Below are 115,343 nucleotides of genomic sequence, written 5' to 3' on the forward strand. Positions count from 1 at the left end.
TGCGCGACGCCGGCGGCACGATGTAGGCGCGCTCGACGATGGTGGGCCTGCCCTTCTCGTCAAGAAAGGACACCAGCGCCTCGCCCACGCCCAGCTCCGTGATCACCTGCGCCGTGTCGAGCTTCGGATTAGGCCGGAAGGTCTCGGCCGCCGCCTGCACCGCTTTCTGGTCGCGCGGCGTATAGGCGCGCAGCGCATGCTGCACCCGGTTGCCCAACTGGCCCAGCACCGTGTCCGGAATGTCGAGCGGATTCTGGGTCACGAAATATACGCCCACGCCCTTGGAGCGGATCAGGCGCACCACCTGCTCGATCTTTTGCAGCAAGGTGCGCGGCGCTTCGGCAAACAGCAGGTGCGCCTCGTCGAAGAAAAACACCAGCTTGGGCTTGTCGAGGTCGCCTACCTCGGGCAGGCGCTCGTACAGCTCCGACAGCATCCACAGCAGGAAAGTCGAATACAGCCGCGGTGACTGCATCAGCTTGTCGGCGGCCAGGATGTTGACCAACCCGCGCCCCTGGGCGTCGGTTTGCAGCAGGTCGTCGATATTGAGCATCGGTTCGCCGAAGAACACGTCGCCGCCCTGCTCCTCCATGCCCAGCAAGCCGCGCTGTATGGCGCCGACGCTGGCGGCCGAGATGTTGCCGTATTCGGTCTGGAAGGTGGCCGCGTTCTCGCCGACGTGCTGCAGCATGGCCCGCAAATCCTTCAGGTCCAGCAACAGCAGGCCCTGGTCGTCGGCGATCTTGAATGCCAGCTGGAGCACGCCGCCCTGGGTCTCGTTCAGGTTCAGCATGCGCGACAGCAGCAGCGGACCGAGGTCGGAAATGGTGGCGCGCACAGGGTGGCCCTGTTCGCCGAACACGTCCCAGAAGGTCACCGGGGAGCCGGCCCACGCCGGCTCGGCCAGCCCCAGCGACTTGATCCGGGCGGACAGCTTGGGAGTGGCTGTTCCCGGCTTTGCGATGCCGGACAGATCGCCTTTGACATCGGCCATGAACACCGGCACGCCGATATCGGACAATGCCTGTGCCAGCACCTGCAGGGTGACAGTCTTGCCAGTGCCGGTGGCGCCGGTAATGCAGCCGTGGCGGTTGGCCAGTTGCGGCAGCAGGGCCAGGTCGTGTTCGGGGTTCTTCGCGATCAGCAGGGGTTGGGTCATGTTTTTCGGGCCTTGACGGAGTCGGTCCGGAGGGGGCGGTATGCTAGAATCGCCCTCCGAATTGCGGTGAAACTACAGGTTTTTTTCGATTCGGCGCACGGTTTTCGGCGTTCGTTCAATACGCCGTTTTGTATCACATGTTCGGGGAAATTCGTCATGGCTGGACACAGCAAATGGGCCAATATCAAGCATAAGAAGGCCGCCACCGATGCCAAGCGCGGCAAGGTCTGGACCCGCCTGATCAAGGAAATCACCGTTGCAGCCCGGATGGGCGGCGCCGACATCGGCGCCAATCCGCGTCTGCGGCTGGCGGTGGACAAGGCAGCCGACGCCAATATGCCCAAGGACAACGTGACTCGCGCGATCCAGCGCGGGACCGGCGGACTGGACGGCGCCAACTATGAAGAAATCCGCTACGAAGGCTACGGCATCAACGGTGCCGCCATCATCGTCGACTGCATGACCGACAACCGGGTGCGCACCGTGGCCGAAGTGCGGCACGCGTTCTCCAAGTTTGGCGGCAACATGGGCACCGAAGGTTCGGTGGCGTTCCTGTTCAAGCACTGCGGGCAGTTGTTCTATGCCCCCGGCACCGATGAAGACACGCTGATGGAAGCCGCGCTCGAAGCCGGCGCCGAAGACGTGATCACGGACGACGAAGGCGGGCTGGAAGTCATCTGCGGCCCGCACGACCTGACCGACATCCGTGAAAAGCTGGAAAAGGCCGGGTTCAAGCCGGAACTGGCCGAAGTCACGATGAAGCCGGCGACCGAAACCGTGTTTACCGGCGACGACGCCCTGAAGATGCAGAAGCTGCTCGACGCCCTGGAAAACCTGGACGACGTGCAAGAGGTCTACACCAACGCGGTCATCGAAGAAGAATAAGCCCCCGGGCCTGGTCCACAAGCACCATGTTCACCACAAATGCAACGATCCGAACTAACCAATAATCAGCACTCCATGAATATTCTTGTCGTAGGATCAGGTGGCCGTGAACATGCGCTGGCCTGGAAGCTGGCACAGTCCGAGCGCATCCAGATGGTCTATGTGGCGCCGGGCAACGGCGGCACCCAACTCGATTCGCGCCTGCGCAACGTACCCATCACCGATCCCAAGTTACTGGCGGAGTTTGCACGGAAAGAACATATCGGCCTGACCGTGGTCGGTCCGGAGGGGCCGCTGGCCGCCGGCATCGTCAACGTGTTCCGCGAGCAGGGCCTGAAGATCTTCGGGCCAACAAAGGAAGCTGCGCAACTGGAGAGCTCGAAGGATTTTGCCAAGGCCTTCATGCAGCGGCACAACATCCCGACCGCCCGCTACCAGACCTTCTCCGAGGTCGCGGCAGCCCACGACTACGTGCAGCAACAGGGCGCGCCGATCGTGATCAAGGCCGACGGCCTGGCTGCCGGCAAGGGCGTGGTCGTGGCCATGACGCTGGAAGAAGCGCATGCCGCAGTCGACATGATGCTGTCCGACAACCGCCTGGGCGACGCCGGCGCGCGCGTGGTGATCGAGGAATTCCTGGCCGGCGAGGAAGCCAGTTTCATCGTGATGGTGGATGGCAAGAACATCCTGCCGCTGGCCACCAGCCAGGACCACAAGCGACTGAAAGACCACGACGAAGGCCCGAATACGGGCGGCATGGGCGCCTATTCGCCAGCGCCGATCGTGACGCCGGCGATGCATGCGCGGGTGATGCGCGAAATCATCGTGCCAACGGTGCAGGGCATGGCCAAGGACGGCATCCCGTTCACCGGCTACCTGTACGCCGGCCTGATGATCGACAGCCAGGGCAATCCGCGCACGCTGGAATTCAACTGCCGCATGGGCGACCCGGAGACGCAGCCGATCATGGCGCGCCTGAAGACCGACCTGGTCGGCGTGATGGAGCATGCCGTCAACGGCACGCTGGATGCGGTTGAACTGGAATGGGACCGCCGCACCGCGCTGGGCGTGGTGATGGCAGCAGCCGGCTATCCGGATGCGCCGCGCAAGGATGACGTGATCACCGGCATTCCGGCCGAGACGGCGGACTGCGTGACCTTCCATGCCGGCACCACCATCAAGGACGGCGCACTGGTGACGTCGGGCGGACGCGTGCTGTGCGTGGTTGGCCTGGGCGACAGCGTGCGCATGGCGCAGAAAAGCGCGTACGAGGCGGTGGACAAGATCCATTTCGACGGAGCGCAGTTCCGCCGCGACATCGGCTGGCGCGCCCTGAAACGACTCTGAAAAGGCGGTACCCGGGGAAGTCCGGGGATCAAGTCCGGGGATCAATACAGCGTCCGCGCAGGCAGCTTGGATTACAGCTTGTGTTACAGCTTGGGTACAATCGCGGCAATCCCCCTGAATTCCTGGTCCCCTGATGCCATCATCGCCATTTCCACTCGCCGTAAAGAACTACCTGCTCGACTTGCAGACGCGTATCGTCGAAGGACTTGAAGCCGTCGATGGCGGGCAATTCGCAACCGATGCCTGGCAACGGCCTGAAGGGGGCGGCGGAATCAGCCGCGTGATCGAGGAAAGCGCGGTCTTCGAGCGCGGCGGCGTCAACTTCTCCCACGTCATGGGCAAGAGCCTGCCGCCTTCGGCCGCAGCCAACCGCCCGGAAATCGCCGGCCGCAACTGGGAAGCGATGGGCGTGTCGCTGGTGCTGCACCCGCGCAACCCCTATGTGCCGACGGTCCACATGAACGTTCGCTTTTTCGTCGCGAGCGCAGAAGGAAAGGAACCGGTCTGGTGGTTCGGCGGCGGGATGGACCTGACGCCCTATTATGGTTTTGAAGAAGACGCCCGCCATTTCCATCAAACCTGCCGCGATGCGCTGGCGCCCTTCGGGCCGGATCTGCATCCGCGTTTCAAGCAGTGGTGCGACGACTACTTCTACCTGAAGCACCGCCAGGAAGCGCGTGGCGTAGGCGGGATTTTCTTCGACGACTTCAACGCCCTTGGCTTCGAACAGAGCTTTGCGATGACGAAGAGCGTGGGGGATCACTTCCTGCCGGCCTACCGCCCGCTGCTGGAAAAACGCAAGGAAATGCCCTACGGCGAGCGCGAACGCGACTTCCAGGCCTACCGGCGCGGGCGCTACGTCGAATTCAATCTGGTGTTCGACCGTGGTACCCTGTTCGGCCTTCAGTCCGGCGGACGCACCGAATCCATACTGATGTCGCTCCCGCCTGTCGTCAAATGGCGCTATGACTGGCATCCGGAACCGGGCACGCCCGAGGCGCTCCTGTATACTGATTTCCTTCCGCACCGGGATTGGCTGGCGTGAACAAGCCGCCAGTCGTGCTGCTGATGGGAGGCAGCTTCGATCCGGTGCACAATGGACATGTTGCAGTAGCGGGCTATTTCATCAAGCTGCTGGCACCTGACGCATTGCGGCTGGTGCCAGCCGGCGATCCCTGGCAGAAGGGTGCGCTGGTGGCGCCCGCAGCCGATCGCGTGGCAATGCTGCGCCTGGCCTTCGAACGCCAGCCGGTGCCGGTAGTGATCGATGAGCAGGAAATACGCCGCAGCGATGGCAGCTATACGGTCAACACCCTGCGCTCGCTGCGTGCCGAACTGGGCCCGGATGCATCGCTGGCCTGGATCATGGGCGCCGACCAGCTGGAGAAATTCGATACCTGGCGCGAGTGGCGCTCGCTGTTCGACCTTGCGCATTTTTGCGTCGCATCCCGGCCCGGCTATTCGCTGGAACAGGCCCGGCTGCCGGCAGAAGTGGCAAAAGAGTTTTCGCGGCGGCTGGGGTCCGCCGCACAAATGCGTGACTGCGCGCATGGCCTGACCCTGTTTGCATCGAATCTTTCGTTTGACATGTCGTCTACCGGATTGCGGGCCGCGCTGGCGCGCGGCGAACGTCCGGCGCAGGCACTGCCCCCCACGGTGCTAGACTATATTCAACAACAACATCTATATCAAAGCTAATGGACATCAAAAAACTGCAAGCCCTCGTCATCGACGCCCTCGAAGATGTCAAGGCACAAGAAATCGCCGTGTTCGACACCTCCCACCTGACAGCATTGTTCGACCGGGTGGTGATCGCCTCCGGTACGTCCAACCGCCAGACCAAGGCATTGGCCGCGTCCGTACGCGACAAGGTAAAGGCGGCCGGCGGCACGGTGGTGAGCATGGAGGGCGAAGGGACTGGTGAATGGGTGCTGGTGGACTTGGGCGACATGATCGTCCACATCATGCAACCTGCCATTCGCGCCTATTACCGCCTGGAGGAAATCTGGGGCGACAAGCCGGTAAAGTTCGGCGCCGCCAAGCGCGCGAGCAAAGCCGTTACAGCTGAAGCAGAAGCCAAGCCACGCCGCCGCCACATCGTGGGTGCCGTTGGCGAGACCACTGAAGCCGCTGCACCAACGGCAGCACGCAAGACTGCGGCGCGCAAGACCCCCGCAACGGCCGAAGGCGGCGCTGCCAGGGCTGAAACCGCGACGGCGATCAAGACGGCCAGGAAGACGGCGCCAAAGACTGCTGTAAAGACGGCTGCAAAGACAGCTACGAAGACGGCCGCCAAGACTGCAGCCAAATCCAGCGCACCGCGCAAGACCGCTGCCAAGAAACCACCCGTCGGCAGGACCGTCAAAGTGTCGATCAGCAAGAGCGCCTCTGCCGGAAAAGCAGCGGCCAAGCGCGCAGCCGAGCGCTGATCTGCACACTACCCGCTCGCTGCCCTCATGCAACTGGTAATTGCCGCGGTCGGCCACAAGATGCCGGCCTGGATCGAAGCGGGCTTCCAGGAATACGCCAAGCGCATGCCGGCCGAGTGCCGGATCGTGTTACGCGAGGTCAAGCCGGTAGAGCGCTCGGGCAGCAGGACTGCCGAAACCGTAATGGCGCAGGAGCGCAGCCGCATAGAAGCCGTGGTGCCCAAAGGCTCGCGCGTGGTGGCGCTGGACGAGCACGGCCTTGACCTCACCACGCTGCAAATCGCCGACAAGCTCAAAATGTGGCAGCAGGAACGCGGCGATGTTACATTCGTCATCGGTGGCGCAGACGGACTGGATGCCGGATTCAAGAAGAGCGCGGACCTGCTGCTGCGCGTGTCGAGCCTGACCCTGCCGCATGGCATGGTGCGCGTGCTGCTCGCGGAACAGTTGTACCGTGCCTGGTCCATCACCCAAAACCATCCCTATCACCGCCCGACTCTCTGAAGCAATCACGGATGAAACCCGCCGACCAGAAAATTTACCTGGCATCTAAAAGCCCACGCCGGCGTGAACTGCTAAGACAGGTCGGCATTGAATTCGAATTGCTGATGCTGCGCGAAAGCGCAGGCCGCGGACCCGAGGTCAGCGAAGAAGTGATCGCTGGCGAAGCCGCGTTCGATTATGTTTCCCGGGTTACCCGCGAAAAAGCCGAGTTCGCCGAAAAGGCGATGTACTGGCGCCGCTTGCGGATGCGCCCGATCCTGACGGCCGACACCACGGTCACCATCGATGGCAATATCCTCGGCAAGCCGGCCGATACCGATGAAGCGATCGCCATGCTGAGCACGCTGTCGGGGCGCACCCATCAGGTGATGACCAGCGTGGCGATCAAGACGGCAGACGGATTCTGGCAGGCCACGCAAGTATCGAGCGTGAGCTTCGCCCGCCTGAGCGAGCAACAGATCCTTCACTACTGTTCGCTGCCCGAGCCTTACGACAAGGCCGGCGGCTACGGCATACAGGGATACGCCGCCGCATTCATTACGGAAATCCAGGGCAGCTACTCCGGCATCATGGGTTTGCCGCTGTACGAAACGACACAACTACTCCAACAGGCAGGCATCGGCAACCTATGACCGAAGATATCCTGATCAATGTCACACCGCAGGAAACCCGGGTCGCGCTGATATTGCAGGGCGCGGTACAGGAGCTGCATGTTGAGCGCACCAGTTCGCGTGGCCGCACCGGCAACGTGTATCTCGGACGCGTTGCGCGGGTGCTGCCGGGCATGCAATCCGCCTTCATCGACATTGGCCTGGAGCGCGCCGCCTTCCTGCACGTGGCCGACATCTGGGAAGCGCGCCCGCGCGACGGCTCCAACACCCCTGCCCAGCCGATCGAAAAGCTGCTGTTCGACGGCCAGAGCGTGATGGTGCAGGTGATCAAGGACCCGATCGGCACCAAGGGCGCGCGGCTGTCCACGCAGATTTCGATTGCCGGGCGCATGCTGGTCTATCTGCCCCAGGATCCGCACATCGGCATTTCGCAACGCATTGAAAAAGAAGCGGACCGCGATGCGCTGCGCGAACGCATGCAGCGCCTGCAGCCGCCCGACGAAAAAGGCGGCTATATCGTCCGCACGATGGCCGAGGATGCGCCCGAACTCGACCTCCAGATGGACATCGAATACCTGCGCAAGACCTGGGGCGCGATAACCCAGCAAGCCAGGAGCCGTCCCGCGCCGACACTGCTGTACCAGGACCTGAGCCTGGCGCAGCGGGTACTGCGCGACTTCGTGCATGACGAGACATCGAGCATCCAGGTCGACTCGCGCGAGAACTTCATCAAGCTGCACGAATTTGCAAGCACCTACACGCCGTCGGTATTGCCCAAGCTGACGCACTACACTGGCGAGCGGCCGCTGTTCGACCTGTACTCGGTGGAAGAAGAAATCGAACGCGCGCTGGGCCGGCGCGTCGACCTGAAATCGGGCGGTTACCTGATCATTGACCAGACCGAGGCGATGACGACCATCGACGTCAACACCGGCAGCTATGTCAGCGGCCGCAATTTCGATGACACGATATTCAAGACCAACCTGGAGGCGGCGCAAGCGATCGCGCGCCAGCTGCGGCTGCGCAACCTGGGCGGCATCATCATCCTCGACTTCATCGACATGGAAAATGCCGAGCACCGCACTGCAGTGCTGGCCGAGCTGAACAAGGCGCTTGCGCGCGACCGCACGCGGATGTCGGTGTCGGGTTTCTCTGCGCTGGGGCTGGTTGAAATGACCCGCAAGCGCACGAGGGAATCGCTGGCGCATATCCTGTGCGAGCCCTGCCCGGCCTGCGCCGGCAAGGGTCAGGTCAAGACAGCGCGTACCGTGTGCTATGAAATCCTGCGCGAACTGCTGCGCGAGGCGAAGCAGTTCAATCCGAAAGAGTTCCGCATCCTGGCGTCACAGTTGGTGATCGACCTGTTCCTGGAAGAAGAATCGCAGCACCTGGCCATGCTGGGCGACTTCGTCGGCAAGCCGATATCGCTGCAAGTCGAGGGACTGTTCCATCAGGAGCAGTACGACATCATCCTGATGTAGCCGGCGCCAGGCCCGCAGGCTCCAAGGACCACAGGCCTGAAAGGTCAAAGGATCAAGGGATCAAGGGATCAAGGGATCAAGGATCCCTCGCCCGCTGTCCCCCGCGTGCGCGGCCAGGGACGGCACAAGCCCGCTATCCGCCCCACCAGCCGCGCCAGGTATCTCGGCTGCGGCAGCAGCAGGCGCGGCAGCAAGGTCAGCAGCGCCAGCAACAATGTCTTCCACCGCAGCCGGCTGGCCTGCGCAATGCCAAAATGCTTGTGCTCGAAAACCAGCTTCGACTGCGCATGGTGATAGCCGCGAATGAATTCCGACTTCAGCGGTGCCGGGCCTTTTACCGATCCGCGCGACAAATGGGTGATCGTAACGCCCGGCACCAGCACGATCTGCCGGCCGGCGTCGAACACCCGCTGGCACAGGTCTTCATCTTCATAGTAGAGGAAGAAGGTCTCGTCGAAAAACCCGACCTCGCGCATCAAGTCCATGTTCAGCAGCATCGCTGCGCCACAGACAAAGCCGACACAGCAAGGGCCATCCGCCTGCGGTCCGCGCGAATCCCATCTGGTCGACGGCCACCGGTAGCTGACTTCCGGCAGGCCGTTGCGGCGTATCAGGTGCGGCGCGAGGATGGCGGCATCCGGGAACTGGTCGGAGGCCGGCAGCAAGGCGTCGAAGAACGCCGCCGTCGGCAGGCAGTCCGGATTCATCAGCAAGGCGTAGCGGGTCGAGACCATGGCGAGCGCCTTGTTGTTGGCCGCGCCGAAGCCGATATTGCGTCCGTTGGCGATCACCGTGACATCCGCCCGCGCCTGCCGGGCCGCACTGATCGTGTCGTCAACGCTGCCGTTGTCCACCAGGATCACGCTCGGCACGGTTCGCAGTCCCTCCATCAGCGCCGGCATGCAGTGTGCGCTGTTGTAGGTGACGATGACGACAGTCAGGTCGGCGATACGGGTCGGGATCATGAATGCGCGACGGCGGCGGCAGCGGCAGCTTGCCGCGGGGTGTCCTTCACTGCTTTCAGTTCCCAGATCAGGTGCGACTGTTCGCCGCTCAGGCGCTCGGTGAGGTTGCGCAGCCTGCGGCCGATACCGGGATTCATGGGTTCGTAAGCGTCGCGCGGATGCACCCACGCCTGCCGCACCAGCTGGAACTGGCCTTTGAAGCCGTACATCCGGCCCAGCACATCCGGCTGGGTGAAGTAGCGATGCGTCTTGCGTGTGATGATGTTGACGTGGGTCGGATCGCGCAATGCCTTTTCGGAGGGAAAAGCAGGGGTGATCGCATACAGCAGTCCGTCCGGCTTCAGCACCCGCCAGATCTCGCTCATCAGTTCCACGAAGGGAAAGCGCGAGGTGTTCGAGGCATAGTCGAGGGCGACGCGCGGAATGTGCTCGAAGAAATCATAGGCCGAGACCGAGTCGAAGCTGTCGTCCGCGAACGGAATCGGCTGGGTCGCCAGGTTGGCTCCGATCACGGTCGCGCCTGAAGGATCGGCTTCCCTGGCGCGGATGTCGATGCCAAACAAGGTTTCGTATCCGTAGGGATTCTTGGGTTTGAGGCCGCAGCCCAGGTCGAGATGTGTGCGCTGTTCAGGCATGGATGATTGTCGGTATCAGGGATGGCTGCTTCATTTGCGCGGAACTCGGCCCATCAGGAAAAACTCGTCGTTGGGCCGCATGGAGAATGCATTCGCGATCCGGTTCGACATGCCGAAGAAAGCGGTGATGGCCGCGATGTCCCAGATGTCCTCATCCCCGAAACCGTGCTGGCGCAGGGTGGCATGGTCCTGGTCGCTGATCGACTGCGAATCGAGGCAGACCTTGATCGCGTAGTCCAGCATCGCGTGCTGGCGCGGCGTGATGTCGGCCTTGTGGTGATTGACCGCAACCTGGTCCGCCAGCAACGGGTTCTTCGAGTAGATCCGCAGCAATGCGCCATGGGCAACGACGCAGTACAGGCATTGGTTGCGGGCGCTGGTCGCGGTGACGATCATCTCGCGGTCGGCCTTGGTCAGGGTGCAGGTTTCCTTCAGCATCAGCGCATCGTGATACGCGAAGAAGGCGCGAAACTCGGCCGGCCGGCGCGCCAGCGTGAGGAATACATTCGGCACGAATCCGGCCTTCTCCTGCACCGCCAGGATGATGCTGCGGATATCCTCGGGAAGATCGGCCAGTTCGGGCATGGGAAAACGCGAGATCGGGGCAATGGCGCTCATGACGAAAGCTCCTCGGTAAATTGAAGACGATAGAGACTGGCATACACGCCATTCTGCTCCAGCAGCCTGGCGTGCGATCCGGTTTCAACGATACGCCCTTCGACCAGCACCACAATGCGGTCGGCGCGCTCGATGGTGGAGAGCCGATGGGCAATGACCAGCGTGGTGCGTCCGCGCATCAGCGCTTCCAGCGCTGCCTGCACTGCCCGCTCGGATTCGGTGTCAAGCGCGGACGTCGCTTCGTCAAGGATCAGGATCGGCGCGTCCTTGTAGATGGCGCGGGCAATGGCGACGCGCTGGCGCTGCCCGCCGGACAGGCGGCTGCCGTTGTCGCCAATGCGCGTCTGCAAACCCTCCGGCAGGCCGGCGATCACATCCTGCAGGTATGCCGCCTGGGCTGCGGCCAGCACCCGCGCCGGATCCGGCGCCTCGTCGCCATAGGCGATATTGGACGCCAGCGTATCGTCGAACAGGACGACATTCTGGCTGACCATCGCGATCTGGCTGCGCAGGCTGGCCAGCGACAACGCGCCAATCGGCCGGCCGTCGAGCCGGATCTCGCCCTCGGTCACGGCAAGGAACTCGGGCACCAGTGCCACCAGCGTGGACTTGCCGCCGCCGGACATGCCGACGAAGGCGACCGTCTCGCCCGGCTGTATGTGCAAGTCGATGCCGGACAGCGCTGGCCGCGCCTGGCCCGGATAGGTGAAGCCGACGCCAGCGAACTCGATCTCGCCGCGCACGCGCGCCGGCAGCACCTGGCCGCCGGTGCGTTCGGCCGGGGCGTCGATCAGTGCATACACAGCTTCGGACGCGGCCAGGCCCCGCTGCAGCGGGCCGTTCACTTCGGCCAGGCGTTTGAGCGGCGTCAGCAGCATCAGCATGGCGGTGATGAAGGACACGAAGCCGCCGACCGTGGCCTCGCCGCTGGCCGACTGCATCAGCGCGATGACGATCACCAGCGCCACTGCGCAGGCCGCCATCAGCTGCGTGATCGGCACCGTCATGGCCTGGGCGCTGGCCATGCGCATGCTGTAGCGGATCAGTTCACCGGCGCGCTCGCTGAAGCGGCGCCGTTCATATTCCTGGCCGCCGAAAATCTTGATGACTTGTTGCGCGCGCGTGGTCTCTTCGATCACCTGGGTCAGCTCGGCATTTACCGTCAGCAGTCCCTTGGTCAGCCGGCGCACCCGCTTGCCGGTCAGGCGCACCACGATCGCCGTCAGCGGCAGCAGGATCAGCGCGATGAAAGTGAGCCACCAGTTCAGCCACAACAGGAAGCCGAGCAACACGATCACGGTCAGCAGGTCGCGTATCGCCGAGGTCAGTACATTGCGCACCATGTCCACGATCTGCTGGGTCTCGAACATGATCGAGTTGATCACGCCGCCAAAGGAATGATGGACATAAAAACCGGACGGCACGGCAAGCAGGCGCTGGAATATCTGCCCACGCAGCTCGTTCAGCAGCCGGCTGGAGACCCAGGTCATCATGTAGGCCGTGGTGAAGGTCGAGATGCCGCGCAGCACGAAGATGCCGATCACGGCTACCGGCACCATCCACAGCGCAATGGTGGGCTTGGCGACAAAGCCGCGGTCGAGGATCAGCCGCAGCACCGCCGGGAACATCGGCTCGGTCGCCGCGGTGACGATCATGCCGATGAAGGCCACGACCAGCCGCGCCTTGTACGGGGCCAGCATGCGCACTGCGCGCCGGAAGTTTTCAGGTAGTTTCATTCGGTCCTTGCCGGCGGCGCCGGGCTGCGGCTGCCCGCGCCGGCCAGCGGTATGGCCAGCAGGATCATGAACGCGAGCCCGAATACGGCGTCGCGCAGGATGGCATTGAACATGCCGCCGACCAGCAGGGCAATGCCGAGCATGGCCAGCTTCGCGCCCATTTCGCCCCCCAGCCGGGCCGCCACGACAAACTGTACGGCCCAGATCCAGAGCAATCCCGCCAGCCCGATCAGGCCGATCTCGGACAGGTAGAGCAGGTAATCATTGTGCGGGGTGCTGTGCATCGGCGCATTCGTTCCGGTTATCTTCGTCGGGTAATTGTGGATCCAGGTGCCGATCCCGTGTCCGGTCAGGGGCTTTTCCCTGATTACCTCGACCGTGGCGCGGAATATCTCAAGCCGCTCGCCATCGCCGCTGACCCGTTTTCCGGCAGTGAAATTGCGAACATCCTCAATGGTACCGGCAATGCGCTTGCTTACCGCAGGAACCGCTTGCAAAACCAGCAACGCCAGCACGGCTGCGCCGACCACGGCGGCGGCGCGCCGCCAGGAAAACCTGACGGTATTGAACAACACGTACAGGCAAAGCAGGAAAAAAATCAGCAGGCCGCTGCGGGTCCTGGCCAGCATCACTGCCGCCCCGGCGACATAAACGAACTGAACGTAGCCGAGCCAGTGGCGCCGCGGCTTCGACGCCAGGTCGTACAACATCCATCCGGCAGCGACAGCCAGCAATATGCCCAGCAGTATCGACTTGTTGCCGCTGTATTTCACATAACTGGCGAACAGCCAGGACTTGGGCAACAATCCGGCACTGTTGAGATAGAACAGCGTCGCCGCAATCGTGGCGCCGGCATGAAAGAACCGGATCGCGCGCTGTTGCCAGGCACCGGGACCGACGCTGATGAACATCAGCAGGAACAGGTAGTTCTGGTAATGCGCAAAGCCGGACCAGAAATCGCCGTCCGGACGGTCGAGCAACAGCCCGGCGCCGATGCAGATCGCGAGCAGTCCCATGACCGGAGCAAACATCGGGTGCTGGCGGATCGTCACCCACTTGCCGCGCAGGTCGCCGCTTGCCAGCAAGGCGGCGATGAACAGCAGGATGCCGGCGCTGGCGAACGGCTGCGGAAAGAACAGTGCCAGCGGCAAGACCGCAAGGACATGGCGGGCGACCGACGCCCTGAGGCTTTCCTCAGCGTGGTTCGTCATCACTAGTACTCGACCGCCGCATCCTTCGCGCCCAGCCGTTCCATCAAGGACTGCCGCAAGCCGTCCGACGGCGCGACCCGCCATTCATCCGGCCAGCGGATCTCGCAATCGATGCCGTGCTGCGTGTATTGCATCGACAAGGGCAGGCCGCTGTCCGAGCGAAACTGGGTCAGGATGCTCCTGATCTTCTCGAGGTCGGGACGCTCGCTGACCGCGAATGCAAATTTCTTACCGAATTGCGCGCGCGCTGCGGCAATGTCCATCACCTTCTCGGCGGTGATGCGCAGGCCGCCGGAGAAGCGGTCTTCGGATACCTTGCCCTGCACGCACAGGAATTCGTCCTCCTTGAACAGCGCGCGGTTGGCGTCGAGGACTTCGCTGTACACGGTGACTTCGACCACGGCGCTGGCGTCGTCCAGCGACACCACCAGCATGCGGCCGCGCTGGGTCATCTGCGTGCGCAGGCCGGAAATGATGCCGGCCATCATCCGCGGTTCGCGTGCTGGCTGCAGGTCGGCCAGCCGGGTGCGCACGAAGCGGCGGACTTCCTCGGTATAGGCGTTGAACAGATGGCCGGAGAGATAGAAACCGAGCGCGGTCTTTTCTTCGGTCAGGCGCTGCTTCTCGGACCACGGCGGCACCTTGACGTAATCGTGCTTGCCATCCAGTCCGCCATCGTCGCTGCCGAACAGGCTGACCTGGTTGGCTGCGGCTTCTGCCTGTTCCGCACATTCGACTGCGAAGCCGACCGAGGCCAGCAGGATGCCGCGGTCGACCTTGAAGCAGTCAAAAGCGCCGGCACGCACCAGCGCCTCGATCGAGCGCCGGTTGATCTGGCGCTTGTCGACGCGTCTGCAGAAATTGAACAGGTCGGTGAAAGGCCCATCGGCTTCGCGCGCGGCCACGATCGCCTCGATCGCATTCTGGCCGGTGCCCTTGACGGCGCCCAGCCCGTAGCGGATCAGGCGCGCCGGCTTGCCCGGCTTGCCCGGCTCGGCGGCCGGCGTGAAGCGGTAGCTCGACTGGTTGATATCCGGCGGCAGCAGCTTCAGGCCGCAGACGTCGATCGCATCTTCGACCAGGATCTTGATCTTGTCGGTGTCGTCCATCGCCAGCGACAAGTTGGCGGCCATGAACGCTGCCGGATGATGCGCCTTGAGCCAGGCGGTGTAATACGACAGCAGCGCGTAGGCGGCGGCGTGCGACTTGTTGAAGCCGTAGCCGGCGAACTTTTCCATCAGGTCGAAGATCTCGTCGGCCTTGTCTTCCGTCAGGCCGTTCTTCGCCGCGCCGGCGCGGAACAACTGGCGGTGCTCCGCCATCTCTTCCGCCTTTTTCTTGCCCATCGCGCGCCGCAGCAAATCGGCGCCGCCGAGCGAATAGCCGCCGATCACCTGCGCCATCTGCATCACCTGCTCCTGATAGACCATGATGCCGTAGGTCTCGGACAGGATGCCTTCGGTACGCGGATCCGGATACTCGAAGCGTTCGCCGTGCTTGCGGCGGCAGAAGTCGGGAATCAGGTCCATCGGACCCGGGCGGTACAGCGCCACCAGCGCGATGATGTCCTCGAAGCGATCGGGCCGGGCTTCCTTCAGCATGCCCTGCATGCCGCGGCTTTCAAGCTGGAACACGGCAACCGTCCTGGCCTTGGTCAGCAGCTCGTAGGAAGCGCGGTCATCGAGCGGCAGCTTGTCGAGGCTGAAGTCGGCCAGCGCCGGATCGAGCTCCTTGATGTAGCGCACCGCGCGGTCGAGGATGGTCAGCGTGGTCAGGCCCAGGAAATCGAACTTGACCAGGCCGACCGCTTCGACGTCGTCCTTGTCGTATTGCGACACCACGCCAGCGTCGCCGCCCTGCGTGTACAAGGGGCAGAAATCGGTCAGCTTGCCGGGTGCGATCAGCACGCCGCCGGCATGCATGCCGATGTTGCGGGCAATGCCTTCGACCTGCTGGGCGAGGTCCAGCAGCTGCCGCACCTCTTCTTCCTGCTGCTGGCGTTCGGCCAGCATCGGTTCTTCCAGGATGGCGTCGGCGATGGTGACCTGCTTGCCCGGCTTGAACGGAATCAGCTTGGAAATGCCGTCGCAGAAGCTGTAATTGAAATCGAGCACGCGGCCGACGTCGCGCACCGCGCCCTTGGCCGCCATGGTGCCGAAGGTGGCAATCTGCGACACCGCCTCCTTGCCGTAGCGATCCTTCACGTACTGGATGACGCGATCGCGGCCTTCCTGGCAAAAGTCGATGTCGAAGTCGGGCATCGAGACCCGTTCCGGATTGAGGAAGCGCTCGAACAGCAGGTTGTATTCGAGCGGGTCGAGATCGGTGATGCTCAGCGAGTACGCGACCAGCGAGCCGGCTCCCGATCCGCGGCCCGGCCCGACCGGCACGCCGTTGTTCTTGGCCCACTGGATGAAGTCCGCCACGATCAGGAAGTAGCCGGGAAAACCCATCTTGATGATGGTGTCGGTTTCGAATTTCAGCCGTTCTTCGTAGCGGGGCCGCTGGCGTTCGCGTTCGGCTTCGTCGCGGAACAGGTGCAGCAGGCGCGTCTCCAGCCCGCGCTTGGCCTCCAGCACCAGGTATTCGTCGAGCGAGATGCCGTCCGGCGTCGGGAACAGTGGCAGCCGCGGCCGGCCGAGTTCCAGCACCAGGTTGCAGCGGCGGGCGATTTCAACTGCGTTTTCCAGCGCCCCGGGCAGGTCGGCAAACAGCTCGGCCATCTCGTCCTGCGTCTTGAAGCACTGGTCTTCATTGAAGCGGCGCGCACGGCGCGGATTGGCGAGGATCTCGCCTTCGGCAATGCAGGTGCGCGCTTCGTGCGCGATGAATTCGTCGCGGGAGAGGAACTGCACCGGATGGGTGGCGACCACCGGCAGCCCCAGGCGTCCGGCCAGGGCCACCGCCTGGCGCAGGTGCTGTTCGCCGTTGGGCTGGCCGTAACGCTGCACCTCGATGTAGAAATTGCCCGGGAATACGCGCGCCCAGCGTTCGGCGCAGCGTTCGGCCAGCTCCGGATTGCCATTATCCAGCGCCACGCCGATGTCGCCGGCGTGCGCGCCCGACAACACGACCAGGCCGTCCTCGCCGCCGATTTCCTCCAGCCACTCGGGACGCACTTCGGCGCGGCCGCGGTGCACGTTGGTCAGCCAGGCCCGGCTCAGCAGGTCGCACAGGTACAGATAGCCCTGGCGGCTCTTGGCCAGCAGCAGCAGGCGCGATGGCTTGTCGCGGTCCTGGTCATTGGTGATCCACACATCGCAGCCAGCCACCGGCTTGACGCCGCGGCCACGGGCGGCCTTGTAGAACTTGACCATGCCGAACAGGTTGCCCAAGTCGGTGATGGCCAGCGCAGCCTGGTTGTCCTTTGCTGCCGCCTTGACAACATCGTCGATGCGCACCAGGCCATCGACGATCGAGTATTCGGTGTGCATGCGCAGATGCACAAAGCGGGGCGACTGGGGCGGCGGGGTCTGGACAGGTTCAGGTGCGTTCATGCCGTCATTTTACCCGCGCTGCCGGCCCCGCACCGTCGAAAAATGCGACTTGACAGTGCACGGCGCTTAGCTCCCTGACCAGTCCCGATCTGGCAGCCGCAGCGGATCCGGCGCTGCGGCTTGCCACTGGCATGTTTCTTGATAGTCATCACTTCACGAAGCTCACGGCGGAAAGAACCATGTCTGAATATTTCAATGAAATGCTGGCTGCGGACCAGAGCGCGCGCGCGCACTACGAGGTGTTCCACGAATGGCTGCATGCGCAGACCGCGCTGTCGCTGTCCCGCAAGCGCGCCGAGGCGGACCTGATATTCCGGCGCGTGGGCATTACCTTCGCGGTGTATGGCAGCGATGCGGCTACCGATGCGGGCACCGAACGGCTGATCCCCTTCGATATCATCCCCCGCATCATCCCCACTGCCGAATGGACCCGCCTGGAAGCCGGGCTCAAGCAGCGGGTTCGCGCGCTGAACATGTTCATCCATGACATTTACCATGACCAGAGCATCATCGAGGCCGGCATCGTTCCCGGCGAGCAGATCTTCCGCAATGCACAGTACCGGCCCGAAATGCAGGGTATACCGGTCGCGTCCAGCATCTACGCCCATATCGCCGGGGTAGACATCGTACGGGCCGGCGCCGGCGAGTTCTATGTATTGGAAGACAACCTGCGCGTACCCTCCGGCGTGTCGTACATGCTGGAAGACCGCAAGATGATGATGCGGCTGTTTCCCGAACTGTTCGAGCGTCACAAGGTAGCGCCGGTCGATCATTATCCCGACCTGCTGCTCGACAACCTGCGTTCGGTCGCACCGCAAGGCGTGGCTGATCCCGCGGTCGTCGTCATTACGCCCGGGATGCACAACTCCGCCTATTTCGAGCATGCCTTCCTGGCCCAGCAAATGGGCGTCGAACTGGTCGAAGGACAGGACCTGTTCGTCGATGACAACCACGTCTACATGCGCACCACCCGCGGGCCGCGGCGGGTTGACGTGATCTATCGTCGCATCGACGACGACTTCATCGATCCGCTGGCGTTCCGCCGCGATTCCTCGCTGGGCGTGCCGGGCCTGCTGTCGGTGTATCAATCGGGCCGGGTCACCCTTGCCAATGCAGTCGGCACCGGCGTCGCCGATGACAAGTCGATCTATCCCTACGTGCCGGAAATGATCCGCTTCTACCTTTCGGAAGAACCGATCCTGAACAACGTCCCGACCTTCCAGTGCCGGAAGAAAGACGACCTGGCCTATACGCTGGCGCATCTGCCCGAACTGGTGGTCAAGGAGGTGCATGGCGCTGGCGGCTACGGCATGCTGGTCGGTCCGGCGTCGACCAGGGCGCAGATCGAGTGCTTCCGTGAAAAGATCATCGCCAGGCCGGATGCCTACATCGCCCAGCCAACGCTGGCGCTGTCGGCCTGCCCGACTTTCGTCGAGTCGGGAATCGCCCCGCGCCATATCGACCTGCGTCCGTTCGTCCTGTCCGGGGAAACCACTTCCGTCGTACCCGGCGGACTGACCAGGGTCGCCCTGAGCGAGGGCTCGCTGGTCGTGAACTCGTCGCAGGGCGGCGGTACCAAGGACACCTGGATTCTGGAGCAATGACATGCTGAGCCGCACTGCCGATCACCTTTACTGGATGGCGCGTTACACGGAACGCGCCGAAAACACCGCCCGCATGCTGGACGTCAACCTGCAGACTTCGCTGCTGCCGCAATCCGCCCACGCCGCCGAGCAGGGCTGGCGCGCCATGCTCGGCATTTCCGAGTTGCAGGCGGCCTATGACGAGCGCTACGAGAAGCTGAACGCCCGGGACGTGTTGCACTTCATGGTGCAAGACCGCTCCAATATGTCCTCCATCGCGTCCTGTCTTGGTGCGGCGAGGGAAAATGCCCGGGCTGTACGCGGCGCGCTGACCACCGAGGTATGGGAAACCCTGAACACCACCTGGCTGGATATGTTGTCCCAGTTGCAGGACGGGCTGCCCGGCCGCGATCCCGGTCAATTCTTCGAATGGGTGAAACACCGCTCGCATCTGTCACGCGGCGTCACGATCGGCACCATGCTCAAGGACGAGGCATTCCATTTCATCCGCATGGGCACCCATCTGGAGCGCGCCGACAACACTGCCCGGATCCTGGACGTGAAATTCCTCGCGCACAACAGCGGTGCGGACGGCAACGGCCAGGACCAGCAATTCGATTTCTACTACTGGGCGGCGATATTGCGCTCGGTGTCCGCCTTCGAAATCTATCGGCGGGTTTACCGGGACGTGATCACGCCGGAACGGGTAGCCGAGCTGCTGATGCTGCGCGCGGACATGCCGCGCTCGCTGCTGGCCTGCATGGAGGAGGTGGTCGCCAACCTTGCGTCCGTACGGAACGACCTGTCCGCGGACACCGAGCGCTTTGCCGGGCGATTGCATGCCGAACTTTGCTTTTCCCGTATCGATGAGGTCCTGGACAGCGGGCTGCATGCCTTCCTGACCCGATTCCTCGAACAGATCTACGAGCTCGGCAACCGGATCAGCCGCGACTTCCTGCTGCCGCTGGCCGCCTGAGCAAAAAATGATACTGAACATACGGCACCAGACCGACTACCGCTATACGGCGGCAGTCGCCTACACGATCCAGCAACTGCGGCTGACGCCGCGGCGCGAACCGACCCAGCACACGCTGAACTGGAAAGTGAGCGCGCCCGGACGCTGCCATGTCTACACCGACGCATGGGGCAATGCCACGCATGTGCTGACCGTGACCGGCGACCACAAGGACTTGCGCGTGGTAGCCGAAGGCCGGGTGCAAACGATCGCGCCGGAGCGTGGCCGCATCGTGGCAAACAAGGAACTGCAACCGCTGGTCTTCACCGTGCCCACCGCGTTGACCGAGGCGACCGACACCGTGCTGTCGTTCGCATCTCGTCACCTGGAGGCCGGGGCGCGCAGCCACGAGCTCCTGGACCTGGCCACCGCCATCCAGGGCGGCGTTGCCTACCAGGCCGGCGCCACCGGCGTCTTCAGCACGGCCAGCGAAGCCCTGTTGCTCGGACAGGGCGTGTGCCAGGACCATGCGCACCTGTTCATCGCCTGCTGCCATACCCGCAACATCCCGGCGCGCTATGTTTCCGGCTATCTTGACGCCGGCGGCGCCGACCATGCCGCTACCCACGCCTGGGTCGATGTCTGGGTCGAGGAAGTCGATTATTCGGGCTGGGTCAGCATCGACGTGACCCATGCAATTTTCCAGGATGAGCGCTACTGCCGGATCGCGGTGGGACGTGACTATGAATCGGCGGCGCCGGTCAGGGGAGTACGGCGTGGTGGCGGAACCGAGGCGATGAGTGTGGATGTGACAGTCACCCCCGAGGGCATGCGCTAGAATCCCCCCTACTTCATATATTGCTGGACAAACATGACTTACTGCGTCGCGATGAGGGTCAATGCCGGACTGGTGTTCCTGTCCGACTCGCGCACCAATGCCGGTGTCGACCAGATTGGCACTTTCCGGAAGATGAATGTCTTCGAGAATGCGGGCGACCGCGTGCTGGTCCTGATGACATCGGGCAACCTGTCCATCACACAGGCCATCCGGCAAGCCATTGCCGAGGTCGTCACGCCGCAGGGCAAGAGCATCTGGGACGTGGAATCAATGTACGAGGCGGCCCAGGTCGTCGGCGAAGCGATCCGGCGCGTACACGTGCGGGATGCCGCCGCATTGCAGGACTTTGGCATCGACTTCAATGTCCGCATGATCTTCGGCGGGCAGATCAAGGGCGGTTGCCCGCGCCTGTTCCAGATCTACTCGGCCGGCAATTTCATCGAGGCGCATGACGAGAACACCTACTTCCAGATCGGCGAGGCGAAATATGGCAAACCGATCATCGACCGCGTGATCACCCCGGAAAGTACGCTCGACGAGGCGGCAAAATGCGCGCTGATATCGATGGATTCGACGCTGCGCTCCAATATCTCGGTCGGGCTGCCGCTGGACCTGCTGGTGTACAAGGCCGATTCATTCAGCGTGACCCGCTTCGTCACGATCGACGAGCGCAACCAGTACTTCCAGATGATACGCAACAGCTGGGGCAATCAGCTCAAGAGCGTGTTCGAGGGAATTTCCGATCCGGTATGGGATGCGCCGACCGAAGCGACCCTCAATGTGCTGTCGACCCGCCAAGTGCAGAACCAGCCGGTGCGGATGGCCCCGCCAGCGGATGTGAAAGCGCCGGCGAGCCCGCCGGCACAGGTGCAGACGCTGGCGCAACAGAACGATCCGTCGCGGCAGCATTGAGGGGCCGATCCGGACTTAACTGTAATTCGACACTTCGATCAGGTTCTGGTCCGGATCGCGAAAATACACCGACATGATAGGTCCGAGCGCGCCGGTCTTCTTCACCGGCCCTTCGATGATGCTCACGCCGCAGGATTCGATGTGAGCCTGTGCTTCGTCCAGCGGCATCGACGTGATGAAGCACACATCGGCCGACCCTGGAACCGGATGATCGGCCTTGGGCTCGAACTCGTGGCCGTGCAGGTGCAGGTTGATCTTCTGGGAGCCGAAAGCGAGCGCGCGCCGCCCGCCGCCGAAGGTAACCGGCTCCATGCCCAGCACCCTTTGGTAAAAATCGCAGGCGACGTCGATGTCCCTGACGGTCAGCACGAAGTGATCAAGCCGGTCGATATGCATTTTCTTCTCCTGCGCCCCGAAAAAACGGCCGGGTCCGTCGAACCCGGCACGCCACGCATCTCGTCAGACGACGATGGTCTGCGCTTCGCTGCCCTGGCGCTCGCGAATTTCTCCGATGCGCGACACGGTCTCGCCCTGCGCCGACAGGTGGGCAATCGCCGCATCCGCCAATTCCGGGGCAACGATGACCACCATGCCAATGCCGCAGTTGAAGACCCGGTGCATCTCGGCATCGGCGACACCGCCATGCTGTTGCAGCCAGTTGAACAGCGGCGGCATGGTCCAGCCGTCACGGTGCAGCACCGCGGTCAGGTTGGGCTGCAGCACGCGCGGCACGTTTTCCACCAGGCCACCGCCGGTAATGTGCGCCATGCCGCGAACCGGCATTGCCGCCATCAGCGACAGCAGCGGCTTGACGTAGATGCGGGTCGGCTGCATCAGCACGTCGGCCAGCGGGCGGCCGTGGAAATCGGCATCCAGGTCCGGCTGCGCCACGGAAATGATCTTGCGCACCAGCGAATAGCCGTTCGAGTGGCAGCCGGAGGAGGCCAGGCCGAGCACCACGTCGCCCGGCGCGATCTGGCGGCCGTCGATGATCTGCGACTTTTCGACAGCGCCGACGGCAAAGCCGGCCAGGTCGTATTCGCCGTCGGGGTACATGCCCGGCATTTCAGCGGTTTCGCCGCCAATCAGCGCACACCCGGACTGCTCGCAGCCGAAGGCAATCCCCTTGACCACGTCAGTAGCAGTGGCAACGTCGAGCTTGCCGCAAGCGAAATAGTCGAGGAAGAACAGCGGTTCGGCGCCCTGCACGAGAATGTCGTTGACGCTCATCGCCACCAGGTCGATGCCGACCGTGTCGTGCCGGTTCAGGTCGAACGCCAGCCTGAGCTTGGTGCCGACGCCGTCGGTACCGGAAACCAGTACCGGCTCGCGGAACTTCTTGCTGATTTCGAACAAGGCGCCGAAGCCGCCTATGCCGCCCAGCACTCCTTCCCGCATGGTGCGCTTGGCGAACGGCTTGATTGCTTCGACCAGCGCGTCGCCGGCATCGATATCGACGCCGGCATCTCGGTAAGACAGGGAAACCTTGGTAGGAGATGTCATGATTTGGTTGACAGAGACGGTAAAATAGGAGGCTTTCAGGAAGATCGCACGATTACAGGCGCAAGCCTATAATCCTGCATCCAGCCGCCGCAGCAAAGGCGCTATTTTATCAAACGTCCCATCAATCCCGACTCATGCCATTTCCATACACTTCCGAACAACGACAAACCCTGATGTGGGTCACGTTCGGATTGTTGCTGGTGGCATTGCTGGTCTTGCTCGGCCCGGTGCTGACGCCGTTCATCGCGGCGGGCATCCTGGCCTATGCGCTCAACCCCGGTGTCGACTGGCTGTCGTCCTGCCACATAGGCCGGCTGCGCATGCCGCGCATGGTCGCTGTGCTGGTCATGATGACCATACTGTGCGCCATCATCCTGGCCTTGATCCTGATCGTCATCCCGGTCCTGGAAAAGGAACTGCCGCTGATGCGGGAACAGATTCCGCGCCTGCTGTCCTCGCTCAACGCCATCGTCAGCCCCTGGCTGCGCGACCTGGGCGTGAAAGCCCAGTTCGACGTGGAAGGGATCAAGAGCCTGCTGACCAAGCAGATGAGCACCGCCGGCCAGGGAATCTGGTCCTCGCTGCTGTCCTCGGTGCGCATCGGCGGCATTGCCCTGCTTGGCTGGCTGGCTACCCTGCTGCTGGTTCCGGTCGTGCTGTTCTACCTGTTGCTGGACTGGCACCCGATGCTGGCCCGGCTGGTCAATGCGGTGCCGCGCCGCTGGTCCGCCAAGGTCCAGTCGCTCGGGCGCGAAGTCGATGACCTGCTGGCCCAGTACCTGCGCGGGCAGCTGCTGGTGATGCTGGTGCTTTCGGTCTACTACTCGGCAGGACTGGCGATCGCCGGCTTCGAAGTTGCGCTGCCGGTCGGCATCATCACCGGCTTGCTGGTGTTCATACCGTATATCGGATTCGGACTCGGACTGCTGCTGGCGCTGATCGCGGCCTTGCTGCAGTTCGACATGCTGCAGGGCCTGATTGCGGTCGCCGTGGTATATGGCCTGGGCCAGGTGCTGGAAAGCTTCATCCTGACACCGCGCCTGGTCGGCGAGCGTATCGGCCTGCATCCGCTGGTCGTGATATTTGCATTGCTGGCATTTGGGCAATTGTTCGGCTTTGTCGGCGTGCTGCTGGCCCTGCCTGCATCCGCGATATTGTCGGTCGCCGTGCGCCATATGCGCGACCATTACCTGAACAGCAGCTTCTACAGCCAGACCGAACCATGAGACAGCTGCCGCTCGACATTTCCGGCGACCAGCCGCAAACTTTTGCCACTTTCGTCACTGGCCAGAACGACGAACTGGTGTCGCTGCTGCGCGCGATCGCCGACCATACCGCCAGCGGACTCGACCAGCGCTTCGTCTACCTGTGGGGCGAGTCCAGTTGCGGCAAGACGCATTTGCTGAATGCCTTGCTGGCGCACGACGCCGGTGCCCGCCTGCTAGGCCCGGATTCGGACATCGAGGACTTCAGCTATTCCCCTGCTACCGGGCTGTTCCTGATCGACGATTGCGACCGGCTTTCCCAGGAGCAGCAGGTGGCCGCGTTTGCGCTGTTCAACCAGATCCGCGAACAGGGCGGCGTGCTGGTCACGGCTGGCGCCGCCGCTCCTGCGGCGCTGGCGCTGCGCGAAGACCTGCGCACGCGGCTGGGCTGGGGATTGATCTACCATGTGCACGTCCTGACCGACGACGAGAAGCTGTCCGCGCTGGAGCGGGCGGCACAGGCACGGGGCTTCGAGCCGTCCCCGGGCTTGCTGCCATGGCTGATCACGCACTACCGGCGCGACATGTCGTCATTGTCGGCGGTGCTGGATGCGCTCGACCGCTATTCACTCGAAACCAAACGCCCGGTAACCCTGCCGCTGCTCAAGCAGCTGCTGGAACGGGGCGAAATGCAGACCAATTGATGAAGCTAGCAATTTTCGATCTCGATTACACGCTGATACCGATCGATTCGGACTTCGAGTGGGGCCAGTTCCTGGTCCGCCTCGGCGTCGTCGATCCGGTCAGCTTTGCCGCCCGCAACCAGGAATTTTTCGAGCAGTATCTCGCCGGCACGCTCGATCCGGTCGCCTACCTCCACTTTGCCTTCGGCACGCTAGCCGCATTTCCGCGCGCCCAGCTCGATCAATGGCACCAGCAGTTCATGGCGGAGGTGATCACGCCGGCAATCCGGCCGGCTGCCATGGCGCTGGTCGAAAAGCACCAGGCCGAGGGCGACCTGACGGTGATCATCAGCGCCACCAACAGCTTCATCACCGGCCCGATCGCGCGCGAATTCAAGGTCGAGCACCTGATCGCCGCCGAGCCCGAGGTCGACAGCCGGGGAGAAATCACCGGCCAGATCCGCGGCACGCCGACCCACGGCCAGGGCAAGGTCTCGCACCTGCACGCCTGGCTCGCCAGCCGGGGAACCCGGCTGGATCAGTTCGAACGCAGCGCGTTCTACAGTGACTCGCACAACGACCTGCCGCTGCTCAGTGCAGTGACGGATCCCGTTGCCACCAACCCGAATGAAAAACTGAAAGCGCACGCTCTGGCTCATGGCTGGCCCGTACTGAACCTATTCAATGATTAAGAAGCTTATCCGACGCATACTGGGCAAAAAACAAAGCCCTGCCGACAACACCGTTCCCGTCGTGCTGGGACCGAAGGAACACGGCATCGACCCGCGGCTGGTCTCTTCCAATGCAATCCGGGTGACGCAGACCTTGCAGGAGGCGGGATTCAAGGCCTTCCTGGTCGGCGGCGCCGTGCGCGACCTGCTGCTGGGCGTCAAGCCCAAGGACTTCGATGTCGCAACCAATGCGACGCCCGAGCAGATCAAGCGGCTGTTCCGCCGCGCTTTCATCATCGGCCGCCGCTTCCAGATCGTGCACGTGATGTTCGGACAGGACCTGATCGAGGTCACGACCTTCCGCGGCACCACATCCGCGGATGCGCCCAAGGATGCGCACGGGCGGGTGCTGCGCGACAACACCTTCGGCAACCAGCATGAAGACGCGGTGCGCCGCGATTTCACGATCAATGCCATGTACTACGATCCGGCCGACCAGACGGTGCTGGACTACCACGGCGGCATTCCCGACATCCGCTCGCGCACGCTGCGCATCATCGGCGTGCCGGAAGCGCGCTTCCGCGAAGATCCGGTGCGGCTGCTGCGGGTGGTGCGCTTCGCGGCGAAGCTCGATTTCACCATCGATCCCGCCACCCGCGAACCGATCAAGATCATGGCGCCGCTGATCAACAATGTGCCCGCGGCGCGCGTGTTCGACGAGATGCTCAAGCTGCTGCTGAGCGGCCACGCGCTCGCTTGCCTGAAGCAGTTGCGCAAGGAAGGCCTGCACCATGGCCTGCTGCCGCTGCTGGACGTGGTGCTGGAACAGCCGCTGGGCGAGAAATTCGTCAGGCTCGCCCTCGCCAGCACCGATGAGCGGGTGCGCCAGGGCAAGCCGGTATCGCCTGGCTTCCTGTTCGCATCGCTGCTGTGGCATCAGGTGGTGGAGAAATGGAAGGCTTACGAAGCATCTGGCGAGCATTCGCTTCCTGCGCTGCACCTGGCTGCCGACGACGTGCTCGACGCGCAGACCGACAAGCTGGCGCTGCAGCGCAAGATCGCGGGGGACATGCGCGACATCTGGGCAATGCAGCCGCGTTTTGACCGGCGCGTCGGCAAATCGCCGTACAAGTTGCTGGAAAATCTTCGTTTTCGCGCCGGCTATGACTTCCTGATGCTGCGTTGCGCATCAGGCGAGATCGACCAGGAGATCGGCGATTGGTGGACTGCGTTCCAGGAGGCCGACGACACCGGACGCGAGGCGCTGCTGGCCAGGAAGACCCGGCCGACGGGCGAAGAAGCGCCGGCACGCAAGCGCCGCCGCAAGAGTCCGCGCAGCGGCGCGAAGGCCGCTGACCAGGCCGGCGCCGGCAGCAGCGGTGCCGAACGCACCGGCCCTGCCGACGAATGAAGGCAGCGGCGTCACCTGCATGGATAGGCATCGGCGCCAATCTCGGGAACGCGCGAGCCACAGTAGAGGCGGCGATTGCCGCGATTGCCAGCATGCCGGGCTGCGAACTGGTGCGACGCTCCTCGCTGTACCGGACCGCGCCGGTCGATGCCGGCGGTGACGATTATGTCAATGCAGTGGTCGAGGTATCCACCACGCTGGCGCCGGCACTGCTGCTACAGCAGCTGATGCAGATCGAAGCAGGATCCGGGCGCGAGCGCCCTTACCGGAACGCGCCACGCACGCTCGACCTTGACCTGCTGCTGTATGGCGACATCGAAATGCAAAGTGACCTGCTGACGCTGCCCCATCCGCGCATGCACCAGCGGGCATTCGTGCTGGTGCCCTTGCTGGAGATCGCGGCGGACGTGGTCATCCCCGGCAAAGGCAGGGCTGCGCTGCTGCTGCCTGGCACGGCCGGCCAGGCGATCGAAAAGCTCGACAGCCCCGCCAGTTAAAGAAAGCCACGGAGACGGCGGGTTGCGGGTTACAACCTGCGAACCACGCCCTGCCCCTGCCTGACTGAACATCAACCAAGCCATTCCCGCCATGCCCGCATCCACCCTGCTCCAGACAATCGGCCTGCTGTGCCTGTCCAACGTATTCATGACAATCGCGTGGTACGGGCACCTGAAGAACCTGGCTGACAGGCCGTGGTGGATCGCGGCGTTCATCAGCTGGGGAATTGCGCTGTTCGAATACATGCTCCAGGTGCCGGCAAACCGGATCGGCTACACCGTGATGAGCCTGGCGCAACTCAAGATACTGCAGGAAGCGATTACACTGTCGATCTTCATTCCCTTTGCCGTGATCTATATGCAGCAACCGCTGAAACTCGACTACCTCTGGGCCGCACTTTGCCTGGTCGGCGCCGTCTACTTCATTTTCAGAACATGAGCCTGGACCGATTCCGCTACATCGTCGTGGAAGGTCCGATCGGCGCGGGGAAAACAACCTTGACCCGCAAGATTGCTGAAGGATTGGGCGCACGGACCTTGCTGGAACTGCCGGAGGAGAACCCGTTCCTCGAAAAGTTCTATCGCGACTCGGCCCGCTATGCGCTGCCGACGCAATTGTTCTTCCTGTTCCAAAGGGTGAACCAGGTGCGCGACCTGATGCAGGACGACATGTTCAGCGCACCTGTCGTTTCCGACTTCCTGCTCGACAAGGACCCGATATTCGCCAGCCTGACGCTGGCGGATGACGAACTGCACCTGTATCGGCAGCTATATGATCAACTGCGTCCGCAGGCGCCGGTGCCCGACCTCGTGATCTACCTGCAGGCGCAGCCCGAAACGCTGGTGGAGCGTGTGCAAAAGCGCGGCATCCCGATGGAAGCCGGCATGTCGGAAGACTATCTGTTCCGGCTGTGCGAGAGTTACAGCCGCTTCTTTTATCATTACGACGCCGCACCGCTGCTGATCGTGAACACGGAACACCTGAATCCGATCGCACGGGACGAAGATTTCAACCTGCTGCTCAACCGCGTACGCAACATGCGCGGCAAGCGCGAATTTTTCAGCCGTGGAGAATAAAAAATGTCCGGATACCTGCAGGAACCAAGAAAAAAGTCCGTCACCATTCCAGCCTTGATGGCGTTGCGCGCAAAAAGCGAAAAGATTTCGATGCTGACCTGTTATGACGCCAGCTTTGCCGCACTGATGGACGGCTGCGGGGTCGAAATCCTGCTGGTCGGCGATTCGCTGGGCATGGTCTGCCAGGGCCAGCAGTCGACGCTGCCGGTGACGCTGGAGGAAGTGGCTTACCACACTGCCAGCGTCGCGCGCGGCAACAAGACCGCGATGCTGGTCGCAGACATGCCATTTGGCACCTATGCAACGCCGGAATCGGCCTTCGCCAATGCCGTGCGACTCATGCAGGCGGGTGCGCAGATGGTCAAGATCGAGGGCGGCGCATGGCTGGTCGACACGATCCGCTTCCTGACCGAACGCGCTGTGCCCGTGTGCGCACATCTGGGCCTGACGCCGCAGTCGGTGCATGCGCTGGGCGGATTCAAGGTGCAGGGCAAGACAGTAGAAGCGGCAGAACGCCTGAAGGCCGATGCGCTTGCCGTGCAGGCTGCCGGCGCGAGCTTGCTGGTACTGGAGGCAATCCCGGCACAATTGGCCAAGGAGACCACCGACAGCCTGGCGATACCCACGATCGGCATCGGCGCTGGCGTCGACTGCTCCGGCCAGGTACTTGTGATGCACGACATGCTGGGGGTATTTCCCGGCCACAAGGCAAAGTTCGTGCGCGACTTCATGCAAGGGCAGGCCAGCATTGCAGATGCGGTTGCAGCCTACGTCGCCGCCGTCAAGGACCAATCCTTTCCTGGTCCGGAACACAGCTTCTGACCCCCGCCCGGCCTTTGCACCCCGCTGCCTGAGCGGCGCGGGGTGCACGCGCTTCACGCCCCACGCTTTGCACACTGCTGCACCAGCCTGCCTCGCTTCGCCGCGCCAGAGCAAGCGTGGCGCCCCGCCCCGCCCCGCCCCGCCCCGCCCCGCCCCGCCCCGCCCCGCAGGAAATTTTCCTGGAAATCACTAGGAATACTCTGATTCGGAATGGATTCCGAACTGATTTCGGAACTTCCGACAAACCGATGATACTGGCGTTCACGGTGGCCGCAGTTCGGCCAGATTTTGACTAAAAAATCGCTGGTTGAAAATGTTAAATGTGTGACATTTTGCGCCAATTTCGCTTGGTTACAAACGGCTATTAAGCGGCTACCCGCCCCTGATTATATTTGTCACTTTTCCCTTCCGATCCTGTTTTACTTCAATCCATCCACCCCGGGCCAAGCGATACGACGCAAGGACCATCGAAGGAGCGGGTTGCCATAATTCACCAGTCAGGGGGAATAAATGAATGCAATGAGCGAAGTGAAATACTTGCACAGCCATGCCGCAATTACTGATGTATCGCAGCCGGCTTACCAGCAAATCGAAGTCGTGCACGATGCCGAGACCCGGTCAGCCTGGACCTACCTGAAGCCGCGGGGCCGCGCCTGTTTCACCCTTGGATTGCTTGGCGAGCTGCGCTTGCGCGACAAACATCTCGAAGCGAACCGGGGCCAGGCCTGGAGCGGCGGCGAAGTGTTCCCCATCGAGTACCAGATCGTCGCCTCGGCGAACCCGAAGGTATTCAGTTGGGGGGGGCGACCTGGCGCTGTTCGTCATGCTGATCAAGGCACGTGACCGGGAAGCCTTGATGCACTATGCGCGCGCCTGCGTGGAGCCGGCATGGCGCCGCCTCTGCCACTACGGCGGGCAGGCCACCACCATATCCCTGGTGCAAGGAGACGCGCTCGGGGGAGGTTTCGAATGCGCACTTACCAGCGACATCATCATCGCCGAAGAGTCGGTGCGCATGGGCTTTCCCGAAATCCTGTTCAACCTGTTTCCCGGCATGGGCGCATACAGCCTGCTTGCCAGGCGAATTGGCGCCGTGCAGGCGGAGCGGATGATACTTGGCGGCGAACTGCATGAAGTCGGCTACCTGAAAGAACTGGGGCTGGTCGATATCGTGGTACCCAAGGGCCAGGGAAAGGAGGCGACCGAGGATTTCATTCGCCGCCATCGGCGGCAGTCCAATGGAATGCGGGCAATGTATCGCTGCCGCGAATTTACCAACCCGGTGAGCCTGGAGGAATTGATCAGCATCTGCGAAGTCTGGACCGATGCGGCACTGCGCCTGGACGACCGTGACCTGCGAATGATGCAGCGACTGGTGAAGGCGCAGGTGCGGCAACGGGAGGAGCCGGACTGCGAAGAGAAAAATTTGTCGCTAGACGAGCTGACAGTACTGGCGTGAGCATCGAGACCGGCCCTGCCGGAAGGGCCTTTGCGCAACAGGCTTGGTCCGCGCACCCGGACCGCATAGTGCCGGTCAATACGATGCAGGTTGGCTTCAGGTCGGCTGCAGACCGGCTTCAGGTCGGCTGCAGACCGGCTTCATGTCGGCTACCGATCGTTTTCCAGCTGCCGGATCCATTCCTTGAACAGATAGAAATTCAGATTGGTCGCTTCCATCACCCTTTGCCGTGCGAGGGGTTGGCCGATCGTGTTCAACAGCTTGTGCAGCCGCTCCACATGCTGCTGGTCGAGGGTGGCGTGAGACTTCAAAAACCCGAAGCCACTCGTTGCCGGCATCCCGAATCCCGTCGCGATGCTGTCGGCAATCGATCCGGCATAAGCGGACGCGATGAACTCCAGCACATACAACATCCCGAGTACCGAGCAGGGATGCACACGATCCACGAGGTAGTAGTTTGATGCCACCAGCACCTGCATCGGGTCCGAGGGTGTGCGCCCGCATGTCCGGCCCGGCTCGACGCCGAAGACTTCCAGATCATCGAGCACCATTTGCTCATGTCCCTGCTCCTCTTCCATCGCCTGGTACAGGTGTGTGCGAACCTGGCGAAACTCATCCGGGCAGCGGCTCGCGGCAGCCGCCATGACAGGGCAGAAATGCCAGACCACGTGATACAGGTCGGAAAGGAAGCTTATGTAATGGCTGCGGCTGCTCCTGCCATCCATCATCCGCCGCAGCAAGGGCAGGCCCTCGAGTTCACCCCGATGCAGGTCGCTGGCTTCAAGTATGTTCAATACAAATGACATTTTCATTCCTTCGCATATGGCCTTAGTCGGGAATTGATTTCCGGCTCTGATTTTCGGTGGTTGCAATAGGCCTGCAACTGCGTCGACAGCGTGGAAAAAACCAGTCGACATTCGCGCATGACCTGCGCCCGGTCGCGAAACATGTTGGCAGGTGAAAGGTGTTCGGTACGTTCGCAGAATTCGCGCATCCGCAACGCCCCGACACTAACCGCCGATCCCTTCATCGCGTGCAGCAGCTGGCGGCATTCCTCCAGGCAGCGGGCCTCGAGCGCCGACTCAAGTTGCACCACCAATGCGCTGTTGTCCTTGATATACCCGGCCAGCAGCATGTCGACAAATCCCTTGTCACTGGCAAGCATTTCGAGGTCGGCAAGCACTTCCGGGTCGAGGTCTGCTCGGGCCGCAAAGGCCGGAAGATCCTGCGCAACGCCGTCCTTGGTATCCTTGCGCCGGCCGCGGCGCGGAAACTGCTGTGCGAGTGAATCGAGCATGGCCAGGAAAGGCCCCACCTGCACCGGCTTTGGCAGGTAGGCATCAATCCCGGCCAGCGCGCATTCCTCGCGGACATCTACGCAGGCATTGGCGGAAAACATGATGACGGCTGCCCGTTCGTCTTCAGGCGCCATGAAGCGATAGGTCTTCGCCACTTCAAGCCCGCTCATCACTGGCATGTTCATGTCCAGCAACACGATATCGAAGCGTTCCACGGCAAGGCAGTCCAGTGCTTTTTCGCCGTTGACCGCCAGCGTGTAGCGATGACCTGCACGCTGCAGGATCTGCTGGATGACCCTGCAATTGGTCGGGTTGTCCTCAGCCACCAGCACATGCAGCGGCCGCGCGGCAACCGGTATGGCATTCAAGGCGCCGCGCGCACGGGCAGTGCCGGGGGCAGGCGAACCTGACTGCGACGCCGCGGACGACAAGACAGGCGCGGGCCGATCCAGCAGCACCTCGAACCAGAACAGGCTGCCCTTGCCTGGAACGCTGCTGACGCCAATGCGGCCGCCCATCAGCTCCACCAGTTGCTTCGCAATCGTGGTACCCAGGCCAGTGCCACCGTAGCGCCGGGTCGTGGACTCATCTGCCTGGGTGAAGCTGTCGAAAATCCGGGTCTGGGTTTGCTCGGACATGCCTATGCCGGTGTCGGCGACTTCGAAGCGGATCAATGCAAGCCCGGGCTCGGTTTTCATGCAGTAGGCGCGGCAGATCACCTCCCCGCTCTCGGTGAACTTGATTGCATTCGACAGCAGGTTGACGAGTATCTGGCGCACGTGATGCTGGTCCCCGCACAAACGCGCAGGTATTCCCGACGCGATGCTGGATGTCAATGCGAGCCCTTTGACCAAAGCCTGGTAGCGAAACACGTCGATGGTCTCCTGCACCAGCTCCTTCAGATCGAATTCCACTTTCTCGAGGGTCAGTTTGCCGGCCTCTATCTTCGAGAAATCGAGCACGTCCTCTGTCAGCGCAAGCATCAGGCGCGACGCTTCGTGCAGCGTGTGCAGCATGTCCTGCTGGTCGCTGTCGAGACGGGTTGTGTAGAGCAGGTCGGCCATTCCGATAATGGCGTTCAGTGGCGTGCGCAGTTCATGCGATACCGACGATACGAAGCGGCGCTTCGCCATGTTTGCCGCTTCAGCGCTCTGCAACGCCGTCGTGAGCCGCTTCACCAGGTGGCCGACGTACAGGGATACCGCCAGCATGCCTCCCCATAGCCCCCACCCTAGCGGCTGGTTGTCGTCCCATTGGGGCACGGCCAGCACCACCGCGCCAAATCCGGCCAGAGACAGTGCGAGGGCGAAATACAGGTAGCGACGGCCGTAGCGAAACCCGTTGCCGAAAATTATCCACAGGTACAAGGCGTACATCGGAACAGCAGATGCATCGCTGGAGAAAAAGAAATAGGTAATGGCGGTGGCGTCGAGCACCGATCCTGCGAGCCTGCGCCATGGTGTGGACTCCGGCTTGACGAAGATGTGCGCCAGCAAGGCCACCGCCAGGAAAAGCAGCATACCGAGCACAGCGAAGTTGGGGGCGCGGAACAGGCTTCCGCCGTGCAGGGCAGTCAGCCAATAGTAAAGCAGCAGCAATACGCCTATCCCGACCCGGATCGCGGCCTGCTCATGTTCGCTGTCGGGTCGCTGCGACAGGCGCTCCGACAGCCGCTGCAGCATGCCCCGCGCTCCCGCCGGAGGTGACAGGGACTCACCCATGGCGGATCCCGGCAGCCATTTTCCCGCTGGCCAGGGCCGGACTGAGTGCGCAGACGTCCTCGATCGAGTTGACCAGCACCCCGATCGCATCGGCATCAAGCTTGTCTCTCATCTGCTCGCACATGCAGGCCAGTGCGCACTCCGGACTCATGGCATTGCGGTAAGGACGCACCGAGACCAGCGCGCTGAAGACATCGGCCACTGCGACGATCCGCGCCATGAACGGAATTTCCTTGCCCGGCAAGCCACGTGGATAGCCGCTGCCGTCCAGTCTTTCGTGATGGTTGAGCGCGATTTCGGCGGCCGTCTGCATCAGGCGGGACGAAACGCTCGCCAGCAAGTCATGGCCAACTATCGTGTGCCGCCGCAGGCATGCCAGTTGCTCGTGACTGAGCGAGCCGGGGTGGGTCCAGCAACCGGACGGCAGGGCAAGTTCGCCTATGTCGTGCACCGATGCGGCCACGCGCAGCAATTCGACCTCTTCTTCCGAGCAGCCCAGCGCGCTTGCAATGAAGCCGGCATACAGGGCGACATCGTGCTGGCATTTGGCGGACTGCTGGTCATGCAACTGGTTGAAGATGATCAGGCGCTCCAATGCGCTGTCCTCGGACAGGCGCAATTCATCCTTTACCTTGTCAAGCCGGCTGGCCAGCGACTCGATATGACGCTGCTGGATCTGGAAATGACTTCGCGCGCGCAGCAGGTTTTCGCAGCGCATCCGGCACTCGGCCGGATCGATCGGCCGCAACAGGTAGTCACTGACGCCGGCATCAAAGGCACGGTATAGCAATTCCCGGCTGTGGACGATCGTGGTCATCACGACCGGCAACTGCTCGACCGGATAGAGCTTGCGCAGCGCGCGCGTGGTTTCAATGCCGTCCAGGCGCGGCATCAGGTAATCGGTCAGCACTAGGTCCGCTGGCTGGCAGCGCACATATTCCAGTGCTTCGACCGGGTCCGCGAAGGACACGACATTGATGCGGCTATCGATGCCGCGCACAATCTCCGCAAGTACCAGGCGGCCGGTTCCCTGGTCGTCAACGATGACGACAGTCGGTGCCGGTACGCGGTAGCGCATCATTTCGTATACCGGGGCCAATTCGAACTCTGCGGACTCGTGGTGGAGCCCGCAGTATGCGTCAAGCGAAAGCGAAATGTAACGTCGAATTCACTAACAATTTAACGTTTTACACTAATTGTTTTTCTGTCCAGAAATGTCTGGCGCAAGGCCGAGGAAAAACAGCCGCAACAGATACACGACAGCCGGCAATCGGTCGCCGGGCACTGGCAGAGAACGAAAAAAAACCCTGCCCGACATGTCGGGCAGGGTTGGGCAGGCGCTTTACCGGTGGATGCCGGAAACACCCGGCGTCCTCACTCGAAAAACTCTTTTACCTTGTCTTTCCATGATTTGCTCTGCGGACTATGCCGGGCGCCGCCCTCGGTGGTCAGTTGCTCGAACTCGCGCAACAGATCTTTCTGCCGGTCGGTCAGCTTCACCGGCGTCTCGACCACCACGTGGCAGAACAGGTCGCCGGGATAGCCCGAGCGTACGCCCTTGATGCCCTTGCTGCGCAGGCGGAAAGTCTTTCCTGACTGCGTTCCCTCGGGAATCGTGAACGACACCTTTCCACCCAGGGTCGGCACTTCAATATCGCCGCCAAGCGCCGCTTTGGCATAGGAAATCGGCATCTCGCAATGGAGGTCGTCACCGTCGCGCTGGAATACCGAGTGCGCCTTGATGTGGATCTCGACGTAGAGATCGCCGGACGGGCCGCCGTTCATACCCGGCTCGCCGTTGCCGGAGGAGCGGATGCGCATGCCGTCGTCAATGCCCGCCGGGATTTTCACTTCCAGCGTCTTGTTACGCTTGATCCGGCCGGCGCCACTGCAGGTCGGGCATGGATCGGCAATCACCTTGCCGGTGCCATGGCACTTGGCGCAGGTCTGCTGGACGCTGAAGAAACCCTGTTGCATCCGCACCTGGCCGTGCCCGCCGCAAGTGGAACAGGTCGTGGGCGAGGTGCCGGGCTTGGCGCCCGTTCCGTGGCAGGGTTCGCAACTGTCCCATGTCGGCACCCGGATCGAGGTATCGAATCCGTTGGCCGCCTGCTCGAGGGTGATTTCGAGGTTGTAGCGCAGGTCGGCGCCGCGATAGACCTGCGGGCCGCCGCGGCCGCCGCCACGGGCGCTGGCGCCGAAAATGTCGCCGAAAATGTCGCCGAAAGCATCGGCGAAACCGCCACCGCCACCACCACCTCCAGCGTTCGGATCGACCCCTGCATGTCCGTAGCGGTCATAGGCTTCCCGCTTTTGGGGATCGGAAAGCATCTCGTATGCTTCCTTCGCTTCCTTGAACTTGTCTTCCGCGCTCTTGCTATCCGGATTGCGGTCCGGATGATGCTTCATCGCCAGCTTGCGATACGACTTCTTGATTTCTTCATCCGAGGCGTTCTTGGCAACACCCAGCACTTCGTAATAATCACGCTTCGCCATGTTTCACGACCTTGTTATGCAAACGAAAACGCCGGATCGAACATCGCGCTGCGATTTCCGATCCGGCGGAGGCACCCGGCTCGCGCCGATTACCCGAACTTATTTGTCTTTCACTTCCTTGAAGTCGGCATCGACCACATCGTCGTCCTTGGCCTTGGACTCCGCGCCGGCCTGCCCCGCACCGCCGGCCGCACCTGCTCCGGCTGCACCCGCCTGTTGACCTGCGTCAGCATACATCTTCTCGCCAAGCTTCTGCGCTGCCGTGGACAGGGCTGCGATCTTGGCATCGATCTCGGACTTTTCGTTGCCCTTGAGGGCAACTTCCAGCTCCTGGATCGCTGCTTCGATCTTTTCCTTGTCGCCGGCATCGAGCTTGTCACCATGCTCGGTCATGGCCTTGCGGGTCGAGTGCACCAGCGCATCGCCCTGGTTATGCGCCTCGGCCAGCTCTTTCAGCCGATGGTCTTCGGCCGCATTGGCCTCGGCATCGCGCACCATTTTCTGGATTTCTTCTTCCGTCAGGCCAGAATTGGCCTTGATGGTGATCTTGTTTTCCTTGCCGCTCGCCTTGTCTTTCGCGCTCACGTGCAAGATGCCATTGGCGTCGATGTCGAAGGTAACTTCGATCTGCGGCGTACCACGCGATGACGGCGGAATGCCTTCAAGGTTGAACTCGCCCAGCCCCTTGTTACCGGCAGCCATCTCGCGCTCGCCCTGGAACACCTTGATGGTCACCGCAGGCTGATTGTCTTCGGCAGTCGAAAACACCTGGCTGAACTTGGTCGGGATGGTCGTATTTTTCTGGATCATCTTGGTCATCACGCCGCCCAGGGTTTCGATACCCAGCGACAGCGGCGTCACGTCCAGCAACAGCAGATCCTTGCGCTCGCCCGACAGGACGGCGCCCTGGATCGCGGCACCGACGGCAACTGCCTCATCCGGGTTGACGTCCTTGCGCGGCTCCTTGCCGAAGAATTCGCGAACCTTTTCCTGCACCTTTGGCATGCGCGACATGCCGCCGACCAGGATGATGTCGTCGATATCCGAAACCTTGACGCCGGCATCCTTGATGGCGATGCGGCACGGCTCGATGGTCCGGTTGATCAGTTCCTCGACCAGCGATTCCAGCTTGGCGCGGGTCATTTTCATGGTCAGGTGGACCGGCGCGCCGTTCGCCATCGCGATGTAGGGCTCGTTGATCTCGGTTTGCTGGGACGACGACAATTCGATCTTGGCGCGCTCGGCCGAAGCCTTGATGCGCTGCAGTGCGATCGGATCCTTGCCCAGGTCCACACCACTGGTCTTGCGGAATTCGTCGATGATGTAGTCGATCATGCGCTGGTCGAAGTCTTCGCCGCCGAGGAAGGTGTCGCCATTGGTCGACAGCACTTCGAACTGCTTCTCGCCATCGACGTCGGCGATCTCGATGATCGACACGTCGAAAGTGCCGCCGCCAAGGTCATACACGGCGATCTTGCGGTCGCCCTTGCTGGTCTTGTCCAGGCCGAAAGCGAGCGCAGCAGCGGTCGGCTCGTTGATGATGCGCTTGACGTCCAGGCCGGCGATCCGGCCGGCGTCCTTGGTTGCCTGGCGCTGGGCATCGTTGAAGTAGGCCGGCACGGTGATCACGGCCTCGGTCACTTCCTCGCCCAGGTATTCCTCGGCGGTTTTCTTCATCTTGCGCAGCACTTCGGCAGAGATCTGCGGCGGCGCCAGCTTCTTGTCGCGCACCGCGACCCAGGCGTCGCCGTTATCGGCCTTGATGATCTGGTAGGGCATCAGGCTGATGTCCTTCTGCACTTCCTTCTCTTCGAACTTGCGCCCGATCAGCCGCTTGACGGCGTACAGCGTGTTCTTCGGATTGGTGACCGCCTGGCGCTTGGCCGGCGCGCCGACCAGGATCTCGCCATCTTCCTGGTAAGCGATGATGGAAGGAGTGGTACGCGCGCCCTCGGCGTTCTCGATCACCTTCGGCTGGCCACCTTCCATGATGGCGATGCACGAGTTGGTCGTTCCCAGGTCAATACCGATGATTTTGCCCATGATTTTTCCTCTTATAACTTGAATGACTGGATATGCTGAATATGCTGAATTGTCTTGATGCGCAATTCCGGATGGATCGAATATGTGGAGCAAGGCCGCGCTTTCAAGCGACCGGCCTGCCTCAGGATGTTTTTTCGCTGGAAACGATCACCAGGGCCGGGCGCAGCAGCCGGTCGGCGATCATGTAACCCTTTTGCAGGACCGTCACGATCGTGTTGACATCCTGCGCCGCCGGCACCATTGAAATGGCCTGGTGCTTCATCGGGTCCAGCTTCTCGCCAGCCTGCGGATTGACTTCGGCCAAGCGGTTTTTCTCGAATGCGGTGCTGAGCTGCCGCAAGGTCATTTCGACCCCCTCTTTCAGGGAATCGATCGACGGCGTTTCCACCTTCAGCGCCATTTCAAGGCTGTCCTTTACCGGAACCAGCGCCTCGGCAAAGCTTTCAATCGCAAATTTGTGGGCACGGGCAATGTCTTCCTGGGCGCGCCGCCGTACGTTCTCGGCTTCTGCCTTGGCCCGCAGGAAGGCTTCGTTCAGTTCCGCCACCTTGGCTTCGGCATCGGCCAGCTTCTGTTCGACGCCGGGATCGACGTAACCGGTTGCATCTGCAGACTCCCCGCCTGCCGCGTCCTGCTGGGCCTCGGGGGCGTTATTCTTTTCTTCGCCATGCATAGAAAAATCTCCGACAATCAATGACTTAAGTGATCCAACCTCGCCCAAGTGGGGCTATACCCCTGCATTTCAAGGGGGAATGTTGTCTGAAATGTTCCATATTGCCTGAATGAAACCCTGTTACAAACTTTACTGGTTCAGGGGCTTTCAATCGCGATATCGGGAACTAGGATGGAAATTGAGGGACAAGCGATTGCGCGCCCGCCCCGGATCCATCATGAAACTGCACCTTATTTCCGCCTCGATCATTCTCTACTCGCTGCTCGCCGTGGCATGGATAGCGATGTCCGGCGTATCCGTGCCATTCTGGCATTAAGCCAGCGGAGGATGGCTTATTGCGGGGCGCCCAATGCCAACGCCCGCTCACGCGACAGGGCGTTGTCGCGCTCGTTTTGTTCGCGCTCCAGGGGGCCGGACAGCGTGGGCCAGCCGAGCATGTGCTGCTCGCAGATGCCGGCCAGGCTTTCAATCCATTCCGGCGATTCGTTCAGGCAGGGAATGTAGTGAAACTCCGCTCCGCCGGCGGTCAGGAAGTCGGTGCGTACTTCCATGGCAATCTCTTCCAGGGTCTCCAGGCAGTCGGCGACAAAACCGGGGCAGATGACGTCGACCCGCTTGACGCCCTGGCGCGCCAGTTCCTGCAGCGTGGGCGCGGTGTAGGGCTGCAGCCACTCGGCCTTTCCGAAGCGGGACTGGAAGGTGACGAGGTACTGCTCGGGTGCCAGCCCCAGCCTCTGCGCCAGCAGGCGGGCGGTCTTGTAGCATTCACAGTGGTAGGGGTCGCCCAGCGTCAGCGTGCGCTTGGGCACGCCATGGAAGCTCATCACCAGCTTGTCTGACTGTCCATGGGCATCCCAATGACGGTTGACCGCGGCTTGCAGCGCTTCGATGTAGCCTTCCTGGTCGTGATAATTCCTGACCAGCCTCAGTTCCGGCACATTCCGCACACGCGCATAGTGTGAAAAAACTGCATCCCAGACCGATGCCGTGGTGGTGCCCGAATACTGCGGATAGGCCGGCACCACCAGGACGCGGTCGCAGCCGCGGCTCTTCATTTCGTCCAGCACCGACTCCACCGAAGGGCTGCCATAGCGCATCGCATAGGCGACCTCCACCTCGTGGCCGCGCTGCGCCAGCCGCTGTCCCAGCAGGCTTGCCTGCATCTGCGTATGGTGCTTCAGCGGCGAGCCCGTGGCGCTCCAGATCGATGCATATTTATGCGCTGATTTGCCGGAGCGCAGCGGCAGGATGAACAGGTTCAGGATGATCCACCAGACCAGGCGCGGGATCTCTACCACGCGGGGATCGGACAGGAATTGCTTCAGGTAGGGCCGCACCGCCTTCGCGGTCGGCGCATCGGGCGTGCCAAGGTTGACCAGGACGATCGCTGTGCGCGAGGGAGTGCCGTGCTCGTAGGGGGGTTCGGGTTTGAATCGCATGATGGGGGCAGATTATACGGGGGGATGCGCCTGCACCTCACAACGCCAGCAACTCCCTCGCATGCTTGCGCGTGGTCGCCGTGATTTCCACCCCGCCCAGCATCCGCGCCACTTCTTCCACCCGCCCCTTGCTGTCCAATGGCGTGATGCGCGAGACCGTCCGCTTGCCGTCGCCGGCGGCCTTGCTGACCTGAAAATGCTGGTTGGCCTGGCTGGCAACCTGCGGCAGGTGGGTGACGCACAATACCTGCCGGTCATGGCCGAGCCGCTTCAGCAGTCGCCCTACCACCTCGGCGACCGCGCCGCCTATGCCGCTGTCGACCTCGTCGAAAATCAGCGTCGGCGTGGCAGTGGCGTCGGAGGTGATGACCGAGATGGCCAGCGAAATACGCGCCAGCTCGCCGCCTGATGCGACCTTTTGCAGTGGCCGCGGCGTAGTGCCCGCATGCCCGGCCACCAGGAACTCGACCTGCTCCATGCCGTAGCTGGCAGGCTCGCACGAGCGCAAGACAATCTCCAGCCGTCCGCCGGCCATGCTCAGGTCCTGCATTGCTTCCGTCACCGCCTTGGAAAGGGCCAGCGCCGCCTTCGAACGCGCTTGCGACAGGCGCCCCGCCAGGCTGTGGTATTCATCCGCCAATTTCTGTTCCTGCGCGCGCAGGCTTTCCATGTCGCTGGCCTGCGCCAGCTGTTCCAGCTCGGCGCATAGGCGGTGGTATTCCTGGGGCAATTCGTCCGGCGCCATGCGGAACTTGCGGGCAGCACCATGGAGTACCTCGACCCGCGCCTCGACCTCGCGCAGCCGCTGCGGGTCCAGCTCCACGCGGTTCAGGTAGTCCTTGAGCGAATAGGCGGCTTCCTGCAGCTGGATACGCGCCGGCTCGAGCGCCTCCATCACCGGTTTCAGGCCACTGTCGATTTCGGCCAGCCGCGCCAGCTTGTGTTCGAGAGAGGAGAGACGCGAAAGCATGGCGCCGGTCTCGGATTCGGATATTTCATCCAGGGCTTCCTGTGAGCCTTCGATGAGGGCGGCCGCATTCGCCAGCCGGCTCTGCTCCAGCGTCACCTCGGCCCACTCGCCGGGCTTGAGCGCCAGCCTTTCCAGTTCACCGACCTGCCACTCCAGCCGCTCGCGCTCGAGCAACACGCCGCGGGCGTTCGATTCGAATTCCTCGCGCTGGCGCGCTACCGCGCGCCACGTCTTCCAGGCTGCGGCCACTGCCCGCACCTGCGACTCCAGGCCCGCCTGCTGGTCCAGCAGCACACGTTGGGCATCGGCGCGCAGCAGGGACTGATGCGCATGCTGGCCATGAATGTCGACCAGCATTTCGCCCAGTTCGCGCAACTGGGTTGCGGTGGCCGCCGTGCCATTGATGAATGCCTTCGAGCGCCCGGCGCCGTCGACCACCCGCCGCAGCAGGACCGCGTCGCCATCGCCTTCCATGGCCTGTTCCTGCAGCCACGGCACTGCCTGCGGCGGCAGGCTGAATTCGGCGCTGATGTCGGCGCGCGCGGCGCCTTCGCGAACCACGCTGGCATCGCCCCGGCCGCCGAGGGCGAGCGCAAGGGCGTCGATCAGGATCGATTTGCCGGCGCCGGTCTCGCCCGTGAATACGGTAAAGCCAGGCGCGAGTTCGATGTCGATGGCGTCAACGATGACAAAGTCGCGTATGGATAGTGAGCGCAGCATGGGCGTGGCGGAACTGGGTGGCGGGAACTGGGACTAGGGGAAGCGGAGGATTTCCGCGGATTATTTTAACTGCCCGTCGACCGACGGATATTCATTCCAGTGCAGCTTCTCACGCAGCGTGTGGTAATAGCTCCAGCCGTGCGGATGCAGGAAGGTAACGGTGTGCGCCGAACGGCGGATCACGACCTGGTCACGGTGCTCCAGGCGAGCCAGGGATTGCATGTCGAAATTTACACTGACGTTGCGTCCGGCCACCACTTCGATCACGATTTCGCTCTTGTCGGGAACGACGATCGGACGATTCGACAAGGCGTGCGGCGCAATCGGCACCAGCACGACTCCGCCCAGGCTGGGATGCAGCAGCGGCCCTCCGGCCGACAAGGAATAGGCGGTCGATCCGGTCGGCGTGGCGACGATCAAGCCGTCGGAACGCTGGTTGTACATGAAATGGCCGTCCACATCGACCCGGAGTTCAACCATGCCGGCGCCGGTTCCACGTGCGACCACGACGTCGTTGAATGCCAGCGCATCGAAGATGGATGCCCCGTTGCGCACGACTTTCCCGGCAAGCAGCGAGCGCTGCTCCGACTCGTAGTCGCCCTCGAGCATCGCAGTCAGCGCGGGCAGCATGCGTTCGCATGGAATGTCGGTCATGAACCCGAGCCGCCCCTGGTTGATCCCGATCAGCGGCACGTTGAAGGGCGCAAGCTGGCGGGCGATCCCCAGCATGGTGCCGTCGCCGCCAACCACGATCGCCGCATCTGCCTGCTGCCCGATTTCGGCCGGCGTCAATGCCGCATATCCGGCGGCTTTGATACTGCGCGCAGTGTCGGATTCGAACCACACGGTGCGCCCGGACGCGCGCAGGAATTCCGCCAGCTCGAAGAGCGTGCGGGAGATGCCGGCAGCAAGCGGCTTGCCGACAATCGCAATTGATTTGTACTGGATCGTGTCCGTGCGGGATTCTGGGAGCGGCATGCTGCAGATTAGACCATAATTATTCAACCCGATGTACGATGCGCACGCGCTGCCGGCCGCGCACAGCCCGAGCAGCACAGCGCGCGCAGCACAACCCGAAACAGATACCCGTCATGCCTTCCATAAAAGCCGTTCTGTTCGACCTCGACGACACCTTGTGGCCGATTGCGCCGGTTATCGCCCGCGCCGAGCAGGACATGTACGAATGGCTCCGGACCCATGCCCCTGCGGTGACCGAACGATTCACCATCGAGGCCCTGCGCGCGCGGCGGATGGAACTGCTGAGGTCGACCCCACATTTCCGCTTCGACATGATCGGTCTGCGCCATGCGGGACTGAGCGCAGCATTCAGTGAATGCAACGAGGACAGTTCCCGGGTCGGGAATGCGATGGATATCTTCAACCGGGCCCGCAACCGGGTCGATCTTTTCGAGGACGTGCAGCCGGTGCTGCCGCGGCTCTCGGAACATTGGCTGCTGGGCACTATTTCCAACGGACCGGCCGATCTCGGCGCAATCGGCCTGAGCCATCATTTCCGCTCCAGCATTGCGGCATATCGCTTCGGGACCGGGAAACCCGACCCGAAAATTTTCCTGGCCGCGTGCGAATTGCTGGGCGTCGCGCCGCAAGAAGCCGTGTATGTGGGCGATGACCCGCTGCTCGACGTCGAAGGAGCCCAACGGGCCGGGCTGAAAGGCGTCTGGATGGACCGCGAAGGTGAACGAGCGACCCGGGTGATGCCCGCACACGTCGCTCCCGATGCCATTTGTACAAACTTGTATGCCCTGGAACACTGGTTGCACACTACTTCTGGCACCGGTGGCCGCTGACCGCTAGAATAGCTCGCATGCAACTGGATAAACGCGCGCAGACTTTACTGAAGGCACTGGTCGAACGTTATATCGCGGACGGGCAGCCGGTCGGCTCGCGTTCGCTGTCCCGGATTTCCGGGCTGGAACTGTCACCGGCGACCATACGCAACATCATGGCCGACCTGGAGGAGATGGGATTCGTAGCCAGTCCGCATACCTCGGCCGGCCGCATACCGACGCCACGCGGCTATCGTTTTTTTGTCGATACGCTGCTGACGGTGCAGGCTGTGGACGATGGCGCGGTCGAATCCCGGATGCACCCGAAACTGGCGAACGGCACGCCGCAAAAGATCATCTCCAATGCCGCCCAGGTATTGTCGTCGCTGTCGCATTTCGCCGGCGTGGTGCTGACGCCAAAGCGCGATTCCGCCTTCAAGCAGCTCGATTTCATCCGTCTCTCGGAGCGGCGCATCCTGCTCGTCATTGTCAGTCCCAGCGGCGAAGTGCAGAACCGGCTGCTCCTGACCGATGTCGACTACACGCCCTCGCAACTGGTCGAGGCCGCGAACTTCCTGAACCAGCATTACAGCGGCCAGCGTTTCGAGGACATCCGCATGCGCCTGACTGCGGAATTGCGGCAATTGCGCGATGACATGACCCGGTTGCTGCACGCAGCAGTCGAGGCCGGCAACGACGCCATGGCGGAGGAAAGCGACGACGTCGTCATTTCGGGTGAGCGCAACCTGCTGTCGGTGGCAGACCTGTCTTCCAACATGGGTTCGCTGCGCAAGCTGTTCGATCTGTTCGACCAGAAAACCAGCCTGATGCAGTTGCTGGACGTGTCGAGCAAGGCGACCGGCGTGCAGATCTTCATCGGCGGCGAATCGAATCTGGTCCCGATGGAAGAAATGAGTGTCGTCACCGCGCCGTACGAAGTGGACGGCAGGGTGGTCGGCACGCTGGGCGTGGTCGGGCCGACAAGGATGGCCTATGAACGGGTAATACCGATTGTCGACATCACCGCAAAACTGCTCAGCAGCGCACTGAGCCATCCGCACTGAGCCATCCGCACTGAGCCATCCGCACTGAGCCAGCCCACCGGGCAAGCAATAAGGCGCTGGCAAGCCGCCAGGACGACCGCTTCTTGATTCCCGCATCCGGCTGCGGCTGCGCCCTGTCAGGTCATTACCCCTGGCGCGACCGGTAAGGGCAATTTGTCTTGGTGCAGTTGCCGTAGAGCGCAAGCGCGTGTTCGGCAATGCTGAAACCGCGTTCCGCCGCGACCTTCTGCTGCCGTTTTTCAATTTCCTCGTCGTAGAATTCCTCGACCCGTCCGCAGTCGAGGCAGACCAGGTGGTCATGATGCGATCCCTCGTTCAGTTCGAACACGGCCTTGCCGGTTTCGAAGTGATTGCGATGCAGCAAGCCTGCCTGTTCGAACTGGGTCAGCACACGGTATACGGTTGCAAGGCCGACATCGAGGTTCTCGCCGAGCAGTACTTTGTAGATATCCTCCGCGCTCAGGTGACGCACCGAGCTGTTCTGGAAAATTTCAAGGATCTTTACCCGCGGCAGGGTCGCTTTCAGGCCGCTGGCCTTGAGATCGGGGGCGGAGTTGGACATGGGGTAGTCTGTGGATTGCTTATCTGCTTTATCATATAGCGTTTGTTGACCCCTTGCTGAAATCAGAGAGACGACTCATGCGCATGCTGTTCCCCTCCCGTGCCGCTTGCATTGCAATTGCGCTCACGGGCGTCCTGCTTGGCGGCTGCGCCTACAAGAATCCGCTGATGGACGATGGCGCAGCCCGGGCTGCGCCATCCGTCGCGGCCGCTGCGCCTGCCTCCGCATCTGCCTCCGGCGTGCAAACATTGCAGGAAAAACGCCGCTTCGGTTTCCTGACGCCCTACCGCACTGACATCCAGCAAGGCAACTTCATCTCCGGCGAGATGGTTGCCCAGCTCAAGCCCGGCATGACGCCCGACCAGGTCCGCTTCGTACTGGGAACGCCGCTGCTGACCGACCTGTTTCATGGCAACCGCTGGGATTACATATTCGACATGAAACGCGGGAACGGCGAAACCACGCGCAGCAGGCTGACCCTGCATTTCCGCGACAGCCGGCTTGAAAGATGGGAAGGCGGCAACCTGCCAAGCGAAGAAGAATACCTCGCCCGCATTGCCGGCAAGGCGCCGCCGAAAAAACCCGCAGGCGACCTGAAACCGGCTGCCCCGCGCGCACCATCGACCGCCAACGAACCCAGGTAGTACCGCCATGACAAAAATGAAAATTGCCGTTGCCGGCGCATCCGGCCGGATGGGCCGCATGCTGATTGAAGCCATCGTCAACGCCGACGACGCCGAGCTCGCCGGCGCGCTGGACCTGCCCGGCACGCCGGGCATCGGCTCCGACGCTGCGTCCTTCCTCGGCAAGCCGGCCGGTGTCGCCATCGATTCCGACCTTTCTCGCGCCCTGGCGTCGTCGCAATTCCTGATCGACTTCACCCGTCCCGAAGGGACCCTGAAGCACCTGGCTTACTGTGCCGAAAACGGCATCAAGATGATCATCGGCACCACCGGCTTCGACGAGGCCGGCAAGGCCGCCATAGCCGAGGCGGCGCGCCGGACGGCGATCGTGTTCGCACCGAACATGAGCGTAGGCGTCAACGTCACGATGAAGCTGCTGGAAATGGCAGCAAAGAGCTTCTCGGAAGGCTACGATATCGAGATCATCGAAGCCCACCATCGCTACAAGGTCGATGCACCCTCCGGAACCGCGCTGAAGATGGGCGAAGTCATTGCCGGTGCGCTGGGCCGCAAGCTCGACGACGTGGCGGTTTATGCGCGCGAAGGCGTGACTGGCGAACGCGACCCCTCGTCGATCGGTTTTGCGACCATCCGTGGCGGCGACATCGTCGGCGACCATACCGTGCTGTTCGCCGGCATCGGCGAACGCGTGGAAATCACCCACAAGTCGTCCAGCCGCGTCACCTATGCCCACGGCAGCATGCGAGCCGCGCGCTTCCTGGCCGGGCGCGAAACCGGCCTGTACGACATGCAGGATGTGCTCGGCCTCCGCTGACACGGCCCGCCTGGAAGCGCAAACCAACCGGCATTTCCAGCGACGATGAGACTGTCACGGACATCGGCTGCCGTTGCGATCTCGCTGCTGCTGCATGCCGGCCTCCTCGGCCTGATCGCCCTGCAAGCGGGCAAGCACCCGCCAGCGCCACCGCCAGTCACGATGGTGCTGCTCAAGCCGGAGCCGAAGCCGGAGCCAAAACCGCAACCGCCCGCGCCCGCGGCTGTTCCTGCGCCGCCGGTAGCGCCGAAACCGCAACGCCAGAAGCCGCAGCAGCCGGAGGCTGCCGCCAGGCCGCCAACACCGGCGCGGCCCGCGCCGGCCGCACCGCCAGCCGTGCCGAGGCCGGAAGCCCCGACGGCTTCGACGGCGCCGATCACGCCAGCAGCGCCGGCTCCGGTCGCGCCAACAGCGCCGGCTGCACCAACAGCGCCGGCGGCAGCACCGACTCCCGCCCCGACCGGGGTCTCGATTCCCGCCGGCTACGCAGCCAACAATCGCAAGCCGGTGCAGCCTGCCCTGTCGCGCCGCTATGGCGAGCAGGGCACCGTGCTGCTGCGGGTGCAGGTCAAGGCCGACGGCAATGCCGGCGCCGTCGAGATCCGCACCTCGAGCGGTTTCCCGATGCTGGACGAGGCCGCCCGCGACGCAGTGAAGGAGTGGCGTTTCATCCCCGCCACCCGTGATGGAAAACCCGTGACGGAGTGGTATCTCGTTCCTGTAACATTCACCCTCAGGAATTGACCCGCCGACCCGGCGCAAGAAGACAACGGACAACCGACAACAATGAACCCCACTCTCGCCAATCCTGCCGCTGCCAGCCCTGGCCTGGCCCATTACTGGGCCCAGGGCGATGCGGTTTCCCATACGGTCGCCTACATCCTGCTGCTGATGTCGGTGATCAGCTGGTTCTACATCCTGTCCAAATCCTGGAGTTCGTGGCGGATCCGCCGCAGCGCTGCCGCCGTGGAAGCCTTCTGGAAAGCACCGTCGCTCGACGACGCCATCGCGCAGCTGCGCAGTGCCGACTCCGAGAACGTCTACACGCCGCTGGCGGCCCGGTCGGCGGAAGCGGCAAACGTCAGCGCCCAGGAAAAATCACTGAATGCCGCGGCCGATCCGGGCGAGCTGATTACCCGCACGCTGCGGCAGGAAATCAACCGGGTGTCGGCACGACTGGAAAGCGGACTGACCTTGCTGGCGTCAGTCGGCTCCACCGCCCCTTTCGTAGGATTGTTCGGCACGGTGTGGGGCATTTACCATGCCCTGCTGGCGGTTTCTGCCAGCGGAACCGTGCAGATCGACAAGGTTGCCGGCCCCGTCGGCGAAGCGCTGATCATGACCGCGCTGGGCCTGGTCGTGGCCATTCCCGCCGTGCTGGCCTATAACGCCTTCACGCGCGTCAACCGCATCACCCTTGCGGAACTGGACGGTTTCGCCCACGACCTGCACGCCTTCCTGACGACAGGCGCCCGCATCGGCAAACAGTAAGGACTGGCCATGGCATTCGGCGGATTCAACGACAACCAGCAACCGGCGCCCATGTCGGACATCAATGTCACCCCGATGGTGGACGTGATGCTGGTGCTGCTGGTGATCTTCATCATCACGGCGCCGCTGTTCACGCACGCAATCAAGCTCGACTTGCCGGCGGCGTCCGCTGCGGCGGCCCCGGAAAAGCCCGATACGGTCACGCTCTCGATCGACGCCAAGGGCGCAGTTTTCTGGGACAACGGCGCTGCCGCGATCGACATGCCTGAACTGAACAGCCGCCTGGCCGCTGCTGCGCAAAAAAAGCCGCAGCCGGAGATACAGCTGCGGGCCGACAAGTCGACGCGCTATGAAGTGATCGCACAAGTCATGGCTGCGGCGCAGGGCAGCGGCCTGTCCCGGCTCGGCTTCGTGACCGATCCCAAGGACACCGCAACGGGGAAACAGGATGGCAAGCGCTGATCTGGACGGCCGCAAGCTGGTGACCCGGGAAGGGTTTCACCGGACTTGCCGGGAGGCGTTCGGCTTCCCTGAATTTTATGGCAACAACCTGAGTGCCTGGATCGATTGCATGTCCGGGCTGCGCGACGATGACGGAATGTCACGCTTCGTGCTGGGCCCGGACGAGGTGCTGCATATTGTCGTCAGCCATGCCGGCGTCCTGAAGAAATCCGCCCCTGAGGTCCTGAAGTTGCTGGAACAGGGCGTGGAGGAAGTGAACCTGCGATGCGAGGAAGCGGGACAGTTGCCGATGCTGGCGCTCGATCTGCGCTGACTGCAGGCCCTCGTGGCCGCATGAACGATGCGCCAGCCAGCCCACGCAGCCGCATGAGCGGTGCGCCAGCCAGTATAATGGCCGGTTCCACCTCACCCCAAGCAGCACTCGTCATGCAAGAAAAATACAACCCGTCCGATGTCGAAAAATCGGCGCAACAGCACTGGGAACGCATCTCGGCCTACAAGGCCGTAGAGCATGCGGTCGACCGCAACGGCCGCGAGAAGAAGAAATTCTACGCCTGCTCGATGCTGCCCTACCCTTCCGGCAAGCTGCACATGGGCCATGTGCGCAACTACACGATCAACGACGTGATGTACCGCTACCTGCGCATGAGCGGCTACAACGTGCTGATGCCCATGGGCTGGGACGCGTTCGGCATGCCTGCGGAAAACGCGGCAATGGCGAACAAGGTGCCGCCGGCCCAGTGGACCTATTCCAACATCGAGCACATGAAGCAGCAGATGCGGGCGATGGGGCTGGCAATCGACTGGTCGCGCGAGATGACCGCCTGCAAGCCGGATTATTACAAGTGGAACCAGTGGATGTTCCTGAAGATGCTCGAGAAGGGCATCATCTACCGCAAGACCGGCACCGTTAACTGGGATCCGATCGACCAGACCGTGCTGGCCAACGAGCAGGTGATCGACGGCCGCGGCTGGCGTTCGGGCGCGCTGATCGAGAAGCGCGAGATACCGATGTACTACGCGCGCATCACCGACTATGCGGAAGAGTTGCTGGACTTCGTCGACAACAAGCTGCCCGGCTGGCCGGAGCGTGTGCGCATCATGCAGTCGAACTGGATCGGCAAGTCGGTGGGAGTACGCTTTGCGTTCCCGCACGACATCCGGGACAGCGCCGGCGCCGCAATCAATGACGGCAAGCTGTGGGTATTCACCACCCGCGCCGACACCATCATGGGCGTCACGTTCTGCGCAGTCGCGCCCGAGCATCCGCTGGCCACACATGCGGCCGCCGCCAATCCGGCGCTGGCCGAATTCATCGCCGAATGCAAGAAGGGCAGCGTGATCGAAGCCGACATGGCCACGATGGAAAAGAAGGGCATGCCGACCGGCCTGTCCGTCACCCATCCGCTGACTGGCGAGCAGGTTCCGGTCTGGGTCGGCAATTATGTGCTGATGACCTACGGCGACGGCGCCGTGATGGGCGTGCCGGCGCACGACGAGCGTGACTTCGCGTTCGCCGGCAAGTACGGCTTGCAGATCAAGCAAGTGGTTGCGGTCGAAGGCCGCGACTTCTCCACCGCCGAATGGCAGGAATGGTACGGCGACAAGGAAAATGGCCGCTGCATCGCCTCTGGCAAATACGACGGCCTGGCTTACCCGGACGCGATCGAGGCAGTGGCTGCGGACCTGGCGTCCCTGCAACTGGGTGAAAAGAAGATCACCTACCGCCTGCGCGACTGGGGCATTTCGCGCCAGCGCTACTGGGGCACGCCGATCCCGATGATCCACTGCCCGCAGTGCGGCGAAGTGCCGGTGCCTGAAAAGGACCTGCCGGTCGTGCTGCCAGAGGACTGCGTGCCTGACGGCAGCGGCAATCCGCTCAACAAGCACCAGGCTTTCCTGCACGTCGACTGCCCCCGGTGCGGCACCGCGGCCCGGCGCGAAACCGACACGATGGACACCTTTGTCGATTCGTCCTGGTATTACATGCGCTATTGCTCGCCCGGCAGCACCGATGCGATGGTCGATTCCCGCAACGACTACTGGATGCCGATGGACCAGTACATCGGCGGCATCGAGCACGCCGTGCTGCACCTGCTGTACGCCCGATTCTGGACCAAGGTGATGCGCGATTTCGGGCTGATCAAGTTCGACGAGCCGTTCACCAACCTGCTGACCCAGGGCATGGTGCTCAACGAGACCTATTTCCGCGAAGCCGCGGACGGCAAGTTCACCTGGTTCAACCCGGAAGACGTCGAATTGACGACCGACGAGCGCGGCCGGCCGGTCGCAGCCAAGTTGAAATCGGACGGCCAGCCGGTACAGATCGGCGGCACCGAAAAAATGTCGAAGTCCAAGAACAACGGCATCGACCCCCAGGCCCAGATCGACCAGTACGGCGCCGACACGGCCCGGCTGTTCACCATGTTCGCGTCGCCGCCGGAGCAGACGCTGGAATGGTCGGGCGCTGGCGTCGAAGGCGCGAACCGCTTCCTGCGCCGGGTCTGGAACTTCTCCGTCCACTTTGCGGCACGGGTCGTTCCGGATGCCACGATCAACCTGGCCGACCTGACCGAAAACCACAAGGCGCTGCGCCGCGAACTGCACAAGATCCTGCAGCAGGCGGACAACGACTACCGCCGCATCCAGTACAACACGGTGGTGTCGGCCTGCATGAAGATGCTCAATACGCTGGAAGGCGCAAAGCTGGACGACACGCCGGCCTCGCACGCAGTGTTGACCGAAGGCCTGAGCATTTTCCTGCGCATGCTGAACCCGGTGGCGCCGCACATCACCCACGCACTATGGGAAGAACTGGGCTATGCAAAGGTCCTGGGCGATCTGCTCGACGCACCATGGCCGCAGGTCGATACCGCTGCGCTGGAGCAGGCGGAAATCGAAATGATGGTGCAGGTCAACGGCAAGCTGCGCGGCAGCATCAAGGTTGCGAAAGACGCCGACCGTGCCAGCATCGAAGCGGCTGCGCTGGCCAGCGAAAGCGTGGCCAGATTCATCACCGGCACGCCAAAGAAAGTGATCGTGGTGCCGGGCAAGCTGGTCAACATCGTTGCCTGACAGAAAATCGGGAAGATCGGGAAGATCGGGACACTCGGAAAAATTGGCAATCTTGGGATTTTTGAAGATCAGGAGCAGTGGCATGCAGGCAAGGATGGCAGCAAGTGTTTTCGCAGTGGCGGCAGTGCTGCTGCTGTCCGCCTGCGGCTTCCAGCTGCGGGGCTCCGGCCAGTCGGCAGTGCTGCCGTTCAGCACGCTGTACATCTCCCCGACCGGTGTCGGCATCGACCTCAAGCGGCGGCTGGCGCGCAGCGGCTCCACCACGGTGGTGGAAGACAGCAAGGCGGCCGAGGGTGTAGTGGAACTGCTGGCCGAGACACGCGACCGCCAGATCCTTTCGCTCAACAGCCAGGGACGGGTGCGCGAATACACCCTGAACCTGCGTGTCAATTTCCGTATCAAGGACCAGGCCAACCGCGAGCTGCTTCCGACCACGCAGGTCGTGGTGCAACGCACGCTGAGCTTCGATGAATCGAAGGTGCTGGCCAAGGAAGGCGAGGAAGTGACGCTGTACCGCGACATGCAGTCCGACATGGTCGGCCAGTTGCTGCGCCGTATTGCCGCTACCCGGCCGCTGGCCCCGCCGCAGCCGGTGGTTCAGTAGGAGTCGGTCAATGCAGCTGCGCGCCGACGCCCTCGAAGGCCACCTCGCAAAAACCCTCGCTCCGCTCTATGTGATCACCAGCGACGAGCATCTGCTTGCGCTGGAGGCGGCGGACCGGATCCGGCGCGCCGCCCGCGCCGCCGGCCATACCGAACGCGACGTGCTGGCGGTCGACCGCAGCTTCAAATGGAATTCGCTGCTGGCGGCAAACCAGTCGCAATCCCTGTTCGGCGACAAGAAGCTGATCGAGCTGCGCATTCCCGGCGGCAAGCCGGGCAAGGATGGCGGCCAGGCGCTGCAGGACTATGTTTCCGACCTGTCCCCCGACAATGTGACGCTGATCTCCCTGCCAAAGCTGGATTGGGCGACGCAGAAGGCGGCGTGGGTGGCGGCGCTGCAGAAGGCCAGCGTGTACATCGACATTCCACTGGTGGAACGCAGCCAGTTGCCGGCATGGATAGGCGCCAGGCTGGCAGCGCAGGGACAGAGCGCGGACCGGCAAGGGCTGGTGTTCATTGCCGAGCGGGTCGAGGGCAACCTGCTTGCGGCGCACCAGGAGATCCAGAAACTGGGCCTGCTGCATGGCGCCGGACCGCTGTCCTTCGACCAGATCCACGATGCAGTGCTGAATGTCGCACGGTATGATGTGTTCAAGCTGAACGAAGCGATGCTGTCCGGCGACGCCGCACGGCTGGTGCGCATGCTCGAAGGCCTGAAGGGCGAAGGCGAAGCGCTGCCGTTGGTGCTATGGGCGGTCGCCGAAGAACTGCGCACGCTGGCCAAGCTGAAAAGCGGAATGGAGGCCGGAAAGCCGGTGTCAGCCTTGCTCAAGGAATACCGGATCTGGGGCCCGCGCGAGCGGCTGATGGAGCCTGCTCTGCAGCGATTGTCGCGTGCAAGCATCGAAGCAGCGCTGCACCAGGCGGCCCAGGTCGACAAGATGGTAAAGGGGCTGCGCGCGAAGGAATTCGCCGGCGATCCATGGGATGCGCTGCTGCAGTTGGGATTGAAAATAGCCCGCGGCTGAAGCTGCGCGCCACCAGCCGGCAAGCATCGCCGCCGGCACAAGGCTGATAGCATCCGGCAGTTGCTACACGACAGTAACTGCACGACCGTAACTACACGACCGTAACCACACGACCGCAACTACAGGCAGGACCGATGGACATCAACCAGTACATGAACGAACTCGGCCAGCGGGCCCGCGCCGCATCGCGGGCAATGGCGAAAGCCGACACCGCAGCCAGGAACAAGGCGCTGCTGCAGATCGCCGCGGCAATCCGCCGCGACGCTGCCGACCTGCGCGCGGCCAACGAGCAAGACTTGGCCCAGGCCCGCCAGAACGGCCTGGACGCAGCCATGCTCGACCGCCTGACCCTGTCGCAGAAAGCAATCGACACCATGGCCGAAGGCCTGGAACAGATTGCCGCCCTGGCCGACCCGATCGGCGAGATTTCCAACATGAAGTACCGCCCGAGCGGCATCCAGGTCGGCCAGATGCGGGTTCCGCTGGGCGTCATCGGCATCATCTACGAGGCCCGCCCCAACGTCACCGTGGATGCCGCAGGCCTGTGCATCAAGAGCGGCAACGCCACCATCCTGCGCGGCGGCTCGGAAGCGATCCACTGCAACCAGGCGCTGGCGAAGCTGGTGCAGGAAGGCCTGGCGGCAGCCGGCCTGCCGGCGGACGCAGTCCAGATCGTCGAAACCACCGACCGCGCTGCGGTGGGCGCGCTGATCACGATGCCCGAGTACGTGGACGTGATCGTGCCGCGCGGCGGCAAGAGCCTGATCGAGCGCCTGATGAAAGAATCACGGGTGCCGATGATCAAGCACCTGGACGGCATCTGCCATGTGTACATCGACGATTCGGCCGACTTGGCGAAAGCGGTGCCGATCGCGTTCAATGCCAAGTGCCATCGTTACGGCACCTGCAATACGATGGAAACCCTGCTGGTGTCGCGCGCGCTTGCAGCGAGCGTGCTGCCCAGGCTGGCGCCGCTGTACCAGGGCGAAAAGGTGGAACTGCGCGCCGATGAAGAAGCGCGTGCCATCCTTGCCGGCTACCCTTACCTGGCCGCAGCAAGCGAGGAGGACTGGCATACCGAATACCTGGCGCCCATCCTCGCCGTCAAGGTGGTGGAAGGGCTGGACGAAGCGATGGACCACATCAGCACCTATTCGTCGAAACATACCGACTCCATCGTCACCGAGGACTACTCCCGCGCCATGCGTTTCCTGCGCGAGGTGGATTCTGCGTCCGTCATGGTGAACGCCTCGACCCGCTTCGCCGACGGCTTCGAATACGGCCTTGGCGCCGAGATCGGCATTTCGAATGACAAGCTGCACGCGCGCGGACCGGTCGGGCTGGAAGGCCTGACCTCGGTGAAATACGTTGTGCTGGGGCACGGCGAAGTGCGGCGCTGAGCACTGCCGGACTGGCGGCATCCCTGCGGGCCGCCAGGCAACAACAATCAATGACATCTTTCGGAAGCCGACATGCTCTGGGTAAAGTCGCTGCACCTGCTGTTTCTTATTTCGTGGTTTGCAGGCCTGTTTTACCTGCCCAGGATTTTTGTCAATCTCGCCGACGAGACAACGCCGGCGGCGATCGAGAGATTGTTGCTGATGGCACGCAAGCTGTACCGCTTCATGACCCTGCTGGCGGTGCCGGCGGTGGTTTTCGGCCTGTGGTTGTGGCTGGGTTACGGGATCGGCAAGGGGCCGGGCAATGGCTGGATGCATGCCAAGCTGGCGCTGGTCATCCTGGTGATCGGCTATCACCATGCCTGCGGGTCGCTGCTGAAAAAGTTTGAAACAGCGCGCAATACCCGCAGTCACAAATGGTATCGCTGGTTCAATGAAGTGCCGGTCATACTTCTGCTGCTGATCATCCTGCTGGTCGTCATCAAACCTTTCTGAAACCAATCGGAGCTTCTGCCATGGCAAAGACTTGCGACTACTATTTCGCCCCGCCCTCCCCCTGGGCCTATCTCGGCCATGAGCGCTTTGTCGCCATGGCAAACAAGGCCGGCGTGGCGGTGAACCTGAAACCCTGCGACATCGGAAAGGTTTTCAGCGTCTCGGGCGGCCTGCCCCTGGCGAAGCGTCCGCCGCAACGGCAAGCTTACCGCTTGCTGGAGCTGAAACGCTGGAGCGAACACCTTGGCATCCCGCTCAACCTGCAGCCGAAATTTTTTCCCGTCGGCGGTGACCCGGCAGCAAAGCTGATCATTGCGACCCAGCTCGCACATGGAACCAGCGCCGCGCTGAAGCTGACCGGCGCGGTGATGCGTGCAGTATGGGCGGAAGAAAGGAATATCAGCGACGCCGATACCCTGGTGGCAATCGCCAATGAATGCGGCCATGACGGCAAGTCGCTGCTGAAGTCGTCCGAGACTGCCAGCGTGCAGGCCGAGTACGACCGCAATACCGAGGATGCGATGGCCGCCAATGTGTTTGGCGCGCCGTGGTACGTGGTCGATGGCGAGGGGTTCTGGGGACAGGACCGGCTGGAATTTGTCGAACGCGCACTCTATCGATGACGGCCGCTTGACAGCCCGCTTTCAGCCCGTTTTCGGCCACAATCAACATCTCAACATTACAAGTTGACGAAAGGCATCCGGCCTGTCGTCCCAAGGAAAAAAGGAACCCCTGATGGCACAACCCACACCCCGCTCATTTTTCTGCCCCTGCCCGCGCGGCCTGGAAGGCGCGCTGGCAGAAGAGCTGCAGGAAATCGCCCAGCAGACGCCGACGCTGAAGGTCCACAACCAGGTTCCGGGCGGCGTCCACTGCTCGGGCGTGCTGTCCGACGCTTACCGGATCAACCTGCATACGCGCATTGCCTCGCGCGTGCTGCTGCGCATGGCGCACGGCAGCTATGTCAACGAAAACGACATCTACGACCTGACGCTGGCGCAGGCCTGGGAAGACTGGTTCGATGTGAGCCGCACGATCCGGGTCGATGTCACCGCAATCAAGTCGCCGCTGAAAAGCCTGGAATTCACGACGCTCAAGATCAAGGATGCCATCGTCGACCGCTTTCGCGACTATTGCGGCGACCGGCCTTCGGTGGACACGCGTGCGCCGGACATGCGCATCGTCGGCTTTGTCGACCAGCGCAGCTTCACGCTCTACCTCGACACATCGGGGGAACCGCTGTTCAAGCGCGGCTGGCGCCAGGAGACCGGCGACGCGCCGCTGCGCGAAAACCTTGCCGCAGGCCTGCTGCGCGCAGCCGGGTGGAAGCCGGGCATGATCCTGCTCGACCCGATGTGCGGCTCTGGCACCATCATCGCCGAAGCCGCGCAGATGCTGGCCGGCATACCGGCCGGCGGCAAGCGCAGTTTCGCATTCGAGCGTTTCAAGGGATTCGTGAATGAAGAATGGCAGGCGATCCGCAACGAGGTGAAGCGACGCCCCTTGCCCACCACGCCGACCATTTTCGGCAGCGACATCTCGGGCGACATGATCGTCATGACCCGCAACAACCTGCTCAGCGCCGGCATCACTTTTGACGTGCCGCTCAAGCAGATCGAAGCGCAGGAAATCAAGCCGCCGAGCGGGCAACCCGGCATCATCCTGACCAATCCGCCGTATGGCGAGCGGATCGGAATGCGCGGCGACACGACCACGCCCGAAGATGAAATGGCGACCGCCTTTTTCAGCGCCTTCAGCACGACCCTGAAACAGCGCTTCGCCGGCTGGCAGGTGTTCCTGTTCACGGCCGACCTTGGCCTGCCGAAGATGCTGAGGTTGAAAGAATCACGCAAGACGCCGTTTTTCAACGGCGCGCTGGAATGCAGGTTGTTCAAATTCGAGATGGTGGCCGGGTTCAACCGGAGGGAGCAGGCCAAGCCCGACGCCCCCTGAGGGCGACGGGCTGGCTGGCGCCATCATCACGCTTCGTTCCGGGATGCGGCGGGCGACGGGCCCTTCCACTCCTTCAAGCTGCGCATTGCCCCTTCGAACCAGGAGCGGCATGAATGCCGCAAGACCGGATCCTGGATGCTTTCCAGGGCTGCTGACACGATGCTGGACGGGGAATGTGACCAGGTGGCCATCCGCGCATTCCTGGCGGCCCAGTTGGTCTTGTCCGTTGCGGTGGGCCGGCGGTCGTTGCTGAATTTTTCCAGTTGCTCGCTTATCAGGCTTTTCGTCGCGGCCGGCAGGTCGGGCATCGCGCGCACAAATCGGGAAACGAAGATGTCCTCGTCCGCAACCGATTCCGCCGCCTTTTCCAATTTTGACCGGGCCTGCAGCGCGCCAAGCAGGTACAAGCGGCCATCGTTCTCGCCGGCCAATGTCGAGGTTGCTTTTTTCCAGCCCTGCTTGCCCACGCCTTTGCCGAGAAGGACGAAATCCAGATACTGGGCGGCATCCTGTTCCTTGATCGACTCGCGCAGCGAGCCGGGCATGAGCTTGTGGAGGTCCTTGCTCTGCTGCCGATGCGCGGAATCCCCGGCGATGCGCGCGCGTTCCACCTTGTCCTTGAGCTTCTCCTTGGCCTGCCAGGCTTGGGCGCGCAGCTTTTCCAGGGCGGTCCCGGATTGCCGGCCGGCACTGGCGTCAGCGGCGGCCGTCGGGCCGGGGCCGCCCACTGAAGCCTCCTTCGCCGCGGTCTTCTTTGTTCGGGGCTGTGCAGTAGCATTTTGTTTGGGGGAGGGCGCCGTCCCCTTGACTGCGCTGTCCCGGTGTCCGGCCAAGCCAACTGGCGTGGCCGGGCTTGTCAGGCTCTGTATTTCTGCCTGCAATTTCGCTACTTTGCCGTCGAGCGCCTGAAATTTTTCGAGATCCTTTTCCAGCCCCTCAATGTCCAGCGCCGCGATGAGTTCATCCACAGAGCCGGTGGCTGGAGTGGTTGGACTTACCAAGCGCTGTACATCTTCCTGCAGCTTCCCAAGCTTGCCCTCGAGCGCCTGGAATTTTTCGTAATCCCTTTCCAGCCCATCGATGTCCAGCGCGGCGAGAAATTCATCCACGTCCGCCGTGGCTGAATCGAGCGTCGTCGTATTGGCATCTACTTCGGCTCGACGAGTTTGTTCATCCGACAAAGCCAGCGCCTCGCTTTCTGCCTCGATCCCCGGCGCGGTGCTTTTCGCGCCATCCTTGACCAGCCCGCCGCCCGGGTTCCAGTTTGCCGGAGCGCTGCCCAGTTCGGGCATTGGCATCAGGACTGCCCGCTGGGGCGCTTGCAGATCTTCAATCGCCGCCACCCGGACAGCCCGCTGGGGTACTTGCAAATCTTCGATCAGGGCATGCTGCTCGACCGCCACGATCGCAGGAAGAACGAAGGCTTGCCGTCGTCCCTGCTCCACCAGTGCGTCCAGGCGCTGCTGCCGAATGGCCTCGGCGGCAGGAGACACTGCCGGTCCCGGCTTGTATTGCGGCTCCTCATGCGCATCGCTGAACCGGACTTTTTGATCCGTCCGTAGTCCACCGATATCGCGCTTCCTGGCAACGAACTGGTCGGCGAGCTTGGTTGCTGCCGAACGGCGCCTTGCGTTGATAGCTGCGAGGCCACGGCTCAGTGACTTTTGCACGTTGCGTGCAGCCTTGGGGATTGCCTGGGCCAGCTTGCTGGCTGAAATTTTCGAACGTACGTTATTCATGATATTTCTCCAGCCGACGAAAAGGGAAAGTGATGGTGCCGGACGCGGGGTGAGTGAAGCTCCTGGCGGCTTTGTTCCATCTCCGCACAGAAATTCAAGAATGAATCCGCAGCAGGCGGATTCATTCTTGAAATCACAAGCTCAGTCTCAAGCCAGCAAGCCCTGCATCGCCGCTTGGCCGCTGTCGGCGCTGCCGGCGCTCTCCAGATTGTCCCCGGCGCGAAATTCCCGTGCGAACAATGCGTAATCCCGGAACAACCCGGCCATCTGTCCACCGTCGCATTGGTCCGGGTTCCGGATCTCCGAGCGCAGCACTGCACGCCCGCTATCCGCATCGAATCCCAAGGCCTCGCCATGCATGCGCCCCAATTCGAGGTTGAACTGCAGCAACTCTGCGAATATTTCCTGCCTGGAGGCGGCATCCACTTCGCCGAGATCGACATAGCAATGAATGGCGATATCGGTTTCTTCGTCGAAGTACGCTCCGATGCTGACGCCGTCGACCTCGATCTGGCCATGCTCGCCGAGTTGCTCCGTGTCGGGCAGATCCAGCGCCAGGCAAGTAGCACGGCACAGGTCGCGAAATTCGGAATGCGTCATCTTGAATGTCCTGAAGGCCAGAAATCGGGAATGCCGATGCTCGGCAGATGAAGCGCCTGCTCTGCCCCTGAGTGACAATTTCCGAACATTTGTTCCTTTGCCGAACAAATGTTGCAATCGTGATCTGTGGGTGTGATCTGTGGGTGTGATTCCAGCAGGCTACAGCCTCAGCAGCGCAGCGTTGCCGCCGGCAGCAGCAGTATTGATTGTGACCGTCTGCTCGGCACGCATCATCCACCGCGGCGGCAACACGCCTGCAATCACCGGAAATATCAGCGGCGGACCATCCTTGAATTCGTGACTGGCGAGACCGGGCAATGCCGGCTGGTCGGCAAGAATCATCGCCTCCGCGGGGGGGCCGCTTAGTTGCCCGACGGTTCCGGTGATTCCGACCTGCGCCCACACCGGCAAAAGCACACCCTGCGCCGCAGCGGCCTGCCACGCGAGCAGCAGCGGCTGGTTTCCGGTGTCGAGCACCAGCCGGATCATGCGCAACAGCAGCGCGCTGTCATCGCTGATACACAGCACCGGACCGCGCGGCCGCCAGCGAAGGCTGCTGGATTCGCCGGTCGGCCCGGGAAGCTGGATTTCCTGCGCCGGATCCTGGCCCGGGGAATCCCGGACCAGGCGTAACAGGTAGTGCGGTCCGCCAGCCTTCGGCCCTGTCCCCGACTTTCCCATCCCGCCGAAAGGCTGGACCCCGACCACCGCACCGATCATGTTCCGGTTGACATAGATATTGCCGACCTGCGCCGACCGGACCACTGTTTCGATGGTTTCATCGATGCGGGTATGAATGCCAAGGGTGAGGCCGTAACCGGTGGCCTTGACTGCCTGCAACAAGGTGGGCAGCTGCTCGCGGCGGTAGCGCAGGACATGCAGCACTGGTCCGAACACTTCCCGATCCAGTTGGTCCAGCGAGTCAATCCCGATCACGGTCGGCGGGAAGTATGACCCGGAAGGAAGTCCATCCGGCAACGCAAGTTCCCATACGGACAGGCCGCGGGCGCGCATCTTCTCCACGTGAGTCCGCAATTGTTCCTGCGCCGCACGGTCGATGACGGGGCCGACATCGACATCCAGCCGGTCCGGACGGCCAAGCCGCCATTCCTGAACGGCCCCTCGCAGCATGGTCAGCACCCGGTCGGCAATTTCTTCCTGCAGGCAAAGCACGCGCAGCGCGGAACAACGCTGGCCGCCACTGTCGAAGGCGGAGACCAGCGCGTCCTGCACGACCTGCTCCGGCAAGGCGCTGGAATCGACCAGCATCACGTTCTGGCCGCCAGTCTCGGCGACCAGCGGAATGACCCGGGTCTCTTCCGCCGCCCGCTGCAGCAGCCTTGCCTGAATGCGCGCAGCCACCTCGGTCGAGCCGGTAAACATCACGCCGTCGATCTGCCGGTTGGCCACCAGCGCAGCGCCGATGGCCTCCCCGGTTCCGGGCAACAGTTGCAGCACCGCCTGCGGCACGCCGGCCTGATGGAGCAGCCGCACTGCGAGCGCAGCGGTGGCGGGCGTCTGTTCAGCCGGCTTGGCCAGGACTGCGTTGCCTGCCGCCAGTGCAGCGCTGACCTGCCCGACGAAAATCGCGAGCGGAAAATTCCACGGCGAGATGCAGGCGACCACGCCCAGCGGCTGCCTGGCGCCGAGCCGGCGCGACTGCACGGCGTAGTAACGCAGGAAGTCGATCGCCTCGCGTACCTCGCCAACTGCGGCCGGCAAGGTCCGGCCCGCTTCACGAACGATCAGGGCCAGCAACTCCGGCATGTTTTCCTGCAGCAGATCGGCCGCGCCCGACAGGATCGCCGAACGCTCCCCGGCCGCACGTGCCACCCATCCCGCTGCCGCCTGCTGCGCGCTGGCCGCGGCGAGACCGACATCCAGGGCCTGCGCCTGAAGCACGTCGGCCACCCTATCTCCATGGTCGGCGGGATTGAGCACCGGCAGGAACGCGGATGGCGATGGTGATGACGATGTCGACGATGTCGATGGCGTGTGGACCACCAGCGGCTGCACTTGCCAGCGCACGGTGGACCAGGCTTGCAGCTTCACGGCGAGTTCGTCCAGCACCTGGTCGCTATTCAGGTCGATGCCAGCCGAATTGCGCCGCTCGTTGCCGAACAGGTGCTGCGGCAAGGGAATGGCCGGATGCGGCTCGCCCTCAAGCGCTCGTGCGGCGTCGAATGGGTCCGCGATCAATTCCTCGACCGCAATCGACTGATCCAGCAACCTGTTCACGAATGATGAGTTGGCGCCGTTTTCCAGCAACCTGCGCACCAGGTAGGCAAGCAGTGTCTGGTGCGAGCCGACCGGCGCATAAATGCGGCAGGCGCGGCCCAGCCCCTGCGCGCCGATGACCTGGTCATACAGGCTCTCGCCCATGCCATGCAGGCACTGGAATTCGAAATCGTCGACACCCGTCTCCTGCGCCCAGTGATGAATGGTAGCCAGCGTATGCGCGTTATGAGTGGCGAACTGCGGATAGAACAGATCGTGATGGGCCAGCAGCTTGCGCGCGCACACCAGGTAGCAGACATCGGTATATTCCTTGCGCGTAAAAACCGGGTAGCCCGGCATGCCGTCCACTTGCGCGCGCTTGATCTCGGCGTCCCAGTAAGCCCCCTTCACCAGCCGGACCATGAAGCGCTGGCCGCTGCGGCGGGCGAGATCGGCCAGCCAGGAGATCACGAACGGACAGCGCTTCTGGTAAGCCTGCACCACGAATCCGATGCCGTCGAAACCGCGCAGGCTGGCGTCGAACGCGAGCCGCTCCAGCAACGCCATCGACAGTTCAAGCCGGTCCGACTCTTCGGCGTCGATGTTGAGTCCGATGCCATAGCCGCGCGCCAGCACGGCAAGTTCACGCAGCCGCGGCAGCAGTTCGGACAGCACGCGCTCGCGCTGGGCACGGCAGTAGCGGGGATGCAGCGCGGAAAGCTTGACGGAGACGCCCGGGCCTGCCCTCACCCCGCGCCCTGCCGCCGCTGCGCCGATCGCATGGATCGCGTCCTGGTACGCCTGGTAACAGGCCTGCGCATCGTCCTCGGTCAGGGCTGCTTCGCCCAGCATGTCATAGGAATAGCGATAGCCGCGCTGCTGGTTCGGACGGCTGTTCTCCAGCGCCTGGTCGATGCTCTCGCCACAAACGAATTGTTTGCCCAGCAAGCGCATCGCAAGATCGACGCCGGCACGCACGACCGGCTCTCCGCCACGGGCCAGCAAGCGGTTCAAACGGCCGCCCAAGCCATGTTCGCTATGCGTTGCCACCAGCCTGCCGGTGATCAGCAGGCCCCATGCAGCAGCATTCACGAACAGCGAGGGCGATGCGCCCAGGTGATTCCTCCAGTTACCGCGACCGATCTTGTCTGCAATCAAGCGGTCGCGGGTCGGATTGTCCGGTATGCGCAGCAGTGCCTCGGCCAGGCACATCAGCGCCACGCCCTCGTCGGACGACAGCGAGAATTCATGCATCAACGCATCGATGCCGCTGGCCTGGCTGCGTTCGCCGCGCAGCCGTTCGACCAAGTGGCGTGCAAGCGCCTGCGCCGGCTGCCGCGTGCCATCTATCGCCGGCTGCTGTGCCAGTAGCGCGCGCACGGCCTCGCGCTCGTCAAGACGGCAGGCGTCCCTGACCTGCGCCAGTAGCAGGGACGGTGCAGCAAGCCCTCCAATTCGTGAAAACAGCGGTGGCGCCGAAGGGTGCGGAGCGATAGGTGGGCTGGACATGAATGCGCACACTGCAAAGGGTACGGAACGGACAGAACGGACAGAGGGGACGGAAAGTGGTGAGCAGTGGGCACCATGCTACGCAGGAATGCGCCGCATCAATCCCGGGTTTGCTCAATCTTTGGATGATTGGAACCCGCCGACCCGGACTCCGGGGCAAGGTCCGCCACGGATTGCAAAAATAATTGTTATGAACTATAACCATATCAATCAATGCCCCGGCCAGAGACAGGAAGAAGACCCATGAAGATAGCCATTGCGGGCGCCGGCATCGGCGGCCTTGCCCTTGCGCTGATGCTGCACAAGCGCGGAATTGAAGTCGAGATCTGGGAATCAGTGGAGCAGATCCGTGCGCTGGGGGTCGGCATCAACCTGCTGCCGCACGCGACGCGCGAAATTACCGAACTCGGCCTGCAGGACACGCTGGCTGAAATCGGCGTCCAGACTTCCACCCTCGCGTACTACAACAAATTCGGCCAGCAGATCTGGAGCGAGGCACGCGGCCTGGCGGCAGGCTATGAATGGCCGCAGTTCTCGATCCATCGCGGCGCGCTGCAGATGGCGCTGCTGCACGCCGCCGGCGAGCGCATTGGCCATGACCGCATCCACCTGGGTCATGCGATCGAATCCTTCGCGCAGGAGGCGAATGGCGTCACGCTCAAGCTGCGCCGGCGCAGCGATGAACAACTGGTGGAAAGCCGCGCCGATGTGCTGGTGGGCGCGGACGGCATTCATTCATGCGTTCGGCGCTGCCTGCACCCGGTGGGCGACGAGCCACGTTATTCCGGCCGCATGCTGTGGCGCGCCATCACCGAGGGCTCGCCCTTTGCCGATGGCAAGACCATGTTCATGGCCGGCCACCAGGACCAGAAATTTGTCTGCTATCCGATTTCCGAACCGCTGCGGCGGCAGGGCCGCTCGCTGCTGAACTGGATCGCCGAACTGCGCGTCGGCGACGGCGCGCTGCCCGCCACCGACTGGAACCGGAAAGTCGACAAGTCGGTATTCGCCGACCGCTTCGCCGACTGGAAATGGGACTGGATCGATATTCCCTCCGTGATCGACCGGGCTGAGGCGATTTACGAATTTCCGCTGGTCGACCGCGACCCGCTGCCGCGCTGGACCGTCGGCCGCGTCACGCTGCTGGGCGATGCCGCGCACCCGATGTATCCGATCGGCTCGAACGGCAGCGCCCAGGCCATACTCGACGCGCGCTACCTCGCCGACTGCCTGGAAGAAGCTGCGCTCCAGCGCAGCGACATCGGCTATGCACTGAAGGAATACGAGGCCGAGCGGCTGCCACGCACTGCCGCAATCGTATTGCGCAACCGGATGAACGGACCGGAACAGGTCATGCAAATGGCCGAGCAACGCGCGCCGAACGGCTTCACCAACATTGAACAAGTCATCCCGCTGGCCGAGCGCGAAGCGATTTCATTGCGCTACAAGCGGCTGGCCGGCTTCGACAAGCAGTCATTGCAGGGAACCAAGCCATGAGCACGGAGGCGATCTGGAAGACGCCGATGACGCTGGAGGCCCTGCGCGACATGCACCGTGACACCGCCGAGAGCCACCTCGGCATCGAGTTCACCGCGATCGGGCCGGACTGGCTGTCGGCGCGCATGCCGGTGGACCGCCGCACCATCCAGCCATTCCGCTTGCTGCACGGCGGCGCCTCGGTGCTGCTGGCCGAGGCGCTCGGCAGTTGCGCGGCCAACATGTGCGTCGACCAGCGCAGCGAATTCTGCGTCGGCCTGGATATCAACGCCAACCATGTGCGCGCCGTGCGCAGCGGCTGGGTCACCGGCACCGCACGGCCGCTGCACGTGGGCAAGAGCACCCAGGTGTGGGAGATCCGGATCGTCGACCAATCCGAGCGCCTTGTGTGCGCGTCGCGCCTGACCATCGCGGTACAACGCAAGCCGGGGATCAATGCGTAGCGATCGCACTGCCGGGCGCCGCGTCCGCGAGTCGCCTGAAGGCCTGCCCGGGACGCACGTAGCGGGAATTCGCTACGGCGTGCTCGACCAGCTGATCGGCTATCCGGTACGGCGCGCGCAGTTGCTGGTCTATGACGACTTCATCCGCTCGCTGGCGGAGTGGGGAATGACGCCATCGCGCTTCTCCGCGCTGGTGATCATCGCCAATAATCCCGGATTGAAGCTGACCGAGCTCGCCGCGATCCTGGCGATTGCGCGCTCGGGCTCGGTGCTGTTGATCAATACGCTGGAAGGCGCCAGCCTGGTAGAGCGTCGTGCGTCCCCTACCGACAAGCGAGCCTGGGGCCTGTACCTGACCGCCAACGGCAGCAAGATCCTGGACCAGGTCACTGCCGCCGTGGCGGAACACGACGCGCGCTTGTCCTCGGTGCTGTCGGCGCCGGAACGCGCCACGCTGATGACGCTGCTGCGCAAGCTGGCCCGCATCGACATCACCCCGCCCGCCGCCGGAAACCAGCAGGAATGACAGCAGAAAGCACAGCAAGACAGCAGCACCGCCGCAGCAAGCAAGGCCTGACAAGGAATCAGCACCAGAAAACTTGCCGTACCCCATCCACAAGAGGAGACAAAAAATGAACACCACCCGCAACAAGATTGCCGCTGCCCTGATTTGCCTTGGCGCCGGCGCCGCCCTGCCCGCCCTGGCTGACATCAATGTCGGCATAACGGTATCCGCCACCGGCCCGGCGGCTTCGCTTGGCATCCCTGAGCGCAATACGGTAGCGCTGCTGCCGACCACGATTGCCGGTGAAAAGATCAATTACATCGTGCTGGACGACGCCACCAATCCGACCGAAGCCAACAAGAACGCGCGCAAGTTTGCCACTGAAAACAAGGCAGACATTTTCTTCGGATCGTCCGCAGTACCAACTGCGCTGGCAGTCGCAGAAGTGGCGGCAGAAACGAAGACGGTGCAGATCGCGCTGGCCCCGGTGGAAATTACCGACGCCAAGAAAGCGTGGGTATTCAGCGCGCCGCAACACAATGCGCTGATGGCGCATGCGCTGGCAGAGCACATGAAGGCCAATGGCGTGAAATCGCTCGGCTTCATCGGCTATGCCGATGGTTACGGCGAAGGCTGGCTGCGCGAAATGACCAAGGCGGCTGAAGCTGCCGGCATCAGGATGAGCGGGGTCGAGCGCTACAACCGCACCGACACCAGCGTCACCGGCCAGGTAGTCAAGCTGGCGTCCGCCAATCCGGACGCGGTGCTGATCGCCGGATCCGGCACCCCTGCCGCCCTGCCGCAGACCGCGCTGGTCGACCGCGGCTACAAAGGCAAGCTCTATCAAACCCACGGTGCAGCCAACAAGGAATTCATCCGTGTCGGCGGCAAGGCCGTAGAGGGCGCGGTGCTGCCGGTCGGTCCGGTGGTCGTGGCCAGCCAGCTCCCGGACAGCCATCCTTCGAAAAAAATCGGCATCGAATATACGCGGATGTATGAAGAGAAGAATGGCGCCGGCAGCGTGTCCTCATTCGGCGCGCACATGATCGACGCTTACCGCATTTTTGCGGCGGCCGTTCCCGAAGCGCTGAAGAAAGGCAAGCCGGGCACACCCGAGTTCCGCCAGGCGCTGCGCGACGTGATCGAAACCCAGAAGGAAGTGGTGGGCGCGCATGGGGTGTTCAACATGACGCCCGCCAATCATTACGGACATGATGCCCGCGCGCGGGTGCTGGTGAAGATAGAGAACGGGAACTGGAAGTTGATCCGGTAACTTGTTGCTGTCGGTGGATCGCGCCTGGCTGCGAGCGGGGATGTGATCCACCGATCCCCATCCTGGATCAAGTAGCTCCCTGAGCGATGCCTCCAGGCTGCGGCGAGCTTGATCGATATGCGGAGCCCATGTCATGAACGCACCACTGCGCAACCCCACCCAACTGTTTGCCGCCCCCCTCGTCACGCTCGAAAAGCGCGACGACGGCACCATGCTGCTGCGCTCACCGGTCGAGCTGGGCCGCTACCGCCGCTGCCTCGGCGAGGACCTGGAGCACTGGGCGCGTGAAGCGCCGGACCGTCAATTCCTGCTGGAGCGCAATGCAAGCGGCGCATGGCATGGCGTGACCTGGTCACAGGCGCTGGACAAGGTCAGGCGCATTGCCGCCAGCCTGCTGGCGCTGCGGCTTCCAGCCGGCCAGCCGGTCGTGGTGCTGTCGGACAATAGCATCGAACACGCGTTGCTGATGCTGGCCTGCATGCATGTTGGCATTCCGTATGCCGCGATCTCACCCGCGTATTCGCTGATGTCGCAGGACCATGCGAAGCTCAAGAGCCTGATCCGCCGGCTGCAACCCGGCGTGATCTACACCGCGACCGCGCCACGCTTTGCGCCGGCGCTGGCCGCAATCGAAGGCATCCATCAGGCGCGACTGGTGGTGGCCGACGGCAGCGAGTTGCCGCCCGGTGCGCAGCCATTCTCGTCGCTGGTTCAAGCGCACAACCAGGCAGCGGTGGACGCCGCGTTCCATGCAGTCGGGCCTGACACTGTTGCCAAGATACTGTTCACATCAGGCTCGATCGCCGAACCCAAGGGCGTGATAAACACCCAGCGCATGCTGTGCTCGTCGCAGCAGGCCAGGCTGCAGGTGTGGCCCTTCCTGGCGCAGACGCCGCCGGTGATTGTCGACTGGCTGCCTTGGAACCACACCTTCGGCGCCAACCACAATTTCAACCTGGTGTTGCGGCATGGCGGCACGCTCTACATCGATTCCGGCAAGCCGATGCCGGGCCTGTTCGACGCCAGCATTGCCAACTTGCGCGAAATCGCGCCGACGATATATTTCAATGTCCCCCGCGGCTTCGACATGCTGGTCTCTGCGCTGCGCGCGGACCCTGCGCTGCGCCGCAATTTCTTTTCCCGGCTGCAGGTGATGTTCTATGCCGGATCGGCCTTGCCGCAGCATTTGTGGGAAGCCTTGATCGAGTTGTCGCAGCAGGAAACCGGACAGCCGATTGCGATGGTGACCGCCTGGGGCTCGACCGAGACCTCGCCGCTGGCGGCCGACTGTCACTTCCAGGCCACGCGCTCTGGCGTAATCGGCCTGCCAGTACCCGGCACCGATCTGAAACTGGTGCCGACCGCCGGCAAGCTGGAAATCCGCGTGCGCGGCCCGAACGTGATGCCGGGTTACCTGAACCAGCCCGAGCTGACAGCCAAGGCATTCGACGAGGAAGGTTTTTACCGCATTGGCGACGCGGTCCGCTTCGTCGACCCGGGACGGCCCGAAGCAGGCCTGGTGTTCGATGGCCGGGTTGCCGAAGACTTCAAGCTGTCGAGCGGCACCTGGGTCAATGTCGGCGCGGTGCGCATCAAGGGCGTCGAAATGCTGGCGCCGCTTGCGCAGGACATCGTGGTGACCGGGCATGACCGCGACAGCATCGGTTTCCTGCTGTTTCCGAACATGGTCCCGTGCCGGCAACTGGCAGGACTGGCGGCAGATGCGCCGGTCGCTGATGTGCTTGCGCATCCGGCGGTGCGCAGCCGCTTGAAACAGGGACTGCAGGCACTGAAGCAGGCGGGGGGCGGGAGTTCGACCTATGCGACGCGGGCGCTGCTGATGGCCGAGCCGCCAGCGGTGGATGCGGGCGAGATTACGGACAAGGGCTATATCAACCAGAGCGCGGTGCTGGCGCGGCGCGCCGGCCTGGTGGACTTATTGAACGCGGGTGGAGTGGATGTGATTGACTTGATGTGATGTGAGCTTGCGTTGACCCCATTCCCGCCCGCGCTCCCCTGGAAGCTGTGCATGACCCATAACCGTGGCTGAGCGGTTTTGTGGATTTGTGGTTTTGTGGTTTTGTGGTTTTGTGGCTCTCTGGCTTGCGGTTGGTGTGGCTGGGTTTGATGGTTGTCGTTGTGAAGCCGGGAGACACCCCGGCGGGTGTGTTCCTTTCTTTTTAAAAAGAAAGGAACCAAAGAAAACACCGTCAAAACCCACTTGGCCAACGGGGGGGCCGAACGCCAACCAGACGCGGATGTCTGGGCTAATCCAGTGCGACGTTCGCGAGAGATGATCCCTCGACTGTGTGCCGCTTACCTAATCAGCCAACCCCATGAAGTGTCTTATACCGATGCCCAGCGCACCGTTGACTCTTAAATTTTTTCGAAGCTACAAACCGGCGACGGAGGGGATCAGTTCAGGAACGGCAGAACGGCAGAAGATCCCCTGAGATCCCCTGAGATCCCCACTCCCGCTGACAATCGGACCTCCAGCGCCAATTAGCGGCTTCGAAAATAATTAGGAGTCAACGAGCGGTAGTGTGCGGTCGGCGGCATTGAAGCGGGTTGGCTGATCCCGGTCAGAGGCGAACGTGTGGCAGGACCTTCCTCGCGAACGGCGCACTGGTTCGGCCCAGGCGAACGAGTCTGGTTGGCTATCGAGGCGGGCGTTGGCCAAGTGGGTTTTGACGGTGTTTTCTTTGGTTCCTTTCTTTTTAAAAAGAAAGGAACACACCCGCCGGGGTGTCTCCCGGCTTAACAACGACAAACATCAAACCCAGCCATACGACCCGCAAGCCAAAGAGCCACAAAACCACAAAACCAAAATCAGAACCGCAACGGCTTCACCTTCCAGATATCGTGCGCATAATCCGCAATCGTCCGATCCGACGAAAACGGCCCCATCCCTGACACATTCAGCAGCGCCTTCTTGTTCCACATCAGCTGATTGCGGTACAACTCATCGGCCTGCTCCTGCGCCTTCACATAGCGCGCATAGTCCGCCAGCAACAGGTAATGATCGCCAAATTTCACCAGGGTATCGAAGATCGCCTGGAACCTTCCCCTGTCGTCCGGTGAGAAAAATCCGTCACGAATCTGGTCCAGTGCCCTTTTCAGTTCCGGATTGCTTTCATAGATCTGGCGCGGCTGGTAGCCGTGCGCGCGGATGTCCTGCACCTGTGGCGTGGTGTTGCCGAAGATGAAAATGTTATCCGCGCCGACCTGCTCCAGTATCTCGACATTGGCGCCGTCCAGCGTGCCCATCGTCAGCGCGCCGTTCAGCGAAAGTTTCATGTTGCCAGTGCCCGAAGCCTCGGTGCCGGCCAGTGAAATCTGCTCCGATAAATTTGCCGCCGGTATGATCAGTTCCGCCAGGCTGACGCTGTAGTTCGGCACGAACACCACCTTCAGGCGGCCCGCCACCAAGGGGTCATTGTTGACCCGGACGCCGACGTCGTTGATCAGCTTGATGATCAACTTGGCCATGTGGTAAGCCGACGCCGCCTTGCCGGCAAAGATCACCGTGCGCGGCACATGATCAGCGTCCGGATTGGCTACGATGCGGTTGTACAGCGTGATCACGTGCAGCGCGTTCAACAACTGCCGTTTGTATTCATGGATGCGCTTGACCTGCACGTCGAACATCGACAGCGGATCCAGTTCCAGGCCCATGTTGGCCTGCACCCAGTCGGCCAGCCGTTGCTTGTTCTGCTGCTTGGACTGCGCGAAGCGCTGCAGGAAGTCGTCATCCTCCACATAGGCCTTCAGCGCGCCCAGTTGATTCAGGTCGCGCCGCCAGTCCGGCCCGATGCGCTCGTCGATCAGTGCCGCCAGCGACGGATTGGCCTGCGCCAGCCAGCGGCGCGGCGTGATGCCGTTGGTCTTGTTGTTGAAGCGCTGCGGAAACACCCGCGCCAGGTCGGCAAAGATCGACTGCTTCATCAGGTCCGAATGGAGCCGGGAGACGCCGTTGATCTTGTGGCTGACCACCACCGCAAGGTAGGCCATGCGCACCCGGCGCTCGCCGCTCTCGTCGATCAGCGACAGCCGCCGCATCAGGTCGATGTCCGATCCGAAGGTTTCGGTGACACTGGCCAGGAAAGCGGCATTGATGTCGAAAATGATCTGCAGGTGGCGCGGCAGCACCCGTCCCAGCATGTCGACCGGCCAGGTTTCCAGCGCCTCGTGCATCAGGGTGTGGTTGGTGTATGAAAAAATCTGCTGCGCCATGCGCCAGGCCTGGTCCCACGGCAGCTCGTGCTCATCCATCAGCAGGCGCAGCATTTCCGGTACTGCCAGCACCGGATGGGTGTCGTTCAGGTGGATGGCGATGCAGTCGCCCAGCGTGGAAAGGTCGGCGTGCTTGTGCAGATGCCGGTGCAGCATGTCCTGCAGGCTGGCCGAGACGAAAAAATATTCCTGCCGCAGCCGCAACTCACGGCCCGACAAGGTCGAGTCGTCCGGATACAGGACCCGCGACACATTTTCGGAATGGTTCTTTTCCTCGACAGCGCCGAAATAATTGCCCTGGTTGAAGGCCGACAGGTTGATTTCGGTGGTGGCGCGGGCCGACCACAGGCGCAGCGTATTGGTGGCCTCGGTCGCATAGCCCGGAATGATGGTGTCGTAGGCCGTGGCCAGCACGTCCTGCGTGCCGACCCAGCGCACCTGCTCGCCGTCCATCTCGGTATGGCCACCGTAGCGCACGCGGTACTGCACTTCGGGCCGGTGGAATTCCCATGGATTGCCGTCCTTGAGCCAGTAATCCGGACTCTCGACCTGGCTGCCGTCGATGATCTGCTGGCGAAACATGCCATAGTCGTAGCGGATCCCGTAGCCCATGCCGGCGATGCCCAGGGTCGCCATCGAATCGAGGAAACAGGCGGCCAGCCGGCCAAGGCCGCCGTTGCCGAGCGCGGCATCCGGTTCCTTGGCGGCGATTTCCTCGATATCCACGCCCAGCGCGGCCAGCGCGTCCTTGACCTGCGGGTAGACGCCCAGCGCCAGCGCCGCATTGGTGAAGGTGCGGCCGATCAGGAATTCCATCGACAGGTAGTACACGCGCTTGGCGTCCTGCTCGTAGGCGGTGCGCGTGGTCTTCATCCAGCGTTCCACCAGCCGGTCGCGCACCGCCAGTTCGGTCGCCTGCAACCAGTCCTGCGCGCTGGCAACGTACGGGTCCTTGCCGATTGCATAGACCAGTTTGTCCGCGATCGATTTCTTCAGCGCCGCAGTGTCGTTGGCGTAATGCTCGAAGTTGAATTCAGTGGGTTTCATTGCCGGCTTTCTGTGCGTTCTTTTGTCGTTCATGGCTTCGCCACCTCCTGGTAGAGCGGCAGCATTCTTGCTGCCGCATCGTCCCAACTGAAACGCGCCCGCATCGCATTGCGCTGGGCCTGCTGCCATTGCAAAGGCGTGCGGAAAAGTTCGAATGCCCGCTCCACTGCACGGGCAAATGCCGGCTCGCTGAATTCGTCGAATACGAAGCCAGTGCCGCTGCGGTCGGCAACCGTCGCCGGCGTGCAGTCGATCACGGAATCCGCCAGTCCGCCAACCCGGCGCACCAGCGGCAGCGTGCCGTAGGCCAGCCCGTACAACTGGGTCAGCCCGCAGGGCTCGAACCGGGACGGCACGGTGATGATGTCCGCTCCGGCCACGATCTCGTGCGAGCGCGGCTCATGGTAACCAATTTCGACCGACACGGACTCCGGAAAGCGCTGGGCGGCCACCCGGAAAGCCTCTTCCAACCAGTGGTCGCCGGTGCCCAGCAATACCACCTGGCCACCGCGCGCGACGATATCCGGCAGCGCGCCCAGCAGCAGGTGCAGGCCTTTTTGCTCGGTCAGCCGGCTGACCACGCCGAAAATTGGCGCCTCGTCCTGCTCACGCAGTCCGGCCATGCGCTGCAGCGCGCGCCGGCATTCTTTCTTCCCGCGTAGCCTCCTGGCGTCGTAGCGCACCGGGATCAACGGGTCGAGCGCCGGATTCCAGACTTCGTAGTCGACGCCATTCAATATGCCCACCAGGTCGGCCGCACGGCTTTGCAGCAAGCCTTCCAGGCCACAACCCTGCTCCGGCGACTGGATTTCGCGCGCATAGGCGGGACTGACCGTGGTCAGCTTGTCGGCAAAGAACAAGCCGGCCTTCAGGAACGACACCCGGCCGTAATACTCCAGCCCGTGCATCTGGAAATAATCGCCGGGCAGCTCCAGTTCCGGCAACACATGCGCATCGAACAAGCCCTGGTAGGCAAGATTGTGCACCGTCAGCACGCTGCCCGCGGCGCGCCGTCCATTGGCGCGCTCCCATGCTTTCAGGTACGCAGGCGCCAGGCCTGCATGCCAATCATGGCCATGCACGACCTGTGCCTGCCAATCAGGATCGAGCCCGACCGCGAGATCGGCCGCGATCCACGCCAGCAAGCCGAAGCGCCGGTGGTTGTCGGCATAGGCATGGTTATCGGCGTCGTTATAGGGATTGCCCGCTCGCGCATACAGCTCCGGCGCATCGATCACATAGGCCGACACGCCGCTGGGCAACTGCCCCAGCAACAAGCGCACCCGCGCTGCACCGAAACGATGCGACAGCGTGGCTATTTCGCGGGTCGGTCCGATGCCGGCAAGCATGGCGGGAAAGCCGGGCAGCACCAGGCGCACGTCGCACCCGGCGCGCGCCAGGGCTGGCGGCAGTGCGCCAGTCACATCGGCCAGGCCGCCGGTCTTGAGCAGCGGAAAAACCTCGCTGCAGGCATGCAATACGCGCATCAAGCCCTCGCCAGCCTCTCCAGCATGTCAGCGGTAACCAGCACCACGCCGCTTTCGGTCCGGTAAAAGCGCGCGGCGTCCGCTTCGGCATCCTCGCCGATCACGGTGCCGTCCGGAATCGCGCAGCCGCGATCGACCACAACCCGTTGCAGCCGGCAGTTCTTGCCGATCACGGACTGCGGCAGGATCACCGTCTGCACGATCTTGCAGTAGGAATGAATGCGCACGTTCGAGAAAATGACAGCCTGCGTTATGTCGCAGCCGGCCACGATGCAGCCGCCGGAGATCAGCGTGTTGGCGAGCTTGCCGTGCATGCCGCTCTCGTCCGGCACGAACTTGGCCGGCGGCAGTTGTTCCTGGTAGGTCCAGATCGGCCAGTCGCGGTCGTACAGGTTCAGTTCCGGCATGTTGGACGCCAGGTCGAGGTTGGCTGCCCAGAACGCGTCCACCGTTCCGACATCGCGCCAGTAGGGTGCCACCCCCGGCTTGCGCGGCACCGCCGACATCGACAATGGATGGGCCAGCGCATTGCCTTCCCTGACCACGCGCGGAATCACGTCCTTGCCGAAGTCATGGCTGGAATGTTCGTCCGCCAGGTCCTCTTCCAGCAACTGGAACAGGTAGTTCGCATTGAACACGTAAATGCCCATGCTGCCCAGCGAGGTGTCGGGCTTGCCGGGCATGGCCGGCGGATCGGCCGGCTTTTCGAGGAAATCGACGATGCGGCGCTGCTCGTCGATCGCCATCACGCCGAGCGCGCTCGCTTCATGGCGCGGCACTTCGATGCAGCCCACGGTGCAGCCGCGGCCGTTCTCGACATGGTCGAGCAGCATCAGCGAATAGTCCATCTTGTAGATATGGTCGCCGGCCAGCACCAGGATGTATTCCGGGTTGTAGGATTTCAGGATATCGATGTTCTGGTACACCGCATCGGCGGTTCCGCGATACCAGTACGATTCGTTGACGCGTTGCTGTGCCGGCAGCAGGTCGATGAATTCGTTGGCTTCGCCGCGCAGGAAATTCCAGCCGCGCTGAAGATGGCGCAGCAGCGAATGCGACTTGTACTGGGTCGCCACGCCGATCCTGCGGATGCCGGAGTTGATGCAGTTGGACAGCACGAAATCGATGATGCGAAATTTTCCGCCGAAAAATACGCCCGGCTTGGCGCGTTTGTCGGTCAGGTCCATCAGCCGCGATCCGCGCCCGCCGGCCAGCACCAGCGCCACCGTTCGCTTGGGTAGCTGGCGCCCCAGTATCAGCCGGTCGGTGTCATCGATTTGGTGATCCATGCTTCTGGTCCTTTGCTTTTTCTGTTGTCTATTGTCGGGAGATCTACATGATGTCAGGCATTGTGCCGCTTGACATCAATATGCCTGAATTCGACATGCTTGAATTCGACATGCTTACCGCCAGCACCACCGCCCGCGCCGGAACGCTGGCCTCGCCGGCCAGCAGGCGGACCTGCGGCTCGCCGGCGTCGGCGCTGCTCAGCTGCCATTGCCACTCGCCGTCGGGCAGCAGGAACCGGCGCCCCGCGGAGGCCCGGTTCACCAGCAGCAGGCAGCTGCGGCCATGCTGTTCGTCGAGCCGGATTGCCATCGCCGTCTCACGCTCCCACTGTGCTGGCTGCAAGGGCTCGCCCTCGGTGGACAGCCAGGCGATATCGACCGCGCGCCCCGAATCTTCCTCGTGCCAGGCATCGTGCCGCAGGGCTGGCAGCGCAGCCCGCAAGCGGATCAGGCGCGCGACATAGTCGAGCAGGCCGGTGTCGGCGTGCTGCCAGTCGAGCCAGGTGGTGTCATTGTCCTGGCAATAGGCATTGTTGTTGCCGCGCTGGCTGTGCCCGATCTCATCGCCGGCCAGCAGCATCGGGGTTCCTTGCGAGAACAGCAGCGTGGCCAGCAGGGCGCGCTTGAGATCGCCACGCAGGCGCATGACTTCGGGGTCCGTACTCACGCCCTCGACGCCGCAGTTCCAGCTGAGGTTGTGGCCATGGCCGTCGCGGTTGCCCTCGCCGTTGGCCTGGTTGTGCTTGTAGTCGTGACTGACCAGGTCGTGCAGGGTAAAACCGTCGTGCGAGGTAATGTAATTGACCGAGGACAGCGGCGACCGGTGCTCATGCCGGAACAGGTCGCTGGAGGCAGCGAAGCGCCGTGCATAGTCGCCGGGCCTGCCCTCGCCGCGCACCCAGAAGCGCCGCATGTCGTCACGATAGCGGTCATTCCATTCCATCCAGCCGGGCGGAAACCGGCCAAGCTGGTAGCCGCCCGGCCCGATATCCCAAGGCTCTGCGATCAGCTTGACGCGCGACAGCACCGGGTCTTGCGCCACCGCGGCCAGGAAGGCGCTGTGCGGCTGGAATCCATGCGCATCGCGCGCCAGCACCGTCGCCAGGTCGAACCGGAAACCGTCCACATGCATCTGCTGCACCCAGTAGCGCAGCGAATCCATCACCAGTTGCAGCACGCGCGGCCGGGAAAGGTCCAGCATGTTGCCGCAACCGGTCCAGTTTTCGTAACGGGCCGGATTGTCGGGGTCGAGCCGGTAGTACAGCGCATTGTCGATGCCGCGCAGCGAGAGCGTCGGGCCCAGCTCGTCGGTCTCGGCGGTGTGGTTGTAGACCACGTCGAGAATGACTTCGATACCGCGCGCGTGCAGCGCGGCCACCATGCCGCGGAACTCGCTTGCGGGCGAACTTCCTGTGCGCCCGGACCAGTAACGCGGCTCCGCCGCGAAGAAACCGATGCTGTTGTAGCCCCAGTAATTGGACAGGCCCATCTTCTGCAGCCGTGCTTCGTCAGCGCGGGCATGCACCGGCAGCAGGTTCACCGCGGTCACCCCCAGCTTGCACAGATGGTCCAGCACCGCCGGGTGGGCAAATCCCGCATAGGTGCCGCGCAAGGCCTCGGGCACTGCCGGGTGCAGCCGGGTCATGCCCTTCACATGCGCTTCGTACAGCACGGTATTGGCGAGCGGCGTGCGCGGCGGGTGATGCTGGCGCTCGCCATTATCATCATCGACCACGCGTGCTTTCAGCGCGATCGGTCCGGTGTCGTCCGGACTGTCGCCGCCGAATTCATCCTGGCCCCGGTAAACGCCAAGGATTTCACGCGCATAGGGGTCGAGCAGCAGCTTGGCCGGATTGAAGCGATGGCCGCGCTCCGGCGCATGTTCACCATGAACACGATAGCCATAGATCGTCCCTGGCCCGGCTCCCGCCAGATAGCCGTGCCAGACGCCGTTTTCACAGCCTGCCATGCGATGACGGGCGGTCTCGTGGCCTGCCTCGTCGAACAGGCATAGCACGACGTCCTGCGCATGCGGCGCCACCAGCGCGAAGTTGGTGCCGAGACGATCCGCCACCGCCCCGAGGGCGCTGGTGGTGCCCGCGCTCAGCCGCTTGTTCATGCTGCCACTCATCCCTGGGCTTCCTCCCGCGCCAGCAGCAGGCATGCCAGCGGCGGCAGTGTCAGCGACAGCGCGTTGTGGCGTCCATGCACCTGCTGCTGGATCGTGTGCAGCATGCCATTGCCGAGGCCGCTGCCGCCATAGACGGTATTGTCGGTATTGATGAGCTCGCGGTAGGCGCCGGGCCGGGACACGCCGACCAGGTAGCCATGGCGCGGTACGGGGGTGAAATTGCAGGCCACGAGCACCTCGCCGCCCTCGCCGTCATGACGGGCAAAGGCCAGCACGGAATTCTCGCGATCATCGGCCACCAGCCATTCGAAACCGGTCGGATTGAAATCGATCCTGTGCAGCGGCGGAAAATCACGCAGCACCTGGTTCAGGTCGCGCACCAGCCGCTGCATGCCCTGGTGCAGGGGCGACTCGAGCAGATGCCAGTCAAGGCTGCGGTCCGCATTCCATTCGCCAACCTGGCCGAACTCGCCCCCCATGAACAGCAACTTCTTGCCGGGATGGCCCCACATGAATCCGAAATAGGCGCGCAGGTTGGCGAAGCGCTGCCACTCGTCGCCCGGCATGCGCGACAGCAGCGAACCCTTGCCATGCACCACTTCGTCATGCGACAGCGGCAGCACGAAGTTTTCGCTGAACGCGTACATCGAACCAAAGGTCATCTGGTCGTGATGGTGACGGCGGTGCACCGGGTCGGTCTGCATGTAACGCAGCGTGTCGTTCATCCAGCCCATGTTCCACTTGTAGGCGAAGCCCAGGCCGCCCTGCTCGACCGCATGCGACACGCCGGGGAAGCTGGTCGATTCTTCGGCCATGGTCACCGCCTCGCTGCGCTCGCGCGCGATGACCTGGTTGGCCTGGCGCAGGAAAGCAATCGCTTCCAGGTTCTCGCGCCCACCGTAACGGTTCGGCACCCATTCGCCATCGGCACGGCTGTAGTCGCGATAAAGCATGGACGCCACCGCATCCACCCGCAGGCCGTCGATGCCGAAACGCTCGATCCAGTAGAACGCATTGCCGACCAGGAAATTGCGCACCTCGTTGCGGCCGTAGTTATAGATCAGCGTGTTCCAGTCCTGGTGGAAGCCTTCGCGCGGATCGGCATGCTCGTACAAGTGAGTGCCATCGAAACGGGCCAGCCCGTGGGGATCGTCCGGAAAATGGCCCGGCACCCAGTCGATCAACACGCCTATGCCTTCCTCATGCGCATGGGCCACCAGTTCTGAAAACTCCTCCGGCGTGCCGAAGCGGGCGGTCGGCGCGTACAGCCCGGTCGGCTGGTAACCCCAGGAGCCATCGAACGGATGCTCATGCACCGGCATCAGTTCGATATGGGTGAAACCCATATCCCTGGCGTAGGCGACCAGCTGCTGCGCCATTTCATGGTAGCTGAGCCAGCCGTTCTCCGCATTGCGCCGCCATGAGCCGGGGTGCACCTCGTAGATGCTGATCGGCGCGGCATGGGCGTTGGCCCGCCGCCGCTGTTCGGTCGGCGCAACCCAGGCTGGCAGGCGCTGCACCACCGACGCCGTGCGCGGTCGCAACTCGGCCCGGAACGCGTACGGGTCCGCTTTCACCAGCAGGGCGCCATCCTGCGCCCGGATTTCGTATTTGTAGAGGTCGCCCGATGCTGCGTGCGGCACGAAGATTTCCCACACACCGCACTCGCGGCGCAGGCGCAGCATGTGCCTGCGACCATCCCAATTGTTGAAGCTGCCGATCACCGACACCTGTTTCGCGTTCGGTGCCCACACTGCAAAGCGCACGCCCCAGACCTCGTCAACCTGCACCGGATGCGCGCCCAGGAACTCGTAGGGACGCTGATGATTGCCCTCGGCGAACAACCACATGTCCATTTCGCGCAGCAGCGGCGGGAAGCGGTACGGATCGTCCAGCAGCTGACGGTGCGTGCCCCAGTCCACCTGCAGGCGGTAGGAAAAGCGCTCATGCCGATCCGGCACAAGGCCTTCGAACACGTCGCTGCCGTCGTGGCGCGACAGCGTCGCCAGGGAACACCCGCTGCCGGACTCGATCAATTCGACGCCGACGGCGCCGGGCAGCAGCACGCGCACCAGCACCTGGTGCTGCACCACGTGCATGCCGAGTACGGCCCATGGATCGGCATGACTACCGCCCATCAGGGCATCGATGGTTACGCGATCAAGCATGGTCATCCCTGTCGCAGTTTGCCGAAAAAGCCGTCGTAACGGCCCAGCAGGAGCTTGCCATCTCCCTGCAATTCACCAGCCAGGCCGTGGCCGGCAACGGCGCTGAATCCGGTGACGCCGGCCGGCACCCGGACCCTCACCGGCTTGGGTCCCAGATTGAACGCGGCCAGTATTTCCTCCCCGTCCAGCGTGCGCCGGAACATCAACACCGGTTCCGGCGCGTCCAGGAACTGGATGTCGCCGCTCACCAGCGGCGCCTGCGATCGGCGCCAGAGCGTGAAATTGCGGAAGAAGTTCAGCACCGACCCAGGGTCGGCCTGTTGCCCGGAAACCGATAGCGTCAAATGCTCGGCCGGCACCGGCAGCCACGGCTTCTCAGGCGAGAATCCGCCATGCTCGTCCTCCGCGCTCCAGGGCATCGGGGTGCGGCAGCCATCCCGGCCCTTGAACTCCGGCCAGAAATTGATGCCGTACGGGTCGCGCAGCGATTCGAACGGAATGTCGGCTTCGGTCAGGCCCAGCTCCTCGCCCTGGTAGATGCAGGCGCTGCCGCGCAGGCTGCACACCATGGCGAGCAGGGTCTTGGCCAGTTGCCGGTCGCCATGCTCCTTGCCCCACCGGCTCAGCACCCGGGCCACGTCATGGTTGGACAGCGACCAGCAGCCCCAGCCGCCGGTCTTCTTGATGCGCCACTCCAGTTCCTCGACCTCGGCGCGGATGTGGGCGGCAGAAAACTCCGGCGTCAGCAGGTTGAAGCTGTAGGCCATGTGCAGCTTGTCGCCGTCGCCGGTATAGGCGGCCATCAGCGTCAGCGCATCCTCGTCCCCGACCTCGCCCAGGCTGACTGCGCCGCATTCGTCCAGCACGCGACGCAAGTCGCGCAGGAAGCCAATGTTCTCGGGCTGGTTCTTGTCGTACACGTGGCGCTGCATGCTGTACGGGTTGTCGGCGCGCACGCTGGCCACGCGTGCCGCGGCGGCCGCCGGCGGATTGTCGCGCAACTGGCGGTCGTGGAAGTGGAAATTGGACGCATCGAAACGGAAACCGTCGACGCCGTGCCGGCACCAGAAACGAACATCGTCCAGCACCTGGCTGCGCACCGCCGGATGATGGAAGTTCAGGTCGGGCTGGGAGGACAGGAAATTGTGCAGGTAGTACTGTCGCCGGCGCGCGTCCCACTGCCACGCCGTGCCGCCGAACACGGATTGCCAGTTGTTTGGCGGTGTGCCGTCGGGCTTCGGATCGGCCCAGACGTACCAGTCGGCTTTCGGGTTGTCGTGGCTGCTGCGGCTCTCGACGAACCACGGATGCTGGTCGGACGTATGCGATATCACCTGGTCGATGATGATGCGCAAACCCAGCTCGTGCGCGCGCTCCAGCAGTCGCAGGAAGTCGTCGAGGGTACCGAACAGCGGGTCGACATCGCGATAGTCCTGGACGTCGTAGCCGTAGTCCTTCATCGGCGAGCGAAAGAACGGCGAAACCCAGATTGCATCCACGCCGAGACTGGCAATGTAGTCGAGACGGGCAACGAGCCCGGGCAGGTCACCGACGCCATCGCCGTCACTGTCCTGGAAGCTGCGCGGATAGACTTGATAAATAAGGGCACCGCGCCACCAGTCCTTGCGAGCCGGCGCGGAATCGGACCTGTTTTGCATATGAACCTTCAATCTGTGTAGGACGGCATCTTTACGATCCACGAACTGACCGGCCAGGTCGTCATGTTGACAGAAATCAACATGATCAAGACCTTTCCAGGTGGTTGCGCTATCGAACTGTCAAAAACGTGTAGCATTCCTTTGCATTGTTTTTCCAGTTGTCCATTATCAGGATCTCATAGCCTGCAGTGATCGACCACAAGCAAAGCAAGAATCGTAGCCAGCTCGTTCCCGGCGACCTGGCCGGGACGGAGTTGGCACTGGCACTCAGCATCGCCCGGTTTTCGGCGGCGATGGAGGCCACCGAGGGCGTGCTCTGGACCAACGACGCCGCCGGCCAGATGGTTGGCGAGCAACCGGGCTGGGCTGCGCTGACCGGCCAGAGTCCCGAGGAATATTGCGGTCACGGCTGGACCACCGCGATCCATCCCGACGACATCGGTCCAACGCTGAACGCGTGGGGCCGGGCGCTGCACGAGCGCACGCCGTTTTTTTGCGAGCACCGGGTGCGCCGCCGCGACGGGCAGTGGCGCACCTGCTCGGTGCGCGCCGTGCCGGCCTTCGACCCCGATGGACGCCTGCGCGAGTGGGTCGGAGTACATACTGACATCACGGACCTGCGGCAGACTGAAGAAGCCTTGCGTGCATCGAACCAGCGGCTCGAAATCGGTATCGAAGAGCGAACCCGCGAACGCGACCGGCTATGGCGCATGTCGCAAGACATCCTGGCCGTGGCGTCGGCGCGGGGATATCTGGTCAGCGTCAATCCGGCCTTCACCACCATATTGGGCTGGAGCGAGCAGGAAGCCTGTTCGATGCCGTTCTCCCGGTTTACCCATACCGAGCACCATGCCGACCTGCCGCAAAAGCTGGCGCTGCTGCACAGCGGCTTGCCACTGGTGCGCTACCGGGTGCGCTCGCGGCACAAGGATGGCGGCTTCCGCTGGATTTCCTGGACGATCGTGCCGGAAGGCGACTACCTGTATGGCGTGGGGCGCGACATCACTCCCGAAAAGGAACAGGCCGAGACCTTGCGGCAAACCCAGGCCGCGCTCCAGCAAGCACAGAAAATGGAGGCACTCGGGCAGCTCACCGGCGGACTCGCGCATGATTTCAACAACCTGCTCGCCAGCATGAGCGCCAATCTCGAGATACTGAAGCTCAAGACAGCGGCCAGCGGCAGCAGCGAACTCTTGCGCCACATTGACGATGCCTTGGTCATCTCGGAGCGCGCCGCTGCCCTGACCCACCGGCTGCTGGCCTTCGCGCGCCGGCAAACCCTGGCGCCCCAGGCAATCGACGTCAACGTGCTGGTCAATTCGCTGACCGACATGCTGCAGCGCACGCTCGGGCCTTCAATCCGGCTGTCGACCGAGCTCGACCCGGCCTCGTGGATCGTGCGCTGCGATCGCAACCAGCTGGAAAGCGCGCTGCTGAATCTGGTGATCAATGCGCGCGACGCCATGCCGGACGGAGGCGACCTGCGCATCGAGACCTTCAACATCGAGCTCGGGGCCGACCACGCCAGGACATTTCATGATGTCGCGCCGGGCGACTATGTCGTGATCAGCGTGTCCGACACTGGCTGTGGCATGACGCCGGATGTCGCAGCACGGGCAATCGACCCGTTCTTCACCACCAAGCCGCCGGGGCAGGGAACCGGGCTCGGGCTATCGATGATCTACGGTTTCATGAAGCAGTCCGCGGGCCACATCAGCATCCGTTCGGTTCCTGGGCGCGGCACCACGATCAGCCTGAAATTGCCGCGCTACCAGGGATCGGAGGAGGGAGCGCCGAAGCCGGTGAACGCAGCGGCGCCTGCCATCGCCTCGGAGCGGGCGACACTGCTGGTCGTCGACGACGAGGAGGGCCTGCGTTACCTGCTGGGGGAAATGCTGGAGCTGTTCGGCTATCGCTGCATTCTTGCAGCAGATGCCATGGAAGGACTGCGCGTGCTCAAATCCGGACAGCAGATCGACCTGCTGCTCACCGATGTCGGCCTGCCCGGCATGAACGGCAGGCTGTTCGCGGATGCGGCAAGAAACATGATGCCGGAACTGCCGGTGCTGTTCATTACCGGCTATGCGGAGGACGCGGCAATGCGCGACGGCGTGCTGCAACCCGGAATGCGGGTCATGACCAAGCCCTTCGTGATGGATATGCTGGCGCAAGCCGTGCGCAGCATGTTGCACGACAGGGCGTCGTCGCCGGCAAGCTGAGGCTTGCCGGGAAGGTAGATGCGGACCAGCCCTACGAGCGCGCCGATCCGGCTTGCAGCGCGAGCCGTCCGCGCCGCGAATACCAGAGCAGGGACATCGCAATCAAGCCCAGCGGGAACAAGGAACCCCAGTTCAGCAGTGTCCAGCCCTGCGTCGTCACCAGTGCACCGGACGAGAATGAAGACAGCGCCATCACGCCGAACACGCAGAAGTTGATCGCCGCCTGCGCCTTGTCTTTTTCTTCCGGACGATAGGACTGCAGCGCCAGCGTGGTGCCGCCGGTGAACAGGAAATTCCATCCCACCCCGAGCAGGAACAGCGCCAGCACGAAGCGCATGACTTCGACCCCGGACAGGGCCAGCGCAACGCAGGCCAGGTTGAGCACGACGCCCGTCCACAATATCGGCATCACACCGAAACGGCGGATCAGGTGCCCGGTGAAGAAGCCCGGCGCGAACATGCCGATCACATGCCACTGCAGCACCAGCGCGGCCGATTCGAACGGATGGCTGCACTGCTGCATGGCGATCGGGGTGGCCGACATCAGCAGGTTCATCACGCCATAGCCGAGCGCCGCAGCGGACGCGCTCACCAGGAACACCGGCTGGCGCATGATCTCGCGCAGCGGCCGGCCATCAGTGCCGGTTGATTTCACCGGCGCCGGCGGGAAGGTGATGAAGGAGAGCACCAGCATGGCCAGCAGCGCCACCGCGGCCAGCACCAGGTAGGCGCCGGCAAACGGCACCGACAGCAGGCTTCTCGAGTGGGTGGCAAGCGCGGGGCCGACGACCGCCCCCATCAATCCGCCGGCGAGCACCAGCGACACCGCCTTTTCGCGGTAGCTGGCGACAGCGAGTTCGGCCGCGGCAAAACGGTAGAGCTGGGCATTGGCGCTGTAATAGCCGGCAATCACGGTGCCGGCCATCAGCATCCAGAAATCCTTGTGCGATACCGCCCACGCGCACAGCAGGCAGGACAGGATCGCCACCGCCAGGCCGGTCTGGAACGAGGCCTTGCGTCCCAGCCGCGACTGGACCCGGGCCACCAGCCCGGTCGACAGCGCCCCGCCCACCACATATCCCATGACCGGAAGCGTCGCCATCCAGCCGACCGGCGCCAGCGCCAGGCCGACCAGGCCGTTGATTGCGATGAAGGTGACGTTATTGGTAAGGAAAAGACCTTGTGCGAGGGCGAGCAGCCAGAGATTGCGGTTCATCTTTTTTTTTGTAATATCGATATGAGGAAATAGCATAACAGCCTATGGTCTCACACCGGGCGCCTCCATCGCCATTCCCCGTCCCCGCTCGGCGAGGTACAACTCCAGCTCGACCAACTCCTGCGAGCCGGCAGGATAGAGTTGCGCCCTGACGCCGTTCATGCAATTCCTGAGCCGCCGCTGCAACGACCCCACGGCCTGCCATTCGAGCCGGTAGACCGGGTAGCCGGTCGGGTGCGCCTGCGGTATTACCGCGCTGCCCAGCCGCTTGCCGGCCTGATCGTCATGACACTGCGCGCATGAAAGATTGAGCTGCCCCATGCGCGCGAAATAGCGCTCGCGGCCGCGCTCGACGAAAGGCTTCAGCTCCTTGTCCGCGGGCGGCTGCATTGCCATGCCGCGCGAGTGCAAGGCAAGCCAGGCTTCCATCCCGAGCAGTTCCTCGCTTTCCAGCTTCCAGGGCGCTGCCTGCTGCTTGCCGGTCCGGCAGAGATTGATGCGCTGCGCCAGGTTGACCGGCAGCTTGCTGGCCGCATCGAAGGCCGGATAACGGGCGGCCACGCCGCGCATGCCGGTGCTGGCATCGCCGTGACAGGAAGCGCAGCTCTTCCCGGCGCTGCCGGCTGGCTGGCTCCACAGGGCTTCGCCGCCTTTCACCCACAGCATGCCCGGATTCTGGGTGTCGTCGCGCTGCATCGCCTGGGTCGCCGCTCCCATGAAGGCCGAGCCCGGCAAACGGCTGTCCTTGGCCTTGTCGTTATTCCTGGACTGCGCGCACGCACTGCCAACAACGAGCAGGAGCAACAGCAAGCAGGTGCGCACCGCCATCACCGCCCTATCCCGTCACCGTCAGCTCGACTTGTTCGCGATGGGAAAAGCCGTTGTCGCCCTCCCATGTGAACACCAGGCTGCCGCTTTCGGTGGCCAGGGTATGGAAGGCCAGGTAGGGATTGGCCGCCGTGGAAGGAAAGAACTCGGCAGTAAACACCGTCTCGCCGTTGTAGCGGCAACTGAAGCGATGGATGATGTCGCGCGGCACCATCCTGCCATCAGAGCCGGCCCGGAAGCCGGTCTCCATCACATGCGCAATCAGGGCGCGGATCTCGATCACTTCGCCGCGCCTGGCATTTTTCGGCAGGTTGATCAGGGTGCGTGCCATCAGCCATCCCCCTCGATGCACGCGGCCAGCGTCACCACCACGTCCACCGTGTGCGACCAATAGCTGCCGTCGGAGAGCCTGGCGACCGCCACCAGGTTCTGCGAAGTCGCGAGCCGGATCCGCGTCGCGACCGCCGCCCGTCCGGCGCGCGGCCCGAGCGTGAAACGCGCCACGTCGGGCAGCGGATTGCGTTCATTGAAAACCGCAATGGCGACCACATGATCGGCGGCGGTCATCGGGCTGTCGACGCTGACCGTGAGCGGCACCGTGTTGCCGTTATCGACCAGGCGCGCCACCTCCAGCCTGACCTTGCCGGGACGCACGACTGCGCCGCCGGTCCACTGCGCAAGCGCGGCTTTCATCGCATCCGGCGTGGCCGAAGCGGGCCGTACCATCACCAGCGCGCCGGCGCAGACGCCGGCGGCCAGCAGCTGGCGCCGCCTGGCATCGGGTGTTTCCGGACCATACGGTCCAGGTTGCAGTTTCAGTTGCCGCTCTGTCTGGTTCATGTCAATCGCGCAGGGTGCGCAGGAATGCAATCACGTCCTCGATCTGTTGCGCGCTCAGCACCGTCTTTCCCTGCCAGGCAGGGGCCACGCGCTGCAAGCCGTCGAGCCGATAGTAGGACGGCATGATGGTCGAAGGGTTCAGGCGGCTGGCATCGACGATGCGCAGCCGCAACTGGGCTTCGCTCGAGCGCAAGCCGGCGCCGGCCAGCGTAGGCGCAAGCTCGCCCTGGAAGCGTTCCTCGGGAAACGGTCCGCTGTGGCACAGCAGGCACAGGCCGAGCTGGCGATTGGTGACAATCGCCCTGCCCCGCGCCGGATCGCCGGGCGTGCCGGTGAGGGGACGCAGGATCGCGTCGCCAGTCACCTCGACCCGCGCCGGCGGCACCGCTTCCACCGCCAGCCGGGCCTGCGCAGCGACCGTCGCCGGCAGCACGCATGCCAGGCCCACCAGGATCGGCACCCGCGAAAGACATCGCCATGCTGCGCCGATCCCGTTTTCCGTCATGCCCACCGCCTCCGTCCTCAAGCCTGCTTCCAATCTGCTTCAAGCCTGATTCAAGCCTCCTTCAGGCCTTCTTCAGGCTGTGGTTCTTCAGCGGCAGGTCGCGGATGCGCTTGCCGGTGGCGGCGAAAATCGCATTCAGCACGGCCGGCGCAGCGACTGCGATGGTCGGCTCGCCGACACCGCCCCAGAAACCGCCGGATGGCAGCACCAGCGTTTCCACCGCCGGCATTTCATCCATGCGCAGCACGCGGTAGGTGTCGAAGTTCTCCTGCTCCATGCGGCCGCCCTTGAGCGTGCATTCGCCGTACAGCGCCGCCGACAGGCCATAGACGAAAGAGCCCTCGACCTGGGCCTCGATCTGCTGCGGATTGACGGCATGGCCAGGGTCGGTGGCGGCGACGATGCGATGGATCTTCAGCACGCCGTCGTCGCTGACCGAGATCTCGGCGCAGGCTGCAACATAGCTGCCGAAACCCATGGTCTGCGCCAGCCCGCGGTACACGCCGCGGGCGGCCGGCTTGTCCCAGCCAACGCGCGCGGCAACCGCGTTCAGCACCGCCAGGTGCTTGGGACTGCCGGCCATCAGCTTGCGCCGCAGCGCCAGCGGATCCTGCTTGGTCGCATGGGCGATCTCGTCGATGAAGCACTCGAGGTAGATCGCATTCTGGTTCAGGTTCACCCCGCGCCAGAACCCGGGCGGCACCGGCGGGTTGCGCATGGCATGGTCGATCAGCACGTTCGGGAAGGTGTAACCGATGGAGGCTTCCGGCCCTGGCGGGTTGAGGCCCTGGAACACCACCGGGTCCTTGCCATCCTTCATCAGCGACGGAATCACCGAAGCCACGATCGACTGGCCCGAGATGCGCATCGTCAGGCCGGTGATCTCGCCCTTGTCATCCAGGCCGGCCGTCAGCTTGCACTGCGTGACCGGGTGGAAGCGGCCATGCAGCATGTCCTCTTCGCGCGACCACAGCAGCTTGACCGGCGTGCCCGGCATTTCCTTCGCAATCGCGACCACCTGGCGTACCCAGTCGTGCACCGCGCCGCGGCGGCCGAATCCGCCACCGAGGTTGATCTTGTAGACCTCGCATTTCGACTGCGGCAGGCCGGCCGCTTCCGAGGTCGCCGCCAGCGCGGCCTCCCCGTTCTGCGTCGGCGTCCACAGTTCGCAGCGCTCCGGCGTCCACAACGCGGTCGCGTTCATCGGCTCCATCGTCGCGTGGTTCTGGTGCGGGTAGGAGTACACGGCTTCGATCTTGCGGGCAGCACCGGCAATCGCCTTCTTCGCATCACCAGCCTGGTTGCCGACCACAGCCTCGGGCGCGTCCAGTCCGGCCTTGAGCCATTCGGCGACGCTGGCCGAGCTGGCATTGGCGTTGGGACCGTTGTCCCATTCGATCGGCAGCGCATCGAGCGCAGTCTTGGCGTGCCACCAGGTGTCGGCCACCACTGCCACGGCGCTGTCGCCGACCTTGAGCACCTTCTTGACGCCGGGACGCTTCTCGATCGCTGCGGCATTGAAGCTCTTCACCTTGCCGCCGAACACCGGACAATCCTTGATCGCGGCGTTCAGCATCCCCGGCATCTTGAGGTCGGCGCCGTAGATCTGCGAGCCGTTGGTCTTGGCAACCGTGTCCAGCCGCGCCAGCCGCTTGCCGGCAATCTTCCAGTCTTTCGGATCTTTCAGCTTGATGTCGGTCGGCGGCGCCAGCTTCGACGCTGCCGCGGCGAGCTTGCCGTAGCTGAGCTTGCGCCCGCTGGGCGTGTGGGTGACGACGCTGCTGGCGGCCCGGCATTCGCTGACCGGCACCTTCCATTGATTGGCAGCGGCCTGCACCAGCATCATGCGCGCCGCAGCGCCGCCCTTGCGCACATAGTCGTGCGACTGGCGGATGCCGCGGCTGCCGCCAGTCGAGAAATCGCCCCAGACCCGGTTGCGGGCCAGGCTCTGGCCCGGCGTCGGGTATTCGGTAGTTACCTTGGCCCAGTTGGCATCCAGCTCTTCGGCCACCAGTTGCGCCAGGCCGGTCAGCGTGCCCTGTCCCATCTCGGAGCGGACCACCCGCACCACGATCGTATCGTCGGGCTTGACCACCACCCAGGCATTGATTTCGGGCGTGGCGGCGTTCTGTGCCATTGCACTGCCGGCAAAGGGAATATGGAAACCTACCACCAGCCCGCCAGCTGCGGCGGTCGACGCTTTCAGGAAGCGGCGCCGGCCGCTGCTTTCAGGCGTGGAGGAGGCAGTCGTCGCGTTCCGGATCGTGTCGAGGCTCGTGTCGTGGCTCATGTTGTGCTCCCGTCCTTGTGCTGGATTGCCAGACCTGCGCTCTTGACATTGCCGCCCTTGGCGACAGCCTTGATGGCCGCGCGTACCCGGTTGTAGGTGCCGCAACGGCAGATGTTGCTCATCGCGTCGTTGATGTCGGCATCGGTAGGGTTCGGCTTGGCCTTGAGCAGCGCCACGGCGGACATGATCATGCCGCTCTGGCAGTAGCCGCATTGCGGCACATCGAGCGCCGCCCATGCCTTCTGCACCGGATGGTCTCCTGTCGGCGACAAGCCCTCGATCGTGACGATCTTGTCAGTCGGCTTGACGCTGGACACCGGCACCACGCAACTGCGGGTCGGCTGGCCATTCAAGTGGACGGTGCAGGCGCCGCATTGGGCAATCCCGCATCCGTATTTGGTGCCGGTCAGTCCCAGCTGTTCGCGCAGCACCCACAGCAAAGGCGTGTCCGCCTCCACCTCGAAGTCGCGAGTCTTGCCATTGACGTTCAGTTTTGCCACTTGCCTCTCCTCCAGTGTTACATCCTCGTAGAGGCCGCGGCACTTGCGGCCGCCGGCCCCGCCTGTCCTACTGTCTTACTGTATTACTGTTTCACGGCATGCTACATCAAGGTATCAGCCCAGATGTTGCGGGCCCAGTTCATTGCGTGCTGCCCTTCCAGTTCGCTCGGCGCCGGCGACACGCCGCCTGCACCGGGCACGGCCAGGACGGTTTTTTTCGCGGCGTCCCAGCGGTGCACCGACGCCACATGGATCACATCCTTGTCGGACACGAAGCTGTAGCAGGTGTTGGTCAGCATCGGCACCGGGTTAGGAGCGACGCCCTTCAGGAGGTCGATCACGGCTGCCGCCGCCACTTTGCCGTGCTGGTTCGCCATATGGCCCGATTTCGGCATCGCCGGGGCGATCTGTATGGCATCGCCCAACACATGGATGCCGCGCGCCTGGGTCGATTCGAAAGTCAGGAAATCGACTTCGCACCAGCGCTTGTTCATGTTGGCCAGGCCCGAACGGGCGGCGATGGCGCCCGCGCGCTGCGGCGGAACCACGTTCAGAACATCGGCTTTCACACGATCCCCAAATTCGGAAATCGCGGCATTGGCGGCCGCATCGACATCGGTCGTGTTGAACTGCGGACGGTACTCCACCATGCCCTTGTAACGCTCGGCCCAGACCCGCTTGAACAGCGGGCCCTTGGACGTGACATCCGGGTTGGCGTCGAGGATCAGCACCTTGGAACGCGGCTTGTAGCGCGACAGGTAATGCGCCACCTGGCAGGCGCGCTCGTAAGGGCCGGGCGGGCAGCGATAGGGTGCCACCGGAATCGTGATCACATACACGCCGCCGTCGGGCATCGCCTCCAGCTGACGCCGCAGCGCCACCGTCTGCGCCCCGGCTTTCCAGGCGTGCAGCACCTTCTCCTGGGCGGCCGCGCTGGCCATGCCGGGCAGGCTGTCATAGACCATGTCAACGCCCGGCGACACGATCAGCCGGTCGTACGACAGCACCTGTCCGCCGGCCAGCTGCACCGTGCGCTTGTCGGCATCGATTCCCGTGGCAGTGTCGCGCACCACCCGCACCCCATGCCGCTTGGCCAGGCCATCGTAGGGAATGGTGATATCGGCCAGCTGCCGCGATCCGCCGAGCACCAGGTTCGACAAGGGGCAGGAAACGAAATTCGGGTTTGGCTCGACCAGCGTGACATTGATCGCGTCCTCGCCCCACATCCGCAGATACTTGGATGCCGTGGCGCCGCCATAGCCGCCGCCGACCACCACCACATTGCGCCGCGCGCCACTGCCGACAGTGGCGCACCCGGTAGCTGATGCCAGCAGGGTGGCTGCGCCGGCTGCCTGAATGAATTGACGTCTTTTCACGGCCGCTCCTTATTTCTTCTGGGCCGCGAAGAATGCGGCCAACAACTGGATTTGCTCGTCGGTATAGCCCTTCGAGATCTGGTGCATGATGGTGGCCGGCCGCGCGCCGCTGCGGAAAGCCTGCATGCTGGCGACCAGGGTGTCGCGGTTCATGCCGGCCAGCGGCGTCAGGCTGGCGCCGACCGTGGCGCCATTGGTGCCATGGCAAGCAGCGCAATTTGCCGCCAGGCGCTGGCCCGCAATGAGGGTATTGTCGGCGGCGGCGGCCGGCACAGCTGCCAGCGCCGCGAGTGCGGCAAATATCGATAATGAGGGGCGTCGCATTACTTCTCCTTGTCGTTCGGGAGTGGTGGGTCAGGGCTGGTTCAGGAAACCGATCAGGGTCGAGTTGAAGCGTTCAGGCGCTTCCATGTGCAACATGTGGCCATTCCCCTCGAAAACGTCGGCGCGGGCATTCGGCATCCTGGCCGCCACCTCGCGCGCCATTTTCGGGAAGTTGCCCATCTTCTCGCGCAGGTCCGGCGGCGCGAATGCGCGCCCGGTCGCAGTACGGTCACGGCTGCCGACCATGATCAGCGTTGGCTGCCGCACCAGCGGGAACTCATGCACCACCGGCTGGCCCCACATGGCGTAGAAGCTCGACACATAGCTGCGCACCCAGCGCGGATACTCGGCGGAATTCATCATCCGCGCCCGCACCTCGATGAACGGATAGAACTGCTCGCGGGTGAGCTGCGGATTGTAGATGCCCATCAGCTGCTTGAAATAGCCTTCGGCCGTGAGCGCCATTTCCTGGTCGATCAGCCGCTCGCGCGGTATCAGCGGCACGTACTGCCGATAGTCCTCCAGGCCCACCGGCGCGGAGAGCACCAGCTTGCGCACCTTGTCCGGATAGGTACGGGTAAAGCGCGTTCCGGCCATGCCACCCATCGAATGGGCGACGATGTCGACCTGGGCAATCTTCAGATGGTCCAGCAGGGCTGCGGTATGCGCTGCCATCACATCGAAATTGACCGGCAGTTCATCCGGCTTGGAGGATTTGCCGAAGTGGATCTGGTCCGGCACCACGACCCGGTATCCGGCCTTCGACAATGCGGCAATGGTTGGCGCCCAATAGCTGCCGGGGAAATTCCGGCCGTGCATCAGCAAGACGGTACGGCCGTTCGGGGTCGGGGATGCGACATCCATGTACGCCATCCGCAGCGATCGTCCTTCCCAGACTATGGGCAGCAAATGAACCGGATACGGATAGGAATAGCCTTCGAGCGCGATGCCATATGGCTCGGGCGGGGTAGCGGACTGCGCAAGCGCGGCGGTGGGCAATGCGAGAGCTGCGAGCAACGTGAATACGGCCGTCAACTTCATGTCAGGTGTCCTGTCTTGTTATATGTTTTTTGATCCGCCTTATGCACTTTTTTGCAGTGCGCCATGCGGAATTCGCTACGCCGAGTGGCGAATTTAACACAGCAAAAGAATTGATACAGGGCAATCATGAAAAGCGCCTAAAGATCAGACAATGCGCGCCGGGGAGCGTTTGTTCCGGCCCGAACCGTGCCACGAAAACAGTGGATCTTTTGCGCTGACGCAGTGCCATTGCGCTTTCTCAAGTGCCGGGGGTTTTCCGCAAGTAAAGTGAGTTCTCCAAAGCACCACCGGCACTGATACACGGATACGCGGAGACCCCATGATCAACTACATCGTTGTCGGACAAGATCGGCCGGTGACGCTCGCCGTACTGCAAGCAGTGCGCAGCTTTACCGACGCCGGCTGCATGGTGATCGGCACGCAGGGCAACCGCGGCCTGCGCTGGTCGTCGCTGTGCGAGCAGCAGGCCACCATCCGCTTCGATGGCGCCGACGATGAGGTTTTCGTCGACCTGGTCAACGACCTGACCCGCTTCACCCGCCATCTGGTGCTGATTCCCGCCGATTGCCATGCGATCCGCATGGTCAACCGTGTCGCCGGCCGGCTGTCGGTCGCCATTTCGCCGATACCCGACACGCCGACGATGACCATGCTGGACGACCGCTGGCGCTTCCAGCGTCTGTGCCGCCAGCATGGCCTGCCGGTGCCGGCCAGCCGCCTGATCGGCGGCGAATCCGAGCCCGACTTTCCGGCGCTGGCGTCCGAACTGGGCCTGCCGTTCATGGTCAAGCCCATCTCGCACGAGCCGCAACTGGAAAGCGTGATGATTTCCAGCCGGCGCGACCTGTGGCGCCTGCCGGCGCGCGGGCTGCTGGTGGCGCAAGCGATTACCCCCGGGGTGGACGCCAGCATCAGCCTGATTGCCGACCGCGGCCAGCTATGCGCATTCGTGATCGCCGGCCTGGACCAGGACAACGCAGGGCAATTCCATCCTGGACTGGAGCGGATCGCAGCGCGGCTTTGCGAGGTCAGCGCATTCAATGGTGCGATGCACCTGGGCGCCAGGATCGATACCGCGACCGGCAATCTCACCCTGATGGACTGCGTGCCGCATTTCTGGCCCGACCTGACGAGCACCATCCTGGCCGGGCTGAACCTGGTTGCGGAATGCGTGCACCCGTCGCCGCGTCATGCGCGGCTGCAGGTGGTGACACAAGTCGGTGCCGCGCTCGGCCATCCGCTGGCGCCGGCGCGCTGGCATCGTCTGCGCGCGCCGGATGAAGGCGGGCGTCTGTTGCGGGCGATGTCCTTCGACCTCTATTCCTTGTCGATGTCGACCGGCGGGGTGTTGCTGGACGCCTGGCGCAATATGACGCAGCGGCCGGTGGCAAGCCTGCCGCAGGTGGGGCCGAAGATCGGGCCGCGGCCAGGGCCGCAGATGGGTCCAGGATCGGGGCAGCGCCGGGATGCGGCGGCGCAATAGCGGCGCTCACCGGTTTTTACTACCTTTCAAGGCTTGAAAGGCAGGAGTAGAAAGGGCAGGGATCAAAAAGGCAGGGATCGTTCGGGGCGTGCGCAGGTCAGTGCCGCAGTGTCAGTTCCCTGCCGTGTCGTCCCGGACAGCAGGCAAGCCCCCGCTCTCATCCTTCAGCGCCACCCCGGTCAGCCCCAGCTTGCGGCCCTGCAACAGCAACCACGCAATCCGTCGCGCCGCTGCCTCGATGTTCAAGCCCTGCGGCCGTATGTTGGACACGCAGTTGCGCTCCGAATCCATGCGCCCGACCCGCGGCTCGCTGGTCAGGTAGGCCCCCAGGCTGTCGGGCGAACTGAGCCCCGGCCGCTCGCCTATCAGCATCACGACCATCTTCGCCCGCAGGCACTGCCCTATTTCGTCCCCCAATGCCACCCGCGCCTGTTGCGCAATCACGACCGGCGCAAGCGACCAATCGGGCGGCAACAATGGCCGCAATGCACGAAGCAAGGGCACAGCATGCTTTTGCACGGCAATTGCCGACAGACCGTCGGCCAGCACCAGCGCCAGGTCGCAGCCCGGTCCGTCAGCGGCAGTCAGCGCCGCCACGCCGCCAGCGCCAAGCCGGCGGCCCTGGTCTGGACGGAGAAGATAGGTGGTGCGGTCCTGCACAGCGCTGTGCACCAGCACGCTTTGAAAGCCGTCGTGCTGCAATTCCTCCTGAAGCTGATCGAGGTCGAGTTGCCAGTGGACCGCATCGCGTGCCAGCGCATGGGCCAGCGAAAAGCGCAGCACCTCGCGCGTCGGCAAGGCGTTGCCGGCCCGGCCCAAGGCTATGCGCGCGGGCGTGAAGCGCCGGATCGCCTGCCACGGATCGTGCGGCACCACGGCCAGGCTTGTATCGGGAACGTCGGCAGGCAAGGCAATCGAGTCTGTTTTATTCTGCTCGTTCATTTGATGGTGAGGAAGGCAAGGTCCGCTGCACAGGTTCAGAGCAAAGCAGCCGAATTCATGATCTGCCACAGGAAGGAGTCAGGCACGACGGCCGGCGCATCCCGCAACCCGCCATTCGCCCCCGTGATTTTCATTGCCTGCAGCCAGGCCTCGAATTCCGGCGCCCGCTTCAGGCCCAGCAAGCCGCGCAGGTAGAGCGCATCGTGGAAGGATGTGCTCTGGTAGTTGAGCATGATGTCATCCGCGCCCGGCACGCCCATGATGAAGGTCACGCCGGCATTGGCGAGCAGCGTCAGCAAGTTGTCCATGTCGTCCTGGTCGGCTTCGGCATGGTTGGTGTAGCAGACGTCGCAGCCAATCGGCAGTCCCATCAGCTTGCCACAGAAATGATCCTCCAGGCCGGCGCGGATGATCTGCTTGCCGTCGTACAGATATTCGGGGCCGATGAATCCGACTACCGTGTTGACCAGGAAGGGACGGAATTCCCTGGCCACTGCATACGCCCGCGCCTCGCAGGTCTGCTGGTCGACGCCGAAATTCGCACCGGCCGACAGCGCGCTGCCCTGCCCGGTCTCGAAATACATCACGTTGTCGCCGACCGTGCCGCGCCGCAGCGACAAGGCCGCATCGTATGCTTCGCGCAGGATCGAAAGACTGACGCCAAAACCCTGGTTGGCCTGCTCGGTACCGGCGATCGACTGGAACACCAGGTCCACCGGCGCCCCGTGTTCGATGGCCCGGATCTGGTTGGTGACGTGGGTCAGTACGCAGGACTGGGTCGGGATGTCGTAGCGCTGGCGCAAGTCATCCACCATTTCCCACAGCACGGTCAGCGCGGCAATATTGTCGCTGGCTGGGTTGATGCCGATCATCGCATCGCCACTGCCGTACATCAGCCCGTCGAGCAGCGAGGCGGCGATGCCCTTCGGGTCGTCGGTGGGGTGATTGGGCTGGAGCCGCACGCCCAGCGAGCCCGGCAATCCCATGGTGTTGCGAAAGCGGGTCACCACGCGGCATTTGCGCGCCACCGCAATCAGGTCCTGGTTGCGCATCAGCTTGCACACGGCCGCCGCCATTTCCGGCGTGACCCCTGGCGCAACACGCGCCAGCGCTGCTTCGCCGGTCGTTTCCAGCAGCAGCCAGTCGCGAAACCCGCCCACGGTGAGATGACTGATAGTCGCAAAGGCAGCGGTGTCGTGCGTATCGACGATCAGGCGCGTCACCTCGTCGGTCTCGTACGGAATGACGGCCTCCTGCAGGAAACGCGCCAGCGGCAAATCGGCCAGGCACATGCGGGCCGCCACCCTCTCGGTCGCGCTGGCTGCCGCCACGCCTGCCAGCTGGTCGCCCGAGCGCAGCGGCGACGCCTTGGCCAGCAATTCGCGCAGATCGGCGAACTGGTAGACCAGGTTTTCAACGGTAAATCGGTAAGCCATGCAGCCCTCCTGGTCGGCCCTGTCCTGAACTATACGTCAAGCTGCCAACAGCTCTTTCAACGCATGATTGATGAAACCGTCATCCTCCAGGTTGAAGGCCGGCATGCCGGCCCGATGCCCCCAGTCAGAGGTGATCGGCAGCAGCATCCCCGAACGCAGGCGGGCAACTTCGCGCCGGTTGTCTTCCACCTGGAAATACAGGTCCGTTGTCCCCGGCATGATCAGTGCGCGCGCAGTAATCGCCGCCAGCGCCGCATCAAAATCGCCCCGGTACAGTTCATTGGCGCTGATGTCCGCATGCTCCCAGGTCCAGAGATGGGCCAGCAGGTTGGCCGGGTCGCGGCGCAGGAAGTTGCCCTCCCAGTGCGTGATCACGTAATCCTCTGCCGACGAACAGCCGGCTGCGCGCCACAGTTGGTTGCGATAGAAAGTCTGCGACAAGGCCCAGCCGGCATAGACACGTCCCATTGCGCGCAAGCCGCGCTCCGGAAAGCCATGGAAGCGGCCATCCTGGTAGTGCGCATCGGCAGTCAGTGCAGCGCGCACTCCCTGGATGAATACCTTGTTGTGCGGCGAAGCACGGGCCGCGCCGCACAGGACGGCCAGCCGCTCGACACGGTCGGGAAACAGGGCTGCCCAGTGATAGGCCTGGATTCCGCCCATCGACCAGCCACAGGCCAATGCCAGGCGCTCTATTCCGAACACTTCCTGCAGCATGCGCTGCTGCACACGGACGTTATCGGTCATCGTGAAATTCGGCCAGCGGCTGCCATCGAAAGGCGGCACCGCATTGCTGGGCGACGACGACAGGCCGTTGCCGAACAGGTTCGGTACGATGATGAAATAGCGCGTCGGATCCAGCGCCCGCCCGGGACCGATCATCCATGCGATATCGGTGTGGTGGGCGCCGAAGGGCGTCATGAACAGGATGGCATTGCTGCGATCTTCGTTCAACTGTCCCCATGTCCGGTAGGCCAGCCGGGTCCCGCGCAAGGTCAGTCCCGACTGCAAAACCACATCGCCAGCGTCAAAAATATTGTAATCAGGCTGGCTCATTCTGCATTCCGCTTCATTGTTCCGCTTAATTGTTCCGTTTCATTGTTCCGTTTCAGCGCCAGCAGGTAGCTGGAGCAGTACTCGTTCCTCATCGTGCCACCGCGGCCGGCGCCATGGCGACCGGACTTCCCGTGGCCACATGCTGCGCCCCGCCCTCCTGCACTGTTGCGGAATAGGTCAAGGGAAACAGGCAAGCCACGCGGCGGGTCTGGCCGTCGCTGGTCAGCACCGGATCCAGCTCGCGGCACTCATCCCGGGCATCCTGGCAGCGCGACGCGAAGCGGCAGCCGCGCGGCAAGTCGATCGGACTTGGAATCTCGCCCTTCAGCGAAGCCGTCAGCGGACGGCCGAAACTCGGGAAGGCCCGCATCAGCCCGCGCGTGTAGGGATGGCGCGGCTGATGCAGGATGTCCTCGGTGCTGCCTTCTTCGACAATGCGGCCGAGGTACATGACTGCAACCCGCCGGCAGAGATAGCTGGCAACGCCCAGGTCGTGCGTGATGAAGACCAGGGTCAGCCCCATCTCGCGGCACAACTTGCGCAGCAGGTTCAGCAACTGCGCCTGCACCGACACGTCGAGGCCAGCCACCGACTCATCGGCAATGATGACTTTCGGCTCTGCCGCGAGCGCGCGCGCCACGGCTACCCGGCGCACCTGCCCGCCCGACAGCTCGGCCGGATAACGCCAGGCCATGTCGGCGGACAGGCCGACCTTGGCGAGCAGGTCCAGCACACGCTGGTCAGCCTCCGACTCGGTGCAAAGGCCGTGCAACAACAAGGGCTCGGCCAGCACGTCGCGTATCTTCATGCGCGGGTTCATGGAACCGCGCGCGTCCTGGTAGATAAAGGCCACATCGCGGCTGAATTGCCGCCGTGCCTGCTCGTCAAAACTGTTGATATCGGCGTTGCGATATAGCACGCGGCCATCGCTGGCAGCCTCCAGGCCCAGCATCAGCCGCACCAGCGTTGACTTGCCGGAACCGCTCTCGCCGACCAGCGCGATCGAATCACCTTCGGCGACTTCCAGCCGCACCCCGTTCAGCGCCTTGAGCAAGCGCGGCGCGCGCGGCTTGAACAGCCCGGCGCGCGGCCCCAGCCCGACCTGATAGGTCTTCTCCACATCGAGAACGGAAAATATGGTGGTCATGCTTGCTCCATCAATCTGTCAACCATCCAGCAGGCTACCTGCCGCCCATCCCACGTTTCGAGCGGCGGCCGCTCCTGGGCGCACAGGTCGATCGCATGGGGACAGCGGGTACAAAAGCGGCATCCATCCGGCATCTCGGACAGCGACGGAACATTGCCGGACAGCGGTTGCAACTCTTCCGAATCCAGTTCCACCACGCACGAGCGCAAACCCACCGTGTACGGATGGAGCGGCCGCCCCAGCACCACGCTGGCCGGCCCGGTCTCGACGATCTGGCCGGCATACAAGACCGCGATGTCGTCGCAAACTTGCGAGGCAAGCGCCAGGTCGTGCAGCACGAAGATCGCGCTCGATCCAAGTGCCCGCACCCGGTTCATGATCAATTCCATGATCTGGGCCTGTATCGTCACGTCGAGCGCGCTGGTCGGCTCGTCCGCGATCAACAGTTCGGGGTTGCAGGCGAGTGCGATCGAAATCATCACCCGCTGCTGCATGCCGCCAGACAACTGGTGCGGATAAGCCGCCAGGCGAGAACGGGCGTCGGGAATGCCGACACTGGTGAGCAAATCGACGGCCCGCTGCACCGCCTGCTCGTCGTCCAGCCCGAGATGGCGCTTGAGGGGTTCGCAGATCTGCTGGCCGATGGTGAAACAGGGATCGAGCGCTGCGCTTGCATCCTGGAATATCAAGCCGATGCGGCTGCCGCGCAACGCGCGGAATTTCGTCTCCGGCAGGTTGACCAGTTCCTCGCCATCGAAGCGCAGGCTGCCTTCCAGACCGACCTCGGGTGCCTGCAGCAGGCCGATGATGGCCATGGCCAGCGTCGACTTGCCAGCGCCGGATTCACCGAGCAGGCCCAGCGTGCGGCCCGCCGGCAGCGACAGCGTGACGCGGTCCAGCACAGCGTGACGCCCACGGCTGAGCGTGAAATTCTGGATGTCGAGACGGACCATGGTCGCGACAGGGGGTTCACTCATTTTCATTTCAATGTCCTTCGGAACGCGGATCGAAGGCGGCGCGCAAGCCGTCGCCAAGCAAAGTCAGGCCGATCAGCAGCATCGCCAGCGCAACGCCGGGAAAGCCGGAGATCCACGGCGCCATGGTGATGAAGCCGCGGCCCTCCGCGATCATCAGGCCCCAATCCGGCGTCGGCGGCACCACGCCAATGCCGAAGAACGACAGGCCCGATTCAAGCAGGATCGCGGTACTGATGCGGATGCCAGCCTGGACCATCAGCGAGGACATCACGTTCGGCACCAGGTGACGCATGATGATCACCGGCTGCGGCACGCCCATCAGGCGCGCGGCCTCGATGAAGGGCAGCGCCTTGACCTGGAGCACGTCGGAACGGACGATGCGGGCGAATGGTCCGATGAAAGAAATCCCGAGCGCATAGATCACCTTGTCGGTGCCCATGCCGAGCACCGCCACGAAGGTGATCGCGAGGATGATTTCAGGAAAGGCAAGCAGCGCATCCACCAGCCGCATCAGCGCCCATTCGATGCGTCCGCCGAGCAGGCCGGAGACCAGGCCGATTGCCAGGCCGACCGTCAGCCCCAGCGCAACCGAGGCAAAGCCGATCCACATCGCCAGCCGCGCGCCATACAGGATGCGCGAGTACACGTCCTGTCCGAACGAATCGGTTCCCAGCCAGTGTTCGGCGCTTGGCGCCTGCAGCGCCTGCTCCAGGTTTTGCACGACCGGGTCGTGAGTTGCCAGCAAGGGCGCGAACAGCGCCAGCAGCAGGAAGATGCCGACGATGACCAGACCGGCAATCGCCGACTTCTGGCGCGCGACCGGCTGCCAGGTGCGGCGCAGCCAGGCACTGAGACGCAGCAGCGGCGTCTGGTTGGGGAAAGTGGCAGTTTGACTCATGATATTTCCAGGTGTTGAAGCAGTGGTGCAATGACGCGGGCAACAGTTGTTCGTCGGCGCGGTCAGCGCCGCAGGCGCAGGCGCGGATCGAGGAATTCATAGGTCTGGTCGACCAGCAGGTTGACCAGCACGAAGAACAGTGCGGTCAGCATCACGCCGGCCTGCACCACACCGTATTCACGCGACAGCACGGCGGTGGTGATCATCATGCCCAGCCCGGGAATGGCGAACACCACTTCCGTCATCACCGCACCGCGCAGCAGGCCGCCCAGCTGCAGGCCGATCACGGTCACCAGCGGCATCATCACGTTGCGCATCGCATGGATGCAGATCACCCGCCACATCGGCTCGCCGCGGGCCCGGACCGCCTTGATGAAGGGCTGCTCGAGCACCTCGATCAGGCTGGAGCGGGTGGTGATCGCGATCAGGCCGGCGTAGTAGGAAGCCAGCGTGATCGCCGGCAGCGCCAGGTGATGCAGGCCCGACAGCAGGTCGTCCCAGGGACGCACGAAGCCCATGGTCGGAAACCAGCCCAGCGCGACGCCGAACACCCAGATCAGCAGGATGCCCAGATAGAAACTTGGAAATGCGGAGCCGATCACCGACAGCGATGACACGGCCATGTCCACGAATTTGCCGCGGTAGAGTGCCGCCAGCATGCCGGCAGGTATGCCGATCAGCAGCGCCAGCAGCAGCGACAGTGCCGTCAGCGACAGCGTCACCGGCAGCGCCTGCAACACGGCCTGCTTGAAGATATTGTCGCGGGTGACGTAGGAGATGCCCCAGTCGCCGCGCACGAAGCGCTCCAGCCATTGGATGTATTGCACATGAACCGGCTGGTCCAGCCCCAGTTCGTGCGTCAGCTTGGCGTAGGCCTGCGGAGAAAACTCGGAACCGAGCAGCATCGTGACCGGGTCGCCCGGTGCCATCTTGAGGAACCAGAAAGCGGCGATCGATACGATCAGCAGTACCAGCAGGGTCTGCAGGAACTTGGTGATGAAGCTGCGAAACATAAAACTTTCCTTCCTGTGAATTGGCGCCGGGGGGCCGGAACTTGTGCCGGAGTCTGCAAGCGCATTTGCGTGGCCTGCCGGGACGTCGTGAATCCAACGTCCCGGCAGCGTCAAACGAAGGAACTACGGAAGGCACTGCGCCCTCGACGACCGTGCTACTACGCCTTCAGACTGACCGTATGCATGTTCATCAGATCAACCGGAACATACTTGTAGCCCTCGACCCGCTTGTTGAAGATCTTGTAGACCTTGGTGTGGGCCAGCACTGCAATCGGCGCGTCCTTGGCCATCATGATGTCCTCGGCCGCGTAGTACAGCTTCTTGCGCTCGGCCAGGTTGACGACCTCGGAAGCCTTGACGATCAGCTTGTCGAAATCCGGGCTGTTGTAGCCGACGAAGTTCCACGGCATGCCGCTCAGGAATTCCGGGCGGATGGTCTCGTCCGGATCGAGGTCGGCCTGCCATGCTTCGTCGTACAGGTCGAAGTCGCCCGAGTTGCGGCGCTTGGTCAGCACGGCGCGGTCCATCAGCTCAAGCTTGACCTTGATGCCGATCTTGGCCAGCATCGGGATGATCAGCTGCGCATTGCGGCTGCCGCTGCCACCGTTGGCGGTGAAGGCTTCGGTCGCGATGTAGGTGACGGTGATCTCGCCCTTTTCCTTGGCCTTGGCGCGGAATGCCTTTGCCTTGTTCAGGTCGAAGAACTGGCCGCGGCCGCTCTTGGCGATGTTGGGGTCGTAGAAGCCGGTCATCGGCGGCGAGATCGGCGAATAGGCCGGAATCGCATCGCCGAAATAGCCCTGCTTGACCAGCACATTGCGGTCGATTGCGTAGGCCACGGCCAAGCGCAGGTTGACGTCCTCGAAAGGACCGCGCTTGTTGTTCATGCCGAGGAATGCGTAGTTGCCTTCCACTTCGCCATAGATGTTCAGGTTCTTGTTGCTGCGCAGCTGGTTCATGAACTGGAACGGGCAGGCATCCATGCCGTCGACCTGGCCGGACAGCACCGCCGCCACTGCTGCGGTCGGCTCCTTGATCAGGTTGATCTGGACCTTGTCGAGATACGGCAAGCCCTTCTCGAAGTAGTCCGGATTGCGCTCCAGTTCGATGATTTCATTCTCTTTCCACTGCACGAACTTGAAGGGACCCGTGCCGACCGGATTGCGGCCGAAGTCCTTGCCAAATTTCTCGACGGCGCTCTTGGAAACGATGGTGCCGGCGCGGCCGGTTGCGCCCGTCATCGCGACCGTGAAAAAGGCGAACGGCTTGGCGTAGCGAATGCGCACCGTGAGCGGATCGACGATGTCGATGCCGGCCAGGTCCTTCACCATCCAGGCATGCGGCGAAGCGGTCTTCGGATCCTTGACGCGCTCGATGCTCCACTTCACGGCTTCGGCATCGCAGACATCGCCATTGTGGAACTTGACGCCCGGACGCAGCTTGAAGATGTGGGTCTTGTCATCCACCATGGTCCACTTCTCGGCCAGGTCGGGAACGAAGGTAACTTTCTTGCCGTCGTACGCCACTTTCAACAGACCGTTGAAGATGTTGTTGTGGATCTTGATGGCGCCAAGCGACCCGGTGAAATGCGGATCGAGCGTGTCGGGGCCGACGATCTGCGCCCACTTCAGCGTGCCGCCGCGCTTGGGTTCAGCTGCAATCGCCTGGCTGATCAAGGAACCGCCGCCGAGCATCGCGGCGCCGCCTGCTGCCGCACCGGCAGTCATGGTTTTCAGAAAACGGCGGCGCGAAAATTCCTTGGCCAGCTTGTCTGCCAACGCGCTCTTCAAATCGTGATCGGACATCTGCACTCCTTGGGTAGTAAAGGTGAAATCAGGGTTGGGTGATATGTGTTATTCGAGTTATGGCGTTTCGAGCTCCTGCCTTGTTCATAGCAACCAACGTGCCACCGTTGCTGGCATCAAATTCCAAGCAATTGCAGGGGCATGCGACATCGCGGTGCAAGCTGCACGCGCACAGACGGTGCACAGACAGTGACCAACGAGCGCAAATGGGGCTGACGGTACTCATGGCTGGCGTGAGCCAGCCAGGCGGCGGGATGGCGCGATGACAGGGCGACAAGAATGGGAAATCAGCGGCGAACAAAGAAGAAAAGCGAAGAAAAGCGAAGGAAAGCAAAGGAAAGAAAAAGAGGGGGGAGTTACTGTGAAACCGGATGCAAGGCGCACCACTCTACGGCGCACACCCTGGTGCAGTCTCGCACCAGGGTGTGGCAACCATCATGAGATCGGCTCGCTGATCATTCAGACGCCGAGCGCCGCGCCGTCGCTGCGCGGATCGGAGGACGCGGTCATCACACCCTCATCGTCAATGTGGATCAGGCCCGCATGTCCCATGAAGTCGGAATACGGCTCGAACCATTCGACCTCATGTCCCATCTCGCGCAATTCGTCGAACACCTGCTGGCTGAAACGGCGCTCCAGCTTCAAGGTGGTGGGCGACTGATCGCCCCAGGCGCGTCCCATCACCCAACGCGGGGCGTCGAGCGCGACGTCGAGCGGCAATCCCAGGTCATGCATGCGCGTGAATGTCGCCGCGGTGATTTGCGGCTGCGCTTCGCCACCCATGGTGCCGTACACGACCCGCGTCTTGCCATTTTCCAGATAAAGCGGCGCATTCAGGGTATGGGACGGACGCTTGCCGGGCTTGAGCACGTTGGGATGCTTCTCGTCGAACGAAAATCCGTGACCGCGGTTGTGCCAGACGATGCCGGTATCGCCCGCCATCACCCCGCTGCCATATTCCCAGCACACGCTCTGGATCACTGAAACGCTGCGGCGTTGGGCATCCATCAAGCCGAACCATACGGTATCGCCGGGAGTCGGGCCGTCGGTCATCGGAGCTGCCCGCTGCGTGGTAATGCGGCTGGCAAGCTTGTCGATGAACTCCGCGGAGAGCAGGCGCTTCAGCGGAATGTCGACGAAGTCGGGGTCGCCCAGGTACTGGTCGCGCACCGCATGCGCCAGCTTGGCTGCTTCGGCATGCAAATGGATGAAAGCCGCCGACATGTGATCCATGCCGGTCAGGTCGAATCGGGCCAGTATGCCGAGGATGGTCAGCGCCGTCATGCCCACCGTCGGCGGCGGCATGTTGACCAGCTGGCCGCCGCGGTACGGCATGCTCAGCGGGGCAACCCGGCGGCAATGGAAGCGCGCCAGGTCATCGGCATTCAACAGGCTGCCTTCCCGCTGCAGGCCGTCGCCGATGCGTTTGCCCAGCGCGCCCCGGTAGAAGGAGTCGGCGCCGTCACGCGCAAGCTCGCTCATGGTCTGCGCCAGGGCGCTTTGCCGGAACAGGCTACCGGCGGCAAGCACGCCGCCATCCGGTGCGAAATTGGTCATGAAGGTTTGCGACTGGCTCAGCGCGTCGCGGTAGGCATCGATGGCCGCGCCCGGCCCTGCAGTCACCTCGAAGCCGTCCCGCGCCAGCACCAGCGCCGGCTCCAGCAGGGCTTCCCAGGAAAATTTGCCACCCCATTCCTCCCGGCTCTGCCGGTAAGCCTCGCCCCAGACGGCGACCATGCCGGCGACAGTATTGGCGGCCAGCGGGCCGCGCTTGGGGATGGCGGCGTGGCCACGAGCACGATAGGCCTCGATGGTGCATGCCTGGCCCGCGGCGCCGGCGCCATCGATGCCCGAGCACTCGCCGTTGGCGTCGCCCACCATGAAAAATGCATCGCCGCCGATGCTGTTCATATGCGGATAGACCACGGTCAGCACGGCACCGGTGGCGATCGCCGCTTCCAGCGCGTTGCCGCCGCGGGCCAGTATCTCGCGTCCGGCGCGCGTGGCCAGATGGTGAGGCGCAGTAACGATACCCTCACGCGAGGATGCAATGTCGTTCTTCATCAAATACCTTCTCTTCTATTAGTGGGTAGTGGGACAAATCGGGGACTTCATATCGCCTGGGCCTGCGGCACTGCGGATGCGCCCGGCAGCTGCTTCTGCCAGAACATCGCCTGTCCCGCAGCCGGATCCAGCTCGTACTGCGCAAAGCCGGCGGCGCGATAAGCGGACTGCGCGACCTTGTTGTTGGACAGGACTTCCAGCGTGATCTTGCAGCAGCCCATTTCACGGGCAAGCCGCTCCACTTCGCCCAGCAGGGCCCGACCCACGCCGCGGCCGCGCGCTTCCGGCAGCACGGCGATGTCGTGCAGGTTCAGCAAGGGCTTGCAGGCAAAGGTAGAAAAACCTTCGATGCAGACGGCGACGCCCACTGCATCCTGTTCGACGAATGCGAGCAGCACGTGGACGGTCGGCCGCTTGCGCAACTCATCGGCCAGCTTGTCGCGCACAGTCGGCGGCAACGCTTTGCCGCCGCCCATCGGATCCAGCGCATAGGCGCTGATCAGCTCGACAACTGCGCGGGCGTGAATCGGGTCAGCAAGATCTGCGCGCAGGCAGTGGATCGCGCCCGACGCGCGGGGGTGGGGACTCAATCGGTATTCCTCTTTCCATTACGTCACCGGCATGACGCGACAGATCGCGCCACCCGGGGTACAGGGGGCATGCCATTGCATGCGAGGATCATTGAGCAAGGAGCGTTCCAGCCAGGATGGCTGATAGTGGGGCGAGATGCCCCTGGATCAGGCGCTGCTGCACCAGTTCGGGTTGGGGCTGAGCCGGTGGTGGTGCGGACTCAGGCCCCCTGAACTTCGAGGATCACGTTGCCCAATCTGTAACGAGCCACAGAAATGGTGACCCATGAATGGACATCATGGATCGGGAGTCAGGCCATCTGCTTCATTTTTTCCAGCATGTGATCGATCACATGAGAATGTTCATGCTGCGGACTGAACAGGATGAGCTCGGCATTTTCGTCAACCTTGACCGTGTGGCCGGGAGGCCAATAGAACAGGTCGCCGGCATGCACGGCTTCCTGCTTGCCATCGGAGTAAGTAGTGGTCACCGCGCCCTCGATCACGTAACCCCAGTGCGGCGCATGGCACATGTCCCCTTCCAGCCCTTGGAGCAGCGGCGAGATGTCCATTCCGGCCGGGAGCGAAAAATACTCTCCGCTGATCTTGCCGTAACCGGTCGCGTCACCGAAATCAACCTGCTGTCGGGCAGTTGCTCCCGGGATTCCGATCCTGACTGGAACGTCGTTCTTGGCAATGTGCATGGCTGGCTCCTGCGAGAAAAGCGCAGGCTTTGACTTCGTTAAACCTGATACGGTCCTGGAAGGAAAGCCTGACCCACGCCTGAGTGCCAATGCTCAAGTGTCACACCTGATATGGCCGGCGCAAGCACCACGAACAGGTGCCCGCGGTCGGGAAAGATTGGACTTGTGTGCGGCAACCGGATTGAGAAGGAACAAACTTCCAGTTCGTTGGAGGCGGAGGAAGCGCTTGTGGATGCAAGCTCGACCGTCGTGCGCCTTGAATCCCGCCCCGCGCCCACTGCCCCCCTGCGCTCCGGCCGACAGGCAGCCCCTTTCCGCTTCCGGCTCTCTGCACATCAGGCAGCCCCGGTCGCCACCGGCAAGTGCGGCATCGAGCCCCATTCGGTCCACGATCCGTCGTACACCGACACATCCGGCTTGCCCAACTCATGCAGCGCCAACGCTAGTACGCAGGCGGAGACACCGGACCCGCAAGAGCAGATGAGCCGGCCGTCGAGATCGATGCCGGCTGCCGCGAACTGCTCGGCCAGCCGCTGGGGCGGCAGCATGGTGCCGGTTTCGGCATCGAGCAGGCGCTCGTAGGGAAGATTGCGGCTGCCCGGTATGTGGCCGCTGCGCAGGCCCGGCCGCGGCTCTTTCGCCTCGCCGGAGAACCGCGACGCCGCCCGGGCATCGACCACCTGGTGTCCAGCCTCGCAGGCTGCGCACACCTCGTCCATGCCGCAAACGGAGGCATCTGGTCTGCCGGCGACGAAGGACGCAGGCCGGGCGCGCACTTCGCCCTGCTGCACCGGACGTCCTTCGCGCAGCCATCGCGGCAAGCCGCCGTCCAGCACCGCCACCTTGTCGTGGCCGAATGCGCGGAACATCCACCAGATCCGCGGCGCGCTCATGATGCCGTGCTGGTCGTACACCACGACCATGTCATCGTTACCGATGCCGCATTCGCCGATCGTCCGGGCGAATTGCCCGGCGGTCGGCATGGTGTTGGCAAACCGGCTGTCCGGCAGGCTGAGCGCCTGGTAGTCGATGAAGCCCGCACCCGGGACATGGGCCTGCAGGTATTCGGCATGCGCATCGCGCGCCACGCCGGGCAAATAGTAGGTCGCGTCGACGACGCACAGGCCAGGGGTGCCCAGCGATTGCTGCAGCCAAGCGGGCGACACCAGGGCGCCGCCCCGCGACCGGCTGGCAGCGCTCGATCTGTCAGTGGCGCTCATTCAGGCTTGATCCCGGTCCGTTTGACGAAGTCACCCCATTTTTTCAATTCGCCTTCGACAAAGCTGCGGAATTCCGCCGGCGGATTTCCGCCCGGTACCGCGCCGATGGTTTCGAATTTTTTCATGACCGCCGGGTTTTTGAATCCCTCGCGCAAGGCCGCTGCGATGCGGTTGACGATGGCCGGCGAGGTGCCTGCAGGTGCAAACAGCCCGCTCCATCCCTCGACGTTGAAGCCTGGCAATCCGGACTCCGCAATGGTGGGGACGTCTGGCGTCTGCGCATAGCGCTTCCCGCTGGTCAGCGCGATCGGACGCAGGCGGCCGCTGCCAACCCACTGCAGCGCATCGGAATAGTTTGCGAAGGTGAGTTGCACCTCGCCCGCAACGGTGGCAGCCACCGCCGGCGCACCTCCCTTGTACTGGATGTGCATCATGTCTATGCCAGCCATCTGCTTGAAGATTTCACCGCTGTACTGGGTCAGCCCGCCAGCCCCGGAAAAATTCAGCTTGCCCGGCTGCGCCTTGGCCAGTGCAATCAGTTCCGGCACCGTCTTGACCGGCAGGCTGGGATGCACCATCAACATCATCGGATTGGTGTTGATGAGAGTGATCGGCGCGAAGTCCTTCACACCGTCGTATTTGACGTTGGAAAGGAACTGATTAAGCGTTTGCGGCGCAGCCAGGCCGAGCAGTAACGTATAGCCGTCCGGTGCCGCCCGGGCAACATACTCGGTGCCCAGGCTGCCGCTGGCGCCCGACTTGTTGACCACGATGACGTTCGCCTTCACCGCATCCTGCAGAATCGGCTGGATGATGCGCGCGACAATGTCGCCGATGCCGCCCGGCGCGTAAGGAACGATGATCTCGATAGTGCGGCTGGGCCAGTTCTGCGCTTGCGCCAGCGGCGCGCAAAGCAGCAACGACGACAGGGCGGTCATGCAGAGCCGCCGGGTCCGATTCAGCATTGATGTCTCCTAGGTTAGGCTGCCTCTCCGGGCAGTCGGTTAGAACGGGATGACCAGCAGCGTATCGAGGCTGCGTGAGTCGAGCACGACTTTCCTTCTGGTGAAAAAGGGCTCGCCTTCCGCCAGCGATACCGTGTCGAGGTATTTTCCGGTTGCGAACAGTTCGGCCGCGCCGGTGTACATGGTGCGGTAGATCGCGAAATTGCTGCGCAGGCTGTAGCTGGCAGGCCCCTCCTCCCGGATTTCCGGGCGTCCGGTAAGGTGGCAGTAGACGTGCTGCTCGAAGATGTTGGCGGTCTTCATTGCCTTGATGCGGTCTTCCAGCATGCCACGGCCCTCGCAATACATGATGCCGATCGGCAGGCCGGCTTCAACATTCTGGCGGGTGGTGATCTCGTATACGCAGCGTTCGGCAAAGAAGCCGGGCCAGCTGTCGATGTCGCCGTCGTCAATCTGGTGGCAGTAGCCGGCCAGGAAGTCTTCCAGGCGCTGCCGTACCTCCTGCGGCACGCGGCCGCCTGCTGCTGCACATGTGCTGTCCGGCCTTTCCATCACTACGCTCATTTGAACCCCATGATTTCGCGATAACCGTGCCAGAAGCCGCGCACTGCGGCTTCGGTCGCCCGGGAAGATTCGTTGGACTCGGCCACCTTGCCGCCCATTTCGATGAAGGCTTCGGCGTCCGGGCTCGATTTCGTGCCGCGCTGGACAAAGGAATTGATGCAGCCATCTTCCAGCGCCACCAGGCCGGCCGCGCCCGTCAGGTTGCTCTGCATGACGCGCATCCTGGTCTGCTCTTCGGTGTCGGTCTCGTATCCGAGGAAAATCCAGTAGAGCTCAGTCTTGTCGACGCCGCGCGGGACGAAGATGCGGACCGCCAGCGAGTTCAGCGTCAGCTGCGACACGAAGTTCGGGAACACGGTCTGGATGCTGTGCGTGATGTTGTCGTCGAACCCGTTCCAGGCATCCAGCAGTTGCGGCGCAGCCAGCGCGGACTCGTAGCGTGCCGAGTGAACCTGCGCCTGCTTGTACTCGTCTGCAACGTCCAGCGTCGCCCGCTTGGCGTAGCTGATGTGATGCCACTTCTTGTCCGACAGCACGATGCCGCCATCCATGTCGAGCCGATTGACCTTGAAGGTCGTGTAGAAGGTATGCAGCAGGGTCGCGTGGTAGGAGTCGCGCACGTTCTCCGCATACAACTTCCAGTTGTTGTGGATGATCTGGCTGTGGGTGCCAAGTATCTTCAGCGGATGATCCATGTTCCTGGCGAGGAAACGCATGATGCTCTCGCCCAGGTATTCTTCCAGCGGTGGCGTCTCTTCAGAGAAGGTGCCGAAGATGATGCCGGAGAAGGTCGCCACCTTGATCCGCTGCAGCCGGTGGCTGGCGACGTCGAAGTCGTCCGGCATGCCGCCCTTGCCGCGTATGCCGTTGCAGAAGGCAACGCTCTTGAGCTGTCCGTCCAGCGAGTAGTTCCAGGCGTGGTAGACGCAGGAAAGAGACTCGACATTGTCGCGTTCCTTCAGGCATACCAGCGCGCCCTTGTGCGCGCAGCGGTTGACCATCGCATGGATCTTGCCGGTCTCGTCGCGGGTGACGATGATCGGCGTGTCGCCGATCCAGGTAGTGCGCACGTCGCCCTTGTTGGGGATTTCGACTTCCAGGCACAGGTAATTCCAGATCGGTCCGCGGAAGATTTTCTTCTGTTCGGCTTCGTAGATTTCCTGATCAGAGAAAACCTGGAAAGGCACCCGCGTGACACCCTCCTCTGGCCACGAAACCAGGGGTTGCTCGGCAGGCGGAAAAGTTCTGGCGTTCATCTGCATCCTTCGTCGCTGGTGGATCGGCCGCAGCTGTTGCACCGCCGCCGTTGCAAACGACTATAAGGTTCCGCGCGCCATTGTTCAATACGATAATATTTATATGCTCATCTCCTTTTGCGATAAAGTTCCAACATGAACATGGACCTTCACCTGCTGCAGGTATTCCTCGCCGTCTACGAACGCCGCAATGTGGGCGAAGCGGCCAACGCGCTCGAAATGAGCCAGCCGGGCCTGAGCACGGCGCTGGCGCGCCTGCGCCGGATCCTGCAGGACCCACTTTTCGTCAAGACCGCGCGCGGCATGGAACCCACTGCCCGCGCGCACGGACTGGTGACGCCGATCCGTTCCATCGTCCATTCGATCAATACCGACTTGCTGGTAGCACCCGATTTTGTGCCCGCCACCTCAACCCGCGAATTTCGCATTGCATTGTCGGACATCGGCGAAGGCATCTACCTGCCGTTCGCAGTGCGCAGCATCCAGGAAATGGCGCCGTCGGTTTCGCTGCGCTCTCTGTTCATGCCGCCCAAGCGGCTGGAAGAGGAAATGGCAGCGGGGCGGGTAGACCTGGCGATCGGCTATTTTCCCGACATCAAGGGCAGCCAATTTTTCCAGCGCCGCATCGGCCTGCATTCCTTCGCCTGCCTGGTCCGCACGGACCATCCTGAAGTCGGACGCCAGCTGAGCATGAAGCAGTTCAGCGAGCTCGGACATGTGATCGTCGAGGCGCCGGGACGGAGCCAGGAAGTGTTCGAAACATTCCTGCGCAAAAAGCAGGTGGAGCGCAGGATCGTCCTTAGCACGCCGCACTTCATGAGCGTGCCCGTGATCGTCGCGGGCAGCAGCTCGATCGCGGTGGTGCCGCAGGCGCTGGCCGATTTTGTCGTGCACCACCCGGATATCCGCCAGGTCGGCCTGCCCTTCGTTCCGCCCACTTTCCAGGTCAACCTGTACTGGCACCGCAGCGGCCAACTCGATGCCGCCAACCAGTGGCTGCGCGAAACCCTGATCTCGCACTTCGACGTAATCCGCCAGCGCGCCTACGACCGCAACGGCAAGCGCCGCCAAGCCACGACGGGGTGATCAATTACGAGAACTCCGCATAGGGCCAGCGTTCACGTGCATCGACGAACGATGAACCCGCTCGCCACAGCCGGACCAGGAACCCCAGGCTGGACGCGACGTTCAGCGCATTCGGCACAGCGAGCACGGCGCGCTGGTCAACGAAGTGGTGATAGTCCCCGGACTGAGAGTCCGGCCGCACCGTGGCCGCACGTCGCCAGCCTTCACTCGGCCTGCCAGATCACCTCGCGGCCTGAGGACTCCCAGCGCTCGTACTGCGCAGAATAGACCTCATCGATGCGCTTGCGCTTGACCTTGAAGGTGGGCGTGATGATGTCGCTCTCTACCGTCCACGGCGTGGTCACGACAACCAGCCGGGACAGTTGCTGCTGCAGATCCAGCGTCGCGTTTACGCGGCGCAGGTGCTCAGCCAGCGAGCGCTCCAGCTCGGCCCGCGCTGCGGGGTTGCCGGCGCGTGCGGCGGCCTCGGCATTGAGCATCACGATGCCCAGCGGCTGGCTCAGGTTGGCGCCGGTGACGACACAGGCTTCCACCGCAGCGTGCATCCCCAGCTTGTCCTCGATCGGCGCCGGCGCGACGTAGTTGCCCTTGCTGGTCTTGAACAGGTCCTTCAGGCGGCCGGTGATGCGCAGGTTGCCGTGCGCGTCCACCTGGCCCGTGTCGCCGGTGCGCAACCAGCCGTCTGCGGTGAAGGTCTCGCGGGTCAGTTCCGGCTGCTTGTAGTAGCCCCGCATCAGCGCGGCGCTGCGCATCTGGATCTCGCCGGTCCGGGCATCGATGCGCGACTCGACGCCGTCGTAGGTCGGACCCACCGTGCCCTGCTGGTTGTGGCCCGGCACGGTGAGGTGCGAGATGGCCAGGTTTTCGGTCATACCGTAGCCTTCGTTGATCGGAAGGCCGAGTTTTCGATACCAGGCCAGCAGTGCCAGCGGCATCGGCGCCGCACCGCCCACCGCAATCCTGCATTGCTCCAGGCCCAGCGCCTTGAGTACCTTGCGCCGCACCAGGCCACCGATGATCGGGATCGACAGCAGGCGTTCGAGCCTGGCCGGCGGCAGCTTGTGGTGCACGCCGCTCTGGAACTTGACCCACAGGCGCGGCACCGAGAAGAAGATGGTCGGGCGGGCGCGCTGCAGGTCGGCCATGAAGGACTCGACCGATTCGGCAAAGTACACGCGCATGCCGGTGTGCAGCCAGCCATGCTCAACCAGCACGCGCTCGACCACGTGAGCCAGCGGCAGGTACGACAGCATGCGGTCCCCGGCCGTCATCGGGATGCGCTTGAGGCCGGTTTCCAGTGCCCAGGCGAAGTTGCCGAAACTGTGCATCACGCCCTTGGGTCGGCCGGTGGTGCCCGAGGTGTAGATCAGCGTGGCCAGTTCGTCAGCGCCGCGCGTCGCTTCGCCCTGCAGCGGCGGGTTGCGCGCACAGATCACATCCCAGCCCTCGCAGCCCAGGATCACATCCGGCGGCGATAGCGGGTAGCTGATGCACGGCAGGCCGGCCGGCACGCCTGGCTTCATGCCCTCCCAGCCGTCGAGCTTGCCGATGAAGCAGGCCCGAGCCTCACTGTGGGTCAGAATGTACTCGACTGTGGCGGTCGACAAGGTCGGGTACAGCGGCACCGAGACATGACCGGCCATCCAGATGGCCAGGTCGCTCATCAACCACCAGGCGCAGTTCTTGGACAGGATCGCCACCTTCGAGCCCGGCTCCCAGCCCTGGACCTTCAGATGGGCAGCCATGCGGCGCACCTCGTCGGCCACCTGGGCCCAGGTGAAGTCACGGACCACGCCACCGCCCATCGGCTGGCTCAGCGCGATGCGGTCAGGCGCGACCCTCTCCCAGTGGAGCAGGCGTTGCAGGGCCAGCGATTCGGGTTTGGCAGCATTCATGGCACGTCCTTTCGATGATCTGATAGCGGGCCTCGACAGCGGCCGCGCACCGCCCCGGTGAACCCACGCGCCTTTGCGCACCATATCGCCCTCCGCCGCCGGCAGCCTTGCTTCCGGTCAACTCGCCGCCAGACAACCCTCGCCGTCCAGGTGGCGTGCGTCCGTGTCGACGGGCACGAGTTCGATGGCGAGCCAAAGACCAGGACCCTCATGCAAGAAAAGCTCGGGAATTCGGCGCTGGCAGGCTATTGCCCCTGAATCCGCCGGTTACCCAAGCCAGGCGATCGGGTGAAGCGGTGCTGGTGTTCGTTCGCTTGATGCAAGACAAGCGCCCGGCTATTCCTTGGTGTTAAATCGTTGCCTGGCACGCGGGGGTGCACGAGCAGTCGGCTCAGAATGACGCGCCCCGGTGCTGAATGGAACAGCGCTGGCAATGAACGAACCTCGACCGCAGCAAGACGGCCTGCACCCCGTCGAGCACGCGGGGTTAGCCCCTGCACCGAACCTGGAGGCGCTGGCACCGCGCCTGCTGGCGACGGTGCGTAGCCTGGCCGACGAGTTGCGTCCTCAGGCACGGCTGGGTGTCGCCCTGGGCCTGGACCACTCGCTTGAGCGTGACTACGGACTGGACAGCCTGGCGCGCGTCGAACTGATGGCCCGCATCGACCGCGATCTTGGCGTGTCTCTGGGCGAAGCCGCGCTCACCGAGGCGGAGACGCCGCGCGACCTGCTACGCTTCATCACGCGCACCAGGGGCCCTGTTGGCGAACCGGCGCACCCGGTCGTCGCGCGCGCCACAGAAGCAGGCAACTCGCATGGGGCCGTCGCTGACGACTATCCACCGGACTCCGTGCAAACGCTGATGGAGGTGTTCGACTGGCATCTGCAGCGCCACCCGCAGCGCGTGCTGATCACGCTGTACGAGGAAGGTCATCAGTCCATCGATCTGCGCTACGCCGACCTGCACCACGATGCCCTCAAGCTGGCTTCGGGCTTGCGCGCCCTCGGACTGGAGCAGGGCGACAAGGTGGCGATCATGCTGCCCACCGGGCGCGATTTCTTTGCCGCGTTTTTCGGCACGCTGTACGCAGGCGCCGTCCCGGTGCCGCTGTATCCACCGGCGCGGCCCTCCCAACTTGAGGATCACCTGAAACGAATTGGCGGCATCATGCGCAATGCGCAGACGCGCGCGCTGGTGACGGTTGAACGCGCCAAGCCGCTGGCCCACTTGCTGCGGGCGCAGGTCGAAACCCTGCAGACGGTCAGCACGGTGGCTGACCTGTCGCTGGCCGATGCACTCGCAGCGCCTGCAGAACTTGTCGCATTGGACATCGCGCTCCTGCAATACACCTCGGGCAGCACCGGCGACCCCAAGGGCGTGATCCTGACCCATGCCAACCTGCTGGCGAACCTGCGCGCGATGTGGCGCGCAACCAGGGTCAGCAGCAGCGACACCTTCGTTTCCTGGCTGCCGCTGTACCACGACATGGGCTTGATCGGCGCCTGCCTGGGCGGCTTGTACATCGGCTTTCACCTGGTGCTGATGTCGCCGCTGGCGTTTTTGGCACGGCCCGCACGCTGGCTGGAGACCATCCACCGGCACGGCGGCACGGTGTCGCCGGCGCCCAACTTCGCCTACGAGTTGTGTCTGGCCAAGGTCAGCGACGCCGATCTGGCGGCGCTGGACCTCTCAACCTGGCGGCTGGCATTCAATGGCGCCGAACCGGTGAGCCCCGACACGCTGGAGCGCTTTGCGGCACGTTTCGCCCCCTGCGGCTTCCAACGAGCGGCGTTGACGCCGGTGTACGGGCTGGCCGAGAGCACGGTCGGCCTGGCGTTTCCGCCGCCAGGTCGCGGCCCGCTGATCGACCGCATCGATCGGACCGCGCTGGCGCA

At 63.3% G+C, this 115,343-nt stretch carries 101 protein-coding genes (2 of these 101 cut by a window edge); 46 read left to right on the plus strand and 55 right to left on the minus strand.

The genetic code is table 11. The features are described 5' to 3' along the window. Positions 1-1,159, minus strand: the 5' portion of a protein-coding gene (locus tag FVE66_RS15585) for a helicase HerA-like C-terminal domain-containing protein (protein ID WP_151448367.1). Its footprint begins 425 nt before the window's first position; only the first 1,159 of its 1,584 coding nucleotides appear in the window; it begins with the start codon at positions 1,157-1,159; its stop codon lies off the left edge, out of view. A gap of 156 nt (positions 1,160-1,315) precedes the next feature. On the opposite strand from FVE66_RS15585, the gene FVE66_RS15590 reads away from it, so the two are divergent. From FVE66_RS15590 to rng, 8 genes are all read left to right on the plus strand, one after another. Next, complete coding sequence (locus FVE66_RS15590) at positions 1,316-2,044, plus strand: YebC/PmpR family DNA-binding transcriptional regulator (protein WP_151448368.1); 729 nt, start codon at positions 1,316-1,318, stop codon at positions 2,042-2,044. 75 nt (positions 2,045-2,119) lie between these two features. Next, complete coding sequence (gene purD, locus FVE66_RS15595) at positions 2,120-3,391, plus strand: phosphoribosylamine--glycine ligase (protein ID WP_151448369.1); 1,272 nt, start codon at positions 2,120-2,122, stop codon at positions 3,389-3,391. A gap of 133 nt (positions 3,392-3,524) precedes the next feature. Further along, positions 3,525-4,436, plus strand: coding sequence for an oxygen-dependent coproporphyrinogen oxidase (gene hemF, locus FVE66_RS15600; protein WP_151448370.1), 912 nt, complete (start codon positions 3,525-3,527; stop codon positions 4,434-4,436). Continuing rightward, positions 4,433-5,089: a nicotinate-nucleotide adenylyltransferase gene (locus FVE66_RS15605; protein ID WP_277753170.1), complete on the plus strand. Its 657-nt coding sequence runs from the start codon at positions 4,433-4,435 to the stop codon at positions 5,087-5,089. Before hemF ends, FVE66_RS15605 begins: the two co-directional genes overlap by 4 nt. Further along, entirely contained in the window at positions 5,089-5,820 is a 732-nt protein-coding gene (rsfS, locus tag FVE66_RS15610) for a ribosome silencing factor (RefSeq protein WP_151448371.1), read from the plus strand. Before FVE66_RS15605 ends, rsfS begins: the two co-directional genes overlap by 1 nt. Before the next feature lie 27 nt (positions 5,821-5,847). Then, positions 5,848-6,324: a 23S rRNA (pseudouridine(1915)-N(3))-methyltransferase RlmH gene (rlmH, locus tag FVE66_RS15615; RefSeq protein WP_151448372.1), complete on the plus strand. Its 477-nt coding sequence runs from the start codon at positions 5,848-5,850 to the stop codon at positions 6,322-6,324. An 11-nt stretch (positions 6,325-6,335) separates the two neighbouring features. Continuing rightward, on the plus strand, positions 6,336-6,956 hold the full coding sequence (locus FVE66_RS15620; RefSeq protein ID WP_151448373.1) for a Maf family protein: 621 nt from the start codon (positions 6,336-6,338) through the stop codon (positions 6,954-6,956). After that, positions 6,953-8,416: a ribonuclease G gene (gene rng / locus FVE66_RS15625; protein WP_151448374.1), complete on the plus strand. Its 1,464-nt coding sequence runs from the start codon at positions 6,953-6,955 to the stop codon at positions 8,414-8,416. The genes FVE66_RS15620 and rng overlap by 4 nt, the downstream gene beginning before the upstream one ends. 68 nt (positions 8,417-8,484) lie before the next feature. On the opposite strand, the gene FVE66_RS15630 is transcribed toward rng, so the two are convergent. The 6 genes from FVE66_RS15630 to dnaE are packed head-to-tail and all read right to left on the minus strand — an operon-like array spanning position 8,485 to position 17,078. Continuing rightward, entirely contained in the window at positions 8,485-9,381 is an 897-nt protein-coding gene (locus FVE66_RS15630; RefSeq protein ID WP_151448375.1) for a glycosyltransferase family 2 protein, read from the minus strand. Then, positions 9,378-10,016, minus strand: coding sequence for a methyltransferase domain-containing protein (locus FVE66_RS15635; RefSeq protein WP_151448376.1), 639 nt, complete (start codon positions 10,014-10,016; stop codon positions 9,378-9,380). Before FVE66_RS15635 ends, FVE66_RS15630 begins: the two co-directional genes overlap by 4 nt. A 30-nt stretch (positions 10,017-10,046) precedes the next feature. Next, the gene (locus tag FVE66_RS15640; RefSeq protein ID WP_151448377.1) at positions 10,047-10,634 is read right to left on the minus strand and encodes a peroxidase-related enzyme; all 588 of its coding nucleotides are present in this window, start codon (positions 10,632-10,634) and stop codon (positions 10,047-10,049) included. Next, positions 10,631-12,370, minus strand: coding sequence for a lipid A export permease/ATP-binding protein MsbA (msbA, locus tag FVE66_RS15645; RefSeq protein ID WP_151448378.1), 1,740 nt, complete (start codon positions 12,368-12,370; stop codon positions 10,631-10,633). Before msbA ends, FVE66_RS15640 begins: the two co-directional genes overlap by 4 nt. Continuing rightward, positions 12,367-13,581 carry an O-antigen ligase family protein gene (locus FVE66_RS15650; RefSeq protein WP_161993303.1) on the minus strand — a complete coding sequence of 405 codons (1,215 nt, stop codon included), beginning with the start codon at positions 13,579-13,581 and terminating at the stop codon, positions 12,367-12,369. Before FVE66_RS15650 ends, msbA begins: the two co-directional genes overlap by 4 nt. 2 nt (positions 13,582-13,583) lie before the next feature. Further along, positions 13,584-17,078, minus strand: coding sequence for a DNA polymerase III subunit alpha (gene dnaE / locus FVE66_RS15655; protein WP_151448380.1), 3,495 nt, complete (start codon positions 17,076-17,078; stop codon positions 13,584-13,586). A gap of 179 nt (positions 17,079-17,257) precedes the next feature. Here dnaE and FVE66_RS15660 point away from each other — a divergent pair, with 179 nt between their 5' ends. The 4 genes from FVE66_RS15660 to FVE66_RS15675 are packed head-to-tail and all read left to right on the plus strand — an operon-like array spanning position 17,258 to position 21,366. Then, positions 17,258-18,682: a circularly permuted type 2 ATP-grasp protein gene (locus tag FVE66_RS15660; RefSeq protein ID WP_151448381.1), complete on the plus strand. Its 1,425-nt coding sequence runs from the start codon at positions 17,258-17,260 to the stop codon at positions 18,680-18,682. 1 nt (position 18,683) lies between these two features. Next, positions 18,684-19,637 (plus strand): alpha-E domain-containing protein, encoded by a 954-nt coding sequence (locus tag FVE66_RS15665; protein WP_151448382.1) that lies wholly within the window; start codon positions 18,684-18,686, stop codon positions 19,635-19,637. Between the two features lie 7 nt (positions 19,638-19,644). Continuing rightward, positions 19,645-20,454 (plus strand): transglutaminase family protein, encoded by an 810-nt coding sequence (locus FVE66_RS15670; RefSeq protein ID WP_151448383.1) that lies wholly within the window; start codon positions 19,645-19,647, stop codon positions 20,452-20,454. A 33-nt stretch (positions 20,455-20,487) separates the two neighbouring features. Beyond that, on the plus strand, positions 20,488-21,366 hold the full coding sequence (locus FVE66_RS15675; protein ID WP_151448384.1) for a proteasome-type protease: 879 nt from the start codon (positions 20,488-20,490) through the stop codon (positions 21,364-21,366). A gap of 15 nt (positions 21,367-21,381) precedes the next feature. Here the strand turns inward: FVE66_RS15675 and FVE66_RS15680 are convergent, their stop codons facing one another. Both FVE66_RS15680 and purM read right to left on the minus strand, forming a co-directional pair. After that, complete coding sequence (locus tag FVE66_RS15680; RefSeq protein WP_151448385.1) at positions 21,382-21,762, minus strand: VOC family protein; 381 nt, start codon at positions 21,760-21,762, stop codon at positions 21,382-21,384. Positions 21,763-21,825: 63 nt separating this feature from the next. After that, on the minus strand, positions 21,826-22,869 hold the full coding sequence (gene purM / locus FVE66_RS15685; protein WP_151448386.1) for a phosphoribosylformylglycinamidine cyclo-ligase: 1,044 nt from the start codon (positions 22,867-22,869) through the stop codon (positions 21,826-21,828). Between the two features lie 134 nt (positions 22,870-23,003). Between purM and FVE66_RS15690 the strand changes: the two genes are divergently transcribed. From FVE66_RS15690 to FVE66_RS15735, 10 genes are all read left to right on the plus strand, one after another. After that, entirely contained in the window at positions 23,004-24,095 is a 1,092-nt protein-coding gene (locus tag FVE66_RS15690) for an AI-2E family transporter (protein WP_151448387.1), read from the plus strand. Continuing rightward, positions 24,092-24,778, plus strand: coding sequence for a DnaA regulatory inactivator Hda (gene hda, locus FVE66_RS15695; protein WP_151448388.1), 687 nt, complete (start codon positions 24,092-24,094; stop codon positions 24,776-24,778). The genes FVE66_RS15690 and hda overlap by 4 nt, the downstream gene beginning before the upstream one ends. Beyond that, the gene (locus FVE66_RS15700; protein ID WP_151448389.1) at positions 24,778-25,449 is read left to right on the plus strand and encodes a histidinol-phosphatase; all 672 of its coding nucleotides are present in this window, start codon (positions 24,778-24,780) and stop codon (positions 25,447-25,449) included. The genes hda and FVE66_RS15700 overlap by 1 nt, the downstream gene beginning before the upstream one ends. Beyond that, on the plus strand, positions 25,442-26,839 hold the full coding sequence (gene pcnB / locus FVE66_RS15705; protein ID WP_151448390.1) for a polynucleotide adenylyltransferase PcnB: 1,398 nt from the start codon (positions 25,442-25,444) through the stop codon (positions 26,837-26,839). The genes FVE66_RS15700 and pcnB overlap by 8 nt, the downstream gene beginning before the upstream one ends. Further along, complete coding sequence (folK, locus tag FVE66_RS15710) at positions 26,836-27,336, plus strand: 2-amino-4-hydroxy-6-hydroxymethyldihydropteridine diphosphokinase (RefSeq protein ID WP_151448391.1); 501 nt, start codon at positions 26,836-26,838, stop codon at positions 27,334-27,336. Before pcnB ends, folK begins: the two co-directional genes overlap by 4 nt. Positions 27,337-27,427: 91 nt before the next feature. Continuing rightward, positions 27,428-27,775, plus strand: a complete 348-nt coding sequence (locus FVE66_RS15715; RefSeq protein WP_151448392.1) for a DMT family protein — start codon at positions 27,428-27,430, stop codon at positions 27,773-27,775. Further along, the gene (locus tag FVE66_RS15720) at positions 27,772-28,413 is read left to right on the plus strand and encodes a deoxynucleoside kinase (RefSeq protein WP_151448393.1); all 642 of its coding nucleotides are present in this window, start codon (positions 27,772-27,774) and stop codon (positions 28,411-28,413) included. Before FVE66_RS15715 ends, FVE66_RS15720 begins: the two co-directional genes overlap by 4 nt. A 3-nt stretch (positions 28,414-28,416) precedes the next feature. Continuing rightward, the gene (gene panB / locus FVE66_RS15725) at positions 28,417-29,235 is read left to right on the plus strand and encodes a 3-methyl-2-oxobutanoate hydroxymethyltransferase (protein WP_151448394.1); all 819 of its coding nucleotides are present in this window, start codon (positions 28,417-28,419) and stop codon (positions 29,233-29,235) included. A gap of 519 nt (positions 29,236-29,754) precedes the next feature. Further along, the gene (locus FVE66_RS15730) at positions 29,755-30,078 is read left to right on the plus strand and encodes a Clp protease/crotonase-like domain-containing protein (RefSeq protein ID WP_151448395.1); all 324 of its coding nucleotides are present in this window, start codon (positions 29,755-29,757) and stop codon (positions 30,076-30,078) included. Next, positions 30,059-30,694 (plus strand): crotonase/enoyl-CoA hydratase family protein, encoded by a 636-nt coding sequence (locus FVE66_RS15735; protein ID WP_151448396.1) that lies wholly within the window; start codon positions 30,059-30,061, stop codon positions 30,692-30,694. Before FVE66_RS15730 ends, FVE66_RS15735 begins: the two co-directional genes overlap by 20 nt. Before the next feature lie 149 nt (positions 30,695-30,843). Here the strand turns inward: FVE66_RS15735 and FVE66_RS15740 are convergent, their stop codons facing one another. The 9 genes from FVE66_RS15740 to FVE66_RS15780 all read right to left on the minus strand — a co-directional run bounded on the left by FVE66_RS15740 (position 30,844) and on the right by FVE66_RS15780 (position 43,032). Next, positions 30,844-31,500 carry an iron-containing redox enzyme family protein gene (locus FVE66_RS15740; RefSeq protein ID WP_161993304.1) on the minus strand — a complete coding sequence of 219 codons (657 nt, stop codon included), beginning with the start codon at positions 31,498-31,500 and terminating at the stop codon, positions 30,844-30,846. A gap of 2 nt (positions 31,501-31,502) precedes the next feature. Then, a complete protein-coding gene (locus tag FVE66_RS15745) occupies positions 31,503-33,713 on the minus strand; it encodes an ATP-binding protein (protein WP_161993305.1) in 2,211 nt (736 codons plus the stop codon). Beyond that, the gene (locus tag FVE66_RS15750; protein WP_151448399.1) at positions 33,706-34,794 is read right to left on the minus strand and encodes an HD domain-containing phosphohydrolase; all 1,089 of its coding nucleotides are present in this window, start codon (positions 34,792-34,794) and stop codon (positions 33,706-33,708) included. The genes FVE66_RS15745 and FVE66_RS15750 overlap by 8 nt, the downstream gene beginning before the upstream one ends. Before the next feature lie 293 nt (positions 34,795-35,087). Then, a complete protein-coding gene (dnaJ, locus tag FVE66_RS15755) occupies positions 35,088-36,209 on the minus strand; it encodes a molecular chaperone DnaJ (protein ID WP_151448400.1) in 1,122 nt (373 codons plus the stop codon). A 99-nt stretch (positions 36,210-36,308) separates the two neighbouring features. Further along, on the minus strand, positions 36,309-38,252 hold the full coding sequence (gene dnaK / locus FVE66_RS15760; protein WP_151448401.1) for a molecular chaperone DnaK: 1,944 nt from the start codon (positions 38,250-38,252) through the stop codon (positions 36,309-36,311). 121 nt (positions 38,253-38,373) lie between these two features. After that, the gene (grpE, locus tag FVE66_RS15765; protein ID WP_151448402.1) at positions 38,374-38,925 is read right to left on the minus strand and encodes a nucleotide exchange factor GrpE; all 552 of its coding nucleotides are present in this window, start codon (positions 38,923-38,925) and stop codon (positions 38,374-38,376) included. A gap of 332 nt (positions 38,926-39,257) precedes the next feature. Further along, positions 39,258-40,364: a ferrochelatase gene (gene hemH, locus FVE66_RS15770; protein WP_151448403.1), complete on the minus strand. Its 1,107-nt coding sequence runs from the start codon at positions 40,362-40,364 to the stop codon at positions 39,258-39,260. A 37-nt stretch (positions 40,365-40,401) separates the two neighbouring features. Continuing rightward, positions 40,402-42,054, minus strand: a complete 1,653-nt coding sequence (gene recN, locus FVE66_RS15775; RefSeq protein WP_151448404.1) for a DNA repair protein RecN — start codon at positions 42,052-42,054, stop codon at positions 40,402-40,404. A gap of 60 nt (positions 42,055-42,114) precedes the next feature. Continuing rightward, positions 42,115-43,032: an NAD kinase gene (locus FVE66_RS15780; protein WP_151448405.1), complete on the minus strand. Its 918-nt coding sequence runs from the start codon at positions 43,030-43,032 to the stop codon at positions 42,115-42,117. 38 nt (positions 43,033-43,070) lie between these two features. Between FVE66_RS15780 and FVE66_RS15785 the strand changes: the two genes are divergently transcribed. Together FVE66_RS15785 and hrcA are read left to right on the plus strand one after the other, a co-directional pair. Further along, positions 43,071-43,862 carry an HAD family hydrolase gene (locus FVE66_RS15785; protein WP_338325392.1) on the plus strand — a complete coding sequence of 264 codons (792 nt, stop codon included), beginning with the start codon at positions 43,071-43,073 and terminating at the stop codon, positions 43,860-43,862. 17 nt (positions 43,863-43,879) lie between these two features. Continuing rightward, on the plus strand, positions 43,880-44,905 hold the full coding sequence (gene hrcA / locus FVE66_RS15790) for a heat-inducible transcriptional repressor HrcA (RefSeq protein WP_151448406.1): 1,026 nt from the start codon (positions 43,880-43,882) through the stop codon (positions 44,903-44,905). Positions 44,906-45,029: 124 nt separating this feature from the next. Here the strand turns inward: hrcA and fur are convergent, their stop codons facing one another. Continuing rightward, on the minus strand, positions 45,030-45,467 hold the full coding sequence (gene fur / locus FVE66_RS15795) for a ferric iron uptake transcriptional regulator (protein WP_151448407.1): 438 nt from the start codon (positions 45,465-45,467) through the stop codon (positions 45,030-45,032). Positions 45,468-45,544: 77 nt separating this feature from the next. Between fur and FVE66_RS15800 the strand changes: the two genes are divergently transcribed. The 13 genes from FVE66_RS15800 (at position 45,545) to FVE66_RS15860 (ending at position 57,432) form a co-directional block, all read left to right on the plus strand. Next, complete coding sequence (locus tag FVE66_RS15800) at positions 45,545-46,111, plus strand: outer membrane protein assembly factor BamE (RefSeq protein ID WP_241673244.1); 567 nt, start codon at positions 45,545-45,547, stop codon at positions 46,109-46,111. 7 nt (positions 46,112-46,118) lie between these two features. Continuing rightward, positions 46,119-46,925: a 4-hydroxy-tetrahydrodipicolinate reductase gene (dapB, locus tag FVE66_RS15805; protein ID WP_151448408.1), complete on the plus strand. Its 807-nt coding sequence runs from the start codon at positions 46,119-46,121 to the stop codon at positions 46,923-46,925. Positions 46,926-46,970: 45 nt separating this feature from the next. Continuing rightward, positions 46,971-47,669, plus strand: a complete 699-nt coding sequence (locus FVE66_RS20615; RefSeq protein ID WP_151448409.1) for an energy transducer TonB — start codon at positions 46,971-46,973, stop codon at positions 47,667-47,669. A 42-nt stretch (positions 47,670-47,711) separates the two neighbouring features. After that, complete coding sequence (locus FVE66_RS15815; protein ID WP_151448410.1) at positions 47,712-48,416, plus strand: MotA/TolQ/ExbB proton channel family protein; 705 nt, start codon at positions 47,712-47,714, stop codon at positions 48,414-48,416. 9 nt (positions 48,417-48,425) lie between these two features. Continuing rightward, positions 48,426-48,878, plus strand: a complete 453-nt coding sequence (locus tag FVE66_RS15820; protein WP_151448411.1) for an ExbD/TolR family protein — start codon at positions 48,426-48,428, stop codon at positions 48,876-48,878. Beyond that, positions 48,865-49,191, plus strand: coding sequence for a barstar family protein (locus tag FVE66_RS15825; RefSeq protein WP_151448412.1), 327 nt, complete (start codon positions 48,865-48,867; stop codon positions 49,189-49,191). Before FVE66_RS15820 ends, FVE66_RS15825 begins: the two co-directional genes overlap by 14 nt. 113 nt (positions 49,192-49,304) lie before the next feature. After that, on the plus strand, positions 49,305-51,953 hold the full coding sequence (leuS, locus tag FVE66_RS15830) for a leucine--tRNA ligase (protein WP_151448413.1): 2,649 nt from the start codon (positions 49,305-49,307) through the stop codon (positions 51,951-51,953). A gap of 82 nt (positions 51,954-52,035) precedes the next feature. Beyond that, positions 52,036-52,557, plus strand: a complete 522-nt coding sequence (locus FVE66_RS15835; RefSeq protein WP_151448414.1) for an LPS-assembly lipoprotein LptE — start codon at positions 52,036-52,038, stop codon at positions 52,555-52,557. Positions 52,558-52,567: 10 nt separating this feature from the next. Continuing rightward, positions 52,568-53,584 (plus strand): DNA polymerase III subunit delta, encoded by a 1,017-nt coding sequence (holA, locus tag FVE66_RS15840; RefSeq protein WP_151448415.1) that lies wholly within the window; start codon positions 52,568-52,570, stop codon positions 53,582-53,584. Positions 53,585-53,718: 134 nt separating this feature from the next. Continuing rightward, entirely contained in the window at positions 53,719-54,984 is a 1,266-nt protein-coding gene (locus tag FVE66_RS15845) for a glutamate-5-semialdehyde dehydrogenase (protein WP_151448416.1), read from the plus strand. Positions 54,985-55,056: 72 nt separating this feature from the next. Continuing rightward, a complete protein-coding gene (locus FVE66_RS15850; protein ID WP_151448417.1) occupies positions 55,057-55,479 on the plus strand; it encodes a CopD family protein in 423 nt (140 codons plus the stop codon). 20 nt (positions 55,480-55,499) lie between these two features. Then, complete coding sequence (locus FVE66_RS15855) at positions 55,500-56,102, plus strand: 2-hydroxychromene-2-carboxylate isomerase (protein WP_151448418.1); 603 nt, start codon at positions 55,500-55,502, stop codon at positions 56,100-56,102. Positions 56,103-56,214: 112 nt separating this feature from the next. Further along, the gene (locus FVE66_RS15860; RefSeq protein WP_194164402.1) at positions 56,215-57,432 is read left to right on the plus strand and encodes a THUMP domain-containing class I SAM-dependent RNA methyltransferase; all 1,218 of its coding nucleotides are present in this window, start codon (positions 56,215-56,217) and stop codon (positions 57,430-57,432) included. A 26-nt stretch (positions 57,433-57,458) separates the two neighbouring features. Here FVE66_RS15860 and FVE66_RS15865 read toward each other — a convergent pair whose 3' ends face one another. The 3 genes from FVE66_RS15865 to putA all read right to left on the minus strand — a co-directional run bounded on the left by FVE66_RS15865 (position 57,459) and on the right by putA (position 63,497). Further along, complete coding sequence (locus tag FVE66_RS15865; protein WP_151448420.1) at positions 57,459-58,925, minus strand: hypothetical protein; 1,467 nt, start codon at positions 58,923-58,925, stop codon at positions 57,459-57,461. Between the two features lie 393 nt (positions 58,926-59,318). Further along, entirely contained in the window at positions 59,319-59,771 is a 453-nt protein-coding gene (locus tag FVE66_RS15870; RefSeq protein ID WP_151448421.1) for a CesT family type III secretion system chaperone, read from the minus strand. A gap of 159 nt (positions 59,772-59,930) precedes the next feature. Continuing rightward, positions 59,931-63,497 carry a bifunctional proline dehydrogenase/L-glutamate gamma-semialdehyde dehydrogenase PutA gene (gene putA, locus FVE66_RS15875; protein WP_151448422.1) on the minus strand — a complete coding sequence of 1,189 codons (3,567 nt, stop codon included), beginning with the start codon at positions 63,495-63,497 and terminating at the stop codon, positions 59,931-59,933. A gap of 243 nt (positions 63,498-63,740) precedes the next feature. Here putA and FVE66_RS15880 point away from each other — a divergent pair, with 243 nt between their 5' ends. The 5 genes from FVE66_RS15880 (at position 63,741) to FVE66_RS15900 (ending at position 69,193) form a co-directional block, all read left to right on the plus strand. Beyond that, complete coding sequence (locus FVE66_RS15880; protein WP_151448423.1) at positions 63,741-64,994, plus strand: flavin-dependent oxidoreductase; 1,254 nt, start codon at positions 63,741-63,743, stop codon at positions 64,992-64,994. Next, on the plus strand, positions 64,991-65,437 hold the full coding sequence (locus FVE66_RS15885) for a hotdog fold thioesterase (protein WP_151448424.1): 447 nt from the start codon (positions 64,991-64,993) through the stop codon (positions 65,435-65,437). Before FVE66_RS15880 ends, FVE66_RS15885 begins: the two co-directional genes overlap by 4 nt. Next, positions 65,430-65,963: a MarR family winged helix-turn-helix transcriptional regulator gene (locus tag FVE66_RS15890; protein ID WP_151448425.1), complete on the plus strand. Its 534-nt coding sequence runs from the start codon at positions 65,430-65,432 to the stop codon at positions 65,961-65,963. The genes FVE66_RS15885 and FVE66_RS15890 overlap by 8 nt, the downstream gene beginning before the upstream one ends. A 106-nt stretch (positions 65,964-66,069) precedes the next feature. Next, entirely contained in the window at positions 66,070-67,215 is a 1,146-nt protein-coding gene (locus FVE66_RS15895) for an ABC transporter substrate-binding protein (RefSeq protein ID WP_151448426.1), read from the plus strand. A gap of 133 nt (positions 67,216-67,348) precedes the next feature. Then, the gene (locus tag FVE66_RS15900; protein ID WP_151448427.1) at positions 67,349-69,193 is read left to right on the plus strand and encodes a feruloyl-CoA synthase; all 1,845 of its coding nucleotides are present in this window, start codon (positions 67,349-67,351) and stop codon (positions 69,191-69,193) included. Between the two features lie 851 nt (positions 69,194-70,044). Here the strand turns inward: FVE66_RS15900 and FVE66_RS15905 are convergent. From FVE66_RS15905 to FVE66_RS15930, 6 genes are read right to left on the minus strand one after another with little or no spacing between them, the layout of a single operon-like run. Continuing rightward, on the minus strand, positions 70,045-72,495 hold the full coding sequence (locus tag FVE66_RS15905; protein ID WP_151448428.1) for a glycogen/starch/alpha-glucan phosphorylase: 2,451 nt from the start codon (positions 72,493-72,495) through the stop codon (positions 70,045-70,047). Between the two features lie 29 nt (positions 72,496-72,524). Continuing rightward, on the minus strand, positions 72,525-73,982 hold the full coding sequence (glgA, locus tag FVE66_RS15910) for a glycogen synthase GlgA (RefSeq protein ID WP_151448535.1): 1,458 nt from the start codon (positions 73,980-73,982) through the stop codon (positions 72,525-72,527). Next, the gene (gene glgC, locus FVE66_RS15915) at positions 73,982-75,271 is read right to left on the minus strand and encodes a glucose-1-phosphate adenylyltransferase (RefSeq protein WP_151448429.1); all 1,290 of its coding nucleotides are present in this window, start codon (positions 75,269-75,271) and stop codon (positions 73,982-73,984) included. Before glgC ends, glgA begins: the two co-directional genes overlap by 1 nt. Positions 75,272-75,314: 43 nt before the next feature. Then, positions 75,315-77,402 carry a glycogen debranching protein GlgX gene (glgX, locus tag FVE66_RS15920; protein ID WP_241673245.1) on the minus strand — a complete coding sequence of 696 codons (2,088 nt, stop codon included), beginning with the start codon at positions 77,400-77,402 and terminating at the stop codon, positions 75,315-75,317. Then, on the minus strand, positions 77,399-79,570 hold the full coding sequence (gene glgB / locus FVE66_RS15925; protein WP_151448430.1) for a 1,4-alpha-glucan branching protein GlgB: 2,172 nt from the start codon (positions 79,568-79,570) through the stop codon (positions 77,399-77,401). The genes glgX and glgB overlap by 4 nt, the downstream gene beginning before the upstream one ends. A gap of 2 nt (positions 79,571-79,572) precedes the next feature. Then, positions 79,573-81,228 (minus strand): alpha-glucosidase, encoded by a 1,656-nt coding sequence (locus FVE66_RS15930; RefSeq protein WP_151448431.1) that lies wholly within the window; start codon positions 81,226-81,228, stop codon positions 79,573-79,575. Positions 81,229-81,416: 188 nt separating this feature from the next. On the opposite strand from FVE66_RS15930, the gene FVE66_RS15935 reads away from it, so the two are divergent. Continuing rightward, entirely contained in the window at positions 81,417-83,447 is a 2,031-nt protein-coding gene (locus FVE66_RS15935) for a hybrid sensor histidine kinase/response regulator (protein ID WP_151448432.1), read from the plus strand. A gap of 31 nt (positions 83,448-83,478) precedes the next feature. Here FVE66_RS15935 and FVE66_RS15940 read toward each other — a convergent pair whose 3' ends face one another. The 10 genes from FVE66_RS15940 to FVE66_RS15985 form a co-directional block, all read right to left on the minus strand. Then, positions 83,479-84,663 (minus strand): MFS transporter, encoded by a 1,185-nt coding sequence (locus FVE66_RS15940; RefSeq protein ID WP_151448433.1) that lies wholly within the window; start codon positions 84,661-84,663, stop codon positions 83,479-83,481. 42 nt (positions 84,664-84,705) lie between these two features. After that, a complete protein-coding gene (gene soxA, locus FVE66_RS15945; RefSeq protein WP_151448434.1) occupies positions 84,706-85,491 on the minus strand; it encodes a sulfur oxidation c-type cytochrome SoxA in 786 nt (261 codons plus the stop codon). Positions 85,492-85,498: 7 nt separating this feature from the next. Then, positions 85,499-85,822, minus strand: a complete 324-nt coding sequence (soxZ, locus tag FVE66_RS15950; RefSeq protein WP_151448435.1) for a thiosulfate oxidation carrier complex protein SoxZ — start codon at positions 85,820-85,822, stop codon at positions 85,499-85,501. After that, on the minus strand, positions 85,822-86,331 hold the full coding sequence (locus tag FVE66_RS15955; RefSeq protein WP_151448436.1) for a SoxY-related AACIE arm protein: 510 nt from the start codon (positions 86,329-86,331) through the stop codon (positions 85,822-85,824). Before FVE66_RS15955 ends, soxZ begins: the two co-directional genes overlap by 1 nt. A 1-nt stretch (position 86,332) precedes the next feature. After that, entirely contained in the window at positions 86,333-86,836 is a 504-nt protein-coding gene (gene soxX, locus FVE66_RS15960) for a sulfur oxidation c-type cytochrome SoxX (RefSeq protein WP_151448437.1), read from the minus strand. A gap of 61 nt (positions 86,837-86,897) precedes the next feature. Further along, positions 86,898-89,126 (minus strand): xanthine dehydrogenase family protein molybdopterin-binding subunit, encoded by a 2,229-nt coding sequence (locus FVE66_RS15965; RefSeq protein ID WP_151448438.1) that lies wholly within the window; start codon positions 89,124-89,126, stop codon positions 86,898-86,900. Then, positions 89,123-89,626 (minus strand): (2Fe-2S)-binding protein, encoded by a 504-nt coding sequence (locus FVE66_RS15970; protein ID WP_151448439.1) that lies wholly within the window; start codon positions 89,624-89,626, stop codon positions 89,123-89,125. The genes FVE66_RS15965 and FVE66_RS15970 overlap by 4 nt, the downstream gene beginning before the upstream one ends. 101 nt (positions 89,627-89,727) lie before the next feature. Continuing rightward, positions 89,728-91,002 (minus strand): NAD(P)/FAD-dependent oxidoreductase, encoded by a 1,275-nt coding sequence (locus FVE66_RS15975; protein WP_151448440.1) that lies wholly within the window; start codon positions 91,000-91,002, stop codon positions 89,728-89,730. Between the two features lie 9 nt (positions 91,003-91,011). After that, positions 91,012-91,326 (minus strand): c-type cytochrome, encoded by a 315-nt coding sequence (locus FVE66_RS15980; protein ID WP_151448441.1) that lies wholly within the window; start codon positions 91,324-91,326, stop codon positions 91,012-91,014. Between the two features lie 30 nt (positions 91,327-91,356). Continuing rightward, positions 91,357-92,367, minus strand: coding sequence for an alpha/beta fold hydrolase (locus tag FVE66_RS15985; RefSeq protein WP_151448442.1), 1,011 nt, complete (start codon positions 92,365-92,367; stop codon positions 91,357-91,359). A gap of 319 nt (positions 92,368-92,686) precedes the next feature. On the opposite strand from FVE66_RS15985, the gene FVE66_RS15990 reads away from it, so the two are divergent. Further along, positions 92,687-93,850 carry a hypothetical protein gene (locus FVE66_RS15990; protein ID WP_151448443.1) on the plus strand — a complete coding sequence of 388 codons (1,164 nt, stop codon included), beginning with the start codon at positions 92,687-92,689 and terminating at the stop codon, positions 93,848-93,850. A gap of 111 nt (positions 93,851-93,961) precedes the next feature. On the opposite strand, the gene eutC is transcribed toward FVE66_RS15990, so the two are convergent. The 15 genes from eutC to FVE66_RS16065 form a co-directional block, all read right to left on the minus strand. Next, positions 93,962-94,792 (minus strand): ethanolamine ammonia-lyase subunit EutC, encoded by an 831-nt coding sequence (eutC, locus tag FVE66_RS15995; protein WP_151448444.1) that lies wholly within the window; start codon positions 94,790-94,792, stop codon positions 93,962-93,964. A 35-nt stretch (positions 94,793-94,827) separates the two neighbouring features. Further along, on the minus strand, positions 94,828-96,228 hold the full coding sequence (locus FVE66_RS16000) for an ethanolamine ammonia-lyase subunit EutB (protein ID WP_151448445.1): 1,401 nt from the start codon (positions 96,226-96,228) through the stop codon (positions 94,828-94,830). A gap of 36 nt (positions 96,229-96,264) precedes the next feature. Then, complete coding sequence (locus FVE66_RS16005) at positions 96,265-97,284, minus strand: alpha/beta fold hydrolase (RefSeq protein WP_151448446.1); 1,020 nt, start codon at positions 97,282-97,284, stop codon at positions 96,265-96,267. A gap of 88 nt (positions 97,285-97,372) precedes the next feature. Beyond that, a complete protein-coding gene (locus FVE66_RS16010; RefSeq protein ID WP_151448447.1) occupies positions 97,373-98,431 on the minus strand; it encodes an ABC transporter ATP-binding protein in 1,059 nt (352 codons plus the stop codon). Continuing rightward, on the minus strand, positions 98,428-99,408 hold the full coding sequence (locus FVE66_RS16015) for an ABC transporter ATP-binding protein (protein WP_206668776.1): 981 nt from the start codon (positions 99,406-99,408) through the stop codon (positions 98,428-98,430). The genes FVE66_RS16010 and FVE66_RS16015 overlap by 4 nt, the downstream gene beginning before the upstream one ends. Positions 99,409-99,415: 7 nt before the next feature. Next, complete coding sequence (locus tag FVE66_RS16020; protein WP_151448449.1) at positions 99,416-100,306, minus strand: ABC transporter permease; 891 nt, start codon at positions 100,304-100,306, stop codon at positions 99,416-99,418. 62 nt (positions 100,307-100,368) lie between these two features. Then, positions 100,369-101,319 (minus strand): ABC transporter permease, encoded by a 951-nt coding sequence (locus tag FVE66_RS16025; RefSeq protein ID WP_151448450.1) that lies wholly within the window; start codon positions 101,317-101,319, stop codon positions 100,369-100,371. 158 nt (positions 101,320-101,477) lie between these two features. Further along, on the minus strand, positions 101,478-103,124 hold the full coding sequence (locus FVE66_RS16030; protein WP_151448451.1) for an ABC transporter substrate-binding protein: 1,647 nt from the start codon (positions 103,122-103,124) through the stop codon (positions 101,478-101,480). A gap of 459 nt (positions 103,125-103,583) precedes the next feature. Then, positions 103,584-105,188 carry a gamma-glutamyltransferase gene (gene ggt / locus FVE66_RS16035; RefSeq protein WP_151448452.1) on the minus strand — a complete coding sequence of 535 codons (1,605 nt, stop codon included), beginning with the start codon at positions 105,186-105,188 and terminating at the stop codon, positions 103,584-103,586. 47 nt (positions 105,189-105,235) lie between these two features. After that, positions 105,236-105,778, minus strand: a complete 543-nt coding sequence (locus FVE66_RS16040) for a GNAT family N-acetyltransferase (protein WP_241673246.1) — start codon at positions 105,776-105,778, stop codon at positions 105,236-105,238. A gap of 290 nt (positions 105,779-106,068) precedes the next feature. Then, positions 106,069-106,461, minus strand: a complete 393-nt coding sequence (locus tag FVE66_RS16045; protein WP_151448453.1) for a cupin domain-containing protein — start codon at positions 106,459-106,461, stop codon at positions 106,069-106,071. 335 nt (positions 106,462-106,796) lie between these two features. Further along, a complete protein-coding gene (gene sseA / locus FVE66_RS16050) occupies positions 106,797-107,681 on the minus strand; it encodes a 3-mercaptopyruvate sulfurtransferase (RefSeq protein WP_151448454.1) in 885 nt (294 codons plus the stop codon). Continuing rightward, positions 107,678-108,646, minus strand: a complete 969-nt coding sequence (locus FVE66_RS16055) for a Bug family tripartite tricarboxylate transporter substrate binding protein (RefSeq protein WP_151448455.1) — start codon at positions 108,644-108,646, stop codon at positions 107,678-107,680. Before FVE66_RS16055 ends, sseA begins: the two co-directional genes overlap by 4 nt. A gap of 39 nt (positions 108,647-108,685) precedes the next feature. Continuing rightward, a complete protein-coding gene (locus FVE66_RS16060) occupies positions 108,686-109,210 on the minus strand; it encodes an aromatic-ring-hydroxylating dioxygenase subunit beta (protein ID WP_151448456.1) in 525 nt (174 codons plus the stop codon). Continuing rightward, positions 109,207-110,466 (minus strand): aromatic ring-hydroxylating oxygenase subunit alpha, encoded by a 1,260-nt coding sequence (locus tag FVE66_RS16065; protein WP_151448457.1) that lies wholly within the window; start codon positions 110,464-110,466, stop codon positions 109,207-109,209. The genes FVE66_RS16060 and FVE66_RS16065 overlap by 4 nt, the downstream gene beginning before the upstream one ends. 135 nt (positions 110,467-110,601) lie before the next feature. On the opposite strand from FVE66_RS16065, the gene FVE66_RS16070 reads away from it, so the two are divergent. Beyond that, complete coding sequence (locus FVE66_RS16070) at positions 110,602-111,552, plus strand: LysR family transcriptional regulator (RefSeq protein ID WP_151448458.1); 951 nt, start codon at positions 110,602-110,604, stop codon at positions 111,550-111,552. A gap of 4 nt (positions 111,553-111,556) precedes the next feature. Here the strand turns inward: FVE66_RS16070 and FVE66_RS20220 are convergent, their stop codons facing one another. Together FVE66_RS20220 and FVE66_RS16075 are read right to left on the minus strand one after the other, a co-directional pair. After that, the gene (locus FVE66_RS20220) at positions 111,557-111,733 is read right to left on the minus strand and encodes a hypothetical protein (protein WP_161993307.1); all 177 of its coding nucleotides are present in this window, start codon (positions 111,731-111,733) and stop codon (positions 111,557-111,559) included. Positions 111,734-111,755: 22 nt separating this feature from the next. After that, positions 111,756-113,447: an AMP-binding protein gene (locus FVE66_RS16075; protein WP_151448459.1), complete on the minus strand. Its 1,692-nt coding sequence runs from the start codon at positions 113,445-113,447 to the stop codon at positions 111,756-111,758. A 433-nt stretch (positions 113,448-113,880) separates the two neighbouring features. Here FVE66_RS16075 and FVE66_RS16080 point away from each other — a divergent pair, with 433 nt between their 5' ends. Then, on the plus strand, positions 113,881-115,343 hold the 5' portion of the coding sequence (locus tag FVE66_RS16080; RefSeq protein WP_206668777.1) for an AMP-binding protein. Its footprint extends 1,417 nt past the window's final position; 1,463 of the gene's 2,880 nt are visible here — the first part of the coding sequence; it begins with the start codon at positions 113,881-113,883; its stop codon lies off the right edge, out of view.

The sequence above is a fragment of the Lacisediminimonas profundi genome (assembly GCF_008831265.1).
Lineage (GTDB): Bacteria > Pseudomonadota > Gammaproteobacteria > Burkholderiales > Burkholderiaceae_D > Lacisediminimonas > Lacisediminimonas profundi.

Bases quoted from the DNA above. Each gene is read 5' to 3' on its own strand.
- FVE66_RS15845 (WP_151448416.1), top strand. From the start codon at position 53,719: ATGGACATCAACCAGTACATGAACGAACTCGGCCAGCGGGCCCGCGCC.
- folK (WP_151448391.1), top strand. From the start codon at position 26,836: ATGAAGGCAGCGGCGTCACCTGCATGGATAGGCATCGGCGCCAATCTC.
- FVE66_RS15905 (WP_151448428.1), bottom strand. From the start codon at position 72,495: ATGAAACCCACTGAATTCAACTTCGAGCATTACGCCAACGACACTGCG.
- hemH (WP_151448403.1), bottom strand. From the start codon at position 40,364: ATGCGATTCAAACCCGAACCCCCCTACGAGCACGGCACTCCCTCGCGC.
- panB (WP_151448394.1), top strand. From the start codon at position 28,417: ATGTCCGGATACCTGCAGGAACCAAGAAAAAAGTCCGTCACCATTCCA.
- FVE66_RS15780 (WP_151448405.1), bottom strand. From the start codon at position 43,032: ATGCCGCTCCCAGAATCCCGCACGGACACGATCCAGTACAAATCAATT.
- eutC (WP_151448444.1), bottom strand. From the start codon at position 94,792: ATGAACGAGCAGAATAAAACAGACTCGATTGCCTTGCCTGCCGACGTT.
- FVE66_RS15680 (WP_151448385.1), bottom strand. From the start codon at position 21,762: ATGCATATCGACCGGCTTGATCACTTCGTGCTGACCGTCAGGGACATC.
- FVE66_RS16025 (WP_151448450.1), bottom strand. From the start codon at position 101,319: ATGTTTCGCAGCTTCATCACCAAGTTCCTGCAGACCCTGCTGGTACTG.
- FVE66_RS15900 (WP_151448427.1), top strand. From the start codon at position 67,349: ATGAACGCACCACTGCGCAACCCCACCCAACTGTTTGCCGCCCCCCTC.
- FVE66_RS16045 (WP_151448453.1), bottom strand. From the start codon at position 106,461: ATGCACATTGCCAAGAACGACGTTCCAGTCAGGATCGGAATCCCGGGA.
- FVE66_RS15715 (WP_151448392.1), top strand. From the start codon at position 27,428: ATGCCCGCATCCACCCTGCTCCAGACAATCGGCCTGCTGTGCCTGTCC.
- glgC (WP_151448429.1), bottom strand. From the start codon at position 75,271: ATGGATCACCAAATCGATGACACCGACCGGCTGATACTGGGGCGCCAG.
- FVE66_RS15635 (WP_151448376.1), bottom strand. From the start codon at position 10,016: ATGCCTGAACAGCGCACACATCTCGACCTGGGCTGCGGCCTCAAACCC.
- soxX (WP_151448437.1), bottom strand. From the start codon at position 86,836: ATGACGGAAAACGGGATCGGCGCAGCATGGCGATGTCTTTCGCGGGTG.
- FVE66_RS20615 (WP_151448409.1), top strand. From the start codon at position 46,971: ATGAGACTGTCACGGACATCGGCTGCCGTTGCGATCTCGCTGCTGCTG.
- FVE66_RS15890 (WP_151448425.1), top strand. From the start codon at position 65,430: ATGCGTAGCGATCGCACTGCCGGGCGCCGCGTCCGCGAGTCGCCTGAA.
- dnaJ (WP_151448400.1), bottom strand. From the start codon at position 36,209: ATGGCGAAGCGTGATTATTACGAAGTGCTGGGTGTTGCCAAGAACGCC.
- FVE66_RS15735 (WP_151448396.1), top strand. From the start codon at position 30,059: ATGCTGATCAAGGCACGTGACCGGGAAGCCTTGATGCACTATGCGCGC.
- FVE66_RS16000 (WP_151448445.1), bottom strand. From the start codon at position 96,228: ATGGCTTACCGATTTACCGTTGAAAACCTGGTCTACCAGTTCGCCGAT.
- rsfS (WP_151448371.1), top strand. From the start codon at position 5,089: ATGGACATCAAAAAACTGCAAGCCCTCGTCATCGACGCCCTCGAAGAT.
- FVE66_RS15785 (WP_338325392.1), top strand. From the start codon at position 43,071: ATGCGCACGCGCTGCCGGCCGCGCACAGCCCGAGCAGCACAGCGCGCG.
- sseA (WP_151448454.1), bottom strand. From the start codon at position 107,681: ATGAGCGCCACTGACAGATCGAGCGCTGCCAGCCGGTCGCGGGGCGGC.
- FVE66_RS15990 (WP_151448443.1), top strand. From the start codon at position 92,687: ATGATCAACTACATCGTTGTCGGACAAGATCGGCCGGTGACGCTCGCC.
- FVE66_RS15700 (WP_151448389.1), top strand. From the start codon at position 24,778: ATGAAGCTAGCAATTTTCGATCTCGATTACACGCTGATACCGATCGAT.
- FVE66_RS15870 (WP_151448421.1), bottom strand. From the start codon at position 59,771: ATGACGCATTCCGAATTTCGCGACCTGTGCCGTGCTACTTGCCTGGCG.
- FVE66_RS15630 (WP_151448375.1), bottom strand. From the start codon at position 9,381: ATGATCCCGACCCGTATCGCCGACCTGACTGTCGTCATCGTCACCTAC.
- ggt (WP_151448452.1), bottom strand. From the start codon at position 105,188: ATGAAGAACGACATTGCATCCTCGCGTGAGGGTATCGTTACTGCGCCT.
- rlmH (WP_151448372.1), top strand. From the start codon at position 5,848: ATGCAACTGGTAATTGCCGCGGTCGGCCACAAGATGCCGGCCTGGATC.
- FVE66_RS15730 (WP_151448395.1), top strand. From the start codon at position 29,755: ATGAGCGAAGTGAAATACTTGCACAGCCATGCCGCAATTACTGATGTA.
- FVE66_RS15855 (WP_151448418.1), top strand. From the start codon at position 55,500: ATGGCAAAGACTTGCGACTACTATTTCGCCCCGCCCTCCCCCTGGGCC.
- fur (WP_151448407.1), bottom strand. From the start codon at position 45,467: ATGTCCAACTCCGCCCCCGATCTCAAGGCCAGCGGCCTGAAAGCGACC.
- rng (WP_151448374.1), top strand. From the start codon at position 6,953: ATGACCGAAGATATCCTGATCAATGTCACACCGCAGGAAACCCGGGTC.
- recN (WP_151448404.1), bottom strand. From the start codon at position 42,054: ATGCTGCGCTCACTATCCATACGCGACTTTGTCATCGTTGACGCCATC.
- FVE66_RS16010 (WP_151448447.1), bottom strand. From the start codon at position 98,431: ATGACCACCATATTTTCCGTTCTCGATGTGGAGAAGACCTATCAGGTC.
- FVE66_RS15750 (WP_151448399.1), bottom strand. From the start codon at position 34,794: ATGATGCGCTACCGCGTACCGGCACCGACTGTCGTCATCGTTGACGAC.
- FVE66_RS15665 (WP_151448382.1), top strand. From the start codon at position 18,684: ATGCTGAGCCGCACTGCCGATCACCTTTACTGGATGGCGCGTTACACG.
- holA (WP_151448415.1), top strand. From the start codon at position 52,568: ATGCAGCTGCGCGCCGACGCCCTCGAAGGCCACCTCGCAAAAACCCTC.
- FVE66_RS15980 (WP_151448441.1), bottom strand. From the start codon at position 91,326: ATGCGACGCCCCTCATTATCGATATTTGCCGCACTCGCGGCGCTGGCA.
- FVE66_RS16005 (WP_151448446.1), bottom strand. From the start codon at position 97,284: ATGAGCCAGCCTGATTACAATATTTTTGACGCTGGCGATGTGGTTTTG.
- msbA (WP_151448378.1), bottom strand. From the start codon at position 12,370: ATGAAACTACCTGAAAACTTCCGGCGCGCAGTGCGCATGCTGGCCCCG.
- dapB (WP_151448408.1), top strand. From the start codon at position 46,119: ATGACAAAAATGAAAATTGCCGTTGCCGGCGCATCCGGCCGGATGGGC.
- glgX (WP_241673245.1), bottom strand. From the start codon at position 77,402: ATGAGTGGCAGCATGAACAAGCGGCTGAGCGCGGGCACCACCAGCGCC.
- grpE (WP_151448402.1), bottom strand. From the start codon at position 38,925: ATGCATGGCGAAGAAAAGAATAACGCCCCCGAGGCCCAGCAGGACGCG.
- FVE66_RS15940 (WP_151448433.1), bottom strand. From the start codon at position 84,663: ATGAACCGCAATCTCTGGCTGCTCGCCCTCGCACAAGGTCTTTTCCTT.
- FVE66_RS16070 (WP_151448458.1), top strand. From the start codon at position 110,602: ATGAACATGGACCTTCACCTGCTGCAGGTATTCCTCGCCGTCTACGAA.
- FVE66_RS16075 (WP_151448459.1), bottom strand. From the start codon at position 113,447: ATGAATGCTGCCAAACCCGAATCGCTGGCCCTGCAACGCCTGCTCCAC.
- FVE66_RS15620 (WP_151448373.1), top strand. From the start codon at position 6,336: ATGAAACCCGCCGACCAGAAAATTTACCTGGCATCTAAAAGCCCACGC.
- FVE66_RS15880 (WP_151448423.1), top strand. From the start codon at position 63,741: ATGAAGATAGCCATTGCGGGCGCCGGCATCGGCGGCCTTGCCCTTGCG.
- hda (WP_151448388.1), top strand. From the start codon at position 24,092: ATGAGACAGCTGCCGCTCGACATTTCCGGCGACCAGCCGCAAACTTTT.
- putA (WP_151448422.1), bottom strand. From the start codon at position 63,497: ATGTCCAGCCCACCTATCGCTCCGCACCCTTCGGCGCCACCGCTGTTT.
- FVE66_RS16055 (WP_151448455.1), bottom strand. From the start codon at position 108,646: ATGCTGAATCGGACCCGGCGGCTCTGCATGACCGCCCTGTCGTCGTTG.
- FVE66_RS15590 (WP_151448368.1), top strand. From the start codon at position 1,316: ATGGCTGGACACAGCAAATGGGCCAATATCAAGCATAAGAAGGCCGCC.
- FVE66_RS16030 (WP_151448451.1), bottom strand. From the start codon at position 103,124: ATGTCCGATCACGATTTGAAGAGCGCGTTGGCAGACAAGCTGGCCAAG.
- hemF (WP_151448370.1), top strand. From the start codon at position 3,525: ATGCCATCATCGCCATTTCCACTCGCCGTAAAGAACTACCTGCTCGAC.
- FVE66_RS15965 (WP_151448438.1), bottom strand. From the start codon at position 89,126: ATGAGCCACGACACGAGCCTCGACACGATCCGGAACGCGACGACTGCC.
- soxZ (WP_151448435.1), bottom strand. From the start codon at position 85,822: ATGGCACGCACCCTGATCAACCTGCCGAAAAATGCCAGGCGCGGCGAA.
- FVE66_RS15800 (WP_241673244.1), top strand. From the start codon at position 45,545: ATGCGCATGCTGTTCCCCTCCCGTGCCGCTTGCATTGCAATTGCGCTC.
- FVE66_RS16015 (WP_206668776.1), bottom strand. From the start codon at position 99,408: ATGAGTGAACCCCCTGTCGCGACCATGGTCCGTCTCGACATCCAGAAT.
- FVE66_RS16065 (WP_151448457.1), bottom strand. From the start codon at position 110,466: ATGAACGCCAGAACTTTTCCGCCTGCCGAGCAACCCCTGGTTTCGTGG.
- leuS (WP_151448413.1), top strand. From the start codon at position 49,305: ATGCAAGAAAAATACAACCCGTCCGATGTCGAAAAATCGGCGCAACAG.
- FVE66_RS15885 (WP_151448424.1), top strand. From the start codon at position 64,991: ATGAGCACGGAGGCGATCTGGAAGACGCCGATGACGCTGGAGGCCCTG.
- FVE66_RS15860 (WP_194164402.1), top strand. From the start codon at position 56,215: ATGGCACAACCCACACCCCGCTCATTTTTCTGCCCCTGCCCGCGCGGC.
- FVE66_RS15670 (WP_151448383.1), top strand. From the start codon at position 19,645: ATGATACTGAACATACGGCACCAGACCGACTACCGCTATACGGCGGCA.
- dnaK (WP_151448401.1), bottom strand. From the start codon at position 38,252: ATGGGCAAAATCATCGGTATTGACCTGGGAACGACCAACTCGTGCATC.
- glgB (WP_151448430.1), bottom strand. From the start codon at position 79,570: ATGCTTGATCGCGTAACCATCGATGCCCTGATGGGCGGTAGTCATGCC.
- hrcA (WP_151448406.1), top strand. From the start codon at position 43,880: ATGCAACTGGATAAACGCGCGCAGACTTTACTGAAGGCACTGGTCGAA.
- soxA (WP_151448434.1), bottom strand. From the start codon at position 85,491: ATGGCGGTGCGCACCTGCTTGCTGTTGCTCCTGCTCGTTGTTGGCAGT.
- FVE66_RS15825 (WP_151448412.1), top strand. From the start codon at position 48,865: ATGGCAAGCGCTGATCTGGACGGCCGCAAGCTGGTGACCCGGGAAGGG.
- FVE66_RS15850 (WP_151448417.1), top strand. From the start codon at position 55,057: ATGCTCTGGGTAAAGTCGCTGCACCTGCTGTTTCTTATTTCGTGGTTT.
- FVE66_RS15720 (WP_151448393.1), top strand. From the start codon at position 27,772: ATGAGCCTGGACCGATTCCGCTACATCGTCGTGGAAGGTCCGATCGGC.
- FVE66_RS15745 (WP_161993305.1), bottom strand. From the start codon at position 33,713: ATGGGTGAGTCCCTGTCACCTCCGGCGGGAGCGCGGGGCATGCTGCAG.
- FVE66_RS15835 (WP_151448414.1), top strand. From the start codon at position 52,036: ATGCAGGCAAGGATGGCAGCAAGTGTTTTCGCAGTGGCGGCAGTGCTG.
- FVE66_RS15675 (WP_151448384.1), top strand. From the start codon at position 20,488: ATGACTTACTGCGTCGCGATGAGGGTCAATGCCGGACTGGTGTTCCTG.
- FVE66_RS15895 (WP_151448426.1), top strand. From the start codon at position 66,070: ATGAACACCACCCGCAACAAGATTGCCGCTGCCCTGATTTGCCTTGGC.
- purD (WP_151448369.1), top strand. From the start codon at position 2,120: ATGAATATTCTTGTCGTAGGATCAGGTGGCCGTGAACATGCGCTGGCC.
- FVE66_RS15955 (WP_151448436.1), bottom strand. From the start codon at position 86,331: ATGAACCAGACAGAGCGGCAACTGAAACTGCAACCTGGACCGTATGGT.
- FVE66_RS15820 (WP_151448411.1), top strand. From the start codon at position 48,426: ATGGCATTCGGCGGATTCAACGACAACCAGCAACCGGCGCCCATGTCG.
- FVE66_RS16020 (WP_151448449.1), bottom strand. From the start codon at position 100,306: ATGAGTCAAACTGCCACTTTCCCCAACCAGACGCCGCTGCTGCGTCTC.
- FVE66_RS15660 (WP_151448381.1), top strand. From the start codon at position 17,258: ATGTCTGAATATTTCAATGAAATGCTGGCTGCGGACCAGAGCGCGCGC.
- glgA (WP_151448535.1), bottom strand. From the start codon at position 73,982: ATGCGCGTATTGCATGCCTGCAGCGAGGTTTTTCCGCTGCTCAAGACC.
- FVE66_RS15985 (WP_151448442.1), bottom strand. From the start codon at position 92,367: ATGAAGTTGACGGCCGTATTCACGTTGCTCGCAGCTCTCGCATTGCCC.
- dnaE (WP_151448380.1), bottom strand. From the start codon at position 17,078: ATGAACGCACCTGAACCTGTCCAGACCCCGCCGCCCCAGTCGCCCCGC.
- FVE66_RS15650 (WP_161993303.1), bottom strand. From the start codon at position 13,581: ATGACGAACCACGCTGAGGAAAGCCTCAGGGCGTCGGTCGCCCGCCAT.
- FVE66_RS15740 (WP_161993304.1), bottom strand. From the start codon at position 31,500: ATGTCATTTGTATTGAACATACTTGAAGCCAGCGACCTGCATCGGGGT.
- FVE66_RS15690 (WP_151448387.1), top strand. From the start codon at position 23,004: ATGCCATTTCCATACACTTCCGAACAACGACAAACCCTGATGTGGGTC.
- pcnB (WP_151448390.1), top strand. From the start codon at position 25,442: ATGATTAAGAAGCTTATCCGACGCATACTGGGCAAAAAACAAAGCCCT.
- FVE66_RS15930 (WP_151448431.1), bottom strand. From the start codon at position 81,228: ATGCAAAACAGGTCCGATTCCGCGCCGGCTCGCAAGGACTGGTGGCGC.
- purM (WP_151448386.1), bottom strand. From the start codon at position 22,869: ATGACATCTCCTACCAAGGTTTCCCTGTCTTACCGAGATGCCGGCGTC.
- FVE66_RS15640 (WP_151448377.1), bottom strand. From the start codon at position 10,634: ATGAGCGCCATTGCCCCGATCTCGCGTTTTCCCATGCCCGAACTGGCC.
- FVE66_RS16060 (WP_151448456.1), bottom strand. From the start codon at position 109,210: ATGAGCGTAGTGATGGAAAGGCCGGACAGCACATGTGCAGCAGCAGGC.
- FVE66_RS15815 (WP_151448410.1), top strand. From the start codon at position 47,712: ATGAACCCCACTCTCGCCAATCCTGCCGCTGCCAGCCCTGGCCTGGCC.